The organism is Flavobacterium sp. W22_SRS_FK3, assembly GCF_052113665.1.
Lineage (GTDB): Bacteria > Bacteroidota > Bacteroidia > Flavobacteriales > Flavobacteriaceae > Flavobacterium.
Genome location: NZ_JBGQOF010000009.1, coordinates 115,343 through 218,023, shown reverse-complemented (window position 1 = coordinate 218,023; position 102,681 = coordinate 115,343). Strand labels below are relative to the sequence as shown.

Annotated in this window: 89 protein-coding genes, 4 tRNA genes and 1 pseudogene (1 of these 94 running past the window's edge); 42 read left to right on the top strand and 52 right to left on the bottom strand. The window is 33.3% G+C overall.

What is annotated here, in order from left to right:
* Both ACEN2I_RS11270 and ACEN2I_RS11265 read right to left on the bottom strand, forming a co-directional pair.
* Positions 1 to 73 (bottom strand) — tRNA-Gly (locus tag ACEN2I_RS11270).
* A 93-nt stretch (positions 74 to 166) separates the two neighbouring features.
* Positions 167 to 239, bottom strand: a tRNA-Gly gene (locus ACEN2I_RS11265).
* A 544-nt stretch (positions 240 to 783) separates the two neighbouring features.
* Here ACEN2I_RS11265 and ACEN2I_RS11260 point away from each other — a divergent pair.
* Entirely contained in the window at positions 784 to 2,367 is a 1,584-nt protein-coding gene (locus tag ACEN2I_RS11260; protein ID WP_441766199.1) for a L,D-transpeptidase family protein, read from the top strand.
* On the opposite strand, the gene ACEN2I_RS11255 is transcribed toward ACEN2I_RS11260, so the two are convergent.
* Positions 2,356 to 3,078, bottom strand: a complete 723-nt coding sequence (locus tag ACEN2I_RS11255) for a murein L,D-transpeptidase catalytic domain family protein (RefSeq protein ID WP_441766198.1) — start codon at positions 3,076 to 3,078, stop codon at positions 2,356 to 2,358. The two genes, ACEN2I_RS11260 and ACEN2I_RS11255, sit on opposite strands and share 12 nt — an antisense overlap.
* Before the next feature lie 422 nt (positions 3,079 to 3,500).
* Between ACEN2I_RS11255 and gpmI the strand changes: the two genes are divergently transcribed.
* Positions 3,501 to 5,018, top strand: coding sequence for a 2,3-bisphosphoglycerate-independent phosphoglycerate mutase (gene gpmI / locus ACEN2I_RS11250; RefSeq protein ID WP_441766197.1), 1,518 nt, complete (start codon positions 3,501 to 3,503; stop codon positions 5,016 to 5,018).
* 130 nt (positions 5,019 to 5,148) lie between these two features.
* On the opposite strand, the gene ACEN2I_RS11245 is transcribed toward gpmI, so the two are convergent.
* Complete coding sequence (locus ACEN2I_RS11245) at positions 5,149 to 6,405, bottom strand: DUF445 domain-containing protein (protein WP_441766196.1); 1,257 nt, start codon at positions 6,403 to 6,405, stop codon at positions 5,149 to 5,151.
* A gap of 212 nt (positions 6,406 to 6,617) precedes the next feature.
* On the opposite strand from ACEN2I_RS11245, the gene ACEN2I_RS11240 reads away from it, so the two are divergent.
* The 8 genes and pseudogenes from ACEN2I_RS11240 (at position 6,618) to apaG (ending at position 14,912) form a co-directional block, all read left to right on the top strand.
* A complete protein-coding gene (locus tag ACEN2I_RS11240) occupies positions 6,618 to 6,995 on the top strand; it encodes a hypothetical protein (RefSeq protein ID WP_441766195.1) in 378 nt (125 codons plus the stop codon).
* A gap of 173 nt (positions 6,996 to 7,168) precedes the next feature.
* Positions 7,169 to 7,612 (top strand): annotated as a pseudogene (locus ACEN2I_RS11235) (transposase); the annotation flags it as partial.
* Between the two features lie 384 nt (positions 7,613 to 7,996).
* Entirely contained in the window at positions 7,997 to 8,815 is an 819-nt protein-coding gene (map, locus tag ACEN2I_RS11230; protein ID WP_441766194.1) for a type I methionyl aminopeptidase, read from the top strand.
* Positions 8,816 to 8,923: 108 nt separating this feature from the next.
* Positions 8,924 to 8,989, top strand: a complete 66-nt coding sequence (locus ACEN2I_RS11225) for a hypothetical protein (RefSeq protein WP_441766202.1) — start codon at positions 8,924 to 8,926, stop codon at positions 8,987 to 8,989.
* A gap of 337 nt (positions 8,990 to 9,326) precedes the next feature.
* The gene (locus ACEN2I_RS11220; RefSeq protein ID WP_441766193.1) at positions 9,327 to 10,100 is read left to right on the top strand and encodes a class I SAM-dependent methyltransferase; all 774 of its coding nucleotides are present in this window, start codon (positions 9,327 to 9,329) and stop codon (positions 10,098 to 10,100) included.
* 115 nt (positions 10,101 to 10,215) lie between these two features.
* The gene (locus tag ACEN2I_RS11215) at positions 10,216 to 13,125 is read left to right on the top strand and encodes a DEAD/DEAH box helicase (protein WP_441766192.1); all 2,910 of its coding nucleotides are present in this window, start codon (positions 10,216 to 10,218) and stop codon (positions 13,123 to 13,125) included.
* A gap of 60 nt (positions 13,126 to 13,185) precedes the next feature.
* Positions 13,186 to 14,445 (top strand): DUF5103 domain-containing protein, encoded by a 1,260-nt coding sequence (locus ACEN2I_RS11210; RefSeq protein ID WP_441766191.1) that lies wholly within the window; start codon positions 13,186 to 13,188, stop codon positions 14,443 to 14,445.
* Between the two features lie 80 nt (positions 14,446 to 14,525).
* Positions 14,526 to 14,912, top strand: a complete 387-nt coding sequence (gene apaG, locus ACEN2I_RS11205) for a Co2+/Mg2+ efflux protein ApaG (protein ID WP_008467225.1) — start codon at positions 14,526 to 14,528, stop codon at positions 14,910 to 14,912.
* Here the strand turns inward: apaG and pdeM are convergent.
* From pdeM to ACEN2I_RS11180, 5 genes are all read right to left on the bottom strand, one after another.
* A complete protein-coding gene (pdeM, locus tag ACEN2I_RS11200) occupies positions 14,909 to 15,544 on the bottom strand; it encodes a ligase-associated DNA damage response endonuclease PdeM (RefSeq protein WP_441766190.1) in 636 nt (211 codons plus the stop codon). The genes apaG and pdeM overlap by 4 nt on opposite strands.
* Before the next feature lie 73 nt (positions 15,545 to 15,617).
* A complete protein-coding gene (locus tag ACEN2I_RS11195) occupies positions 15,618 to 16,676 on the bottom strand; it encodes an alpha/beta hydrolase (protein ID WP_441766189.1) in 1,059 nt (352 codons plus the stop codon).
* A 178-nt stretch (positions 16,677 to 16,854) separates the two neighbouring features.
* Positions 16,855 to 19,314, bottom strand: coding sequence for a ligase-associated DNA damage response DEXH box helicase (locus ACEN2I_RS11190; protein WP_441766188.1), 2,460 nt, complete (start codon positions 19,312 to 19,314; stop codon positions 16,855 to 16,857).
* 100 nt (positions 19,315 to 19,414) lie between these two features.
* Positions 19,415 to 21,016 carry an ATP-dependent DNA ligase gene (locus ACEN2I_RS11185; RefSeq protein ID WP_441766187.1) on the bottom strand — a complete coding sequence of 534 codons (1,602 nt, stop codon included), beginning with the start codon at positions 21,014 to 21,016 and terminating at the stop codon, positions 19,415 to 19,417.
* 183 nt (positions 21,017 to 21,199) lie between these two features.
* Complete coding sequence (locus tag ACEN2I_RS11180) at positions 21,200 to 22,255, bottom strand: ligase-associated DNA damage response exonuclease (RefSeq protein WP_441766186.1); 1,056 nt, start codon at positions 22,253 to 22,255, stop codon at positions 21,200 to 21,202.
* Between the two features lie 177 nt (positions 22,256 to 22,432).
* Here ACEN2I_RS11180 and pruA point away from each other — a divergent pair, with 177 nt between their 5' ends.
* The gene (gene pruA / locus ACEN2I_RS11175) at positions 22,433 to 24,058 is read left to right on the top strand and encodes an L-glutamate gamma-semialdehyde dehydrogenase (RefSeq protein ID WP_441766185.1); all 1,626 of its coding nucleotides are present in this window, start codon (positions 22,433 to 22,435) and stop codon (positions 24,056 to 24,058) included.
* 120 nt (positions 24,059 to 24,178) lie between these two features.
* Here pruA and rsmG read toward each other — a convergent pair whose 3' ends face one another.
* The gene (gene rsmG / locus ACEN2I_RS11170; RefSeq protein ID WP_441766184.1) at positions 24,179 to 24,808 is read right to left on the bottom strand and encodes a 16S rRNA (guanine(527)-N(7))-methyltransferase RsmG; all 630 of its coding nucleotides are present in this window, start codon (positions 24,806 to 24,808) and stop codon (positions 24,179 to 24,181) included.
* Between the two features lie 107 nt (positions 24,809 to 24,915).
* Here rsmG and ACEN2I_RS11165 point away from each other — a divergent pair, with 107 nt between their 5' ends.
* The 9 genes from ACEN2I_RS11165 to ACEN2I_RS11125 all read left to right on the top strand — a co-directional run bounded on the left by ACEN2I_RS11165 (position 24,916) and on the right by ACEN2I_RS11125 (position 35,399).
* Complete coding sequence (locus ACEN2I_RS11165) at positions 24,916 to 26,010, top strand: fatty acid desaturase family protein (protein ID WP_441766183.1); 1,095 nt, start codon at positions 24,916 to 24,918, stop codon at positions 26,008 to 26,010.
* Between the two features lie 66 nt (positions 26,011 to 26,076).
* Positions 26,077 to 27,267: a pyridoxal phosphate-dependent aminotransferase gene (locus ACEN2I_RS11160; RefSeq protein WP_441766182.1), complete on the top strand. Its 1,191-nt coding sequence runs from the start codon at positions 26,077 to 26,079 to the stop codon at positions 27,265 to 27,267.
* A gap of 343 nt (positions 27,268 to 27,610) precedes the next feature.
* Positions 27,611 to 28,069 (top strand): ferritin-like domain-containing protein, encoded by a 459-nt coding sequence (locus tag ACEN2I_RS11155; RefSeq protein ID WP_441766181.1) that lies wholly within the window; start codon positions 27,611 to 27,613, stop codon positions 28,067 to 28,069.
* A gap of 226 nt (positions 28,070 to 28,295) precedes the next feature.
* Positions 28,296 to 28,871 (top strand): hypothetical protein, encoded by a 576-nt coding sequence (locus tag ACEN2I_RS11150; RefSeq protein ID WP_441766180.1) that lies wholly within the window; start codon positions 28,296 to 28,298, stop codon positions 28,869 to 28,871.
* A 173-nt stretch (positions 28,872 to 29,044) separates the two neighbouring features.
* Positions 29,045 to 30,919: a peptidase U32 family protein gene (locus tag ACEN2I_RS11145; RefSeq protein WP_441766179.1), complete on the top strand. Its 1,875-nt coding sequence runs from the start codon at positions 29,045 to 29,047 to the stop codon at positions 30,917 to 30,919.
* A 156-nt stretch (positions 30,920 to 31,075) separates the two neighbouring features.
* Positions 31,076 to 31,735 carry a response regulator gene (locus tag ACEN2I_RS11140; RefSeq protein WP_441766178.1) on the top strand — a complete coding sequence of 220 codons (660 nt, stop codon included), beginning with the start codon at positions 31,076 to 31,078 and terminating at the stop codon, positions 31,733 to 31,735.
* A 97-nt stretch (positions 31,736 to 31,832) separates the two neighbouring features.
* Positions 31,833 to 33,311, top strand: coding sequence for an MFS transporter (locus tag ACEN2I_RS11135; RefSeq protein WP_441766177.1), 1,479 nt, complete (start codon positions 31,833 to 31,835; stop codon positions 33,309 to 33,311).
* 310 nt (positions 33,312 to 33,621) lie between these two features.
* Positions 33,622 to 33,987 carry a hypothetical protein gene (locus ACEN2I_RS11130; RefSeq protein WP_441766176.1) on the top strand — a complete coding sequence of 122 codons (366 nt, stop codon included), beginning with the start codon at positions 33,622 to 33,624 and terminating at the stop codon, positions 33,985 to 33,987.
* A 641-nt stretch (positions 33,988 to 34,628) separates the two neighbouring features.
* On the top strand, positions 34,629 to 35,399 hold the full coding sequence (locus ACEN2I_RS11125; protein WP_441766175.1) for an alpha/beta hydrolase: 771 nt from the start codon (positions 34,629 to 34,631) through the stop codon (positions 35,397 to 35,399).
* 64 nt (positions 35,400 to 35,463) lie between these two features.
* Here the strand turns inward: ACEN2I_RS11125 and ACEN2I_RS11120 are convergent, their stop codons facing one another.
* The 5 genes from ACEN2I_RS11120 to ACEN2I_RS11100 form a co-directional block, all read right to left on the bottom strand.
* Positions 35,464 to 36,270 (bottom strand): ABC transporter ATP-binding protein, encoded by an 807-nt coding sequence (locus ACEN2I_RS11120; protein ID WP_441766174.1) that lies wholly within the window; start codon positions 36,268 to 36,270, stop codon positions 35,464 to 35,466.
* Positions 36,271 to 36,350: 80 nt separating this feature from the next.
* Positions 36,351 to 37,238 carry a nitrate ABC transporter permease gene (gene ntrB / locus ACEN2I_RS11115; RefSeq protein WP_441766173.1) on the bottom strand — a complete coding sequence of 296 codons (888 nt, stop codon included), beginning with the start codon at positions 37,236 to 37,238 and terminating at the stop codon, positions 36,351 to 36,353.
* A 160-nt stretch (positions 37,239 to 37,398) separates the two neighbouring features.
* Entirely contained in the window at positions 37,399 to 38,613 is a 1,215-nt protein-coding gene (locus ACEN2I_RS11110; protein ID WP_441766172.1) for a CmpA/NrtA family ABC transporter substrate-binding protein, read from the bottom strand.
* Positions 38,614 to 38,642: 29 nt separating this feature from the next.
* Positions 38,643 to 40,094, bottom strand: coding sequence for an alginate export family protein (locus ACEN2I_RS11105; RefSeq protein WP_441766171.1), 1,452 nt, complete (start codon positions 40,092 to 40,094; stop codon positions 38,643 to 38,645).
* Positions 40,095 to 40,402: 308 nt separating this feature from the next.
* Entirely contained in the window at positions 40,403 to 41,113 is a 711-nt protein-coding gene (locus ACEN2I_RS11100; protein WP_441766170.1) for a Crp/Fnr family transcriptional regulator, read from the bottom strand.
* Between the two features lie 313 nt (positions 41,114 to 41,426).
* On the opposite strand from ACEN2I_RS11100, the gene ACEN2I_RS11095 reads away from it, so the two are divergent.
* The gene (locus tag ACEN2I_RS11095) at positions 41,427 to 44,942 is read left to right on the top strand and encodes a molybdopterin-dependent oxidoreductase (RefSeq protein WP_441766169.1); all 3,516 of its coding nucleotides are present in this window, start codon (positions 41,427 to 41,429) and stop codon (positions 44,940 to 44,942) included.
* Positions 44,943 to 45,020: 78 nt separating this feature from the next.
* Complete coding sequence (locus tag ACEN2I_RS11090) at positions 45,021 to 46,451, top strand: rubredoxin (protein WP_441766168.1); 1,431 nt, start codon at positions 45,021 to 45,023, stop codon at positions 46,449 to 46,451.
* Positions 46,452 to 46,584: 133 nt separating this feature from the next.
* Here ACEN2I_RS11090 and ACEN2I_RS11085 read toward each other — a convergent pair whose 3' ends face one another.
* Positions 46,585 to 47,448 carry a helix-turn-helix domain-containing protein gene (locus ACEN2I_RS11085; protein ID WP_441766167.1) on the bottom strand — a complete coding sequence of 288 codons (864 nt, stop codon included), beginning with the start codon at positions 47,446 to 47,448 and terminating at the stop codon, positions 46,585 to 46,587.
* A 175-nt stretch (positions 47,449 to 47,623) separates the two neighbouring features.
* Here ACEN2I_RS11085 and ACEN2I_RS11080 point away from each other — a divergent pair, with 175 nt between their 5' ends.
* Both ACEN2I_RS11080 and fabD read left to right on the top strand, forming a co-directional pair.
* A complete protein-coding gene (locus ACEN2I_RS11080) occupies positions 47,624 to 47,986 on the top strand; it encodes a DUF983 domain-containing protein (RefSeq protein WP_441766166.1) in 363 nt (120 codons plus the stop codon).
* Between the two features lie 69 nt (positions 47,987 to 48,055).
* On the top strand, positions 48,056 to 48,931 hold the full coding sequence (fabD, locus tag ACEN2I_RS11075) for an ACP S-malonyltransferase (RefSeq protein WP_441766165.1): 876 nt from the start codon (positions 48,056 to 48,058) through the stop codon (positions 48,929 to 48,931).
* A gap of 89 nt (positions 48,932 to 49,020) precedes the next feature.
* Here fabD and ACEN2I_RS11070 read toward each other — a convergent pair whose 3' ends face one another.
* The 12 genes from ACEN2I_RS11070 to nirB all read right to left on the bottom strand — a co-directional run bounded on the left by ACEN2I_RS11070 (position 49,021) and on the right by nirB (position 59,731).
* The gene (locus ACEN2I_RS11070) at positions 49,021 to 49,554 is read right to left on the bottom strand and encodes a YceI family protein (protein WP_441766164.1); all 534 of its coding nucleotides are present in this window, start codon (positions 49,552 to 49,554) and stop codon (positions 49,021 to 49,023) included.
* Positions 49,555 to 49,706: 152 nt separating this feature from the next.
* Positions 49,707 to 49,937, bottom strand: coding sequence for a (4Fe-4S)-binding protein (locus tag ACEN2I_RS11065; RefSeq protein WP_441766163.1), 231 nt, complete (start codon positions 49,935 to 49,937; stop codon positions 49,707 to 49,709).
* A gap of 161 nt (positions 49,938 to 50,098) precedes the next feature.
* Positions 50,099 to 50,815, bottom strand: a complete 717-nt coding sequence (locus ACEN2I_RS11060) for a pirin family protein (RefSeq protein WP_441766162.1) — start codon at positions 50,813 to 50,815, stop codon at positions 50,099 to 50,101.
* A gap of 260 nt (positions 50,816 to 51,075) precedes the next feature.
* Positions 51,076 to 51,438, bottom strand: a complete 363-nt coding sequence (locus ACEN2I_RS11055) for a hypothetical protein (protein WP_441766161.1) — start codon at positions 51,436 to 51,438, stop codon at positions 51,076 to 51,078.
* 35 nt (positions 51,439 to 51,473) lie between these two features.
* A complete protein-coding gene (locus ACEN2I_RS11050; RefSeq protein ID WP_441766160.1) occupies positions 51,474 to 52,049 on the bottom strand; it encodes a Crp/Fnr family transcriptional regulator in 576 nt (191 codons plus the stop codon).
* The gene (locus ACEN2I_RS11045) at positions 52,049 to 52,369 is read right to left on the bottom strand and encodes a DUF6370 family protein (RefSeq protein WP_441766159.1); all 321 of its coding nucleotides are present in this window, start codon (positions 52,367 to 52,369) and stop codon (positions 52,049 to 52,051) included. The genes ACEN2I_RS11050 and ACEN2I_RS11045 overlap by 1 nt, the downstream gene beginning before the upstream one ends.
* A 2-nt stretch (positions 52,370 to 52,371) precedes the next feature.
* Entirely contained in the window at positions 52,372 to 53,532 is a 1,161-nt protein-coding gene (gene purT, locus ACEN2I_RS11040) for a formate-dependent phosphoribosylglycinamide formyltransferase (RefSeq protein ID WP_441766158.1), read from the bottom strand.
* Entirely contained in the window at positions 53,529 to 54,017 is a 489-nt protein-coding gene (locus tag ACEN2I_RS11035; RefSeq protein WP_441766157.1) for a hypothetical protein, read from the bottom strand. The genes purT and ACEN2I_RS11035 overlap by 4 nt, the downstream gene beginning before the upstream one ends.
* A 185-nt stretch (positions 54,018 to 54,202) precedes the next feature.
* Positions 54,203 to 56,023, bottom strand: coding sequence for an ATP-binding protein (locus ACEN2I_RS11030; protein ID WP_441766156.1), 1,821 nt, complete (start codon positions 56,021 to 56,023; stop codon positions 54,203 to 54,205).
* 67 nt (positions 56,024 to 56,090) lie between these two features.
* The gene (locus ACEN2I_RS11025) at positions 56,091 to 56,675 is read right to left on the bottom strand and encodes a DUF4202 domain-containing protein (RefSeq protein ID WP_441766155.1); all 585 of its coding nucleotides are present in this window, start codon (positions 56,673 to 56,675) and stop codon (positions 56,091 to 56,093) included.
* 37 nt (positions 56,676 to 56,712) lie between these two features.
* Entirely contained in the window at positions 56,713 to 57,093 is a 381-nt protein-coding gene (gene nirD, locus ACEN2I_RS11020; RefSeq protein WP_441766154.1) for a nitrite reductase small subunit NirD, read from the bottom strand.
* Positions 57,094 to 57,220: 127 nt separating this feature from the next.
* A complete protein-coding gene (gene nirB, locus ACEN2I_RS11015; protein ID WP_441766153.1) occupies positions 57,221 to 59,731 on the bottom strand; it encodes a nitrite reductase large subunit NirB in 2,511 nt (836 codons plus the stop codon).
* A 331-nt stretch (positions 59,732 to 60,062) separates the two neighbouring features.
* On the opposite strand from nirB, the gene ACEN2I_RS11010 reads away from it, so the two are divergent.
* On the top strand, positions 60,063 to 60,785 hold the full coding sequence (locus tag ACEN2I_RS11010; protein WP_441766152.1) for an META domain-containing protein: 723 nt from the start codon (positions 60,063 to 60,065) through the stop codon (positions 60,783 to 60,785).
* Positions 60,786 to 60,856: 71 nt separating this feature from the next.
* Here the strand turns inward: ACEN2I_RS11010 and ACEN2I_RS11005 are convergent, their stop codons facing one another.
* Positions 60,857 to 61,990: a DegT/DnrJ/EryC1/StrS family aminotransferase gene (locus tag ACEN2I_RS11005; protein ID WP_441766151.1), complete on the bottom strand. Its 1,134-nt coding sequence runs from the start codon at positions 61,988 to 61,990 to the stop codon at positions 60,857 to 60,859.
* Between the two features lie 135 nt (positions 61,991 to 62,125).
* Here ACEN2I_RS11005 and ACEN2I_RS11000 point away from each other — a divergent pair, with 135 nt between their 5' ends.
* Together ACEN2I_RS11000 and ACEN2I_RS10995 are read left to right on the top strand one after the other, a co-directional pair.
* Positions 62,126 to 63,355, top strand: coding sequence for a 3-deoxy-D-manno-octulosonic acid transferase (locus tag ACEN2I_RS11000; RefSeq protein ID WP_441766150.1), 1,230 nt, complete (start codon positions 62,126 to 62,128; stop codon positions 63,353 to 63,355).
* Between the two features lie 350 nt (positions 63,356 to 63,705).
* Positions 63,706 to 63,909 carry a PG1828 family lipoprotein gene (locus ACEN2I_RS10995; protein ID WP_441766149.1) on the top strand — a complete coding sequence of 68 codons (204 nt, stop codon included), beginning with the start codon at positions 63,706 to 63,708 and terminating at the stop codon, positions 63,907 to 63,909.
* A 193-nt stretch (positions 63,910 to 64,102) separates the two neighbouring features.
* Here ACEN2I_RS10995 and ACEN2I_RS10990 read toward each other — a convergent pair whose 3' ends face one another.
* The 4 genes from ACEN2I_RS10990 to mutS form a co-directional block, all read right to left on the bottom strand.
* Positions 64,103 to 64,480: a DUF1508 domain-containing protein gene (locus ACEN2I_RS10990; RefSeq protein ID WP_441766148.1), complete on the bottom strand. Its 378-nt coding sequence runs from the start codon at positions 64,478 to 64,480 to the stop codon at positions 64,103 to 64,105.
* 116 nt (positions 64,481 to 64,596) lie between these two features.
* Positions 64,597 to 64,682 (bottom strand) — tRNA-Leu (locus ACEN2I_RS10985).
* Between the two features lie 14 nt (positions 64,683 to 64,696).
* A tRNA-Gly gene (locus ACEN2I_RS10980) sits at positions 64,697 to 64,769 on the bottom strand.
* A 151-nt stretch (positions 64,770 to 64,920) separates the two neighbouring features.
* Entirely contained in the window at positions 64,921 to 67,527 is a 2,607-nt protein-coding gene (mutS, locus tag ACEN2I_RS10975) for a DNA mismatch repair protein MutS (protein ID WP_441766147.1), read from the bottom strand.
* A gap of 163 nt (positions 67,528 to 67,690) precedes the next feature.
* Between mutS and ACEN2I_RS10970 the strand changes: the two genes are divergently transcribed.
* The 3 genes from ACEN2I_RS10970 to ACEN2I_RS10960 all read left to right on the top strand — a co-directional run bounded on the left by ACEN2I_RS10970 (position 67,691) and on the right by ACEN2I_RS10960 (position 71,029).
* Positions 67,691 to 68,113, top strand: a complete 423-nt coding sequence (locus ACEN2I_RS10970) for a DUF1573 domain-containing protein (RefSeq protein WP_441766146.1) — start codon at positions 67,691 to 67,693, stop codon at positions 68,111 to 68,113.
* Positions 68,114 to 68,190: 77 nt separating this feature from the next.
* The gene (locus ACEN2I_RS10965; RefSeq protein ID WP_441766145.1) at positions 68,191 to 68,733 is read left to right on the top strand and encodes an RNA methyltransferase; all 543 of its coding nucleotides are present in this window, start codon (positions 68,191 to 68,193) and stop codon (positions 68,731 to 68,733) included.
* Between the two features lie 109 nt (positions 68,734 to 68,842).
* A complete protein-coding gene (locus ACEN2I_RS10960; protein ID WP_441766144.1) occupies positions 68,843 to 71,029 on the top strand; it encodes a T9SS type B sorting domain-containing protein in 2,187 nt (728 codons plus the stop codon).
* Positions 71,030 to 71,089: 60 nt separating this feature from the next.
* Here ACEN2I_RS10960 and folK read toward each other — a convergent pair whose 3' ends face one another.
* The gene (gene folK / locus ACEN2I_RS10955; protein ID WP_441766143.1) at positions 71,090 to 72,223 is read right to left on the bottom strand and encodes a 2-amino-4-hydroxy-6-hydroxymethyldihydropteridine diphosphokinase; all 1,134 of its coding nucleotides are present in this window, start codon (positions 72,221 to 72,223) and stop codon (positions 71,090 to 71,092) included.
* A 136-nt stretch (positions 72,224 to 72,359) separates the two neighbouring features.
* Between folK and sppA the strand changes: the two genes are divergently transcribed.
* The 3 genes from sppA to ACEN2I_RS10940 all read left to right on the top strand — a co-directional run bounded on the left by sppA (position 72,360) and on the right by ACEN2I_RS10940 (position 77,884).
* A complete protein-coding gene (sppA, locus tag ACEN2I_RS10950) occupies positions 72,360 to 74,117 on the top strand; it encodes a signal peptide peptidase SppA (RefSeq protein WP_441766142.1) in 1,758 nt (585 codons plus the stop codon).
* 12 nt (positions 74,118 to 74,129) lie between these two features.
* Positions 74,130 to 75,080: an alpha/beta hydrolase gene (locus tag ACEN2I_RS10945; protein ID WP_441766141.1), complete on the top strand. Its 951-nt coding sequence runs from the start codon at positions 74,130 to 74,132 to the stop codon at positions 75,078 to 75,080.
* 176 nt (positions 75,081 to 75,256) lie between these two features.
* Entirely contained in the window at positions 75,257 to 77,884 is a 2,628-nt protein-coding gene (locus ACEN2I_RS10940) for an AsmA family protein (protein WP_441766140.1), read from the top strand.
* 40 nt (positions 77,885 to 77,924) lie between these two features.
* Here the strand turns inward: ACEN2I_RS10940 and ACEN2I_RS10935 are convergent, their stop codons facing one another.
* Together ACEN2I_RS10935 and ACEN2I_RS10930 are read right to left on the bottom strand one after the other, a co-directional pair.
* Positions 77,925 to 79,007 carry a glycosyltransferase family 9 protein gene (locus ACEN2I_RS10935; protein ID WP_441766139.1) on the bottom strand — a complete coding sequence of 361 codons (1,083 nt, stop codon included), beginning with the start codon at positions 79,005 to 79,007 and terminating at the stop codon, positions 77,925 to 77,927.
* 240 nt (positions 79,008 to 79,247) lie between these two features.
* A complete protein-coding gene (locus ACEN2I_RS10930) occupies positions 79,248 to 80,042 on the bottom strand; it encodes a DUF2797 domain-containing protein (RefSeq protein WP_441766138.1) in 795 nt (264 codons plus the stop codon).
* Between the two features lie 236 nt (positions 80,043 to 80,278).
* Here ACEN2I_RS10930 and ACEN2I_RS10925 point away from each other — a divergent pair, with 236 nt between their 5' ends.
* Together ACEN2I_RS10925 and ACEN2I_RS10920 are read left to right on the top strand one after the other, a co-directional pair.
* On the top strand, positions 80,279 to 81,787 hold the full coding sequence (locus ACEN2I_RS10925; protein ID WP_441766137.1) for a GH3 auxin-responsive promoter family protein: 1,509 nt from the start codon (positions 80,279 to 80,281) through the stop codon (positions 81,785 to 81,787).
* Between the two features lie 42 nt (positions 81,788 to 81,829).
* The gene (locus tag ACEN2I_RS10920) at positions 81,830 to 82,753 is read left to right on the top strand and encodes a restriction endonuclease (RefSeq protein WP_441766136.1); all 924 of its coding nucleotides are present in this window, start codon (positions 81,830 to 81,832) and stop codon (positions 82,751 to 82,753) included.
* Between the two features lie 283 nt (positions 82,754 to 83,036).
* Here ACEN2I_RS10920 and serB read toward each other — a convergent pair whose 3' ends face one another.
* From serB to ACEN2I_RS10875, 9 genes are all read right to left on the bottom strand, one after another.
* Entirely contained in the window at positions 83,037 to 84,266 is a 1,230-nt protein-coding gene (gene serB, locus ACEN2I_RS10915; RefSeq protein WP_441766135.1) for a phosphoserine phosphatase SerB, read from the bottom strand.
* 157 nt (positions 84,267 to 84,423) lie between these two features.
* Positions 84,424 to 84,864 (bottom strand): VOC family protein, encoded by a 441-nt coding sequence (locus tag ACEN2I_RS10910; RefSeq protein ID WP_441766134.1) that lies wholly within the window; start codon positions 84,862 to 84,864, stop codon positions 84,424 to 84,426.
* A 79-nt stretch (positions 84,865 to 84,943) separates the two neighbouring features.
* Complete coding sequence (locus tag ACEN2I_RS10905; RefSeq protein ID WP_441766133.1) at positions 84,944 to 85,381, bottom strand: SRPBCC domain-containing protein; 438 nt, start codon at positions 85,379 to 85,381, stop codon at positions 84,944 to 84,946.
* 1 nt (position 85,382) lies between these two features.
* Entirely contained in the window at positions 85,383 to 85,790 is a 408-nt protein-coding gene (locus ACEN2I_RS10900) for a VOC family protein (RefSeq protein WP_441766132.1), read from the bottom strand.
* A 150-nt stretch (positions 85,791 to 85,940) separates the two neighbouring features.
* Positions 85,941 to 86,828: an alpha/beta fold hydrolase gene (locus tag ACEN2I_RS10895; RefSeq protein ID WP_441766131.1), complete on the bottom strand. Its 888-nt coding sequence runs from the start codon at positions 86,826 to 86,828 to the stop codon at positions 85,941 to 85,943.
* Positions 86,829 to 86,892: 64 nt separating this feature from the next.
* Positions 86,893 to 87,297 (bottom strand): SRPBCC family protein, encoded by a 405-nt coding sequence (locus tag ACEN2I_RS10890; RefSeq protein WP_441766130.1) that lies wholly within the window; start codon positions 87,295 to 87,297, stop codon positions 86,893 to 86,895.
* Between the two features lie 55 nt (positions 87,298 to 87,352).
* On the bottom strand, positions 87,353 to 87,697 hold the full coding sequence (locus ACEN2I_RS10885) for a DUF1801 domain-containing protein (protein ID WP_441766129.1): 345 nt from the start codon (positions 87,695 to 87,697) through the stop codon (positions 87,353 to 87,355).
* Between the two features lie 30 nt (positions 87,698 to 87,727).
* Positions 87,728 to 88,132, bottom strand: coding sequence for an SRPBCC domain-containing protein (locus ACEN2I_RS10880; protein ID WP_441766128.1), 405 nt, complete (start codon positions 88,130 to 88,132; stop codon positions 87,728 to 87,730).
* Between the two features lie 25 nt (positions 88,133 to 88,157).
* Positions 88,158 to 88,565: a VOC family protein gene (locus ACEN2I_RS10875; protein WP_441766127.1), complete on the bottom strand. Its 408-nt coding sequence runs from the start codon at positions 88,563 to 88,565 to the stop codon at positions 88,158 to 88,160.
* Positions 88,566 to 88,695: 130 nt separating this feature from the next.
* Between ACEN2I_RS10875 and ACEN2I_RS10870 the strand changes: the two genes are divergently transcribed.
* A complete protein-coding gene (locus tag ACEN2I_RS10870) occupies positions 88,696 to 89,661 on the top strand; it encodes a GlxA family transcriptional regulator (RefSeq protein ID WP_441766126.1) in 966 nt (321 codons plus the stop codon).
* Positions 89,662 to 89,843: 182 nt separating this feature from the next.
* Here the strand turns inward: ACEN2I_RS10870 and clpX are convergent, their stop codons facing one another.
* The 7 genes from clpX to ACEN2I_RS10835 all read right to left on the bottom strand — a co-directional run bounded on the left by clpX (position 89,844) and on the right by ACEN2I_RS10835 (position 96,506).
* Entirely contained in the window at positions 89,844 to 91,076 is a 1,233-nt protein-coding gene (clpX, locus tag ACEN2I_RS10865) for an ATP-dependent Clp protease ATP-binding subunit ClpX (protein ID WP_441766125.1), read from the bottom strand.
* Positions 91,077 to 91,155: 79 nt separating this feature from the next.
* Positions 91,156 to 91,830 carry an ATP-dependent Clp endopeptidase proteolytic subunit ClpP gene (gene clpP, locus ACEN2I_RS10860; RefSeq protein ID WP_065452078.1) on the bottom strand — a complete coding sequence of 225 codons (675 nt, stop codon included), beginning with the start codon at positions 91,828 to 91,830 and terminating at the stop codon, positions 91,156 to 91,158.
* A 327-nt stretch (positions 91,831 to 92,157) separates the two neighbouring features.
* Complete coding sequence (locus ACEN2I_RS10855) at positions 92,158 to 93,483, bottom strand: trigger factor (RefSeq protein ID WP_441766124.1); 1,326 nt, start codon at positions 93,481 to 93,483, stop codon at positions 92,158 to 92,160.
* A gap of 114 nt (positions 93,484 to 93,597) precedes the next feature.
* Positions 93,598 to 93,942 (bottom strand): phage holin family protein, encoded by a 345-nt coding sequence (locus ACEN2I_RS10850; protein ID WP_441766123.1) that lies wholly within the window; start codon positions 93,940 to 93,942, stop codon positions 93,598 to 93,600.
* A gap of 51 nt (positions 93,943 to 93,993) precedes the next feature.
* Entirely contained in the window at positions 93,994 to 94,758 is a 765-nt protein-coding gene (locus tag ACEN2I_RS10845) for an alpha/beta fold hydrolase (RefSeq protein WP_441766122.1), read from the bottom strand.
* Positions 94,759 to 94,778: 20 nt separating this feature from the next.
* A complete protein-coding gene (locus ACEN2I_RS10840) occupies positions 94,779 to 95,765 on the bottom strand; it encodes a PDDEXK nuclease domain-containing protein (protein WP_441766121.1) in 987 nt (328 codons plus the stop codon).
* 27 nt (positions 95,766 to 95,792) lie between these two features.
* Entirely contained in the window at positions 95,793 to 96,506 is a 714-nt protein-coding gene (locus tag ACEN2I_RS10835; RefSeq protein ID WP_441766120.1) for a pyridoxine 5'-phosphate synthase, read from the bottom strand.
* Positions 96,507 to 96,622: 116 nt separating this feature from the next.
* Between ACEN2I_RS10835 and ACEN2I_RS10830 the strand changes: the two genes are divergently transcribed.
* The 6 genes from ACEN2I_RS10830 to ACEN2I_RS10805 form a co-directional block, all read left to right on the top strand.
* Positions 96,623 to 97,282, top strand: coding sequence for a CBS domain-containing protein (locus ACEN2I_RS10830; protein ID WP_441766119.1), 660 nt, complete (start codon positions 96,623 to 96,625; stop codon positions 97,280 to 97,282).
* A 96-nt stretch (positions 97,283 to 97,378) separates the two neighbouring features.
* Positions 97,379 to 98,266, top strand: a complete 888-nt coding sequence (locus ACEN2I_RS10825; RefSeq protein ID WP_441766118.1) for an NAD kinase — start codon at positions 97,379 to 97,381, stop codon at positions 98,264 to 98,266.
* A gap of 173 nt (positions 98,267 to 98,439) precedes the next feature.
* Entirely contained in the window at positions 98,440 to 99,123 is a 684-nt protein-coding gene (locus ACEN2I_RS10820; protein WP_441766117.1) for a DUF6089 family protein, read from the top strand.
* Between the two features lies 1 nt (position 99,124).
* Positions 99,125 to 99,865 carry an isoprenyl transferase gene (locus ACEN2I_RS10815; RefSeq protein ID WP_441766201.1) on the top strand — a complete coding sequence of 247 codons (741 nt, stop codon included), beginning with the start codon at positions 99,125 to 99,127 and terminating at the stop codon, positions 99,863 to 99,865.
* The gene (locus ACEN2I_RS10810) at positions 99,798 to 102,512 is read left to right on the top strand and encodes a BamA/OMP85 family outer membrane protein (protein ID WP_441766116.1); all 2,715 of its coding nucleotides are present in this window, start codon (positions 99,798 to 99,800) and stop codon (positions 102,510 to 102,512) included. The genes ACEN2I_RS10815 and ACEN2I_RS10810 overlap by 68 nt, the downstream gene beginning before the upstream one ends.
* A gap of 41 nt (positions 102,513 to 102,553) precedes the next feature.
* Positions 102,554 to 102,681, top strand: partial view of an OmpH family outer membrane protein gene (locus tag ACEN2I_RS10805; protein ID WP_441766115.1) — the 5' end (the start) only. The gene runs 895 nt beyond the window's last position; 128 of the gene's 1,023 nt are visible here — the first part of the coding sequence; its start codon is at positions 102,554 to 102,556; the stop codon falls past the right edge of the window.

Below are 102,681 nucleotides of genomic sequence, written 5' to 3'. Positions count from 1 at the left end.
AGCGAAAGACGAGGCTCGAACTCGCGACAACCAGCTTGGAAGGCTGGAGCTCTACCAACTGAGCTACTTTCGCATTAACAGGGTGCAAATATAAATAATTAAATGATTTAAAAAAATAAAAAACAAAATTATTTATATTTAAAATCTAAACCTAAGTTTCGATTAGAGCGAAAGACGAGGCTCGAACTCGCGACAACCAGCTTGGAAGGCTGGAGCTCTACCAACTGAGCTACTTTCGCATTACTGAGGTGCAAATATAAAAAATAAGTAAGGTTTAAAGCAAGCTTTTTTTGAAAAAAAATAAATTAAAAATCACTATTTCTAGTAATCTATTTAAAATTAAAATGTTATAGCTTTGTTTTTTTATTCAGACTATGACATTAATTAAAGAAATAGCTCCTTTAAAGACGTTTGTTGTGAGATATTCTATACTTCGAAAAGAAAAACGTATCAAAACCTGCATCTTTAATAGTAATGATTTAGAGTTAATAGATCATTTTAAACTATTTCAAGAATCTTATTTAATAGGAATTATTTCGTTATTTATAAAAAACAGCTCTATATTTGCAGAAAATTTGACAAGGTTAGTTTCGCAAATATTTATTTTAAAATCACACCAAAAAAGGTTTTGAAAAATAGCAATAAAACAACGCCAAGAGCATTGTGTTTTAAAGCAACCTAAAAATCAGCAGTTGAATTCTATAAAAATTGGCATACAAGATCAGAAAACTATTGTAATATCCGGGAAGCTGGAAAATATTATTGAATTTACAAAATTATAAAATGAATAAACTTTACTTTCTATTAATATTATGTTTCATTATAAGCTGTAAAAAGGAACAAAAAAATACACTCCAAAAAATAAAAAAAGCTTTGCCCGCGATCGTAATTACAGATGCGCGAACTATTGATATAGACACCGCTCTTATAAATGCATATAAAAGCAAAACATTAAAACAATTTTACCTTTCATCAGATAACAAAACCATTTGGGGAAATCTTAAAAAAAGAAGTTACATCTTATCTCTACTAAAAAAATCAGATGAGCTAGGATTAAATCCAAATGATTATCGCGTAAAAAAAATGGAGGTTTACGAAACGCAAATCAACCAACTAAATAACAAACAACTAGCTGAATATGATTTGTTACTGACTCACAATTTTGAAAAATACGTTATTCATTTATATGAGGGAAAATTAAATCCTAAATATTTATATCGTGACTGGGCCGTTGAAGACAAGAATCTAGATATAAACACTGCTTTAATAAAAAGCTTCAACCACAATACGTTAGATAGTTTAGTTGAAAATATTCAATCAAAAAATCAAACCTATAAACAATTATTAAAAGCCTTAAAACTTATTAATAGTTTTCCTGAGGACAACATTAAAACTATTGAGTTTGCCGGAAAAATAGTTCTCAAAGACACTAATACCGCATTAATCAACATAAAAAAAAGACTTTTGTATTGGAATGACATATCAGGAAAAGATAGTTTAACAGCCATCTACGATAATAAAACATTCGAAGCTGTCAAAAAGTTTCAAGCCCGTCATGGATTAGCTCCCGATGGAGTAATTGGTGCAAGCACGATTCATGCCTTAAACTTTTCAAAAGAAAAAAGAAAACATCAAATCATAGCCAATTTAGAACGCTGGAGATGGTACCCTAACGAACTTTCAGAAAATCATTTTATAGTGAATATTCCTGACTATAGTTTAAAAGTTGTAGAAAATCAAGACACCACTGCAGTTAGAAATGTGGTAGTTGGAACCAGCAAAAGAAAAACGCCTGTTTTAACCTCAACACTTAAAACAATTGTTTTCAACCCAACCTGGACTGTTCCTCCTACTATTTTAAAAGAAGATGTTGTTCCGGCTATGAAACGTAATCGAAATTATTTAAAAAATAAAAACATCACCATTTATGATACCGCAGGACACGTGGTTGATCCTGCTAACTGGAATGAAAACAAACCTCGCAGTTACAGATACATTCAAAGTCCTGGTTACAATAACTCTTTGGGCTTAATAAAAATTCTGTTTCCTAACAATTATAGTGTGTATTTGCACGACACCAATCACAGAAACTATTTTGAAAGAAGTAATCGTTCTTTGAGTTCAGGCTGTGTCCGTGTTGAAAATCCGTTGGAATTAGCACAGCATATTTTAGATGATTCTAAAAACTGGTCGAAAGCTAAAATCGATACCATCATAGCCCGTAAAAAAACTACCAGCATCAGAATTACCAAAAAATATAAATTATATCAATGGTACTGGACAGCTTGGAGCGAAAAAAATCAATTGATTTTTAGGTATGATGTTTATAATCTCGATGAAGATTTGTATTCTAAATTAAGAAATTAGCTCTTTTTCCAGAATAAAGCCTCTTGATGGATGATAAATATACAAACAAGATTTATCTTTTATTGTCTGAATAATTTCGTTTGTCAATTGAACAGGAATAGCAGGACAGCCCAAGCTTCTTCCTAATCTTTTGTTACTTCTGATAAAAGATTCTGATACATAATCAGCTCCATGCATTACAACGGCTCTTTCGCGGGCATTATCATTAACACCTCTTTCTAAGCCATCCAAACGCAAAGATGCGCCATGTTTACCCTGATAAATTTCACCAGTAGCATAAAAACCAAGACTACTTTGATAAGAAGAATTTCTATTTGAAAATTCAGAAGCAAACTCTTCACCAGTATTTCTTCCGTGTGCTACAAGTGACTGAAACAAAATAGTATTTGTTGCTAAGTCGATTACCCAAAGACGTTTTGAGTTTGAGGACAAACTAAAGTCGATTAACGTTAAGATATCTTTCTCAATAATTCCTCTTTCTTTCAATAAATAGAATCCTTTTAAAGCTTCAGTAAAAGTTTTTAATTCAGGTAATTTAAAATTGTTTGTATTTAGGGAATTATAAATACTTTCAATTTTAGCATCGGCAGCAAGTTTTTCAACTCTAACTATGCTTTTCGCTGTTACATTCTGAGTCTCAGCTGTATTTTTAGAATCTGTACCAAATGACAAAAACAAAAATAAAATTGCGGGATAAATCTTATAAATCATTGATTACGTTTAGGTTACATTTGTATTGGGATTTCACAAATGTATAATTAATTTATAGTTACCCAAATTAATATCACGAAAAGAGGCTATTTTTGTTCAAACTTTAACAATTTACTTCTTAAAAAGTTAATTTAAACTAATTAAAAAATTAATTTTTGTCGGAATTTAACTTTATAAATAAAACAAATAATTATGTAACAATTAATTTTTAAAAAATATAATGCTTTTAGGTTTAAAAAGCCTTTCTGGTCTATAATACAATAAACTTAGAAAATAAAACTTCACTGCATTCTCTTTTTAAAACAAAGCCATCTTTAACTAAATTATTATTTTTTGTTATTGTTTATTTTATAAAGCATAATTGTATCAATCCTTACTTTCGTATTTTATAAATGGTTTATCTTTGTCAAAAACTAAAAACAATGAACAAAAAAGTAATCCTAATGATTTTAGATGGTTGGGGAAAATCGCCTGACCCTAAAGTATCTGCAATAGACAACGCAAATGTTCCTTTTATAAACAGTCTTTACCAAAATTACCCAAGCGCTCAGCTTCGTACTGACGGATTAAACGTTGGTTTACCGGAAGGCCAGATGGGAAATAGTGAAGTAGGTCATATGAATCTTGGTGCCGGAAGAATTGTTTATCAGGATTTAGCCAAAATAAATTTAGCAGTAGCACATCAAACACTTGCCAAAGAACAAGTCTTAGTTGACGCTTTTACATATGCTAAGGAAAACAATAAAAAAGTACACTTTTTAGGATTAGTTTCTGATGGAGGTGTTCACTCACACACGTCACATTTACGTGGATTAATCGATGCTTCTCAAGAATATGGTTTAGATCAGGTTTATGTACACGCCTTTACAGACGGCCGTGATGTTGACCCAAAATCAGGTGCTAAATACATTCAGGACTTAGAAAATCATATTAAAGATTCGCCGGTAAAAATTGCCTCAATTATTGGCCGTTATTATGCAATGGATCGTGATAAACGTTGGGAACGTGTAAAACTGGCTTATGATTTGGTTGTAAATGCAGTAGGTACTCCCTCTAAAAATGCAGTTGCAAGTATTCTTGACAGCTATTCAAAAGATGTTACCGATGAATTTATTGCCCCAATAGTAATGGTTGATGAGGAAGAAAAACCTTTAGCGACAATAGTAGAAGGTGATGTTGTGATATTTTTCAATTTCAGAACAGACAGAGGCCGTGAACTTACAGAAGCTCTTTCGCAGCAAGATTTCCATGAGCAAAACATGCACAAATTAAACTTGTATTATGTAACGCTTACCAACTACGATGAAACTTATTTAAATGTAAAAGTCGTTTACAATAAAGACAATATCACTGAAACCCTGGGTGAAGTTTTAGAAAAAGCCGGTAAAAAACAAATTCGTATAGCCGAAACTGAGAAATATCCTCACGTAACGTTTTTCTTCTCCGGAGGAAGAGAAACACCTTTTGAAGGTGAATCACGCATTTTAAGAAATTCTCCAAAAGTAGCTACTTACGATTTACAGCCAGAAATGAGTGCTTTTGAACTTACAACTGCTCTTGTTCCGGAATTGGAGAAAGGTGAAGTAGATTTCGTTTGTCTGAATTTTGCAAATGGCGATATGGTTGGACACACCGGAATTATGAGTGCAGCAATTCTTGCCTGCGAAGCTGTAGATGCTTGTGCAAAACAAGTTATTGAAGCTGCTCTTGCAAATAATTATACAACAATTGTAATTGCCGATCACGGAAATTGCGAGACCATGATTAATCCTGATGGAAGTCCAAATACAGCACACACAACAAATCCGGTGCCGATTATTTTGGTGGATAAAGAATTAAAAAATATTCAAAATGGTGTTTTAGGTGATATTGCCCCTACTATTTTAGAATTAATGGGCGTACCACAGCCTGAAGCAATGACTTGTCATTCCTTATTATAGAAAACCACTTTTTTTTAATAGAAGAGAGACAAGTTTTAGGATTTGTCTCTTTTGTTTTTAAGACATATCAATATTATGGTTTCTTATCATTTCTGTAAATTTATACGTATTACTACTGAATAACACCACATTAGATTACGAAATAATGATATAACTGCTCAACTCCATAAATTATAAGTCCAATAAGTCCGCCCACTAAAGTTCCGTTTATTCTAATGTACTGAAGGTCTTTTCCGATTTCTAATTCTAATTTTTCAGAAACTTCCTTACCGTCCCAGCTTTTTACGGTTGAAGAAATTAGATCGCCTATAACTTTTTTATTATTCAGAAGAACGGAAAGTAAATCGTTTTTAATGAAATTATTAATTTTATCAACCATAATTTTATCTTCGTGAAGACCGCTTCCAAAACGCTGAATCAAACTGGCCATATTTTTTTTTATGGAAGACTCATTACCTTTTTCTAAATCAGTAGCAATAGATAATTTTATTTCATCCCAAATTCCATTGATGTAATCCTGAACCTCTTTTTTTCCGGCAAAATTCAAAATCATAGTATTGATTTTAATTCTCATATCTTCAGAATGTTTCACTTTGTCCAGAAAATCAAAAATATATTCATCTATTTTAAATCGAATTTCGCTTTGCGGATTCTTTGCTTCATCTAAAAACTCCTGCAAACCGTTAAAAATACCTTCTGAAATACTTTTATCGGCTAAGCCAAAGCTCAACAAAGGCGTTGATTGTTTTACTTTTTTCCGAATCAAATCTTTATTATTACTCAATTCCGTACTCAAAACCTCCAGAACATTGGTCAATAATTGATTTTTAAAATCTCCTTTCTGTAAAGGTTCTAAAGCCAATGCAACCCAATCTCCCAAATTTATAGCCTCTAATTTTTCCTTAAACTGAACCTGAATGAATCGTTTGATATCTTCATCTTTTATCGTTTTTAAAATTCCCGGAATAATATTAAGCGCTATTGCGTTGGCGATTTTATTTGCATTTTCTTTCTGCGAAAGCCAATCAGAAGCTTTGGTGGCAAAATTGAATTCTTCTAATTTAATTTCTAATTTTTCACGATTCAGAAATTCTTCGGAAACAAAATTTCCAAGATTTTCTCCGATCTCATTCTTTTTGATTGGAATAATGGCGGTATGCCAAATTGGGATTCCAAGAGGATGCCTAAATAAGGCAACAACTGCAAACCAATCTGCAATTCCACCAACCATAGCCGCTTCGCTAAAAGCCTGCAGCATTGGAATTTTAAAATAAATAGCAATAATAAAAAGAAGCACTGCAAAACCCAAAAGCGCCAAAGCATTCCTTTTCATTCTTTTTAATGCCTTTTCTTTATCAATATTTTCTTGATTTATAATTGGTTCCATGATTTGCTAAATTGTTTGTATTACTAATTTCAGAAGGTAAATTGTTATTTTATAATCAATATTTAATACCGTGACTATCTACATCTATTCAAATTTAATCATTTAATATAAAAAAAACAGACAAAGGTACACTTAGCGGATAACTAGATAGATATCTATCTATATTTTTGCCAAAAATTAAAAAAATAAATTAAATCCTAAATCAAATAAGTATGTCTAATTTTTTAAAACAATTCGGAGACGATCTCCAAAAAAATGTGCCTGGTTTTATAGCTGTTGCCGTTGCAGAGATTAAAAGTGGGATTTCATACCATACACAATCTGTGGTTTCAGATTTCGACCCTGAACTTGCATCTGCATTTAATCTTGAAGTAGTAAAAGCAAAAATGAATGCTATAAGTGCCCTCGGATTAAAAGACCAATCAATTGATAACATTATGATTACATTATCATCTCAGATTCACATACTCGATGTTTCTGAAAATGGAGAATATTTTATTTATTTAGCAGTAGATTCTACAAGAGCAAATTTAGGAATGACAAAATCTATCTTAAATAAGTATAAAAGAGAAATTGCTTTAAAACTTTAATTCAAAAAAAGAGAATATTTCATTAGATTATTCTCTTTTTTTTGTCATTCCATTAAAAAAATATCTATAAATAATTTCAAATCATTCATGAAATAAAAAGAAAATCTATACTTTTTTATTTTACTGATTTGCTTAATAATTTATATTTACACTTTAAATTACACCTGCTCAAAATGGAATTACGGGAATTTTTTGAAAAATATCCAGATGAATCTAGTTGCATAGAGGAGTTCAAAAACAAGCGTCTTGAAAATGGATTGGTTTGTAAAAAGTGCAAAGACAATCAGCATTCATTTCGAAAAACAGATTTAAAATTTCAATGCAAAAAATGCGGTAACCGAATAAGTTTGCGATCGGGAACTGTAATGGAAAACTCCAATTTACCAATCAGATATTGGATGATTTGCATTGAATTAATGACGCTATCACAAAGAAAAATGTCGATATTAAAAATCCAATATTTATTAGGACATAAACGTTATGAACCTATTTGGCTAATGGTTCAGAAAATAAGATTAGTCATGCGAAAGAGAGATCAAAAATATCGCCTTAAAGCTTACTCTGAATTTGATAGCGAATTTTTTAAAGAGCTGGAGAAAATAAATTTGAAAAAAAAACTATAGCTTTTTCATTTTAACTGCCAGAATATTTTACTATTACATTTCAAATCACAAACTCATTTGGTCAAATTTACATCAATCTTCTCATGATAAAGCTTACAACTACAAATTAATTTACTGATTAAAAATCGTTTACAACAATTTAAAAGGAAACCACAATAGAGTACAGTTAATATAAGTCTTCTATAGCTCCTCAAACTTTAAATAAATTATTTGAACTCATACTATTCAAATACATACATAACAATAATTCTTCCTAAGTATCAAATAATAGTATTACCTGTAAAAGCTGTCCCAAAAAAATATTCCTTATGTTTTTAATGACAGTAAAAAAAAATAAATATTAAAATCGTACTTTTGCGAACTGAAAATCTGAAAAATATGATTATCCAAAAAACCCTTGAGGAAATAGAGTTAATGCGCGAAAGTGCTTTAATCGTATCGAAAACATTAGGAATGATTGCTTCTGAAATAAAAGAAGGAGTTACCACATTATATCTTGACAAATTAGCCGAAGAATTTATTCGTGATCATGGTGCAGTACCCAGTTTTCTCGGGTTGTATGATTTCCCAAATTCACTTTGTATGAGTCCGAATGCTCAGGTTGTACACGGAATTCCGAATAATACACCTTTGAAAAGCGGAGATGTGATTTCGGTAGATTGTGGTGCATTCAAAAATGGATATCACGGTGATCATGCTTATAGTTTTGAAATTGGAGAAGTTGCACCGGAAACTAAAAAGCTTTTGCAGATTACCAAAGAATCTCTTTACGTGGGAATCAAAGAATTCAAAGCCGGTAATCGTGTGGAAGATGTTGGAAATGCGATTCAGAAATATACGGAATCTCACGGATACGGAGTGGTTCGGGAATTAGTTGGGCACGGATTAGGCCAAAAAATGCACGAAGCTCCTGAAATGCCGAATTATGGTAAAAAAGGAAGAGGAAAACTTTTTGTTGAAGGAATGGTGGTTGCTATTGAGCCAATGATCAACATGGGTACAAAAAACATCAAACAGCTAAAAGACGGCTGGACAATCCTGACAGCTGACGGAAAACCCAGCGCACATTTTGAGCATGATGTTGCCTTAATTGATGGAAAACCGGAAATTTTATCGACTTTCTATTATATCTATAAAGCATTAGGAATTGAAAGCAATGAAGAAGATGAATTTAGAAAAGTGCCTTTAGTTATCTAACACGAATTTCACGAATTTGCCCTAAATAGAATTTTACTAATAAATTTCACTGATACTTTGAATGATTTATATTTAAAAAAAGAGTCTTATAAAATTATTGGGCTTTGCATGGAAGTCCATAAAGTATTAGGAAAAGGACATAGTGAAAAAGTTTATGGTGATGCTTTAGAATAGGAATTTCAAAAAAACGAAATTCCTTATAATCGGGAATGTAGATATGATATCGCTTATAAATACATTATATTACTCAGCTATTATTTTGCGGATTTTGTTATTATAATGAAATTATTTTAGAGTTAAAAGCAATTACGGCACTGTCAACAAGTGAAATAAAACAAACATTAAATTATTAGCTGCATCAAAAAATAAATTACGATTACTAATCAATTTTGGAGAAGACAGCCTGAAATATAAAAGAATAATACTTTAACCCAAATCAAAGGTTCGTGAAATTTCAACACAATGTAAATCCGTGTTAATCTGTGAAATTCATGTTCAAATCTATTAAACTGTGAAAAAACTATTCAAACTAATACTAAATACAATACCACGTCCGTTATTAATTCGTTTGAGTTATGTGGCACGCCCCATTTTGGCTTTCTCATTAAAAGGGGATAAGTTTACGGATCCGATTGACGGGAAAAGTTTCAAGTCTTTTTTACCTTACGGATATGGAAAACAACGTAATAATGTACTTTCGCCAAGTACGCTTTCGTTAGAGAGGCACCGTTTGCTTTGGCTGTATTTAAACGATCAGACTGATTTTTTTACAGCTCCGAAAAAAGTACTTCATTTTGCACCGGAACAAGCATTTTATAAATTATTCCGCAAGCAAAAAAACCTTGATTATACAACAACCGATTTGTTTTCGCCTTTGGCAGATGTAAAAGCAGATATTTGTAATTTACCTTTTAAAGACAACGAATATGATGTTATTTTATGTAATCACGTTCTAGAACATATTCCGGATGATACAAAAGCAATGCAGGAATTATATCGTGTACTAAAACCAGGTGGAATGGCAGTCTTACAAATTCCACAAGATTTATCAAGAGAAGTTACTTTTGCAGATGACTCCATTACAGATCAAAAAGAACGTGCTAAAATATTCGGACAATATGATCACGTTCGTATTTATGGCCGCGATTATTTTGAAAAATTAAGAAGTATTGGTTTTATTGTAATCGAAGAAGATTATACCAATAAAATTGCCCCGGAATTGGTAGATAAATATTGTTTGGCAAAAGGAGAAATTATTCCGCTTTGTTTTAAACAGGAAAACTAAACAGTTAGATTTTTTTGATCATATAAGTTCCTTTAAAAAGTTTTCAAACAGCGATAATTTGAAAACTTTTTAAATTTTAGTTTGCTTCCCAAATTACAACCAAACCACAGCCCTAATGTTGGAAACTTCAAAATCATTTCAATTTTGTTTTGATGTCAGTTTTGACAAAAATCTAAACACGTATATCCCAACAGCCTACATTGTTGAGAATACAAATGAAATCAAATACTTAAACAAAAAAGCAAGTAAAGACGTTCTTGAAAGTTTTGGACTTGTTTTTGAAAATTTAGACTCCAATACCAAAAAAATACTGACCGCTTGCGAATCTTTAAAGCCCGATTTCATTTTCAAAAAATTTAGCGCAAAGATCAAATCAGCAAAAACAATTGCTGATCTACAGAAGGATTCTAAAATTGAATTTGCCATTCGCCAGCATTTAAAATTCAATTTAACTTCCTTTTACGATTTAATCGTGAAGGAACAATTTCCTTTATCTTTGAACCTGGGGCCAGAGAAAGACTTTTATCGATCCAGAGTCAATATCGATTCCCATGATTTTGAACCTCAAATTCAATTTACTAAACATTCCGAAGGCATTACGTATACCCTTTCCTTAAGAGAGAACAAAACTACTTTTTTACCGATGAACAGCACTATCGATATACTGCTTGATGAGCCAGGCTGGTTAATTATCGATAAAAAATTAGGGCAATTAAGAGAGCTAAATTCTAAAAAGCTTACCCCTTTTCTAAAGAAAAAATCAATAGAAATACCTTCAAAATTGGTTGATAGTTATTTTAAAAGTTTTATTCCCGAAATAGCCAAAAAAATTGATATTGAAGCCACTGGTTTTGAAATGGAACAGCGTGATCAAATAATTTCAAGTACCATACAGCCTGTTTATGATTTCTTTAAAAACTGTTATTACCTCAACCTTTATTTCGATTATAACGGTTATGTATTTGACGCTGGAAAAACTAAAAAAACACATTCTTTTGTGGACTTCAGTATTGCTAATGAACCCAAGATCATTCAGTTTAAAAGAAGTGCCGTTGAAATTTTATATACAAAAAAATTACTTGAAATTGGTTTAGTAAAAATCAAAAATGAGCTGTTTGGGCTGGATACAGATTTAGAAATTAATGATCCCTATATCAATATTCAATTAATTATTGATAACAAGGAAAAACTGGAAAGTTTAGGTTTTACCATCGAAAACCTGAAACTGGAAAGCAAAGAAATCATTACAGAAAGTAATGCGATTTCGATTGCAAAACAAACAAAAGCAGATTGGTTTGACATTAAAATCATCATTACAATTGGTAATTATAAAATCAATTTCAACGAAATTATTCCTCATATAAAAACCAAGGAAAGACTTTTCCAATTGCCTGACGGAAATTATTTTTTGATTCCCTTAGAATGGTTCAGTAAATATGGTTCTTTGGCAAAATTGGCTAAAACAGAGAACGGTGCGTTACTTTTGCGTAAAAGCAATTTTACAGCCTTAGACGGAATTTTAGAAATCGATAATGAATTAGATCAAATTCACAAGGCCGAGTTTACAAGCTCAGATTTATTAAAAGCAACTTTAAGACCTTATCAAATTGATGGTGTAAAGTGGCTTTTGGGACATTTTAATTCTAATTTGGGCGCTTGTCTGGCTGATGACATGGGACTTGGAAAAACGTTACAAACCCTTGCAGTGTTGGTTGCGGTGCAGGAACAATTAGGATTCACGACTAAAACGACCAATTTTGATTTGTTTTCAAATGAAACTACGGTTGAAAGAGAACCACTTAAAACGCTGATTGTTTTGCCTTCTTCATTGGTTTTTAACTGGTACAACGAGGCCGGAAAATTTACGCCACATTTTTCAAAAATGCAATATGTGGGGAATGACAGAAAATTATTGACAGGTAGATTAGATACTACCGACTTAATTTTTACAAGTTACAGCATCGTTCATCGTGATATTTCAATTTTAGAAAAATATAATTTCCGCTATTTAATTTTGGATGAAAGCCAGTACATCAAAAACAAAAATTCTAAGATTTTTAAAGCGATTAATAAAATAAAAACGACACATAAAATAGCACTCAGCGGAACACCGATTGAAAATTCACTGGACGATTTATGGTCGCAGATGCAGTTTATCAATCCGGATATTTTAGGAACTTATAATTTTTTCGCAGAAAATTTTAAAATCCCGATTGAGAAAAAGCAAAATGAAGAAGTTTTAATAGAATTGAAAAACCTCATCCAGCCTTATATTTTGCGACGAACCAAAGAACAGGTTTTAAAGGATTTACCAGAATTAACAGAACAGATTTACTATTGCGATATGGATCCGGAACAGGAGAAATTATACGAGAAAGAAAAATCAAAAGCCCGTAATTTTTTACTTAAAACAGATGGATCTAGTCCTGATAAAATTAGCATTATCAATACTTTGATGAAGTTGAGGCAACTGAGTAACCATCCGAAAATGGTCGATCAGGAATCAGAAATTGATTCCGGGAAATATATTGCGGTTACTAATTATCTCGGAAGTTTAGTAAAAGGGAAACAAAAAACAATCATTTTTAGTTCGTTTGTTACAAATCTGAATTTTTACACCAATTGGTGCAAGGAAAACAAAATACAATTTTGTGAAATTACAGGCGAAACTCCTGCCGGAAAAAGAGAACAGCAAGTAAAACTGTTTCAGGAAAACGACGAACCTTTGTTGTTTTTTATTTCGCTAAAAGCAGGCGGTGTTGGCTTGAATATTACGAAAGCTTCTTATGTGTTATTTTTAGATCCTTGGTGGAATCCTTTTGCTGAAAAACAAGGAGTTGGAAGAGCGCACAGAATTGGACAATTAAATAAAGTAAATGTTATCAGGTTTATTTCGAAAAATACAGTAGAAGAAAAAATAATCAAACTGCAGGAAAACAAAAAATTGTTATCTGATTCCCTTTTAGAAGAAAGTTTTGTTAGCGACGAAATCGAAGTCAATCTGGAATACATTTTGGGTTCTTAATAAATTGTCTTATTTTTCGTTATCTAAATTGTTATATTTACAATCTTACAACGTACTAAGATGTTAAAATTTTTATTTCAAAACCTACTTTTACTTTTCATTTTTACTTCGGCGACAGCGCAGGAAGTACAAAATGAAATCGTTCCTCCATATAATATCAAAACGGTTTCATTTGTTCAAAATGGCAGTAATGTAGTCCCGATATTTGAATTGGGATCGACATTTGAATTACAGTTTGACGATTTATATAGCAATGAAGCCAATTATTATTTTGAAATCATACATTGCGATTACAATTGGAAACCTTCTGATATTCCAAAAACAGATTACATTCGTGGTTTTGATAATCAAAGAATTATGGATTATTCCAATTCCTTTAATACACTTCAGAATTATTCGCATTATCGACTTTCTTTTCCGAACCAGTTCGCTACCCAAATACGAATTTCCGGAAATTATATTTTGAAAATTTTAAATGAGGACAGAGAGATCGTTTTTTCCCGAAAATTCATTTTATTTGAAAACCATTCTACGGTAGCAGCTCAGGTAAAACGAAGCAGAAACTTAAGTAATATTGATTACAAACAGAATCTGGATATTGCAATAGTTTCAAATGATATTACTTTTCAGACTCCATTAAAAAATGTAAAAATTCTGTTGATTCAAAATGGAAATTTTAATACAAGTATCAAAAATGTTCCTCCACAATACACGCTAGGTAATCAATTGGTTTACAAATATGATGCTGAAACACAATTTTGGGCCGGAAATGAATTTTTATATTTTGAAAATAAAGACATTAGAGCCGCCAATAATTATATTGCCAAAGTAGGAGCTAATAATGATATTTACAATTCGTTTTTATATACCAGTCCTGCAAGAGGCAATCAGATTTATACGGTATTTGAAGATGTAAACGGAAATTTTGTAGTTAAAAACATCAACGCTTCGAACAATGAAATTGAAGCCGATTATGCCTGGGTTTATTTTAGCCTTTCAGCTCCCGCTTTCAGATTAAACAAAGACATTTATATTACCGGAATGTTCAATAATTACAGCTTGTCGCCAGAATATAAAATGGATTATAATGTAGAAAAAGGAATTTATGAAAAAGCAGTTATGATCAAACAGGGATTTACGAATTTCCAGTACACCATTGCAGATAAAAATGGCGTTATTGATTATGAAAATGCTATCGACGGAAATTTTTATCAAACAGAAAATGAATATACCATTTTAGTTTATTATCGAGAAAGTACTGACCGTTACGAAAGAGTTATCGGAAAAGGAAATGCGAACTCATTGAATATTATTAACTAAACATTCTAAAAAGGTTTTCAATCGAATCATTTTTTTTTGTAAATTTGCACTTATAACACACACATATATACTACTTTAGTATGGTTTCTCAGATAACAAGAGGCATAAAAATATCTGTTTTGACTAGTTTTGAAGGTACTTACTTCAAAAACTACAAGATTCATTTTGCCTTTAGTTATGTCGTTACAATCGAAAATCACAGTAAGGATTCCGTTCAATTAACATCTCGTCACTGGGAAATTTTTGACTCCTTAAACGACTTAGAAGTGGTTGATGGAGAAGGCGTTATCGGAAAAAAACCTGTTTTAAAACCAGGAGAAAATCACACGTACAGTTCTGGTTGTTTGCTTTCGTCTCCTTATGGAGCAATGAAAGGTCATTTTAATATGATTAATTTTACTACTACAAAAACATTCAAAGTAATTGTTCCTACTTTTAGAATGTGTGCTCCTTTTGCATTAAATTAATTTATTGCAACTTCAATTATTCCTTCTTTTGTAATAGCGTAAACTTTGTCATTTTCTGATGGAGTTAGATATGAATTCCCTGTAAATTCTCCAAAAGCCGGAAAAATTAATTGATTTGGTTTCAGAAAAAAGCAAGGTAAAACTAAAAATTGTCTTGCCAGTCCTTTTAATTTTATTGCAGGATGAATGTGCCCGCAAAAATTGAAAAAACCTTCTTTTTCTATTGGATGATGTGTTAATAGAAAATTGTCTATTTCTAATTCATTATAAATTTCAATATTCAATTTAGCATAATTTTGTTTATCGATAATATCATGATTGCCTTCTACTAAAATTATTTTCTGCGGATTCTCTTTTATCCAATTCACAAAAAGCCCCCATTCAGTATTGATTTTACTGTGAAATAAATCTCCCAAAAAAACAACTGTTTCCGAATCAAACAATTCAAAAACAGTTTTTAAACGATTAAAGTTTTCAAAAATGGCATCTTTTGGAATTCCAATACCGTGTTTTCTAAAATGGGTCACTTTTCCCAAATGAACATCAGAAATCAAAAGCATCTTTTTTTTCTCCCAAAAAACAGCACCAGACTGATGTAGAATGAAATCCTGATTATTTATTATAATATTCATTATTGTTGTCCGATAAAAAGAAAATAATAAACCTTCAATTCATAAGAATTGGAGACTTTTTAAAGTAAAAATACTAATTACAATTAGCAATTCTTGGATTATTAATTGATGCGCATCGGAAAGAATATTTACTTTGAGGATATAAGGGTGAAGGATCATCTGTAACTATTAATGGTTCTAAGGCTTGTCCATTAAAACTCGGCATTGTTATTTGTTCTTTTGAGCCATTTCCAAGTGCAATATTTTTAGCAGCGACGTTTCCATTAAAACTGTAGTCTATCATTGCGTCAAGTAATCTGTAAATCCCGTAATAGTCATAAGCATCGTACGAGCTTTGAGTATTCGGAAGATCGTGCTCGGCAGTATAAGTAAAAGTTGGTAAAACTGATTTCTTAATCAAAATAAAATCCTTTTCAGAATTCGAAATATTTATATTTTTAAACATATCAATTGCCAATCTGTGATCGTTCACAACGTCATCATCATAAACCTCGCTTATTAATTTAGTATTCGCAGGAAAATCTTGTAATTCATCTTGCGAAATTTGATACGAATACCATTGAGCCATTGTAAAAATAAAACGACCATTTTCTCCCCAGCCTTCATCTAAAAATGCTTTGTGAGCCAAAGCAAATGAAGCTCCCCCTCCAAAAGAATGTCCCATAAAACCAACTTTTTTTGTGTCAATTATATTTGGATAATCTGTAACAGCCTTTTTAAAACTCTGCCATAATGTGTTGTATCTTTCATCAACAGTAACATCTATGGTTGGATAAGGTGCAAAAACCACGACATAGCCTTTTTTCGCTATAAATTCATACAACCCTATATTGTAGGCACTCTCTTCTCCTCCAAACGGATGTGAATAAAATATAGTGGGCATTGCAGAAGTTATTCCCTTTGGATAAAATATTTCAACATTTTTTCCATTATACAAAGGGCTCGGAAAAGTAATTTTGGCAACACTATAATTCCCATCAGAACCATATCCTGTTTTTGGCCTTGATATTGGCCCTGCTAAATTATCATTAACATACTCTGAATCTTGGTCTGATCCATTTTGATCATCATTTTTTGAACAGGAACTAACAATAAAAAGTGACATAAGAATAAATAGTAAATGTGGTTTCATATTTATATTTTAAGATTACTCTGGTAAGACTAAGAATACATAAAATGGTTTAATTTTTAATGAAATACAAAATTTCATTTTTAAATTTTACAATTACCAATATTGCAAAAATATCAGCAATTATTACTTTCAACAAGATCCATAAAATTAAAAACAGTAATCTTAAAAATCTCTAAAATTATTTCATGTAACTGGCTGTCATTTTTTTGATTCTTTCTTCTAAAGTTTCGCTGGATAATTTTTCTCTAAGTCGGTCTGTAATTATTGGAAAACTAAATGGAGTAGGCTTTTTGCATTGTTTCCAAACGACATTCTGACTATTGATTCTTTCCATCGCCTGAATCAATCGCCCTTCTTCTAACTGGTGTTCAAATGTTTCTATAAACGCCTGCTGCAGTAATAAATTATCAGGTTCATGATCACGAAAAACTTCAAAAAGCAATTGTGATCCGCTTTGCAAATGTCTTGTTTTAATGGGTTTTCCAGGCATTCCAGTAAAAACTAATCCTGCAATAACGGCAATATCCCTGAATTTTCTTCGTGCCATTTCTGTAGAATTAAGACTTTTCTGTAAATCATGGTGCACATATTCAGTTGAAAATAAATTATTATCAAAAATGTCCTGCATGTCAATTTCCTGATCAGATAATAACTCGAATCCGTAATCATTATAGGCAAGAGAAAACGTAATTGGTGATAGCAAACTAATCCGATACGAAATTAAACTTGCCAACGCTTCGTGGACATAACGACCTTCAAAAGGATAAAAAATTGCGTGAAAACCTTCTCTTGTTTTAAAGGTCTCAATTAAAAATTCATCACTATTGGGCACGATACTTTCCTTACGTTGTCTTTCAAAAAGTGGACGTAAGGCTTTTAATTCGGGCGTTAAATTTTCTGTATTTGCGGCATATAATTCCTCTCTCAATAATTCACTCATTTGCGCAGATAATGTCATACGGCCGCCCATCCAGCTAACTACCCGAGAAGCTTTTTTCGGATCTGCTTTTCGAACTAAAACCTGCATATTCTTGACACGAAACAATTCCAGCCTTTTTCCGGCAAATGTAAAAACATCACCAGGCTGCAATTTTGATGCAAACCATTCCTCAATAGAACCAATATAACTGCCACTTAAATATTTAACGTTCAAAGCAGTATCGCCAACAATTGTTCCAATCTGCATTCTGTGATGCATTGCAATCAATCGACTATTGATTTTAAAACGTCCATCTTCTTCAATTTCTACTTTTTTAAATTCGTCATACGCTTGTAAACTCTGGCTCCCGTTTGTGATAAAATTCAAAACCCAATTCCAGTTTTCTTTTGTAATATTCTGAAAGCAGAATGTTTGTCTGACTTCTTCAAAAATTGTATCGGGAAAAAATCCGTCAGAAACCGCTAAGGTATTGAGATATTGCACCAAAACATCCCAACTGTTCAAATACGGCATTCGATCTTCAACAACGGTTTTAGCAACTGCTTTTTTTAGAGCAGAAGCTTCTATCAATTCCATGGCATGTGTCGCCAAAAAATAAATAACACTTTCTTTTCCGGGCTGATGACCGCTTCTTCCGGCTCTTTGCAAAAAACGCGCGACGCCTTTTGGCCCTCCAACCTGGATAATGGTTTCAACAGGCGCAAAATCAACACCAAGATCTAAACTAGAGGTACAAACCACGACTTTTAATTGTTCATCTCTAATGGCATTTTCAACCCATAAACGGGTTTCCCTACTTATGCTGCCGTGGTGCATTGCCATATCTCCGGCAAACTCCGGATATTTTTCTAAGAGGGTCTGAAACCAAATTTCGCAAGCAGATCGAACATTAGTAAAAATTAATGTCGTCTTACTTTTTCTAATAATTTTTGCAACCTCATCAATCAAATGCAAACCCATGTGGCCCCGCCACGGATAAGTTTCCATTTTTTCAGGCAGAATGGATTCAATTTTTATTTTTTTGTTGATGTGTGCTTTTATCAAAACAGATTTTTCAAATGCCTTTGAATTCAATCCTAACAAAACTTGTTGTGCCAGTTCAAGATTTCCAATGGTAGCTGAAATTCCCCAAATCTTCATTTTGGGTGCCACTGTTTTTAATCTTGACAAAGCCAATTCCATCTGAACGCCACGTTTTGTCCCTAATAGTTCATGCCATTCATCAACCACAATGGCAGAGCAATTGGCAAAGGTTTTGGAAAATTCTTTTGATGCTAAAAGCAATTGCAAACTTTCAGGAGTTGTGATCAGTAAATCCGGCATTTTTTTGCTTTGCTTCGTTCTTTCGCTTTGTGAAGTATCTCCGGAACGAATTCCAACAGTCAATGGCAAATCTAAATCGGTAATAATTCGTTCAGCAGCTTGTTTTATTTCTACAGATAGCGCACGCAAAGGCGTAATCCAAATTGCTTTTAATCCGGATTTATGTTTAGTTTTAAAGTCAGGATTTTTATTTATGTAATCAAGAACTATTGGAAACCATAACGCATAAGTTTTTCCGCTGCCGGTTGGTGCGTTTAATAAGCCATTTTTGCCTTGCAGAAATGCTGTCCAGGTTTGGGTTTGGAACGGAAAAGATTTCCAACCCTGATCCCGAAACCAGTTTTCTGAAATAATATATAGTTTATCTCTGTTCATTTTTTTTAAGGTTCAAAGTTGCAAAGGCTCAGAGGGACAAAGTTTAGCTGTTCCTAAAGTTTTTTTCTTTGAAACTCTGTTACTTTGTCCCTTTGAACTTTTACGAAATCATGCTTTTTAAATCTTCAATAGAATTAGCCTCATCTATTTTTTTATCCTGTCGCCATCTTAAAATTCTGGGAAACCTTGTGGCAAAACCGCTCTTATGTCTTTTAGAAAGGGCGATTCCTTCAAAACCAATTTCGAAAACCAATTGTGGTGTAACACTTCGAACCGGGCCAAATCGCTCCAATGTATTTTTCTTTATAAAGTCATCTACTTTTCTAAATTCAGCATCGGTTAAACCGGAATAGGCTTTTGCAAAAGTGACCAACTCTTTTTCTCCATTATCATTGGTTTGCCAAAGTGCAAAAGTATAATCGGTAAATAAATTGGATCGATGCCCGTGACCACGCATTGCATAGGTTAATACGGCATCTATTACTAAAGGTTCTATTTTCCATTTCCACCAGTCGCCCTTTTTTCTGCCGACCTGATACGTTGAATCGTTGCGTTTTATCATTAAACCTTCGCTTTTCATCTCGCGGGCACGCATCCTTTCTGCGGCAACATCATCCCAGGAATGAAGTAAAACTCTTTCTGATAATTTAAAATTTTTAGTTTTATCTTTTATATAATCGTATAATTGTTCTAATATAAATCTTCTTTCCGAATACGGTAAATTCCGGATATCCTGAGCTTCCCATTCGAGAATATCATAGGCTTTTAGAATTACAGGAACTTTCTCTAGTAAACTTGCTGATATTGTTTTGCGTCCAATTCGGGTCTGCAAATCATTAAAAGTTCCAATATCTTCTTCGGGAAAAGCTAAAATTTCGGCATCGATTACAGTTCCGTTTGGTATTATTCCAACAAAGGCTTTAAACTCCGGATATTTATCGGTTACTAACTCCTCGCCTCTTGACCAGACATAAATTTCGTTTTCACGGATGATAGTTTGCGACCGAATTCCGTCCCATTTATGTTCAACCGACCAATCTTCGGGATTTCCCAAATTATCAACTTCGCCTTCAATAGGATAAGCCAAATAAAACGGATAGGGTTTTGACAAATAATCGCTGCTCTTCTCATCCAGAATCAATTCCTGAAACGTGATGGTATTCGGATCCCAATTCCCCATTAATTTATACGCCAAAGCATCTTCTTCAACATTTTCTGCTTTTGATAAAGCACGCGTCATTAATTTTTGGCTTACACCTATTCGCAAACTTCCCGTGATTAATTTGGTAAAAACAAAACGTTCGTAATAATTCAGCGCCAGCCAGTTTTCATGTAAATATTCTTTTTTCTCCGGATCTGATTTCTTTTTTAAGGCAATGATTTCATGAAGATATTCCGTTAAACTTTTATCGGAATGTTCTTTTGTAGTTGGAATTATCAGCGCAATTGTTTCTGCCAAATCACCCACAATATGATAACTTTCTTCAAAAAGCCATAGTGGGATATTAGCCAATTCATTTGCCCAAATGCGCAATAAAGTGGTATTAACCGGTCTGGGCGGACGACGATGTGACAAAATCGCAATCGTCCATACTTTATCTTCAGGAGATGCATTTTTAAAATACGTCGTCAGTGCATCGACTTTTACATTCGTTTTATTCGAACTGTCGAGGGTTTTTATAAGTTGAGCGAAATTCTTCATTTACATCTACAATTTTGAATTCTTTATGCACATTTTAAACACATTCTTTCATCGGTTTAAAATTGAAAAAGAAGATTTTTTAAAAAATCTAGATTTTCACACATAGCTATCTTTGTTAAAAAAATGAAATGCCTTTAATCACAAAGAAAAACTATGTTACTATGTATTATATTTTTTCCATAATTAATTTTCAGAAATAACCGAAGTTTTATTTTGGTCTATTTCAGCTTCTTTATCCTCTTTTTCCATTTCGGCAGCTTCTCCTTCGTATTGTGTTTTTTCGGTTCTGGCGTCATAACCTAATTCTCTTAAATATTTGGAGAAAATATCGGTGTAACCGTGTGTACAGATTACTTTTTCTGCACCTGTTGCTTTAATGCTATCCAAAAGCGAATACCAGTCACAGTGGTCACTTAAGACAAAACCTTTATCAATGGCACGTCTTCGTCTTGCTCCGCGAAAAGCCATCCAGCCACTTGCTGAACCGGTTACGAAAGGAGTCATTTTTCTAATCCATATACTTCCGTGCGCACTTGGAGGTGCGAGCACTATATTGCCTAACAAATCTTCTTTTTTGGTTTCACGGGTTACTAATGTTGTTGGTGGGAAATCAACCATCGAACGTAAAACATTCGTCATGTTTTCAATTGCGCCGTGTGTATAAATGGTTCCGATATCAGTATTGAGGTATTTTAAAAGTCGTTGTGCTTTTCCTAATGAATATCCAAATAGAATAGACGTTTTTCCTTCGGCTTTGTTTTCTGCCCACCAATTATTGATTTCTGAAATAACTTCGGCTTGTGGTGTCCAGTTAAATGCTGGCAGACCAAAAGTACATTCGGTAATAAAGGTATCGCATTTTATGACTTCATACGGAGTCGAAATCCCATCATCTTCGGTTTTATAATCTCCGGTAAAAACCCACACCTCGCCTTTGTGCTCAACACGAATTTGTGAACTTCCTATAATGTGTCCGGCGGGATGTAAAGAGAATTTTACATTATTGATTACAAAGGTTTCTCCCCACTCTTTTCCGGTTACATTTATTTCTCCCAAACGATGACGAATGATTGGAATATTGCTATGATGTGTAATATAATTTTCATGTCCCCAACGGGAATGATCGGCGTGACCGTGCGTAATAATTGCATTTTTTACAGGTCGCCAGGGATCAAGATATACATCGGCCTGTTGACAATAAATTCCTTTATCATTAAAAGCTAAAAGCGGAATTTTCATAGTATTAATAATTGAAGTATCTCAAATTTAAACATTTATGGTAACAGATATTTTACAGATTGACGTTATTAGTTTATTTAATTACAACATTTTAATATTGTATTGTGATATAATCAAAATTACCTTTGTACTTTTGCATAAAATTAAACAATTCGTAATTTTAAAATATCTCATCCCATGTTAAAAGGATTTTTTAATGTACCCAAAGCGGTCAATGAGCCGGTAAAAGGGTACGCACCAAACTCACCGGAAAGAGCAGCAGTTCAGGCAGCTTACACCACAATGTGGAATTCTCAAATCGACGTTCCTTTGCATATTGGAACCGAAGAAATCAGAACCGGAAATACAAGAAATATTACAGCTCCTCATGATCACCAGCACGTTGTTGGAAAATATCATTTGGCTGAAAAACAACATATCGAAAAAGCGATTGCCAATGCGCTTGAATCAAGAAAGGCATGGGCAAATATGGCATGGGAACAACGTGCCGCTATTTTCTTAAAAGCGGCTGAACTTATTGCAGGTCCTTACAGAGCGCGTATCAACGCAGCTACAATGATTGGTCAGTCTAAAAATATTCATCAGGCAGAAATTGATGCTTCTTGTGAATTGATTGACTTTTTACGTTACAACGTAGAATTCATGACTCAAATTTACGGAGATCAGCCAAAATCTGATTCTACTACATGGAATCGTTTAGAATACAGACCTCTTGAAGGATTTGTTTACGCTATTACTCCTTTTAACTTTACTGCTATCGCTGCCAATCTTCCTGCAAGTGCTGCGATGATGGGTAACGTTGTGGTTTGGAAACCAAGTGACAGTCAGGTATTTTCTACAAAAATTATTTTGGATGTTTTTAAAGAAGCAGGAGTTCCTGATGGCGTTATCAACGTTGTTTTTGGAGACGCTTTAATGATTACGGATACTGTTTTGGCAAGCCGTGATTTTGCCGGAGTTCACTTTACAGGATCAACTCATGTATTCAAAGATATCTGGGCTAAAATTGGTGCAAACATCCACAACTACAAAACGTATCCAAGAATCGTTGGTGAAACTGGTGGTAAAGATTTTATCATTGCACACCCAAGCGCTAACGTAAAACAAGTGACTACAGGAATTACTCGGGGTGCATTTGAGTTTCAGGGGCAAAAATGTTCTGCAGCTTCAAGAGCTTATATTCCGCAAAGTTTATGGCCTGCTGTAAAAGAACAATTGATTGCTGATGTAAAAACTATGAAAATGGGTTCTCCGGAAGATTTTGGAAATTTTATTACAGCCGTTATTCACGAAGGTTCTTTTGATAAATTAGCTGGTTTTATCGATCAGGCTAAAAAAGATGCTGATGCTGAAATTATTGTTGGAGGAAATTACGACAAATCAGTTGGATATTTTATTGAGCCAACCGTTATTGTAACGACTAACCCAAAATATACTACAATGGAAACCGAATTATTCGGACCCGTAATTACTATTTATATTTACGAAGATGCGAAATGGGAAGAAACTCTTGAATTAGTTGATACTACTTCTGAGTATGCTTTGACAGGAGCCGTTTTTAGTCAAGATCGTTATGCTATTGAAGTTGCTACTACGAAATTACAAAATGCTGCCGGTAACTTCTATATCAACGACAAACCAACTGGGGCAGTTGTAGGAATGCAGCCTTTTGGTGGAGCAAGAGCTTCAGGAACGAACGATAAAGCAGGTTCTGCCTTGAACTTATTGCGTTGGGCTTCTCCTAGGACAATCAAAGAAACTTTTGTAACGCCTGAGGATTACAGATATCCTTTTTTGGGATAGTCACAAAATCAAATATCAAAAGTCTTTAAGGCTTTGTCAATATAAAAAAGGCCGAATCTTGAAATTTAAGATTCGGCCTTTACTTTTGACTTATGACTTTCAACTTTAAGACTATTTTCTCTAAGCCTGAAACTTCAACGGCAAATGCACCACTTTTTTGGTTTCAAAAAACTCATCTTCAAAAATAGTTGATAAGTCATATAATGTTGCTTTTGGAAAAGCTGCTAATTCCTCAGTTAGGTCACCACCCTTCAAATATAGAATGCCATTTTTCAAAGTGTGCTTGTGCTGCTTTTTGATTTTATCTTTTATCCATGAAACAAAATCAGGCATGTTAGTTACGGCACGGCTTACGATAAAATCGAAATCCCCTTTTACCAGTTCAGCACGTTTTTGTTCAGCTTTTACATTTTTTAATTCTAAAGCATCTATAACACCCTGAACTACCTTTATTTTCTTGGCAATAACATCAATTAAATAAAAACGCGTTTCAGGAAAAAGAATCGCCAACGGAATTCCAGGAAATCCGCCGCCTGTTCCTACATCCAAAACTGTGGCTCCTGGTTCGAATTTCATTATTTTTGCAATCCCTAAAGAGTGCAAAATATGTTTTGTATATAAAGCATCAATATCTTTTCTTGAAATAACATTGATTTTTTCATTCCAATCGTGATATAAAAAATCTAATTTTTGAAATTGTTCGATTTGAATGTCGGTCAAATCAGGAAAATATTTCAATATCTCATCCATTGCTATAATTTTTTAACAAAAGTACTACTTTACGATTGAAATATTTAACTCAATTTTGTAAATTGAAAATTTATAATAATTACCTTTGTTAACTATTTAAAATTAATATGAATAATACAGCACCGACATTTTCGAAGCAAGATAATCTGAAGTTTTTCAGAACACTTAACTCACGTGTAAACAATTACTTCAAGGAGAATAATATCCAAAAAACCGGAAACTGGAAGCTTCATTTAAAAGCTATTATTCTTTTTTCTGTTTTTCTGACCCCTTATTTTTTGATTCTGGCAATTGATATGCCATTTTGGGCACAACTACTATTAAATATCATCATGGGAATTGCTATGGCAGGAATTGGAATGAATGTGATGCATGATGGAAATCATGGATCTTATTCTTCAAAATCATGGATTAACAAAATTATGGGAGGAAGCATTTATGTTCTGGCTGGAAACGTTCATAACTGGCAGGTTCAGCATAATGTCTTGCATCATACTTATACCAATATTCATGGTCATGATGAAGATTTGGATGCCGGAAGAATTATTCGTTTTACACAAAATGCAGAATGGCATCGTTTTCATAAATTTCAACATTATTATTCTTTCTTTTTATACGGATTATTGACTTTCAACTGGGCTTTAACAACCGATTTTAAGCAAATGAAAGATTATCTGAAAAGAAAATTATCCTACGGAGCTCCGCAAAGTCCGACTAAATTATGGACAGTTTTAGTTATCACAAAAATAATTTACGTTTTAATCTGGATGGTTTTACCAATGCTTTTGGGCGTAACATGGTGGAAAGTTGTGATTGGATTTTTTGTAATGCATTACACAGCAGGATTAATTTTGAGTATCGTTTTTCAGTTAGCACACGTTGTTGAGGAAACTTCAAATCCGGTTCCGAATGAAGAAGGAGAAATCGAAAACACCTGGGCAATTCACCAATTATATACCACAGCTAACTTTGCTCCTAAAAACAAAATTGTAAATTGGTTTACCGGTGGATTAAATCATCAGATTGAACATCATATTTTTCCAAATATCAGCCATGTCCATTATGGAAAAATCGCCGAAATCGTAAAGCAAACTGCCAAAGAATGCAACTTACCTTACTATGAATTCAAAACCATGAGAGGCGCTGTTTGGGCACATTACAAACACTTAAAAGACCTGGGAGCAAAACCTGAATTCGCATAACTAAAATCTATTAACAATTAACCTCTCTTAGTACACAGCAAATTAAGAGCAATTAAATTTTTTATAATGAACCATATTCTTTCAGACAGAATTAACAATTTAGCAACTTCGCAAACATTAGCGATGGCTGCATTAGCACGTGAACTAAAAGCACAAGGAAAAGACATTATCAGTTTAAGTTTAGGTGAACCTGACTTTAATACACCCGATTTCATCAAGGAAGCTGTTAAGAAAGCAGTTGACGAAAATTATAGTACTTATTCTCCGGTAGAAGGATATTTAGAATTAAGAGAAGCTATTTCAAGAAAATTCACAAGAGACAACGGATTAGATTACAAACCATCTCAAATTGTAGTCTCTACAGGAGCAAAACAATCCTTATACAACATCGCACAAGTAATGCTTAACGATGGAGACGAGGTTATTTTACCAGCACCTTACTGGGTTTCTTACTTCGAAATCGTAAAACTTTCAGGCGGAGTTCCTGTAGAGGTTCCAACATCTGTTGATACTGATTTTAAAATTACACCTGCTCAATTAGAAGCTGCCATCACGCCAAAAACAAAAATGATGTGGTTTTCATCTCCTTGTAATCCATCTGGATCTGTTTACAGCAGAGAAGAATTGACTGCACTGGCAAAAGTATTGGAAAAATACCCAAATATTTATGTAGTTGCAGACGAAATTTATGAGCATATCAATTTCTCAGGAACTTTCTGCAGTATCGGTTCAATCCCGGGAATGTTAGAAAAAACAATCACTGTAAACGGAGTAGCAAAAGCATTTGCCATGACAGGGTACAGAATTGGTTATATTGGAGCACCAGAATTTATCGCAAAAGCGTGTACAAAAATTCAGGGACAAGTAACTTCAGGAGCAAATTCTGTGGCGCAACGCGCTACTATTACTGCTGTTGATGCTGACCCAAGCGTGTTAAGCCATATGGTTCAGGCTTTTCATGGTCGCAGAGATTTAGTCGTTGGATTATTGAAAGAAATTCCAGGCGTAAAAATCAACGTTCCCGAAGGAGCATTTTACGTTTTCCCAGACGTATCTTCTTTCTTCGGAAAAACATTAAGAGGAACTGAAATAAAAGATGCAAACGATGTTTCAATGTATCTTTTGGCAGAGGCGAACGTAGCAACCGTAACAGGAGATGCTTTTGGAAATCCAAATTGTATTCGTTTCTCTTACGCAACAAGCAACGATATTTTAAAAGAAGCTTTAAAAAGAATCAAAGAGGCTTTGACTGTATAACAAAATAATCATTTTACTTAAAACGGCTTAAGGTTTAAAGTTTCATCACTTTATACTTTGAGCTGTTTTTTTGTGCAGTATTTTTGGATTGCCTCCGGCCGTGCTATCCGCTATATCTTTTTATTTCTTTTCTCTGAATAAAAAGGATACCGCTCCTATCCCTGACCCAAAAGGGAAACTACTCATTTTTGATTTTAAAAGAAAATTATTTGGCCCTGCATGTTTTGTCTTTACTTTCAAAATTCCCATTCCACAATTTTATAAAACACTCTTATAATTCTGTAAGACATAAGGCTTACAAAATTCCCAACTTTGTATTATACATTAATTAAAATTTAAAATCATGATACATACAGATGAAAACACCAAAGAAACCGTTAGCACATTAGAAGGATTAATATCAATCCTGGAAGACGGAAAACTAGGATATACTAATGCGGCAGAACATGTTGAAAATGCAGCTATAAAAACTGATTTTCTTGAATACGCGAGAGAAAGAGCTTTGTTTATTGTAGAGTTACAAGACGAAATAAACAGATTAGGAAAATCAACAGATACTTCAGGAGGTGGAGCATTAGGAGCCATTCACCGCACTTGGATTGACATTAAATCATCATTTACAGGTGGTGATACAGAATCAATTATCAATGCTTGTATTACTGGTGAAGAAGCAGCGATTGAAAAATACAAATCAGCTTTGGAAAAAGAAGAATTGGATTCAAATCAAATTGCAATTATTTCAAAACAATTAAACAGCATCCAAAATACATTGACGCTGATTAAAGCGAAAAAATTGTCTTAATATCTGAGGCACTATTTTTTGAGGAGGAAACTACCTGGTTATTCAACTGGGTAGTTTTTTTGTTTTACTAAATGTCTAAAAAAAATAGCACTGTATTAATTTAAAAAACTTTTAGATTTCTTCAAATAAAACATTTGTAAGTATTTTTTTTCTGAAAAAACCATTTTAATCCTTTTTATAAAAAATATTTTTCTATTTTAGTACAATATTTTTTATAATTACAGATATGAGGATTTTAAAGCTTTTATTAATTTTCCCTATTTTAATAGGATGCAGCAGTGAAAATGAAAATACAAATGAAAACGTTTCAAAATACACTGGTAACTATCAAATCATATCCTATAAATCTGATATTGAAGTCGATTTAAATGATGATAATATTGCTTCATCAGAACTAATAAAAGAAATAGATTATTACTTTATTGAAGGTTTTCCAGACTTTGAGATCAGACCAAATGCGGACACACAAAATGAGGCTAAGCTAGTAAGTTTATTTTTACCAAAAACTAATATTACTTTTCAAGATCCAGGAAAACCTCAAGGAAAGGTTATGTTTTCCAGATATGGTTTTACATCTACATTTAATTTTAAAAACAATAATTTTATTCTAAATGATGATCAATATTTAGAATCAGATTATATTGATAATGTACATAGCAATAGAAAAACAATAATTGATTCTGAAATCAACATTATTGATGAAACGCATTTAAAAATGAAACTCTCAAAAGAATATTATGATTTTAAAACCAAAAAATGGAGCTTATTAAATATTCTTATAATTCTAAAGAAAATAGATTAGTAATACCTAGATAGTATAAAAGATATAATTTCAAAGATCCTTTATTCTACAACTATCCCCATATAACCCAACAATTTCAAAAAAATCCTCTTCAGCATTAGCAAACTCGAATTATTTATAAGAACTTTGCAAACTTTTTTGCGTGAATACCACAAAATCCTAAAGTCTTAGAAATGAAGAAGAAAATTGAAATATTAGCTCCGGCAAAAGATTTAATTGGAGGAATGGCAGCTATAAATAGTGGAGCCGATGCCGTTTATATTGGTGCGCCGCAATTTGGTGCGCGCTCTAATGCCAACAACTCTATAGAAGATGTTGCTGAACTGGTGAAATACGCACACTTATTTAATGCTCAGGTTTTTGTCGTAATGAATACCATCTTGTACGACAATGAACTCGAAACCTGTCGTAAAATGATTTATGAATTATACGACATTGGTGTTGATGCCCTTATTATTCAGGATATGGCGATTATGGAAATGGAGCTTCCTCCTATCGTACTTCACGCCAGCACACAAGCCAATAATCGTGACGCTGATAAAATTAAATTCTTAAAAGATGCCGGAATCAAACGTGTGGTTTTGGCCCGCGAATTGAACCTGCATCAAATTAAGACAATCTACGATGAAGCTGATGTCGAATTAGAATTTTTCGTTACCGGAGCCTTATGTGTTTCGTTTAGCGGAAACTGTTATATGAGTGTGGCAAACGGAGAACGTAGCGCCAATCGTGGTTCTTGCGCACAAAACTGCCGTTTACCTTATAACTTGATTGACGGAAACGGAGAAACTTTAATCAAAAACAGTCACTTACTTTCGATTAAAGATTTAGATATTTCAGAGCAAATTCCAAATTTGATCGAAGCCGGAATTGTTTCTTTTAAAATAGAAGGAAGATTGAAAGACGTCGTTTATGTAAAAAACAATGTCTCGTATTTGCGCCAAAAACTGGACAGCTTTTTAGAAAACGAAGGAAGTGACAAATATATGAAAGCTTCTTCCGGAACTTGTACCTATACTTTTGACTCGTCTTTAAACAGAACTTTCAACCGCGGTTATACTGACTATTTCGTAAACGAAAGACACGCTTCTATTGGTTCCTGGGAAAGCCCAAAATCAAAAGGGCAATATATTGGAAAATTAATCCGAACTGTTGGAAACGCTTACGAAATCGAAAACGGCGAATTGCTAAATAACGGTGACGGACTTTGTTTCATCAATGAAAACAACGAGGCAGACGGAATCTACGTCAACAAAGCCGAAAACGGAAGAATATATCCAAATGTTTTAAAAGAAGTTAAAGACGGAACTTTTATTTACCGTAACAACGATGCCGCTTTCATCAAAATTGTAGAAAGAGAAGACAGTGCCGTTCGAAAGATCAGCACCACTTTATTGCTTACAGAAAATGAAGCGGGTTTCGAATTAATCGCTACAGATGAAGACGGAAATGTTAGTGTCGTCAATTTAGAACATTCAAAAGAGCAGACTAAAACCGGCGAATCGATCGAAGAAAACATCAAAACACAATTGGCAAAAACAGGTTTCACACCTTATACTGCCAATGAAATCAATATCATGTTCTCTCAAAACTGGTTCCTTCCTATTTCAAAAATTAATGAAATGCGAAGAACCGTTTACGATCAGTTAACCGAGATTCGTTTAGCAAACTACAAACGTAAAGAACACCAATTAGTAAAAACGTCACATCCGTATCCTGAAACCAAACTAGATTTCATGTACAACGTTTCAAACAAAACAGCACGTAAATTTTACGAACGCCATGGCGTTACAGAAATCGAAAAAGCTTTTGAATTGCAATGGGATCCGGGAAAATCCCGTGTAATGACAACTAAATATTGCATCAAATACGAATTAAAAAAATGTCCAATACACCAAAAAGACATTGTAGGTGTCAAAGTAAAAGAACCGTTGGTATTAAAACAAGGCGAATTAGAATATAAATTAAAATTCAACTGCAAGCCCTGCGAAATGGAAATTTGGGAAAAAGATGCTGAATTCGAAATAGAGGACGATCATTTTCACTAAAAAACACGAACCGATACTTAAATTAAGTATCGGTTTTTTTATACCTATCCCTTTCACATTTTGCAATTAACTAATTTCTTAATTTAAAAATTACGTATCTTAGCAATTCAATATAGATGAATATACGTAAAAATTGAGAATAAAATTAAGTAGAATATGAGTGATATCATTCGGGTTGTATTAGCAGACGACCATGTTTTTGTAAGAGACGGAATCAAGTCTTTACTTGAAAATGAAGCAAATATAGAAGTTGTAGGCGAAGCAGTTGACGGTGCTGATGCGCTTTTAGTAGTTGCTTCCAATAAACCAGACTTACTTATAGTAGATATTCGCATGCCTAACTTAACTGGTATAGAGCTAGTAGAAAAACTTAGAAGCGATAATAATAACGTCAAAATTATTATGCTCTCGATGCACGAATCTGAAGAATATGTATTAAAATCTATAAAAGCCGGAGCTGATGGATATCTACTGAAAGGTTCGAGTAAAGAAGAATTCCTGAAAGCTTTGCATACTGTAGCCAATGGCGGTAAATATTTTAGCGGTGATATTTCTTCTATTTTGATAGGTCAGCTAACCAGTTCATCACCTTCTGCAGAGTCAAAACAAAATTTTGGTGAAGAAATGATGATAACAAAAAGAGAGAAAGAAATTTTGACACTTTTATTATCCGGAAAAGGAAATAAAGAAATTGCTGAAACCCTTGATATAAGTAAACGTACTGCTGAAGTACACCGTTTTAATTTAATGAAAAAATTAAAAGTCAAAAATTTAATAGAACTTTCCAATAAAGCGGTTGAATATTCTTTACTATAAAAAATACGTATAAATACTTAAATAATTTTTAAAAACTGCTAAAACGCAGTTTAAAACTACGTTTTATTACTTATTTTTACAAAAAAATATAAGTACTATGACAAATACAAATTCATTATCACAATCACACAAAATTTTGTTTTTAAACACATTGGCATTTACAGTGTGTTTTGCATGTTGGACTTTGAATGGAGTTTTAGTAACCTTTTTAGTAGATAACGGTATCTTTAACTGGAGTGTTGTTCAGGTAGGCTGGTTACTTGGGATTCCGATACTAACTGGTTCTGTGATGCGTTTGCCAATAGGAATTCTTACTGATAAATTTGGCGGTAAATACGTGTTTTCATTATTATTGTTAACTTGTTCAATCCCTTTATTTTTACTTCCTTTTGCTAATAGCTTTTTGCTTTTTGCAGTATTAAGCTTCTTTTTCGGAATGGTAGGAACAAGTTTTGCTGTAGGAATCGGATATACTTCAATTTGGTATCCAAAGGAATGGCAGGGACGTGCTCTGGGAATTTTCGGAATGGGGAATGCAGGAGCTGCCATAACTACTTTTATAGCGCCTTCATTATTAAACCATTTTTCTCTGGAAAATCCACAAAATGGCTGGAAAATCCTTCCAGTTATTTATGGAGTTTCATTAGTTGTAATTGGAGTTGCCTTTTTATTATTTGCAAAAAACAAAAAAATAGAAAACAATACTAAAAGTATTTCAGAAAGATTAGGTTCTTTAAAATCGGCACGCGTATGGCGTTTTGGAGCTTATTATTTTTTAGTTTTTGGATGTTTTGTAGCCTACTCACAATGGCTGTTGCCAAATTTCATGAACGTGTACCAAACGAGTTTGGTAATGGGTGGATTGTTTGCTACTATGTTTAGTTTGCCATCTGGTGTGATTAGGGCTTTTGGAGGATATTTATCAGATAAATATGGAGCCAGAAAAGTAATGTACTGGGTATTGATTTCGTCTGTTGTACTGAGTGCTTTATTAATGATCCCGAAAATGGAAATCAAAACAACAGGCCCCGGTGTTATGGCCACTAAAAAAGGTATAATAACTTCTGTATCAAAGGAGAACATCAAAATTGGAGATACTGATTTTGCAGTAGCTCAAAAAAAGTACGCTAAAAGCAACAACAATATTTTTCCGGTCAAATCGTCCTGGCAGGAAGTTATTGTTACTGAAAATCAAATAGTGAAGAAAAAAGAACTGCTTGCGAAAGGAGTTACATTAATTAAATTTGATGCAAATATGTGGGTTTTTCTGGTATTAGTTGTTTTAATTGGAATTTCATGGGGAATAGGAAAAGCCGCTGTTTACAAACATATTCCTGAATATTTTCCGAATGAAATTGGAGTTGTAGGCGGAATGGTAGGTATGATTGGCGGTTTAGGCGGTTTCTTTGGCCCGATTATCTTTGGATATTTATTGACAGCAACCGGAATCTGGTCAAGCTCCTGGATATTCATTTTAGCATTCTCTGTAATTTGTTTAGTTTGGATGCATTACACGATTACTAAAATCAGGAACGAAAAACAACCTGTTTTATCAAAAGTAATAGATAGAAAATAAGTTTTAAAAAAAAGACTTATATATTTAAATTAAGATAAAGTCAAAATTTATGCTATTTGTTTTTTTGACTCAAGTGTTATAATGCATAAATGAACTTTTAAAATTCGAATAAAAGATTATTTACATATAGTTATTTCTTGTTAATACATGAATTTTTAGCTAAAAAAAATATTCTTTCTTTAAAATTAACTTATATATTTTATCCTTTTCCTATTTCGGAAAAGGATATTTTTTTTTTACTTCATCAAAGCTTGTGATATGCTTTAATTAATTATATTTGAATCGATTATGAACCCCAAATTCTATCCTAATGAAACCTTTTTTAAAATTATCAATGTTAACCTTTTTTGTCACTCAAACTGGTATTGCTGAAAAATTCAATGATACTTTAATTTCAAAAAACTCAGAAATAAATTTTGCAAGAACACAAAAAAGAGGCATTAAAAAAAACAACATTATTTATTATGTTGAAAACGATCTACAAACAATATCTGCCTACAAAAGAAGCAAATTGAAATGGCAAACAAATGTAATTTCTGTTTGCGGAAAACCAAAAGTGGGAGAACCTCAAATAAGATATGTAGGGTACAATACAAATAAACTCCTTATCGTTATCGGAAAACATAATTTTGCAGAAATTGACGTAAATAGTGGTATAACAACACTTGTTGGTTAAGATTAAAAGGTCTAAGCGATATTTTAATCTAAATCGCATATAGCATTTTATCTAATGTAAACCATAACTTGAAATTGCAATATCGTGTTTAGGAAACGGACATAATTTATTCTGTCTTATAACTTGATATTCCCTTAATTTCTATATGAAAATTCTGAAAAATCAAATTTGCCGGTGACATAAATTACCAGCCTATATTATTTGGTATGTTGAAAATCCGCACATAGGGTTAGACGTTTTCTATTATAGATATTGTCAGTTTCAACTGTCAATTGCCATAGTCCGATTTTTCAAAATATTTTACAAATAACTGTTACTGAAGGAAAGTTGATTTTACTTTATTTGTGGTTTGACCAAAATCCAGAAGATAAATATGGTAATATGTTACCCAAGTTTGGAAAATCATCAATTAGTATGAAAGACTTATTTCTGAAAATAAATCTATATTTTTAAATCTTTTTTAGCGGTATTTTAACACAAAAAGTTTTATGTTCTAAAAACTTTAATTTGTGTTTTCGTCGAGCAAAAAACATTTTGATTTTAATTCTGTAGTATTAAAATTTTAGAAAATTGCACAGAATAGCTTTACTAATGCCTTGACCAAATATTAATTATTAAAAATTTTTTATTAAAAATTAAAAATGGCAAAATCAAAAACAATTGTATTAGTACATGGTATGTTCGTGAATAATAACAGCTGGTCTGAATGGGAAGCTTATTTTCAACAAAAAGGATATACTGTGTATGCGCCTCCACACCCCGGGCATGAAGGAGACCCATATAGACTTAGAAAAACTCTTCATCCAGGACTAGTTGAAACCGGTTTCATTGATGTCGTAACCAGAATGGCACGATTTATTGACAGATTACCGGAAAAACCACTTGTTATCGGACATTCAATGGCTGGACTTGTAGTGCAAAAACTTCTGGATCTTGATAAAGTTCACGCTGCAGTAAGTATCAACGGAGCACCACCAAGAAATGTTATTCCTCCACTAACTACTCTAAAAATTGTTTGGCCAGCCGTGAATTTTTTTTCCAGAAAACGTTATTATTTAGGAAGCAGAGAATGGTATAATAGAGCATTCTTTAATACACTTCAAAAATCAGAACAAGACAAAGCATATGATTTGCTCGCTGTTCCTGAAAGCAGAAAAATAGGAAGACAAACACTATTAAGGTCTTTTTCTAATGCAGATTTCAAAAAACCACATCACCCTATTTTATTTATTGGAGGAGGAAAAGACAGTATATTTCCACCTGAATTAACTAAAAAAATTGCCAGTAAATACAAAGATTCCGAAAGTAAAGTTGATGTGAAGATTTTTGACGATAAAAGCCATTACATCTGTGGTGAAAAAGGCTGGGAAGAAGTTGCTGATTACATCTTGGATTGGTATGAAAACCTATAAAATTCAAAAACAGTAGAGACGCACCTTTATGCGTCTCTACTCTACAAGTCAACTGAAGGTCAAATTAATTTTTATATACCATTCCCATATCTTCAATTGAGAACTTATCTGTCAATAAATGTAATAACCGGTCTCTTAAGGCAATATATTCAGGCATTTTTACAATTTCGATTTTATTGCGCGGCCTTGGTAAATTTACTCTTACAATTTCTTTGAGAGTAGAGGCTGGGCCATTATTTAAAACCACAATTCTGTCTGATAAAAATAAAGCTTCTTCGATATCATGCGTAATCATTACAATGGTTTTTTGGCGGTTGCTTAAGTTCCATAATTTTAAAACTTCCAATTGCATCGAGCCTTTTGTAAGGGCGTCTAAAGCACCAAACGGTTCGTCCAAAAGCAATACTCCCGGATTTATGGCAAATGCTCTCGCAATGGCAACACGCTGTTTCATTCCGCCTGAAAGCTGTCCCGGCAGTTTATTTTTGTGTTCAAATAAATTCACCATTTTAAGATTCTGGATCACAATTTCATGTTTTTCTTTTTTAGAACAATTCATTACCGAATCAACTGCCTGAAAAATATTTTCTTCAACACTCATCCATGGCAAAAGTGAATAATTTTGAAAAACGATTCCGCGATCCGGCCCAGGACCTTTTATTTTTTCATTGGCTAATTCAACTGTTCCTCCGGTTGGGGTTAACATGCCGCCAATGGCATTCATAATAGTTGATTTTCCGCAACCAGAATGCCCGATGATGGAGATTATTTCTCCTTTTTGAATAGACAAATTAATATCCTGAACTGCTGTATATTTTCCTTTTGAGGTTGGAAATGATATTTCTAAATTTTTTATTTCTAAATAACTCATGATGTTTTAGTTTAGATTATTGATTTTTTTAAAGTTTAAGATTTTAAAAATTAGAATCTTAGCGACTCAAAACCTTTTTATTACGCTTTATAAGCCACTTTACTTTCAATAAAAGTGAATAATTTGTCGAAAAGAAGTCCCACAATTCCAATGATGATAATGGCCGAAATTACTTTTTCTAAACTGAGGGCATTCCAGCTGTCCCATACAAAAAATCCGATTCCTGCACCACCCGAAAGCATTTCTCCTGCAACAATTACCAGCCAGGCAACACTAATGCTTAAACGTAATCCGGTAATAATATGAGGTAAACTATACGGAATTAAAATTTTGGTTAAATAACGTATTTTCGAAAATCCAAATGCTTTTGCGACATTTTTATGATCCTGTGGAATCGAAGCCACTCCAAAAGAAGTATTAATTAACGTAGACCATAATGATGTAACGAAAACAATAAAAATAGTTGCCATTCCGGTATCTTTGAAAACCACCAATCCGATTGGAAACCACGCTAATGGTGAAACTGGTTTTAAAAGCTGTACAATTGGGTAAAAAATTTGTTTGCAAATGCTGCTCGCTCCCATCAAAATCCCAATAGGGATCGCAATTAAGGATCCTAATAAAAAACCAAATAAAACGGTTTTTATTGAGTTGAATAATTGCAACCCTATCCCTTTGTTATTAGGGCCATAATCATAAAGAGGATCACTCAGCATTTCTTTTAAAACGGTAAAAGTGGCTAAAGGCCCAGGTAGCGCATCTTTGGTATAAATACTGAGTAAACTCCAAAAGCCTATAAAAACAAGTAGTCCAATTGCAGCTAAAACATTAGATTTTAGTTTTACTGCAAATTGACCGATGATTAATTTAAGCTTCTCACTTTTTACTGAATCATTAATAGTTTCCGAAGTCAAAACCTCAGCCTGACTGGTAATATCATTTAATGTTAAGGTATCTTTTTCTGACATGGCATTGTGATTTAAAATTTAAAAATATATTTATGAATATCTGTATGACGTTATTTTTACCACAGATTAAAATGATTTTCCCGAATTGAAGAGCTTTAGTAGGTTTAAAGAACAATCCATTCTGTCATTAAATCTTTGGCGCAATAACTCAGTGAGCACTTTATCTTTTAACTACTTTTAAATAAGCTGCTGGATTCGAAGGATCAAAAACCGTTTTATCCATAGTTAGGGAGAAAGGTTTCATGTCATCATTTGGCAGTTTTACCTTCATACTTTTTGCAACTTGTTCGTATAAATCCTGTAAGATCAATTTGTCAGCAATTGCTTTATAATCAGGCGCCTCTTTTAAATATCCGAATCGCACAAACTGAGCCATTGCCCAGATAGCATGAGATTTGCGCGGATAATTTACCATTCCGCCTTTGTAAAACAACATATAATCTTTAGCATAAACCTGCGTTCCCTGATTACAGCCTAAATCGTAATTCCCCATTAATCTGTTTTCAATAACATCTGCAGGAGCGTTAACATAAGGTGCCTTTCCAATTATTCCGGCTGCTTTTTTACGATTGGCCGGATTGTCTAGCCAGATACAGGCTTCTAAAACTGCTTTCATTACTTTTACAAGATCTGTTCTGCGTTTTTCACTGAATTCTTTATTGACAACCAAAGCTTTTTCAGGGTGATCTTTCCAAATGTCCTGAGAAGCAACTTGTGTAAAACCAACTCCCTGTTTTACAGCAACTCCGCCCCAAGGCTCTCCAACACAAAATCCATCCATGTTGCCAACCTTCATATTGGCAACCATTTGCGGAGGTGGAATTGTGATAATTTTAGATGTTTTTTGACTCACACCTGCAATTGCCATCCAGTTACGCAGCCACAAATCATGTGTTCCTCCCGGGAAAGTCATGGCGAAAGTCACTTCTCTCTCGGCTTTTAATTTTGCAGCCACAACCGGTGCAACTTTATTCATTTGCTTAAAACCAACTTTTCCACAAAAATCTTTTGAAAGTGTAATCGCCTGACCATTTATATTTAGCATCATGGCGATTTTCATTTCAGAACCTGCTTTTCCTCCTACCCCTGTGTACACCGAAAATGGCATTGAATACAAACAGTGCGCTCCGTCTAATTCTCCGGTTAAAATTTTATCACGAACATTTGCCCATGAAGACTCTTTGGTTACAACGACTTCAACACCATATTTTTTAAACAATCCCAATTCTTTTGCCATTACGATTGGTGAGCAATCCGTAAGTGGAATAAATCCTAATTTTACAGGTTCTTTCTGAGCTGATATTTCCGAAAAGGAAGCTATTATAATTACTGCTAAAATCAGTATAGTTTTTGTGAATGCGTTTATCTTTCTCATTTTAAATAGATTTAAATGTTATGTAGAATTTATTTTTTGGCTAGGAAATTTGGTTTGATGTTTAGCATTACATAAGCAAATTGTGGTGTTAAATCTGCATTTAGAACATTTTTAACCGGTGCAGAAGCCATTGAATTTGTTGCTTTCATGATAGAATAACCAGCTTCAAAATTGATGATTTTTGTTAGATTGTATCTTACCATCAAATCAACTTCGGTACCTAAATAAGAGTTTAATTTTCCTCCAGTCCCATTAGCTATTTTGTTTGCCGATTCAAAACCGTGAACATCCAAAAAGAAACTCAGATTGTCTTTGGCATTGTATTTCATTTTAAAGAAATAATTTAGTAAACCTTGTTTTCCGAATCCATTCGCTGCATAAAAATAATCCATGCCGCCCCAGAATTTATGAGGTGTTCCATAAAGTGGATCAAAACGATTATTATCAGAAGTAGTAGTTACTATTTTTGTTCCGTCATCACCAGATAAATAATCTAATCCAGGACCGATGAATAATTTTCTTCCAATTTGTAAAGTAGAAGTAATAGAAGCCATGTTGGCACTTAAAGATCTTCCGTCTTTATCATCACCTCCCTGATGATAGAAACTTCCCATAAAATTTAATTTTCGGGTGGCATTTACGTTATAGTAAATCCCGGTTGTGTTTCTGCTCCAAACGCCTTCGCCATTTACTTTTGTAGTTACGGCTGGAGTTCCTGAAGTAACCATGGTATATTTGTTAAAATCATCCTTAAAGAATAGAAAAGACAAATCACCAAAGAAGAATTTTTTGCCTACATACGCATATTGAAAAGATTTATATAAGGTTCCAATTCCGTTTGTTCCTGCTCCATATGCCGGATTGGTACCATTGTAAACTGTTCCAGTATTATTTTCCTTATTTTGGTTAAATGCTGCTCCAATATCTGCAGTCCAGCCTTTGTTGGCATATTTCAGTATAATTGCATCGTGGCGTCTTCCTTGTTGTAACCAATCTAAACTTCCCAGGACTTTCTGATCATCATAAGCAATTTCCTGACGTCCTGCTTTTACAGATAAATTCTGAATCGTACTTAGTGTATCTACTAATGAAATTTCTGCCCAGGCTTCGTGTACTAAAATTCCGTTATTAGCTTCGGTAGTAGTTCTGTTGATAGATGAAGCATCCTGACCCCATACCCGAACATCCTGTAATGAAGTGTAAATTTTAAAACGATATCCGGTATATCCCACAGACAATCTTGTTCTTTGACTTGTAAATAAAGCTGCTTTGTCTCCATCTTGTTGCAGTGTTCCTTGGCCAGCGCGCATTTCAACACGATCTCTTAACTGACCTGTAAGTGTAAATTGTGCTTTTGATTCAAATTTCCCTAAACAAGTTATAGCAACTCCCAGTAAAATTTTTTTTGAAAGTGCTGTATTAAAAAGGCTTTTCTTTTTATGGGTGTGATTTTTTAATATTGGATTGGTTAATGTAGACATGGTTATTTGTTTTGATTAGTATGAAGCAAACTTACATACGTATTAATACTTAATTTGTATATTTTAACCATATTAAAACATTTTTTTTCAGCTTAAAAAAGCGTTTAAAAATCAATTTAAATCCTGCGTTTTCACATAAATTGGATTTTAAGCCCAATAAAATAAGGGAATTGGCAATTAAGTATTATAACTTAATTGGTAAATTAAGAAGTAGGTATTTAATTTTTAAAAGTAAAGAGATAGAAAATAAAATGTAGAGAGCGATGATTTTCTGATGGAAAGAAGAAAAGAAATCTGAAAGTTGAAAACTATATTTGGAAATACTTATGTTCCATAATTTCCGATTGTAATTTGGGCAAATCCAATAAACCAATTCTTTTGCCTACGGTTTTAATAAGTGCTTCTTTTTTAAGACTGGAAAGTACACGTATGGCTTGTTCTTCTGTTGTTCCGGCGAAATCGGCGATTTCTTTTCGGGAAAGTTCAATTTCTATTAAACCATTCTTCTGGCCAAATTTACGGTGAATGTATAAAAGTAAATCAATCACGCGCTCACGTACATTCATGTGGGCAATTTTTCGAATATTGTTCTCGCTTTTGTTTAATTCATCAGCATAAAATAACATCAAAGCATAAGTAAATTCCGGTACATTCTTAAGGATGTCCAGCATGGCTTCATTACTAAAATTGCATAAAACAGTATCTTCCAAAGCATAAGCTCCTATTAAGTATCGTTTGCTGGCTCCAAAACCACGAAATCCAATAGTATCGCCATTTTTGGTTAGCCGCACAATTTGTTCACGTCCGTTAATACCTGTTTTTACCGTTTTTACTTTTCCCTTGCAGATAAAATAAAGTCCCTGAATAGGAGCGCCTTCAATAATAAATTGCTGTGATTTTTTGCAGGTAAAACTCTGTTTTTTAGAAACATATTGTTTCATCTTCTCTAAATGCAGGTGCTTTTTAATGAAACAGTTTTCGTTTTTACAGGTATAACAAATGGCCAATTCTTCTTTCATGGGATTAATTTATTTAGCTATTTAGTTCATAGTAATTTGTAAACAGTGATGAGTTTTAACTCGCTAAATAATAATTAAGTCTTTTTTATTGAATCTAATTTTTGCTTTAAAGCTAATTACTAATGACTTTTCACTACTTACTATATCCAAACGAATCGCGGCTACTTATTTATTCTGATTCAAAAATATAAAAATAAATTGATAAAATACGTATTTATACGTAAAAATACTTATTTTTGTATAACTTTAAATAAGTGCTTTGTCTTAAAGACTTTTAAAGGATCATCATTTTAGTATCTAAAACCTGGCTGTAATGCAAAACACAAAAATCAAAACTACCTGTTCCTATTGTGGCGTTGGCTGTGGAATAATCGTTACGAATGATGCGAAAAATGGTGTAATGGTTGAAGGAGACAAAGAGCACCCAGTAAACAAAGGGATGTTGTGTTCTAAAGGAAGAAATTTGCATTATGTGGTAAACGATAATTCAGACCGGATTTTGTATCCTGAAATGCGAGGAAGCAAAACGTATCCTCTGGAGCGTGTAAGCTGGGACGCCGCTATTGAGCGTGCTGCAGCCGTTTTTTCTTCTATTATAAAAAAACATGGACCGGATAGTGTTGGCTTTTATATTTCAGGCCAATGTTTAACCGAAGAATATTATTTAGTCAACAAATTAGTAAAAGGTTTTTTAAAAACAAATAATATAGATACCAATTCAAGACTTTGCATGAGTTCTGCTGTGGTTGGTTATAAAAAAACATTTGGCGAGGATTCTGTTCCAATTGCCTACGACGATATTGAACTAGCAGATACGTTTTTAATTACGGGCGCAAATCCTGCCTGGTGTCATCCCATTTTATTTAGAAGACTTGAAAAACATAAAGAGAACAACCCCAAAGTAAAAATTATTGTTGTCGATCCAAGAAGAACAGACACGGCTGCTTTTGCCGATTTGCATTTACAGATTATGCCGGGTTCTGATATTATTTTATATCATGCAATGGCTAAACGAATGATCGAAAAAGGATATGCCGATCACGATTTCGTTAAAAATCATGCTGAAAATTTTAAAGAATATAAAGATTTAGTTTTAAGAACTTCATTAGAAAAAGCTTCAAAATTATGCGGGATTTCCGTAAGCGATATTAAACTTGCTGCAGATATTATCGGAAAAGCTAAAGGATTCATTTCGTTATGGGCAATGGGATTAAATCAAAGTGCCGTGGGAGTAGATAAAAATACGGCTTTGTTGAATTTGTCTTTATTAACCGGGCAAGTAGGAAAGCCTGGTTCAGGGCCTTTTTCGCTAACAGGACAGCCTAATGCAATGGGAGGAAGAGAAGTTGGAGGAATGGCCAGTTTGTTGGCAGCTCATAAAGATTTGGCCAATCCGGAACACCGAAAAGAAGTGGCTGATTTTTGGGGCGTTGACGCTATATCAGATAAACCCGGTTTGACCGCAACTGAAATGTTCGAAGCACTGGAATCCGGTAAAATGAAAGCCGTTTGGATAATCTGTACCAATCCGTTAGTAAGTTTACCTGATTCCCGTCGTATCGAAAAAGCACTGCAAAATGCAAAATTTGTGGTTGTTCAGGATATTTCACATAATGCAGATACGGCTAAATATGCCGATTTATTGTTACCTGCAGCAGGATGGCTTGAAAAAGATGGTACGATGACCAACTCTGAGCGCCGTATTTCGTATTTGCCAAAAGCAATAAATGCTCCTGGGGAAGCACTTCCGGATATTGAAATCCTGATTCGTTTTGCTAAAAAAATGAATTTTAGCGGTTTCAATTTCAACAATGCCGAAGAAATTTACAAAGAGCATTGCGCACTGACCAAAAATACTAATATTGATATTTCATTTTTAAATTATAACCGATTAAAAACCGAAGGCACTTTTCAATGGCCGGTTCCTGATTACGGACATCCCGGAACCCCTCGTCTTTTTACAGATAAAAAATTCTATACACCATCACAAAAAGCGATTTTTAATTTACCAGCATCTATTGAAAACACTTCTGAACTGCCTTCTCCTCAATTTCCATTTATTCTTACTACAGGAAGGGTTCGTGATCAATGGCATACCATGACAAAAACCGGAAAAGTATCGCGATTGATGACACATACACCAAGTCCGGTTCTTGAAATTAATCCGATTGATGCTTTTAAATCAGATATTAAAGATGGCGATATAGTAATTGTAACCAGTAAAAACGGAGAAGTTCGTGTAAAAGCAAAAGTAACAGATTCGATTAAAGAAAAAGTAGTTTTTCTGCCTATGCACTGGGGAAAACAACTTGAAAATGATTTGAACAGAACCAATAATTTAACCAATACTTTAGTTGATCCAATTTCAAAAGAACCCGATTTCAAATATACTACCGTTTCGATTACCAAATATGTAAAACCTTTTCAGAAAATTGCGATTGTGGGAGCAGGTGCAGCATCTTTTCGTTTCATTCAAAATTATCGAGAATTTAATTCTACCGATGAAATTATTGTTTTTTCAAATGAAATAAATCCGTTTTACAATCGTGTATTGCTTCCAGAATATATGACAGGCGAATTTTCGTGGCACCAATTATTAAAAGTGAAGAATGGTGAAGCATTAAACAAGTTAAAAATTACCATGAAAGCAGGTGTTGCTGTTAGCAAAATAAATGCTGCCGAAAAAACAATTATAGATACTTTAGGCGATACACATCGTTTTGATTCCTTGATTTTAGCTACCGGGAGTCGTCCTTTTGTACCTGAAAATGCGCAATTACATTTGCCTGGACGTTTTACAGTGAGACGAAAAGAAGATGCCGATCGTTTAAAAGCACACCTTGACAACACTAATTTACCTCCTGAAGATCAACATGTGGTGATCGTTGGAGGTGGATTGTTAGGATTAGAATTGGCAGCGGCCTTGAAACATAAAAAAATAAAAATTACCATAATCCAAAGAGCTTCAAGGTTAATGGAACGCCAGTTGGATCGCGTTTCCTGTAAATTATTGGCAGAAGAAGTTCAGCTTCGTGACATTCAGATTTATTTTGATAATGAAGTCAGTACCGTTTTTGAAACAGATAATGATAATGAACTTGAAATAGCACTAAAAAGCGGGCGTATCATTACCGCAAATGCTATTGTATATACGATTGGAACTATTCCAAATATTGAAATTGCAAGAGAAACAGGTCTTGCCTGCGGTCGCGGAGTAAAAGTAAATCAGTATTTACAATCGTCAAATCCTGATATTTATGCCATTGGAGAAATAGCCGAATTCAACAACCAGTTATTCGGAATTACATCTGCGGCAGAAGAACAAGCAGATATTCTGGCTAACTTTTTAGCAGGCGATATCAGTAGTTACTATAAAGGTTCGGTTTTAATGAATATCCTGAAACTGGAAGACATTAATTTGTGCAGCATCGGAGAAGTTGAAATTCCGGAAAATGATGATTCGTATGAAGAAATTGTTTTTGCCGATTTGAAACAGCGTTATTACAAAAAATGCATTGTTAAAAATGATTTATTGGTTGGGGCTATTTTAATGGGTGACAAAAATGAGTTTGCTGAGTTTAAAACGATGATAGAAAGCAAGATCGAATTGTCAGACAAACGAAACTCATTGCTTAGAGGAAGTTCAAATGCAAAGCCGGTTCTGGGGAAATTAGTTTGCTCCTGCAGTCAGGTTGGGTCAGGAAACATCGAAGAAACTATTAAAAGCGGTGTAAGCAATTTTACTGATTTATGTAAAAATACGGGAGCCGGATTAGGCTGCGGAAGTTGTAAAACGGAGGTTAAAGAGATACTGGCAAAGTGTAAATAGTTTTCAGTCTCAGTTTTCAGTGCTATAATTTACTAAAAACTACTGTGACTGTGACTGAAAACTGAAAACTAAAAGAATATGGAGTTAACGAGATTAATAGTAAAAGGAGGCGTTATTTCGCCAGGAGAACTTAGAGAAGTGGTCAATATGGCTGCGGATCAGGGTTTAGATTCAATTTCTTTTGGTTCAAGACAGGACATTATTTTCCCTAAAGGCTTTAAAGCTTTGGACAAGGAAAAAATGGGAAAACATTATTTTATTTTTCCAGATCAAAAAAGCGGTAACAATATCGTTTCTTCTTATGTATCAACAGATATTTTTAGAAATACCAATTGGCTTACAGGAAATAAGTTTTTATATATTTTAGAACAATTTAAAGAACAGCCAAAACTCAAAATAAACATAAATGATCCTAAGCAACAACTAGTTCCATTATTTACAGGGCATCTTAATTTTATTGCTTCTGAACATGAAGATTATTGGTATTTGTACATTCGATTACCAAAATGGCAGCGTATGGAAGTCTATCCTGTACTGATTTACAGTTGGGATATTGCGACTTTTTACTACGAAATTGAACGTATTGTTTGTGAAGAATCATGCGGAATTGATATGATTTTTAGCTTGGTCAGCGAAGCTTTGGATACCAACAACAGAACTATTGACAAGCCTTTAAATATTCCATTTTATCCTTTTCCTTATTATGAAGGAATGAATAAATTGGGAATCGATCAATATTGGCTCGGTCTGTATTGGAGAAACAATCTCTATGACTTAGAGTTTCTAAAAGAAATGTGTGACTTGTGTTTCGATTGCAAAATTGGTAAAATATGCATCACCACATGGAAATCATTTATAATAAAAGGAATTCCGAAAGACAGAAAACTGGAATGGGAGAAGTTTTTAGGAAAAAAAGGAATTAATGTGCGTCACTCGCTTTTAGAACTAAATTGGCACCTGCCTGTGGCAATGGAATGGGCGCTAAACCTTAAAACCTTTTTAGTAAGAACACTTGATCAATTTGACATCAGTACTTATGGATTAACTTTCGGAATATCAGAATACAATCGTGACGGTCATTATTTTACATCAATCGTAGTCGAAAAAAATGAATTACCTAAAGATCTGGAATCGATTAAAATTCGTGATACATACAATGTTTTATTTGCGAAGAATTTTGACCCAAACACCCGCGAATATATTGTGCACTCCCAAGATATTGACAAACTGGAACTGCCCACGATTTTGATTGAATTGAGTCGAAAATACTTTGAGGAATTAGGGAATTCAATTCCTGAAACAATCGAAAATAATCAGAAAAAAGAAAAATCTAAATTGGATATTTATCAATGTCAGGAATGTTTAACTACATATAATCCTGAGTATGGTGATGAAAGCCAAAAAATTCCAAAAGGCATTTTATTTACAAACTTGGCCGAAACCTATTGCTGTTCCTTATGCGAAGCGCCAAAAAGCAATTTCAGGATTTTAGAATCCATTACTGCATAGATTTAAAGCAAATATTTCAAACCATATAAGTAATGTAAGAAATATAAGTTTTACTTTTTTTACATTAAGCGAAGTCGAAATGTGACTACTACATGCAGCCCAAAACTTCAATGAACCTACATTGCTTATGTTTTTAATTTTTTAATTCCCGAAAAGCCGTCGGAGAAACTCCCGTTTGTTTTTTAAAAACTCTTGAAAAATAAGAGTAATCATCATATCCCATTGCCGATGCAATTTCGTTTACAGCCAGTTGTCTGTCAATTAACATTCGCTTAATTTCCAAAATAACCCGATTCATAATAACTTCCGAAGTTGTTTTTTGCAAAATTTCATTGCAAATTCTGTTCAGATGTTTTAGGGTAATATTTAACTTATCAGCATAAAAAACAGCAGATTTTTCAGTTTTGAAATGCAGCTCCAGAAGCTTTTCAAATGTATTGATTTTGATATTGTACGAATGCGTCTGATGCGAATAAGCTTCACTGTACTTTCGGGCAATTTCAATATGAATGCAATCCAGTAGATTCAGCATTTTGTCCAGTTGAAAATTATTGTGGTGTTTATTTTCTTGTGTCAATAATTTAAACAAAGGCAAAATATTTAATATTTCTTCTGTTTCAAAAAATATTTCCGGTCTATTATAAATCGAATGATAAAAGTTATAATCATTGATTTTTTTCTGTCTGAAATATAAATTATAAAGCTCCTGCGAAAAGATAATCACAAAACCTTCAATGTCTTCAGATAGACTCCAATGATGCATTTGCCCTGGCTGCAGCACAAATAGGCTTCCTTTTTTAATTTCAAAGCGGTCAAAATCGATTTCATGAATTCCGGAACCATCTGTAAAAAAGACCATCAAATACGAATCATGCCGGTGAGGCTCTTCGATAAAACTGTGGCTTTTTAAATGTTCCTTAAAATTGTTCGCATAAAAATCACGATGAATGTCATTACAGCTAAAATTCTGAACACTATAAACCGGATATTTTTTCATACACAGAAAATATTTATTTTTTCGAATATAGAATCAACATTTTCTAATTTGGAATTTGGAATATAATTTTTGGAGCTTAATTCAAAATGTCTTTATTGTGCTATAAGTGGCGAAGATATAAAAAAAGTTTTAACAGAAACTGATTTACCTTTGTTTAAATATAAAACAACATATCATGTCTAATGCATTAACTCATATTTTAAGTAACGAATGTCCTATTTGTCATAAAGGAAAAGTGTTTAAAGACAAGAATATCTTCCTAAATTTTGGTTTTCCAAAAATGAATGAAACCTGCAGTCATTGTCATTATAAATTTCAAAAAGAGCCTGGATTTTTCTTTGGAGCCATGTATGTAAATTACGGATTAACCGTAGCTCAGGGAATTGCAACATATTGTATTGCTCAATTTTTCTTTGAAAAGAATTTCGATTTAAGAATCATCCCGATTATTGCTATGGTCATTATTTTATTTACGTCTTTCAATCTACGATTCTCAAGATTAGCGTGGATTTATATGTTTAAGGATTATACAAGCTAAAAAAATGTTATTTTTGCGCTTCAATTGAAACTAATTTTCAATTTAAAAAATAAAAAATAAATTAGACAAATGAAAGCATACGTATTTCCGGGTCAGGGTGCACAGTTTACAGGAATGGGCAAAGACTTATATGAAACATCTCCATTGGCAAAAGAATTATTCGAAAAAGCCAATGAAATTTTAGGTTTCAGAATTACAGATATCATGTTTGAAGGCACTGCCGAAGAACTAAAAGAGACAAAAGTAACACAGCCGGCTGTATTTTTACACTCGGTCATTTTAGCCAAAACTTTAGGTGATGATTTTAAACCTGAAATGGTTGCTGGACATTCATTAGGAGAATTTTCAGCTTTGGTTGCCAATGGAGCTTTATCCTTTGAAGACGGACTGAAATTAGTTTCACAACGTGCTTTGGCTATGCAAAAAGCATGTGAAATAACACCTTCAACAATGGCTGCGGTTTTAGGATTAGCAGATAATGTGGTGGAAGAAGTTTGTGCTTCAATTGACGGAGTTGTAGTGGCTGCAAATTACAACTGTCCTGGGCAATTGGTGATTTCAGGAGAAACATCAGCAGTAGAAAAAGCGTGTGAGGCAATGAAAGCCGCCGGAGCAAAAAGAGCGTTGATTTTACCTGTTGGAGGAGCATTTCACTCGCCAATGATGGAACCTGCCAGAGAAGAATTAGCCGCTGCTATTGAAGCGACTGCTTTTTCAACTCCAATTTGTCCGGTGTATCAAAACGTAACGGCAAATGCAGTTTCTGATGCCAACGAAATCAAAAAGAATTTAATAATCCAACTGACAGCTCCGGTAAAATGGACACAATCAGTACAGCAAATGGTTGCAGACGGCGCTACTTTGTTTACAGAAGTTGGTCCTGGTAAAGTATTAGCCGGTTTGATTAATAAAATTGATAAAGAAGCAGCTACGGCAAATGCTTAATCTCATACCTTACTAAAAAAACAAAAACCTTCTTAAACAATCGTTAAGAAGGGTTTTGTGTTTTGTGTATGTCTGTGTAAAAAAATAAATTACGCTTGTTTTGCAAACTGCAATTCGATATTTAATTTTACTTCTTCTCCTACTAAAACACCTCCAGTTTCAAGAGCAGAATTCCAGTTTAAACCCCAGTCTTTGCGGTTTATTTTTCCTTCAATACTCAAACCTACTTTTGTATTTCCCCAAGGGTCAGTCAGGATTCCGCTAAATTCTACAGGGAATTTTACTGTTTTTGAAACCCCTTTAATGTTTAAATCTCCCGTTAATTCATATTCACCATCATTGATTTTTTTGAATGATGAACCTTTAAAAGTTAATTTTGGATGATTTTCAGCATCAAAAAAATCACCACTTCTTAAGTGACCATCTCTGTCTGCGTTTGCAGTGTCGACAGAAGCAATATCCCCAGAAAACTGGATATCAGCATTTTCGAAGTTATCTCCTTCTGTAATAATTGTTGCGTCGTAAGCTCCAAATTTTCCTGAAACATTAGTAAACATCATGTGTTTTACTTTAAAACCAATTTCTGAGTGAGTTGGGTCAATTGACCATTTTGTAGTTGCCATAATTTTATTTTTAAATAATTAATTTCATTTTGATAGGACAAAGTTACGATGGTGGTTGGCGTAACACACTTAACCTAGATTAAGAAATAAAAAATGCTATCACTTTATCTCATTTTTGCTTTGGTTTAGTCCCTCTCAGCAAAGTTTAACAGTTATTTTTTATTATTCATATAAAATGTCAAAGCTCCCGATGGACATTTATCAATAGTTGAAATTATTTTTTCGGTTGTTGATTGATCTGGAAGAATCCATGGTTTTTCTTTTGGATGAAAAACATCCGGATTATTTTTTACACAATTGGCAGAATGAATACATTTTCCAGATTGCCATACAATAGTTACTTCTCCGTTTGTGTAGTCTTTGGTAAGATTATCTGGATTCATGCTTAAAAATTTTAATTGTTAGTTTAAATTCAGACCAATTTTCTATTATAAAAATACTCTTTCTTTTTATTTTGAGAAAATCAGAACAAAAAAGAAACGATAATTACCTGTATTCCAGACTTATTATCGTTTATAAAAAAATATTAGTTGTGTTTTACGAATTAATAATTCATTGGAACTTCCATAATCAGGAATTTTGAATTAGTGTTAGCTTTAACCTCAATTTTGGTTGTATTCCAGATTCCTAATGCATCTCTGGTTTCTAATTTTTGGCCATTTACTTCAATCTCTCCTTTGATGTTCATAATGTAAAAACCATTTCCTTCTTTTTTTAGGGCCAATGTTTTAGAGAAATCCGCATCAAAATCACTCAAATAGAACCAGGCGTCCTGATGAATCCAAACTCCTTCGTCGTTTTCGTTTGGAGATAATATCTGAGCAAAATTATTTTTTTCTAATGATTTGTCTAAAGTGATTTGCTGGTAACGAGGCGCTACATTTCGGGTTTTAGGAAACAGCCAAATCTGAAAAAGTTTAGTACGCTGATCTGCATTTGGATTGAACTCACTGTGCTGCACTCCGGTTCCCGCACTCATGACCTGAATATCACCATTTTTGATGATCTCTGTATTCCCCATGCTGTCTTTGTGAGCCAAATCGCCTTCAAGCGGAATGGTTATAATTTCCATATTATCGTGCGGATGTGTTCCAAAACCCATTCCGCCTGCAATCGTGTCATCGTTTAATACGCGAAGGGCTCCAAACTGAACTCTTTCCGGATTGTACCAGCTTGCAAAACTAAAACTGTGATAAGCGTTAAGCCATCCGTGATTTGCATTTCCTCTTGTTTCTGCTTTGTGCAATACTATATTTTCCATGATGATAGGTGTTTTTTGTTATTTATAGTACAAAGATACCACCGATGTCAAGAAAAAGCACTTAATGTAGATTAAGAAGTATTTTCAGGAGCAGTAATTTTAGTTTTCAAAATACCTAAAGTCCTGCTATCAGCTATATCTATTGTTGCGAACCCCGCAACAATAGGATGCCGCTTCTATCAGGGCTAAATGAGTAATTTTATTTTCATAATTACTTTAAAAGAAAACGAACTCCGCGTGTTTTTAAAATTTAAGTCAGATCATTTTATTTTAATGAATTTTCCTTTTCCGACAGCAATATCCAAATAATTCATTGCAGGTCCCTTTTTATTATGAATATAAAAAACCATGGTGTCTTTTCCAATTTGTTTTTTTGAAATACTAATAATGATATCAGAGCTGGTAAAATTCTCTAATAAAAGGTTATGCCCATAAGAAATTTTTCCAGATTGTATAAATTTATTGGAAAAAGTATAAGTGCTATCTTTAAATACTACTTTATCTTTTTGGTTCATAAAATAGTCACTCTCACAGGTAAAATAATAAATGCCTTTAAGCTTATCAGTTTCTTGATCTTTGAAATCGATAAAGGATAATATACATACTAAAAGAAAGTATTTCATAGTATTATTTTAATTCTTGTATTTTCCAAGAAATATTATTTCTTCAACAATCTGGCTTTCATTTTACTAAAAAACTCAGGCGTCACTCCAATAAAAGAAGCAATTTGTTTTTGAGGCACTTTGTGAACCAGTGTGCCGTATTTTGCACAAAATTTCTCAAAGCGTTCCTCGGCAGGTAAACTCAAGTTATCCATTAGTCGCTGCTGATTGGCAACAAGTGAATTTTCAATTAGAATTCTAAAAAAACGCTCCAGTTTAGGAATTTCAAGATACAATTGCTCCTGGTTTTCTTTGGATAAAGAAACTACTTCGGCTTCTTCAAGAACTTCAATAAAAAGCTGTCCTGGTTTCTGTGAAAAATAACTGTACATATCGCTCATCCACCAGCCTTCACAGGCAAATGAAAGTACATGTTCAACAATATTATCATTGATGTTGAAACTTCTTAAAATACCAGAATTAACAAAATAAGAATTTTTGCAAACTTCTCCAGCGTTTAGTAAAATTGTTTTGGCTTTATACGTATTTGTTTCCAGTTTAGATAAAAAAAGCGCTTGTTCCTCTGGTGTCAAAGAAACGTGTTTAGCGATATTTTCCAGTATTAATGCCATTATTTTTTATCGTCGATTAAGGTAAATGAAGTTGCTTTAAATCTGTCTCCTTTGATTTCACCAGTAACTAAAGCTTTACTGATTGCATTGCAAAAACCTTTTTCAGCATGAGCATCTCCGTGATCATGAATCGTAGTTCCGTCAACAAAATAGCTTTTACCTTCAATACGAACAGCTAAATCACAGCTTTTGCCTTTCATTCCGAATTGGCATTCTCCGCAAGAAGCTTCTACGATTGTTGGTTTGTCAATTTTTTTTTTGCTTTGAGCCTGTACTGCGATTCCAATAAAAAGAAAAGTCGCCAATACTATATTTTTCATAATTAAGAATTTACCGTTATTAATTTTGCTGTTTCTTTCGCGCGTTCTGTTATTTCGTTAATCGGTGTCGAAAGTGTATCGTGACTTAAAACAACTCCCATTCGGCGATACGGTCTTGAAGTCGGTTTTCCGAATATTCTGAAATCAGTTTTGGGCAATGCTGCTACTTTCTGGATTCCGGTAAAAGTTGGGTTCGCTGAATCCTCGGAAGCCAAAATTACGGCACTAGCTCCTGCTTTTTCTAACGTAATTTCAAAAATTGGCAAACTTAAAATCGCACGTAAATGTAATTCGAATTCGTTAAAATTTTGTGTTCCTGCCAAAGTTACCATTCCAGTATCGTGCGGACGAGGGGAAAGTTCAGAGAAATAAACGCCTTCATTAGTCAGGAAAAATTCAACACCAAAAAGTCCTGCTCCACCAAGAGCTTCCGTAATTTTTTGAGCCATATACTGAGCTTCGTACAAATCTTTTTCTGAGACTAAAGCCGGCTGCCAGCTTTCCTGATAATCACCGCGTTCTTGTCTGTGCCCGATTGGAGCACAAAATAGGGTTGGATTATTATTCTGCGTAATCGTTAAAAGTGTGATTTCTGAATTAAAATCAACAAATGCTTCTACAATTACTTCAATTACATCACCACGCGAACCTGCAACAGCATATCGCCATGCTTTTTCGATATCATTTTCTGTTTTTATAGTCGATTGTCCTTTTCCGGAAGAAGACATTAAAGGTTTTACTACACAAGGTATTCCGACTTCCTGAACGGCTTTTTGCAACTCCTCGGCTGACGTTGCATATTGGTATTTAGCGGTTTTTAAGCCTAATTCTTTTGAGGCTAAATCACGAATGGCTTTACGATTCATGGTGAAGTTTGCCGCTTTCGCAGAAGGAACAACAGTAATTCCCTGTTTTTCGTAATCGTAAAAACGTTCAGTACGGATGGCTTCTATTTCAGGAACTATAAAATCCGGTTGGTGTTTGGCTACGATTAGGTCCAAAGCTTCGCCGTCGAGCATATTGATCACTTCAAAACCGTGAGCAACCTGCATTGCCGGAGCGTTTTCGTAACTATCAACAGCAATTATAGTTTGTCCAATTCTTTGTGCGGCAATAGCAAATTCTTTACCTAATTCGCCTGAACCAAGAAGTAGTATTTTCATTTTGTTTGATTTAGAGATTGAAGATTTTGGCCTCCTTTTACAATTATTAAACTACTTATAAAAATCAGAATCATTAATAGAAATGATAAAAATAATACCATTAGTATTGAAAAAACAATCTGATCCAGAAATTGTGATCGTAGTGGAGAAGATATTCCATTAGAAAATATTCCAATTATATAAATTGAAAAAAGAGTTTTTATGATTTTTGAACTTACTCCAAAAGAAAATTTTGAGCAAGCTTGAAAATAAGTGATTTTATTTAATGAAAAGTTGATTTTTTTTGCGGTGTCCCAAAAAAGAAAAATGAGGAATATTGGAAATAAAATTCCCCAGAAAAAAGGATTCCAAAAAATACCGAAATTGCATATTTGGACGCAAAGGTCAATAAAATAACTTTTTGAAAATATTAAAACAGCAAAAATAGAATACAAAAAAAATCCAGCAATAACTGATTTTTTTTGGATGTTATTTTTGTTTTCCATTTGAATTTGGTTTTGAGAGTAAAGATAAAAAAATGGATTTTATTCTCACGAAGATTTTGGAGATTCAGGAGATTTATCATTTTTTGATCGCAAAGATTTACGCTAAGAACCGAAAAATTTGTTTTTAAATAAAAAGGTTCATCACTCTTGAAACTTGAAACAATTAGATGTAATTGACACATTGCCTAATTTTCTATTTTCGAAATCGGAATATTGAAAGTAATCCTCGTACCTTCGCCCGGAATCGAATTAAAGAATACCCGACCATTAATGTATTGTATTCTTTCTTTCATGAACAACATTCCCATACCGGATTCACTGTTTCGTTTTTTATCTACAGCAGCCATATCAAAACCTTTTCCATTGTCATCAACTATGATACTCAATAAGGTTTGACTGTGCGAAAGCTGCACAATAATATGTGTTGATTCTGCATACTTTATGGCATTATTTATCGCTTCCTGAGTCAGCCGATAAATATTTATTTCTATCAAAGAATCCAATCGCTGATCAAAATCGGTTTTGTTGTAAAACAGTATTTCTTTTCCGGTTAGTTTCGAAAGTTCCTGAGTCAGTTTTGTAAGTGATGAAATGATTCCGTGATCGCTTAATTCAGGTGGCATTAAATTAAAAGTTGCCGTTCGGACTCCTTTAATAATATCAAGTGATAATTTTTTGAGATATTCAATTTTCTGAGCCGATTTTTCTTTATCATCCAGGTTAATACTCTCCAGACTAAACTTTAATCCGGTTAACATCTGCCCTATCCCGTCATGAATTTCCTTGGCTATTCGGTTTTGTTCATTTTCCTGGTTTTCAACAATTTTACTTGAAATAATCTTCTGCTGATTGATTTTTTCGGTACTATTTTCAATATTCAGGCGTTCAACTTCACGTTGTGCTTTTTTACGTTCAGTAATATTAAAACAAACAATTAAAAGCTCTAATTCATCCTTTTTAATCATTACTGGAACCATTGATAAATCCAGCCAGATAATTTGATCTTCTCTATTGTGAATTTTAATTTCACCCTGCCAGCCACTTCTTTGCTTTTCAAAAATAATACGATCAAAATTAATCTGCTCTTTTTCATCTGTAGTTAAAATCTGGGCGAATTTTTTATTAGCTGAAAATTTGGTGTAATTTAAAAGTTTTGCGAATTTTTCACCTACGTGAATAATTGATCCATCTGGTGCAATACGGCAATATAGCAAAGTATTTTCCATCGCATAATTGAGCGATTTTAATTCTTTTACAGAATTTTCCTTTATTTCACTTATGATTTCAGTATCATAAGCCAGTTTTAAAGCTTTCTTTTCAGAAGTTAAAAGTTTAGCTATAAGTCTTTCAACCTTTTGGTTAGTAGGTTTAAAAATGAACAAAAATTCCAAAAGCAAAACAAGCAGTGTAAATCCGAAAATCCAATATTCTGTTGTGCGCTGCTCAGTTACTTTTTCATGTGCTTCTTTGTCATATTGCATTACAATTTCATTCATTTTCGAAAGAAAGATTCCTTCGTTTTTTAGAATTTTCTGTACCAGTTTTTGATTGCCTGAAGCGTCGTTTTTTTGTTCTAAATTAAAAAGAAATAAATTCACCGATTCAACTATCGTGTTGAAAATCGGCTTTATTTCATCATATAATTTAGAAAGTGTTTCACTTTTTTGTTTGGGAAAAGAAAGACTGTCACTCCCGTTTTCTAATGCATTTTGATTGATTTTCCAAAGCGACAACACATTTCGAACATGCGCGATTTCCTTTTTGGGAGGAGTGTTGGATATGAAATTTAAAATTAAAATTTCCTTGGTAATCCTTTGACTCAACATCCTTTGCTTACCCGAAATATTGATAATTTTAGAATCGCTAAGCTGTTGTTTTAAATTGTACTGAATTAAAACCTGACTTAAAATAATGGTTATAGCAATAGTCCAGAGCGCAAAAAAATACAAACGCCGTAAATTTTTGAATGTAATTTTATCCGCCACTTCCTGATTGCTTTTTTTCATTCGGAAATAATATTTGTTTTTTATCGGAAAGAGTAATTCACTTTTAGCTCATTTCATAAAAATCAGACTATAATCCTAAAGACGCTTTTATCAAATTTAAATTCTCTTCGGAATAATTGATTTTCAAAGCTTCCTGATGTCCTTTGTCAGACATTTTATCCCAGGTTTTTTTGATGATATTTTTGAGTTTATCATCATCATGCTTTTCCACAAAGGGTTCAAGATAATAATCCAGAAAAACTAAACAAATTACATCTTCGAGTAATTGTGTTTCGGAATCTTTTTTAAGTAATTTTTTTTCAATTAAAAAAGAAACACGATCAATGAATGTTTTATCATAACCTGCTCTTTCTAAAATTTCAGCAGTGGTTTTAGCATGAAATTTTTTCAAATCTTCTCTCCATCTCAAATAACCTACACGATCCATTGGATATGTCTCGCGTGCAACTTTCCAACGGCAGATATGCTGTGCTTTTGAAGCAATCTGAACCTCTTCTGAAGCTTCAGGGTAAAACTGCATCAATTTTTCGTACATCCTATTGGAGTACAATAGCTCTTTAGGATACTCTCTATTTTGATCTGTCTCTACATTAGGATCCTGTGCATTTTCAGCATCAATCCATTCGCTTGCTTTCTGAAATGGTGTACTCATTTTTTATTGAAAAGATTATATTTTCAAAGATAATTAATTAATCTAAAAAGCCAACGAATACTTCATCTTCAACAATTTTAACCGGATATGTTGCAATTTTTAAATCATCATCACCATTCAGGTTAGAACCATCAACCAATGAAAATGTTTTTTTGTGCATTGGGCAGGCAATTTTAGGAATATCATCGGTAGAACCAGTCATTCCTCTTGACAACACCATTTCCATTTTGTGTGGGCATGCATTTTGACAAGCATACCATTGATTACGTCGTGCAAAATTAAAAACAGCAATTTGTTTATTTTTGTATTTGATGCAGCCACCGCGATTAGTTGGAAAATCACTCACATTTCCAGCTTTGAACCATATTTTAGCATCACTTGGATGTACGGTTTCATATTGGCTTAAAATTTCTTCCATTTTGGTTGTATTTTTAAATCTGTGTTCTTATCCCTCCCTTTACAATCAAGCGAATTTGATGGCGCAGTAAAAAGAGGGTAAGAGGACAGCAAACGTTACTATCTTATTCTAAAATTTTGTACTTTATTTATAACCAGGCTTTGGGCATTTTTTGATCTCTTAAAGGAACAAAAGCGATATTATCGTCTTTTTCATCCGAGTTCACAAAATGACTGAAACGTTTCAATAATCTTGGTTTTTCAAGCGCTTGTTTCCATTCACATTCAAAAGTATTTACCAAAGTCTGCATTTCAGCTTCTAATGTTTCACAGATTCCAAGACTGTCTTCAATAATTACTTCTTTCAAATATGCCAAACCTCCATCCAGTTTTTCCAACCAGGTTGATGTTCTTATTAACGGACCGGCTGTTCTTATATAATACATTAAAAAGCGATCCATGTATTTAATAACCGTTTCTTTATCAATTTGCTCCGCCAATAAAACAGCATGTTTTGGATTAGCTCCTCCGTTTCCGGCTATGTATAAATTCCAACCTCCTTCTACTGCAATCAATCCAAAATCTTTTCCTCTTGCTTCGGCACATTCACGAATACAGGCCGAAACACCTCCTTTTAGTTTATGCGGAGAACGGATTCCTTTGTATCTGTTTTCTAATTCGATGGCAAAACCGGCACTGTCATCCATTCCGTAACGACACCAGGCATTTCCTACGCAGCTTTTTACTGCACGCAATGATTTTCCATACGCATGACCGCTTTCAAAACCATTGTCGATTAATATTTTCCAGATTTTTGGCAAATCATCTAAATGTGCTCCAAATAAGTCAACACGTTGTGCTCCGGTAATTTTAGTATATAAATCGAATTGTTTAGCTACTTCTCCAATTACGATTAGTTTTTCGGCCGTAATTTCTCCACCGGCAACTCTTGGTACTACAGAATACGTTCCGTTTCGCTGAATGTTAGCCAAAAATCTATCGTTGGTATCTTGTGTTGTTAAATGTTTATTGGCTGTATCGTTATAAATACTGGAGAAAATCGAAGCAATTACTGGTTTGCAAACTTCACAGCCATCGCCTTTACCATGATGATCAATTACATCATAAAAATTCTCGTATTTATTGATTTTTACCAAATCAAATAATTCCTGACGTGTGTATTGAAAATGCTCACAAATCACATCTTTCACTTCTTTACCCATTGATTTCTGAGCCGCTTTTACCAAATCAGAAACCATTGGCTTACAGCCACCACAGCCCGAAGTTGCTTTTGTCAGTTTTACAACATCTGAAAGCGTAGAACAGGTTTCCTCTAAAACAGAACAGCAGATTGCACCTTTGGTCACATTTTCGCAAGAACAAATTACAGCTGCATCCGGCAGATCCATCGCACTCATAGACGAACCTTCTGAACCATCTCTGAAGCCTAAAATTAAATCCTCCGGATTTTTAGGCAACGCCATTGCATTGCTGTAAATTTGGAAAAGTGAATTATAATCACTTGAATCTCCTACTAAAATTCCGCCTAATAAGGTTTTAGAATCTTTAGTTACATTAATTCTTTTATAAATTCCTGATAATTTATTTTCATAAATAATAGCGGTTACGTCATCATTTTCTATAAAAGGATCACCAAAACTCGCCACTTCAACGCCAATTAATTTTAATTGTGTCGACATATCGATGGTTTCCCTCATGGTTTTAGAACCTTTTAAAATTTGTTCTGCTGCCACGTCTGCCATTTCATAGCCAGGAGCTACAAGACCGTAAATCATTTGATTATATAAAGCTACTTCGCCAATAGCATAAATATAAGGATCTGATGTTTGCATTTGATTGTTTACCACAACACCGCCACGTAAACCAACTTCTAGTCCCGAAACCCTAGCCAGTTCATCACGCGGTTTAATTCCGGCAGATATAACCAACATGTCAACTTTTAACAATTCATCATCAGCAAACATCATTCCCGTAATAGCCTCTTTTCCGTCAATATATTGCGTTGCTTTGTTAAGATGAATTCCAATATTTAGTTCCTCAATTTTAGCCTGCAGCATATCACTCGCCCCTTTATCCAATTGTCTTGGCATCAAACGAGGCGCAAATTCAACAACATGTGGATTCAATCCTAAATCACGAACGGCTTTAGCAGCTTCAAGCCCTAACAATCCTCCCCCTAAAACAGCAGCTTCAGTAGCACCTTTTTGTTTTATTTTTTTAGCATACCCCATAATAGCATCTAAGTCCTCGATCGTACGATATACAAAAACACCATCTTTTTCTACACCATCAATGGGAGGTACAAAAGCAGAAGATCCTGTTGCCAACACTAAGTAATCATACTTATGTGTTTTTTCCAGATGCGTATGAATCGTTTTTTCTTCTCTGTTAATATCAATAATTAACTCCGAAGTATTTAAAGTAATATGATTTTGCGAGTACCATTGTGTTGTTGATAATGACAAATCATCTGCCGTTTTTCCTCCAAAGTATTCACTTAAGTGAACACGATCATAAGCACGTCTCGGCTCTTCTCCAAATACGGTAATTTGATAATTTTCCTGTCCCGGTTTCCCTATAAATTTTTCACAAAATTTATAACCTACCATACCGTTTCCAACTACTATTACTTTAATCATAATTTCTTTAATTAAGTATTACTACGCAAATATAAGTATTTTTACTTATTAAATATACTTATTTATTTATTTTTTAGTTAAATAGAATTTTATAAATACGTAGTTTATCGTAATCTCAATAATAATACGCTTTTTTCAGATTTTAAATTTTTCTCAGAAAATTTTTGAGTGTGTTATTTTTCTTAAATTTGAATACATAACCATTTACATAGTCACCTCTTTTAGGATTCATTCAATTTTAAAATCAAAAATTTAAAACAAAATATCTCACATGAAAAAGCGAATCTCATTACTTATAATATGTTCTATTTTAATAAGTTGCAAACCAACCATGCAAAAAAATTCAAAAAAAGAAACAAATGAAACTTCTGCCAATATCACAGTAGAAGATGTTACTACGTATTTTAAAGCAAGTGGAAACGAACCTTTTTGGAGTATCAAAATCGGAAAAGAAAAAATAGTATTTACTTCTTTAATTGAAGGAAAAGAAATGCTTGTCTTTCCGACAGTTGATCCCGTAAGAGCGATGGACGCAAATGTCAAAATGTATCAAATAAGCAATGCAGATTCAAATGCAAAAATCACCATTCACAAAACAGACTGCCAGGATTCCATGTCTGGAATTGTTTCTCCTTACACGGTTTCGATTGAATTAAAAAGCAATGCGAAAAACGATTTACAAACACTAAAAGGGTGCGGTCAATACCTTACAGATTATCGTTTACATGACATTTGGGTGTTAGAAAGTTTAAATGGTAAAAAAGTAGAAACTTCTGATTTCGAAAAAGAAGTCCCACGAATAGAAATTTACGCTTCCGAAAATAAATTTTTGGGTTATGGAGGCTGTAATTCGATTACCGGAACACTATTTTCCGAAAAAGATTTGCTCCGTTTTACCAATATCATTTCGACCATGATGGCTTGCAACGGCAACAATAAAGAAGGTGAATTTATTAAAGCACTAAAAAGCTCTACCTCTTATACGATAGAGAACAACCGATTATCACTTTCAAATCCTTCCGGCAATTTATTGGTTTTAAGAAAAGTCGATTAGAAATAGTAATCAAAAATAAAAAGCCCAAATTATCAGGAATTGACAATTTGGGCTTTTTATTTTAAAATGAACTATTTATTTAAGAATTCTAAAACCGAATCGGTTATAAATTTAATTTGCTCATCATCCAGTTCGGTATGCATTGGCAAAGCAATAACCTCTTTTACCAATTGATTCGTTACCGGAAACTGCTCTTCTTTATAACGAGAATCCAAATAGGCTTTTTGAGAATGCAACGGAATTGGGTAATAAATCGCACACGGAATTCCTTTATCTAATAAGTGCTGCATCAAAGCATTTCTGTCGGCATCAATGATTCGTAATACATATTGATGAAAAACGTGATCGTTTTCGTTGGCATCAAACTGTGGTGTAATAATATGTGCATTACCCGCAAAGGCTGCATTGTATTTTGTAGCCGCCAAACGTCTCGCTGCATTATATTCATCCAATAAAGGCAATTTTGCATTTAAAACCCCCGCCTGTATACTATCTAAACGTGAATTTACACCTACAACATCATGATGATAACGCTCATACATTCCGTGATTAACAATTCCGCGGATAACATGCGCCAATTGATCATCGTTGGTGAAAATAGCTCCACCGTCTCCGTAACAGCCTAAGTTTTTAGAAGGAAAGAAAGATGTGGCCGCAACATGCCCAATCACTCCAACTTTGCTTTTTGTACCTGATTTAGAAACATAATCAGCCCCGATTGCCTGAGCATTATCTTCGATAACATATAAATTATGCGCTTCAGCAATTTCCATAATCGCATCCATATTCGCCGCACGACCAAATAAATGTACCGGAACTATCGCTTTAGTCTTTGGCGTTATTGCTTTTTTAACTGATTCAATATCAATATTCATATTTGTAATATCAACATCAACCAAAACCGGAGTCAATTGCAGTAAAGCAATAACTTCTACAGTGGCTGCAAAAGTAAAATCGGCAGTGATAACCTCATCGCCCGGTTTTAAATCCAACCCCATCATGGCAATTTGCAGGGCATCTGTACCGTTTGCGCACGGAATCACGTGTTTTGCACCTAAATAATTTTCCAGATTTTTTTGAAACTGGTGAACTAATGGGCCATTTATATAAGTGTTTGTATCTAAAACTTCCTGGATAGAAGCATCAACAGTAGTTTTTATTTTCTCGTATTGACCCTTCAAGTCAACCATTTGAATTTTTTTCATTTATCTTTCTTATTTAAATCTTAAGATTCGGATTTACATCAAAATCTTTAAAACGAAAAGCAAAAATAGTTATTTAATACCTTCAAACAATGAAAATAATCGAAAGAAGCGTATTTTAGCACCAAAAATAAACAGATGCTTTTTCTATATAATTTAGTCGTATTAATTACCGGTTTTTTCCTTAAAATAGTGGCTCTTTTCAGTCCGAAAATAAAACTTTTTGTAGATGGCAGAAAAAATGTTTTTACAGTTTTACAAGAAGAAATAAAACGGGATGACAAAACAATTTGGTTTCACTCAGCTTCACTTGGCGAATACGAGCAAGGTCTTCCAGTAATTGAAAAAATCAAAGAAAAATATCCTACACATAAAATCATCCTTACTTTTTTTTCTCCTTCTGGTTATGAAGTACGAAAAAACAACAATTTCGCTGATGTTACTATTTATCTTCCATTGGACACTAAAAACAATGCTAAAAAGTTTTTAAAATTAGTTCATCCCGAATTGGTCTTTTTCATCAAATATGAATTTTGGCTTAATTATTTGAAAGAATTAAAAAATTTAAAAATACCTACATATTTGATTTCAGGGATTTTCAGAGACAATCAAATGTTCTTTAAATGGTACGGTGGATTTTACAGAAAAGCATTAGAAACTTTTACTTATTTTTTTGTTCAGAATAAAAATTCCAAAGTAAAAATTGAGTCAATCGGATTTCATAATGTAATCCTTTCCGGTGACACTCGTTTTGATCGTGTAAATGCTATTTTAGACAGAGACAATTCGCTTGATTTTATTGAAACTTTCAAAAACGATCAACCAACAATAGTTATTGGAAGCTCCTGGCCAAAAGATGAAACTTTATTAACTGACTATATCAATCAGGCTCCTGCTACGGTAAAATTTATTATTGCCCCTCACAACATAAAGTCGGAACAAATTGAAAATCTAAAAAATGGAATTACAAAAAAAACGGTTTTATTTTCAGAAAAAGACAACAAAAATTTAGTTGATTATACAGTTTTTATTATTGACACTGTAGGTTTACTAACTAAAATTTACAGCTACGGAACTATTGCATACGTAGGAGGAGGATTTGGAAACCCTGGCATCCATAATATTTTAGAACCGGCCACCTTTGGAATTCCAATTATTATTGGTCCTAATTATTCAAAATTTGCTGAAGCTATTGAGCTGGTAAATATTGGAGGGTGCATTGTTATTTCGAATAAAAAACAACTAAAACAAACTTTTGACCGCTTGCTTTCTGATAAAGATTTTCTCAACAAAAAAGGAGAAATTTGCAAATCTTACATTCAGGAAAATAAGGGAGCTACGAATGCAATTCTAGATGCCATTTTATAAATAAAAAAATGATACATTTTAATTTTTAGCACCAACATTCTTCTAAAAACTTTAAAAATTGGCACATATAGCTTTTTTTAAGATGCGGAATAAACAATAAAAAACAAAACAAACTACAATCAAACAAATCAAAAAAGCCAATTGTTTTTTGAATATTCAACAAAAAATAAAATTTACAAAAAATACAATAATACAACTCATTCTATAAAGTTTGGCATACTAATTGATAAGTTAAAAGATCGAGTGAAAGAAGGAAAATATTTTAAAAAAAAAATAAAAAAATATTTTACATATTAAAAAATTTATATCTTTGCCTCGAATTAATAATTAACCTTTTATAATAAAGTAAGATGAAAAAAGTATTTTTAAGTTTAGCTGTTGTTGCTGTTTTAACTGTTGTATCTTGTAAAAAAGCTGACGCTTCTGCTGATGCTACTACAGATTCTACTGCTGTAGCTGTTGATTCTGCTGCTGCTGTAGTTGATTCTGCTGCTGCTGTTGTTGATTCTACTGCTGCTGTAGTTGATTCTACTGCTGAAGCAGTTGCAAAATAATTAGACGCAACTCTAAAAAATTTAAAACCATCCTCGAGATGGTTTTTTTATGCCCTGAAATTTAGCAAATTCCAATTAACTTAAATATTTCCGCTATACGAAGTTTTTTTATCAAATTCACAAGAAGACATTAATAAAAAAATACTCGTTACGCGTTACAATTTAGCATTTTAAAACAACCAGAATCAACCCTTTATCCTTCAACTACCTCATCTTCAACAACCTCGTCTTCAAAAATCAAATCACCTGAAGAAAAATCTAAAATCTCCGCTTTAGAAGCATATAATATAATTTCCTTTATACCTTTCTGCAAAAGCAGCTCTGTAGTGTATTTACGACTCGTTGCAAAATGAAGCTCACCAAACATCAATTTAAAGAAATACTTGCCTCCCGATCCTTTAAATTTTAAAAAATTAGCCAGTTCAATATTTACTTTAAATTTCTCAATATCTTCTTCACATTCAAATTTTAATTCATAACTCAAACTTGTAAATATCACTTTTCCTTTTCTGGAAGTGAATACAAATTTATATTCATCATTAAATCTTCTACTAATTACAAAGGCGCCCATTTAGAATTGTTGATTATTGATTGTTGATTGCAACACTGAATTTACTTCATAAATTCTTAATTTCAAAATTTGAATTTACCCCATAAAAAAAGCCTCTTCAAAAGAAGAGGCTTTAGTACTCAGAGCGGGACTTGAACCCGCACGAACATTGCTGTTCACTGGATTTTAAGTCCAGCGTGTCTACCAATTTCACCATCCGAGCATTATATGGTTTTGAGCGAAAAACGGGGCTCGAACCCGCGACCTCGACCTTGGCAAGGTCGCGCTCTACCAACTGAGCTATTTTCGCGTTTCAAATTCTTGTAAGAACCGCAATACCTGTTTTGTTTTGTATTGCGAGTGCAAATTTAGGACATTTATTCAATTAAACAAGCCTTTTTTGAAAAAAAATTATACTTATTTTATAACTTTCTGATAACCTAAACTTTAAATCCTAAAATTTATTTCTTAACAATCATTCTTTTAATTTCATTGAGCTTCATCAATGCTTCAACAGGTGTTATCGAGTTTATATCAAGACTTAGAATCTCTTCTTTTATTTCTTCCAACAAAGGATCGTCTAAATTAAAGAAACTCATCTGCATCTCATCATTAGCTGATTTGAGTCCATTTAAGGCATCGCTCGAATGATTCTTCTCTAATTTCTTTAATATCTTTTGCGCTTTTAAAATAACAGTTTGTGGCATTCCGGCCATTTTAGCAACATGAATTCCAAAACTGTGCGCGCTTCCTCCCTTTACCAGTTTACGAATAAAAAGAACAGTATCTTTTAATTCTTTTACCGCCACATTATAATTTTGGATTCTTGGCAAAGATTCCGTCATTTCATTTAGTTCATGATAATGCGTTGCAAATAATGTTTTAGCTCTTCCGGGATGCTCGTGCAAAAATTCGGCAATAGCCCAGGCAATCGAAATTCCGTCATACGTGCTGGTTCCTCTTCCAATTTCATCTAATAAAACCAAACTTCTGTCTGAAATATTATTCAAAATAGAAGCGGTTTCATTCATCTCAACCATAAAAGTAGATTCTCCCATCGAAATATTATCTGAAGCCCCTACCCTTGTAAAAATTTTATCCACAATCCCCATTCTTACGCTGTCAGCAGGAACAAAACTTCCCATTTGAGCCAACAATACAATTAAAGCTGTCTGCCTCAAAATAGCCGATTTACCAGACATATTCGGACCCGTAATCATGATAAGCTGCTGTGTTTCTCTATCTAAATAAACATCATTAGCAATATATGGCGTTCCAACAGGCAATTGTTTTTCAATAACAGGGTGTCTTCCGTTTTTGATATCCAATTCAAAAGTCTCATCAATTTCCGGACATGTGTATTTATTTTCAACCGCTAATTGTGTAAATGAACATAAACAATCTAATTGCGCTACCAGATTAGCATTCATTTGAACAGGCTTGATATATGTTGCAATCCAGGCCACTAATTGTTCAAAAAGTTCCGATTCAATTTTATGAATTTTTTCTTCGGCACCTAAAATTTTGGTTTCGTATTCTTTTAATTCTTCTGTAATATAACGCTCGGCATTTACCAGAGTCTGTTTACGAATCCATTCTTCCGGCACTTTATCTTTATGTGTATTTCGAACTTCAATATAATAACCAAAAACGTTGTTAAAAGAGATCTTCAATGACGAAATTCCGGTTCTCTCCGACTCCCTTCTTTCAATTCCTTCTAAAAATTCTTTACCGGAAGTTGAAATAGCACGCAATTCATCCAATTCTTCACTAATCCCTTTTGCAATGGCATTTCCTTTTGCAACAGCAACAGGCGCATCCTGATTTAAAGTTGTCTTGATTTTTTCCCTCAACAAATCACAAGCATGCAGACTATCTCCAATAATCTTTACAGCTTCCTGAGGGCTTTGCAGTGCCAAAGTTTTAATTGGAATAATCGCATCCAAAGATTCTTTTAAATAAACAATCTCACGAGGCGAAACTTTTCCAGCAGCAATTTTTGAAATCAAACGCTCTAAATCTGAAATTTGCTTGATTTGATACTGAATATTATGTAAAATCTCAGGATTTGATTTCAAATATGAAACAACATCATGACGTCCTTTTATTTTATTATTATCTTTTAACGGAAGAGCCAGCCATCGTTTCAATAAACGACCTCCCATTGGCGAAAGTGTCCTGTCAATTACATCCAAAAGTGTTACAGCATTCGGATTATAACTGTGATATAATTCCAGGTTCCTGATTGTAAAACGATCCATCCAAACATAAGCATCTTCAGCAATACGCTGAATTGCTGTGATATGTTGTACCCGATTATGCTGCGTTTCCGACAAATAATATAAAATTGCTCCCGAAGCAATGATACCTTCTTTTAATTCTTCCACTCCAAAACCTTTTAAGGAAACAGTTTGAAAATGTTTTGTCAAAATTTCTAAAGCATAATCCTCCTTATAAATCCAATCTTCCAGATAAAAACTATGAAAGTCATCTCCAAAAGCAACTGCAAAATCACTTTTGTTATTTTTTGGAACCAGAACTTCACTCGGATTAAAATTCTGTAACAGCTTATCAATATACTCTGCATTTCCCTGAGCCGTTAAAAATTCTCCTGTAGAAACATCCAAAAAAGAAATCCCGATACTTTTATTAGCAAAATACACTGATGCCAAAAAGTTATTTGATTTTGATTGTAAAACCTCGTCATTTAAAGAAACCCCAGGAGTTACCAGTTCAGTAACACCTCGTTTCACAATAGTTTTAGTCATCTTTGGATCTTCAAGCTGATCGCAAATCGCTACCCGAAGTCCGGCTTTAACCAATTTTGGCAAATACGTATTGATAGAATGATGAGGAAAACCTGCCAAAGCCGTTTCAGTTTCAGAACCCGCACCTCTTTTTGTCAGGGTAATTCCAAGAATTTTAGAAGCTCTAATGGCGTCTTCTCCAAAGGTTTCGTAAAAATCCCCTACCCTAAAAAGCAGACACGCATCAGGATATTTTCTCTTGATTTCATTGTACTGTTTCATTAAGGGTGTTTCTTTCACCATTTTATCTTTAGCTGCCAAATTATTGTGTTTTTAAATAAAAATTTACGACAGCGAATTTATAATATTTTGAAGGAATAAGGAAATGCTACAAAAAATTAAAATATTTTTAAGAACTTTTTATGTTGAAATTTGAGAATTTTACATAGATTTGTTGATCATTAAAACAATAAAGACTCTTAAAATGAAAAAAATAATTTTATTCGCTATGTTGGCTGTAGCTGGAATTACAGCTTCTAATGCTCAAAGTACTAAAAAAGCTGCTACTGCTAAAGTTCAGGGTGCCGGAATGGTTTTTGAAAACGAAACTATAGATTACGGAACTATCGCTCATAATGCTGATGGTAACCGTCAGTTCGTTTTTGTAAACAACGGAACTAAACCATTAATCATTACGAATACTCAGGGATCTTGCGGTTGTACTGTACCAACAACACCAAAAGAACCAATTGCTCCAGGAGCTAAAGGTGTTATTGGTGTAAAATATGCAACTGACAGAGTTGGTGCATTTACAAAAACAGTAACCGTTACTTCAAATGCTGAAGGTCAACCAACAAAAACTTTAACCATTAAAGGTACTGTTTTACCAGATCCAGTAAAAAGCTAATCTGAAAAACAATATAAAATAAATCGAAAAGCTTCCTTATCTTTGGAAGCTTTTTTTATGACCTGAATGCAAGACAAATGAGAAAACTTGAAAATAGTGAACTGGACAGAAAATCGATTGATGATTTTAAAAAATCAGACAAAACTCCTCTGATTTTAGTATTAGATGATATTCGCAGCCTGCACAACATAGGTTCTGTATTTAGAACTGCAGATGCTTTTTTGATCGAAAAAATAATTCTTTGTGGCATTACAGCTACGCCGCCTAATAAAGAAATTCACAAAACTGCACTTGGCGCTACCGAAACTGTCGCGTGGGAACACCATGAAAACGTAATGAAAGTCATTGAAAATCTTAAGAAAGAAAATGTATGTACTCTGGCTATTGAACAAGTAGAAAGTTCCATTTTTCTTCAGGATTTCTGTGTAGAAAAAAATAAGAAATATGCTTTGGTTTTCGGGAATGAAGTATATGGCGTTTCGCAGGAAGCAGTAGCTATTTGTGACGGATGTATCGAAATTCCGCAATTGGGAACCAAACATTCTTTGAACATTTCTGTAAGTGCCGGAATAGTTGTCTGGGATTTATTTAAAAAAATAAATTGGCCGAGAAAAGATTAAAAAAAAGCAATTCAATACAACAATCCTTATATATTTAACACTATAATTTAAATGTGTTTTTTTATTATTATAAAATTGATATTTTTATAGAATGAAAAAAATCAATTTCTTGATAATATCAATTTTGTTGTACAGTATAAGCTCTAATAAGGCTTATACAACTGAAAAAATTAAGATCTTTGAAAAGACCTTAATTTTTTCAAAGAATGATACTTTAAAATCAAATATAAAAAGAAATTCAAAAATAATAACTTTTGCAATCAATCCTCCTGTAATTAAAGCTCAGGGAAATCAATTATTTTGCCCGCAAAATAGTATAAATATTGTCACTGGTATTACTATTACGCATGATATTACAGAACCAGGAACAACAGCAGTATATATTCAAATTTCTTCCGGATATTCTCATGGTTTTGACAAGCTTGAACTTTCTAATCCGACATTGCATCCTTCTATTGTAACAAGTTGGGATATTACTGCCGGAAAATTAAAATTATCTAGTCCTACGGGTGTTGATGTTTCATATTCCGATTTTGAATATGCAATTAAAGATGTTATTTTTTTAAACTCTTCTACTACTGCATCAGGAACCAAAACTTTTTCTATAACTATTGGTCAGGCAAATTTTTTGCCATCAACCGGACATTTTTACCAATTTGTTCCCAATATTGGCATTACCTGGACACAAGCAAGAGTAGCAGCAGAAAATAGCACCTATTATGGCCTCAAGGGATATTTGGCTACAATTTTATCTGCTGATGAAGCAAAATTATCAGGTGAACAAGCTTCAGGTGCTGGTTGGATTGGCGGCAGTGATACTGAAACCGAAAACGTATGGAAATGGGTTACTGGGCCAGAAGGACTTGAAAACAATGGGAGTGGAACTATTTTCTGGAATGGTCTTTCTAATGGAACTACACCTAACTTCGCTTTTTGGAATAACAACGAACCGAATCAGACCGGAGATGAAGATTATGCACACATTACAGCCCCAGGTGTTGGAATTCCGGGTTCATGGAATGATTTATCAAATACAGGATCATCAAGTGGTGATTATCAACCAAAAGGATATATTGTAGAATATGGAGGAATGCCGGGTGAATCTCCTATAGAAATTGCCGCCAGTACTCAAATTACGATTCCGGAAGCTATCATTACTTCTCAAAATCCAATTTGTGATTTAGGAACCGTTACTTTAACTGCTACTTCAAACTCAGGAACAATTACTTGGTACGATGCTGCAGTAGGCGGTACTTTACTAGGAACAGGAAACACGTATACAACCCCAATGATAAGCACTACAACAACTTACTATGCAGATGCAGGTTGTGAAATAAACAGAAAAACAGTAGTTGCAACAGTAAACAAAACTCCGGAAGCTCCAATTGTACTTTCTTCTGTTTCCAGGTGCGGAACAGGAACAGTAACATTACAGGCAACTTCAAATATTGGAATCATTAATTGGTTTACAACACCAACAGGTGGAACAAGTGTTTATACCGGAAATAGGTTTACTACTCCAAACGTTTCAGCAAATACGACTTATTATGCTGAAGCCTCAAATAATGGATGTGATTCAAATCGCACTCCGGCAAATATAATTTTTTACACTCCTCCGGTTGTTAGTGACGAAGAAGTTGTTTTATGCGAAAACCAAGCCGTTATATTAGATGCTAAAATAAGCGGAATGACATATAGATGGTCAACAGGAGAAACAACACAAAGTATTTCTGTTTCAAATTCCGGAAATTACAGTGTTGATGTAACAAGTCAAAATCCTGAAAACTGTACCAGCACAAAAAATATAACAGTTCTGAAGTATGAAAAACCAATCATTAAAAACATCGACGTCAATAACAGATCCATTACTATCCATCTGACAAATGCGAAAAATTATTTCGAATACTCTATTGACGGATTGAATTACCAGACTTCAAATGCTTTTTACGATGTGGCTGGTGGTCTGCAGTCTGCTTATGTAAGAGCAAAAGACAATGTATGTAACATTAATGAAGTAACCCAAAGTTTTATTGTATTGATTTTCCCTCCTTTTTTTACTCCAAACAATGACACTTTTAATGATTCTTGGGAAGTAACCGGAATGGAAAATTATCCTGAAGCACAGGTTACTATTTTTGATCGATATGGAAAACTTTTGATACAATTAAATGCTTCAAAAATGAGCTGGGACGGCACTTTTAATGCAATACCTCTGCCCGCTTCTGATTATTGGTACGCTATGAAAATTGATGATACAAAACCTATGTTGAGAGGACATTTTTCTTTGAAGAGATAATTTTATTTTGAAAATTTGTCAATTAAAAAAATGATATGATAAAAAAACAAAATTTTCTAATTATCCAATTGCATTCTGTATTTTATTCAAAATAAAAAGATAATCTTCATGGTTCTTAACAAAATCACAATCTGAAACATCAATTATCAAAACATTCAAATCGGTTTGGGATTTAATATAATCCAAATAACCATTATTTATTTTATCTAAATAATCAGCTGAAATGTTTTGTTCGTAATTTCTGCCTCTCTTTTTAATATTCTGGAGTAATCTGTTTGTATTCTGATACAAATAAACATACAAATCTGGTTTTGGCATCTCTTTGTAAATAATATCAAACAAATTTCGATACAAACGATATTCATCTTCTGCAAGCGTAATTTTTGCAAAGATAAGTGACTTAAAGATATGATAATCGGCAATTACAAAATCCTTAAACAAATCAAATTGTGCCAGATCATCAGACAACTGCTGATAACGATCGGCCAGAAAAGACATTTCTAAAGGGAAAGCATATCTGTTTTGATCCTTATAAAATTTTGGTAAAAACGGATTATCTGCAAAACGTTCCAACACCATTTTTGCATTAAAATCTTCGGCAATTTTTTGTACTAAAGTCGTTTTTCCTGCACCAATATTTCCTTCAAAGGCAATATAATTAAATTGTCGCAACGGAATTGCCTCCAATGGATTTTTTAAATTCTTAACCACTGTGCAAACACTATCATCTGGTGTAATGGCAATAAGTTCGGAAACTGTTTTTTGAAGAATAGGGTGTTTCCAGTTTAATTTCAAATCCTGCATCGGCAGTAAAACAAACTTTCGGTTTTGCAGTAGCGGATGCGGAATCTGTAGTTTCTGTGATTCAATAATCTGATCGTCAAAAACAATCAAATCAACATCGATAACTCGGGATTGATAACCTTTCTGGCCAGAGCGAATACGTCCTAATTGTTTTTCTACTTTGAGAACCTGATTGAGTATTTTTTGTGCCGAAGAATAACTGTGTAAAAGCAACGCACAATTATAAAAAGCATCACTTTCGAATCCCCAGGCAGGCGTTTCATACAATTTCGAAAGCTGAATTACTGTTCCAACTTCCTGATGTATTAAATGGATACAACTTTCGATATTTTCCAACCGATTTCCCTGATTGCTGCCTATTGATAAAACGACCTGATGCTGTGATTTCATAATTAATGCAAATTAACTAAAACTATTTTAGAATTAACAATATATTTGTGTAGCGGCAGCTTATTCAATTAAAAATTTAGCCTCAAAATTTGTAACAAAGCTGCACTTTTTACTACTTATTTAAAAAAAGTATTTTATGAAATTTCTAGGAAATGTAATCGCCACAGTTATTGGTATTTTTGTTTTTATTATGCTATTCGTTTTCGGAGTAATCCTTATCGGAACTATTTTTGGAGGAGATGACAGCGTTTCTGTTAAAGCAGATTCGGTTATCGAATTAAATTTAAAAGAAATCAATAATGATTATGCAGGAAAATATAAAGACCCATGGGTAACCCAATTCTCGAAGGATGAAAAAATTGGCTTAACCGATGTAATCAATGCAATTGAAGCAGCAAAAACAGACGATAAAATCAAGGGAATCTCAATATTAAATGATGAATCTTCCTTAGGACTGGCTCAATATAAAGATTTGAGAAATGCGTTGCAAAGTTTCAAAAAATCAGGAAAATTTGTTTGGGCATATGCCAATACCTATACGCAAAAAGAATATTATCTAAACTCGGTAGCCAACACAGTTTATTTGAACCCTGCCGGAGATTTAGATTTTAAAGGACTCTCTTCTGAAGTTATGTTTTTTAAAGATTTTCAGGAAAAATCAGGCATTCATATGGAAGTGATCCGACACGGAAAATACAAAAGTGCCGTTGAGCCTTTCCTTGAAAATAAAATGAGCGATGCCAACAGAGAACAAATAACCGCTCTTTTAAATTCGATTTGGTCAACTGTTGTGGCTGATATTTCAAAAAGCAGAGATATTCCTGTTACTAAATTAAACGAAATTGCAAATGGCTTATTAGCCCGAACGCCTGAAATGGCAAAATCGCAACATTTAGTAGACATTGTGGCTTATGAAGATGTGTATCATAACGCAATAAAAAAAGCATTAAAAGTAACCGGTGATGATGATTATAACAAAATATCTATTTCAGATTACACTCAAAACAACGTTACCACAGCTTTAACCAATACTGCAACCGATCAAATTGCCATTATCTACGCTCAGGGCGAAATAGGAAGTGGTGAAGGCGATGTTAATCAAATTGGTGAAGGTTCAATGAGACGTTCCTTACAGGAAGCCAGAAAAAATGAAGACGTACAAGCGATTGTATTAAGAATAGACAGTCCCGGCGGAAGCGCACTAACATCCGACTTAATCTGGAGAGAAATTGAAATCACCAAAAAAGTAAAACCTGTTGTGGTTTCTATGGGAAATTATGCAGCATCTGGCGGTTATTATATTGCTTGTAACGCCAATACAATTTTTGCCGAAAAAAATACAATCACAGGTTCCATTGGCGTTTTTGGTGTTTTACCAAATTTTAGCCCTTTGGCAAATAAATTAGGTATCAACACAGAACAGGTAAAAACACATGAAAATTCAGCAAATTATAGTCCGTTTGTACCTGTTGATGAAAAGTTCAAAGCTTTCACCTTAGAAGGCGTTGAGCACATTTACAACACTTTTGTAACCCATGTTGCAGAAGGTCGAAAAATGACTTTCGCCCAAGTAGATACTATTGCACAAGGAAGAGTCTGGTCTGGCAGTGAAGCTTTAAAAATTGGCTTAGTAGACAAAATTGGAGGATTAAATGACGCTATTACTGAAGCTGCCAAAATAGCCAAGATAAAATCATATAGTACACAGAATTATCCTGTATACGAAAAAACATTCAATGACTTACTTTCAGGTTTGCCTTTTGCACAATCTAAAGAAGCTTTTATAAAAGAAGAAATTGGCGAAGAAAATTATATGCTTATTGAGCAGGTAAAAAGACTTCAAAAGCAAAAAGGAGTTCAGGCAATGCTTCCTTTCGGATTAAATATAAAATAGTTGAATACGAAAATGAAAAAAATAGTTTTTCTTGTCGCCGTCTTATTTTTGAATTTAGCAAATGCTCAGGATAAAAATGAAATCACTTTTAAGGAATCTCCTATAGTTTTAAAAATCAATACCGATCAGCTTTTTGGAACATTAACAACTCCTCCTGATCTGACAAAGAAATTTCCTGTAGCATTGCTAATTTCAGGTTCCGGACCAACAGACAGAAACGGAAATAATCCGATGATGAAAAACAATTCGTTGAAAATGCTGGCGGAAGAACTGGCAAAAAATGGAATCGCATCATTGCGTTATGATAAAAGAGGAATTGGAGAAAGTAAAGCTTCTGCAATTTCAGAACAAACGCTGGTATTTGAAAATTATACTGAAGACGCCAAAAGCTGGATTAATCTACTAAAACAAGACAAACGTTTTTCTGAAGTAATTGTTATCGGACATAGCGAAGGTTCCTTAATAGGAATGATTGCAGGAGCAAAAGCAAATAAATTCATTTCTATTGCAGGTCCGGGAGAATCAGCTGATCAATTGATAAAAACACAAATCGCATCTAAATCGAATAAACAGCTAAACGATTTGACGTTCCCAATAATTGACAGCCTCAAGAGCGGCAACACGGTAAAAAAAGTTGATCCTATGCTAAATTCTCTTTTTAGAGCGAGCATTCAGCCTTATTTAATTTCATGGTTTAAATACGATCCTCAAACAGAAATCAAAAAATTAAATATTCCAATTTTGATTGTTCAGGGAAACAAGGATTTACAAGTAACTGTAAAAGATGCGGAGCTTTTATCGCAGGCAAACAAAAATGCGGAACTTTTGATCGTTGACAAAATGAATCATATCATGAAAAATATCGATGGTGATAATCAGGCAAACATGGAAAGTTACAATAATGAAAATTTACCTGTTTCAGAAATCATGACAAGTAATATTATTTCTTTCATTAAAAAATAATTAAAATCATAAAACCATTACAAATCCGTTTGAATATATATTCAGACGGATTTTTTTATCCCTAAAAAAACAAATATATTACTTATATTTTTAGTAAAACTTTATCTTTAAACTCAATCAAAAAAACTATTTTTACAGCGATCCAATTATACAATTAAACCTCAAATTCTATTTATATGCTTAAAAAAATTCTAAAAATCACCGGTATTTTACTTGTTGTTTTTATTGCGGCGTTATTTGCCATTCCGTACTTTTTTAAAGATCAGATCAAAGCCAAAATTGCTGAAGCCATTAATGAAAGTGTCGACGCAAAAGTAAGTTTTGCAGATGCTGATTTAAGTTTGTTTAAAAATTTCCCAAATGCTAATGTTTCAATTGAAAAGTTAGTCATTATCAACAAAGCTCCTTTTGAAGGAGATACTTTAGTTTCGTTAGGCGAATTGGATTTAAAAATGAGCATCAAAGAACTGTTCAAAGGAAAAGAAGAACCTTTAAGTATTGAAGGAATAAGCTCTAAAAATGGCTTAATTAATATTATATTTAACAAAGACGGACTTGGAAACTTTGACATTGCTTTAAAAGACAAAAAAGAAACAGCAAAAGAAGAGAAAAGCGAACCACTTTCGCTAAAAATTCAGAATTATAAAATTGAAAATTTCACTTTTAGATATATTGATCAGGGATCCAAAATAAAGATGGTAATTGATAGTCTTAACCATGAAGGCACGGGAGATTTTACCAATTCTCAACTTGATTTAACTACAAAATCTACGGCCAAAGTTTCTTTAGATATGGATAAAATGAATTATCTTAAAAATGTAAAACTCACTTTAGATGCTGTTTTAGGAATTGATTTAGAGAAAAGCAAATATACTTTTAAAGAGAACAAAGCTTTAATCAATCAATTGCCTTTAGAATTTGACGGATTTATCCAAATGGTTGAAGCGGGTCAGATTTACGATTTAAAATTTAAAACCCCAACCTCATCGTTTACTAATTTCTTAGGGTTAATTCCTTCAGCTTATGCTTCTGGTTTAGATGGTGTAAAAACAACCGGAGACTTTACCATTATTGGTTTTGCCAAAGGGGAACTGACAGAAACAACTGTTCCAAAATTTAATATTGCGATTGCATCAAACAATTCATCTTTTCAATATCCAAACTTACCAAAATCAGTTCAGAATATTGTAATAGATACTAAAATCATCAATGAAACCGGTATTTTAAATGATACTTATGTAAATCTGGACAAACTTTCGTTTAGAATTGATCAGGATGTTTTTAGTGCTAAAGCCAATGTTAAAAATATAACCGTAAATCCAATGGTTGATGCCGCTTTAAAAGGAACTGTAAACCTTGCAAATCTTTCAAAAGCATATCCAATTAAAATGGATACCCCTTTGGCGGGTATTTTAAAAGCGGATGTTACGACGCAATTTGATATGGCTTCAGTTGAAAAAAGCCAATACGAAAACATCAAAAATGCTGGAACTATGAGTCTGTCAGGATTCAAATATACAGATGAGAATAACAAATCGATGAACATCAGTACTGCTTTGGTTGAGTTTAATCCAAGCCGAATCAACTTAAAACAGTTTAATGCAACTACTGGGAAAAGTGACATCAGTATTAATGGTGTTTTAGAAAATTTCTATGGATTTATGTTTAAAAAGCAAGAGCTGAAAGGAAATTTCAACATGAGTTCAAACCAATTGGCTGTTGATGATTTCATGACTTCCGGCGAACCTGCAAAAACTACCGGTGCAACCGGTGAAGCAAAAACTGAAACAAAAACAGCTGCAAAGCCTGCAGAGGCAATGAAAATTCCTGCGTTCCTGAATTGTACTCTAAACGCAAAAGCTACAACTGTTTTATATGATAATCTAAAACTAAAAGACGTTTCAGGAAAATTGATTATAAAAGATGAAAAAGCGCTTTTAGAAAATTTTAAAACATCCATATTTGGAGGAACAATTGGTTTAACAGGCGCTGTTTCTACAAAAGAAAAAGTACCAACCTTTGATATGAATTTAGGTTTTAATCAGGTTGATATTGCACAGACTTTTACGCAATTGGATATGATGAAAAAAATTGCACCTATAGCGGGAATCATTAATGGTAAATTAAATTCGACTATAAAATTAAACGGAAATTTAGATGCAAATGAACTGACACCGGATTTAAAATCAATTACAGGAGATTTGTTCGGACAATTACTTTCTACAACTGTAAACGCCAAAAACTCTAATTTATTAAGTGCTTTAGGTTCAAAAGTAAGTTTTATTGATGTAAATAAATTAAACCTGAATGACCTGAAGATGGCTTTAACTTTTGAAGACGGGAAAGTAAATGTAAAACCATTTGATATAAAATATCAGGATATCAAAGCTACGATTGGAGGAACTCATGGTTTTGACCAAACCATGAATTACAATATTAAATTAGATGTTCCTGCAAAATACTTAGGTTCAGAAGCAAATGCTTTTCTTGCTAAAATGTCTCCTGCTGATGCTGCTAAATTAGAGAATATTCCAATTTCAGGTATGATTACTGGTAATTTTTCAAACCCAAAAGTAGCTATCGATACTAAGACAGCAGTTAGCAATCTTACGACGCAGGTGGTTAATCAACAAAAAGAGAAATTAGCCAAACAAGGTACTTCGGCACTTACAGATTTGCTTAATAAAAACACCAAATCAAAAGACACTACGAAGACCGAAACTCAAAATAAGGCCAAAACTACTGAAGAAGTAAAAACAAAAGCCAGCGAGTTATTGAATGGCTTGTTTAAGAAGAAAAAATAATATAAACGAAAAGGTCAATCGGAAGATTGACCTTTTTTATTTAAATTGCTTTGTAATACACCCCTGATTTTCCGTTATCTAAAATTGTATTGAAAATTTTAAAATAGTCTTTTTCAGAGAAACTATTCACATCTACCCCAATGCTGTTATTATAGTATGGTTCATATTTTTTTAGGTTTGAAACTGAAAACAATCCTACAGTAGGGGTATGAACAGCACTAGCCAAATGCATGATTCCACTATCTGCTCCAATAAATATATCAGTACTAGCTATTAAAGCTCCAATTTCACGAATATCTTTACTGTAAAATACAGGCGCTTTAAAACCAATCTGAGAAACATTTTCTATTGGCAGGATCTCAATGATATTAAAATTTTTGTATTGAGCTTTCAGATTAGCATAAAAATCTTCCCACCAGGTTTCCGGTAAACATTTTGCTCCGGTTGCATACGTAAACAAACAAATTGTTTTTTTGTAATTATGGTGCACCAGGTTGTTTAATGTTTTCTTTCCTTGAGCAATTTCAAAAGAAGTTAGTTTAAGATCCAGCGGAGCAATATGATTTTCCTTTTTATCAAAACCTAATTTGGTTAGATAATCCCGAAAATGATAAATAGGGTATTTGGCAATATGAGCATAATCCCTATAATATAAATTGGCAGAAGAAGGCAAATCACCAAAAAATTTAAATTTCGAATTAGAAAATTTTACTCCAAGGCGTCCCGAAGATGAACCTTGATCTACATTTATGGCAATATCGTATTTATATCTTTTTAAGGAAATCCATACACTAAAATATTTTAATAAATTACTGAAAGGTTTTTTGGGCAATTCGATTATTCTGGATATATGATCATAGTTTTCAAAAATAACAGTTGCTAAAGTCCCTTTTACAAATAAATCAATTTTACAATTTGGAAAAGTTTCTTCCAGTTCCTGGACGAAAGGTGTAATTAATAAAATATTTCCGAGGCGACCATTTGGCCTGCATATCAATACTCTCTTGATTTCGTTTCTGTTAACTAAAGTAATGCCTTGATCAGCGTATGATTTTCCGATATTCTGTGTTAAACCATGCGTTATAGCGCGTCTCAAAACATTTATTTTATTTAAAACTCCCATTTTATAACTAATTAACCTGATTTATAATCGTTTAAAAACGAATCTTTTTTGTAATTTTTACAAAACTAATTCCTTAATCTTTTAAAGATAAAAATCCTTCAACAAGTAATCATTATAAAATTGTAACCAAATGTTTCAATATCACCACTCCAAATATATTATTATCAAATACTTACAATGCATAAAAAATGCTTTGTAATTAACAAAGCATTTTTTTTTTAACATTCTAAAATCTAAAATTTAAACAGAAATTGAAACCAAATAGCCTTCCGAACCTCTGACATTAAAAACAGTTCCGTTTTCAAAAATTAAATACTGGCCTTTGATTCCGATTAGCTTACCATGAAATGATGGTATTTTATCTAAATTTAGACTTGCCACTTTTTCAGGATAATGAAGAACCGGATAATGTAAATCACAGACATCATCTTTTTGGCTATAAAAGTAATCTCTGGCTTCTTCCGGAATTAAGCTTTCCAATTTTTCTTTTTCAGCAATTAGATCGAAAGTCTGCGTTGGGTTTTGAAGCATTTTTCTCCAATTGGTTTTATCTGTATAATGATTTTTTAGTGCCACTTCGGTAATTCCTGCCAAATATCTGTTAGGAACCTCAACAACAGCAATTGCATGACTTGCGCCCTGGTCTATCCATCTGGTTGGTACTTGTGTTTTGCGGGTTACCCCTACTTTTATTTCGCTTGCTACAGCCAAATATACAACGTGAGTCTGCAACTGAACTTTTTGCTCATATTCTAAATCACGATCTGCGATTCCTAAATGTGCCGTGCTCAATTCAGGTCTCATAATCCAGTCACCAACAGCAGGACTTGAATAAAAACAATCGTAGCAAAATCCCTGACGGAATATTTTTTTCTTTTTACAGCAATTCAAACATTGATAACCTGCAAAATTGATTTCGATTTCCTTATTCAATAATTGATTCATATTGAGAAAACTATCTTCAAAAACCAAATAATATTGAATTGGATTCCCAATTTCAGTTTGCATTTTTGTAAGTACTCCTTGATATTGCATTTGATATTTTAGATTGTAGTGTTTAAAATTTAGATTTTAGATTCCTGTTTAAAAATTCATTTTATGAAAAGGAATCTTTGTTGCAAATAAATTGTTTTTTGTAAAAAAACACTATTTTTGATATGAATGACAAAGTTAATATTTGTTATCAATATTCAAATTTTAAATTTCCTGATTTTGCACTAACCACAAAATCTAAAATCTAAAATCAGCAATCAAAAATCTAAAATTCCCTCATGCCTATATCCATAATAAATTCGTTTGCTTCGTGGGTTCTGAAACAAAGAATACATCAGATAGAACTTTTTCTAAAATATCCAAACGAAGTCCAGGAAGAACTCCTGCACAATTTATTAACAGCGTCAGAAAATACGATTCTTGGAAAAAAATATGAATTTTCATCAATCAATTCATATCAGACTTTTACAGAAAGAGTTCCAATTTCGGGTTACGAAGAATTACAGCCCCTAATCGAACGTACAAGACAGGGTGAGCAGGGTGTTTTTTGGGAGACCCCTATAAAATGGTTTGCAAAATCGAGTGGAACAACAAATGCCAAAAGCAAATTTATACCTGTAAGCAACGAAGCTTTGGAAGATTGCCACTATAAAGGCAGTAAAGATTTACTTTGTTTGTATCTAAATAATAATGAAGATTCTGAATTGTTTGTAGGGAAAAGTCTTCGCTTGGGCGGAAGTTCTCAGATTTACGAAAACAACAATACTTTTTTTGGTGATTTATCGGCGATTTTGATCGAAAATATGCCTATTTGGGCAGAGTTTAGCAGTACTCCGAGCAATAAAATTTCCCTGATGACGGAATGGGAAAGCAAAATTGCTGCAATTATAAACGAAACAAAATATGAAAACGTAACCAGTTTTGCCGGAGTCCCTTCTTGGATGCTGGTTTTGATGAATCGCGTTTTAGAAGATACAGGGAAAGCAAATCTGCTTGAACTTTGGCCAAACCTTGAAGTGTATTTTCATGGTGGCGTGAGTTTTTCTCCCTATAAAGAACAATACAAAAACATACTTCCAAGCAAGGATTTTAAATACTACGAAATCTACAATGCCTCTGAAGGATTTTTCGCCATACAGGATTTGAATAATTCCAGCGATTTATTACTGATGTTGGATTATGGTATTTTCTACGAGTTTATTCCAATGGATACTTTTGATACTCCAAACCAAAAAGTAGTTCGTTTGGCCGATGTTGAACTGAATAAAAATTATGCTATAGTTATTACGACTAATTCCGGATTATGGCGCTATTTAATTGGAGATACCATTCGTTTTACCTCATTAAACCCATATAGAATTCGGGTCACTGGAAGAACGAAACATCATATTAATGTTTTTGGTGAAGAATTAATGGTAGAAAATACCGATCAGGCGATTGCTAAAGCTTGTAAAATAACCCATACCGAAGTTATTGATTATACCGTTGCTCCTATTTTCATGCAGGACAAAGAAAAAGGCGCTCATGAATGGATGATTGAATTCAAAAAAAAACCGGCTGATGTTGGGCTTTTCCAGAAAGTGCTCGACGAAACTTTACAGACTTTAAACTCCGATTACGAAGCAAAAAGATACAATAACATGACTTTAAATCCTTTGGTGATTAATGTTGCCAGAGAAAATTTATTTTATGACTGGTTAAAAGAAAGAGACAAATTAGGTGGACAACATAAGATTCCGAGACTTTCGAATCAGAGAGATTATTTGGAGCAGCTGAAGGAGATGTAGACAACCTCAATAATTCATTTCTATTATATTTAAAGAAAAAATATGGCAATACCAAAACATGATGAACTCAGAATTCCTTCATTAAATTTATTATTAGATGGAAAAACAATGAAATTAAAAGACTTCATTGAACCACTTTCTAAAGAATTTGACTTAACAGAAGAAGAAATTAATGAAATGTACACATCAGGCAATGGACATATCTTCTATGATAGAATTTCTTGGGCATTAAGTTATTTGAATATGGCAGGTCTTTTGGACAAACCTGCAAGAGGAAATTACAAAATCAATTCAAAAGGAATTGAGATACTAAAAAATCCAGATAAAATTAATACCTACGTTGATGAAAAAGTTGCAAAACGTGACAAAACAAAAAAAACGAACAAAAATCCTGAAATAAAAATAATTGAAACAAGTGATAGGCTAACTCCACAAGAAAAACTTTATACATCATTCAGTAATATTCGAAATTCAGTTTATGATGAAATATTAACAACTATTTTAAGTAAAACTCCAACTGCTTTTGAAAAATTAGTTGTGTTATTATTGCAGAAAATGGGATATGGAGGAGAAATAAAAAATTCCGGGTTGATCACTCAAAGATCTAACGATGGAGGGATTGATGGAATTATAAAAGAAGATATTTTAGGATTTGGGAGAATTAATATCCAAGCTAAAAGATATCGCCTTGACATTGCGATTGGGCGTGAAGAAATTCAGAAGTTTGTAGGTGCATTAGCTGTTGCTCAATCTAATAAAGGGGTTTTCATAACCACTTCTTATTTTACTAGAGGTGCTATAGAATACGTAGAAAATTTATTCGGAAATACAACGGTTGTATTAATTGATGGAAAAGACTTAGCAAGTTATATTTATGATTATGGACTAGGAATGCAAATAGAGCAAACAATCGAAATTAAAAAAATGGATACAGATTTTTGGGACTCAATGAGTGATGAGCTATAATAAATCATGTTAATTATTAAAGTTTTACTCGTGTTTAAAAACCTTAAATCCCACTAAACCGCATAAGGGATAGAAGTGGAAATCCTTTTGTGCCGGGGTTCGGCACAAAAGATTAGAACGAATAGCCCGACCCGCTTTTTTCGGCGGGGGATGCCCATAAAAAAACCTTAGGTTAAATTTATGAACTAAGGTTTTGTGAATTTTTATTTTGATTATCGAGTTACTTTCGAAGATTTCTCATTCTTCGAAAGGACAAAATTGACGAGAAAAAAATCAGATTAAATTACATCATATCAATATATCTGTCGTGGTATCCTAATAAGTATAAAACGCCATCAAGACCCAAACTTGAAATAGAATTTGAAGCACTTTCTTTTACTTTTGGCTTGGCGTGGAATGCGATTCCGAGACCGGCTAAGTTAATCATTGGCAGATCGTTTGCTCCGTCACCAACAGCAATGGTCTGGTTGATGTGAATACCCTCTTTTTCGGCAATGGCTGTCAGGTATTCGGCTTTTTTTAAACCGTCTACGATATCACCTATATATTTACCGGTTAATTTACCGTCTTTAATTTCTAGCTGATTGGCGTGTACGTAATCGATGCCTAATTCTTTTTGCAGGTATTCTCCAAAATAAGTAAATCCACCGGACAGAATTGCAGTTTTATATCCGTAATATTTCAGCGCTTTCATCAAGCGGTGTGCTCCTTTTGTAATTGGTAAATTTTCGGCTACTTTTTGTAAAACGTCTTCACTTAAACCTTCCAATAAAGCCATACGTTTTTTGAAGCTTTCGTTGAAATCAATTTCGCCATTCATTGCCGATTCTGTAATCGCGCGAACTTGTTCCCCTACTCCGTTAAGTTCTGCCAATTCATCAATAACTTCGGTCTGAATTAACGTTGAATCCATATCGAAACAAACCAAACGTCTGTTTCTTCTGTAAATATTGTCTTCCTGAAAAGAAATATCAACATCTAATGTTCTTGAAATTTCCATGAAACTTGCTGTCATTAGAATCTTATTTTCAATCTCGCCCGTTACCGATAATTGAATACAAGAACGTGGATATTCTTCTTTTTCGACCACAGAGGTTCTTCCCGTTAGTCTTATGATAGAATCAATATTTAAGTGTTGGTCTGACATAATTTGAGTCACGGCAGACAATTGTGTAGCAGTTAACTTTTCGCCCAAAATATTGATAATATAACGTTGCTTAGATTGCGTTTTAACCCATTTTTCGTAATCATCAATAGAAATTGGAATAAACTTTACTTTGATTTCTAACTCGTAAGCTTTAAAAAGTAAATCTTTTAAAACAGGGGCAGAAGAAGAACCTGCTTCAATTTCGAACAAAATTCCAAGAGAAAGTGTATCATGAATATCGGCCTGACCAATGTCTAAAATAATAGCGTTATAATTTGCCAATACAGCTGTTAAACCCGCTGTAACTCCTATTTTATCATGTCCTGAAACTTTTAATAAAATTATTTCTTTATCTTCTGTTACCATTATCCTTATTGATTTTAAGAAGCGACAAAAATCGGCAATCTATTTTTGATAAAAAAGGATATTGTTTGTTTTTTTGAAAAGAAAAAGCACATATTTATGTGCTTTTTCAATTAATTTAACAATTCTGTTTCGCTATTAAAATAACGTAACTTTTTTATTATTTATTTGGTTCATTTTCATCAAAATTTACCATCCAGTTTATTCCGAATTTGTCTTTAAACATTCCGAAATAAGCTCCCCAAAAGGTTTTGTTCATTGGCATTTCAACTTTACCACCGGCCGAAAGTCCGTTAAAAAGCCTGTCTGCTTCTTCAGTGCTTTCAGTATTGATTGAAATTGAAAAATTATCTCCAAAACCTACATCACCATATTTGGGATGACTGTCGCTTCCCATCAAAATGGTATTGCCAATTGGCAGGGAAACATGCATAATTCTGTTTGCATCTTCCTCAGAAAGTTGTTTATCACCCTCTTCTGCAGGTGCATCTTTATATTTTCCTATATATGGAAATTCTCCTCCAAAAACAGATTTATAAAACAGAAATGCTTCTTCACACTTTCCATTAAACATTAAATAAGGGTTTACTGCTGTTGCCATGATTCGATATTTTATTGTTATTATTCATTTCTATTCCTCATTACAATTTGATATTGCCATTGTAATTGATATTGGTTTTTTACTTTTCCGCAAGTTCTTTTACTATTTCCAATCCTTTTGGAAATACTTCTTTGAAATAATCGATATATTTTTCGACCGAATCTACCTGCGCGACTAAATCTATAAATTCGTCATCCTTAGTTAATCTATAGGTTTCCATTGCTCCACTCCACTTTTTAGTTTCTTCAGTGACAGGTAATTCTTTAAAATCTTTTATTTCGCCTAAATGCTTAAAAGCCATGTATTCATTTGGAATTTTATTTTCGATAATACTATACATTCCTTCTCCGTTAGGTGACATGAAATGTATTTTATCGCCTTCCTTCCAATCACTTATGGTGTATGAACCTTCGCAAAAAGCGCTTGTCCATTTTTTGTAGGTTTCATCATCCCACAAAACCGACCAGACTTTTTCTGCCTGGGCTTTGATTCTGATTTTAAATTCTAAGGTTTCCATATTATGATAATTTACTAAAGTCCATATGCAAAACATTCCAGCGATGACCATCTAAATCGGAAAAACCAAAACCGTACATCCATCCCTGACTTTCAGCAGGCGGACTAAAAACTGTTCCTCCGGCTTCTTTCACTTTTTCTTCCAAAGCATCAACCTCTTCTTTACTTTCAGCATCAATTGAAATTAAGATTTCAGAACTTGAATTTGGATCTGTCAATTCATTTTGAGAAAAACTTTTAAATAATAATTCTTCAAAAAGCATTACAACAAAATTTCCTTCACCTATAACCATGCAAGTCGAACTTGGTGTGTCATGTTGTTCATTAAACGAAAAGCCCATTTTCCAAAAAAAGTCTTTCGCTTTTGCTACATTTTTTACCGGCAGATTAAGCCATATTTGCTTTGTCATAATAGTATTTTTTAATGTTTTAACCATATTAATAATTATTAAGAAAATTCAAATGAATCAGTTTTATTAGATTCATAAGCAGTTATTTCTTATTTAAGATAAAAACAATTTAGAATAACCTAATATTATCATACTGCTTAACAGTCCTAATTATTCATTTTGCTTCTTGTTTAAGAACTTTTCAATCATTGGAACAACGAGTTCATTTTCTTTAAAATCGGGAGTAACTGTTGTAATTTCGCCAATATAACCTCCGTGTCCGCCTGGAATTATTGCCAATTCAGAGTTTACAATTTGTCGGTGAAGTTCTATCGCATGTTCGGGTAAAATAACATCCTTATCCCCAATAATAATTAAAGCAGGTACCTTGATAGATTTGATTTGCTCATCTGTAATATCTCTGAAGTTCACCATTCTATTTACATCTTTGTCGTGCATTATCTGTAATCCGTTTTTATCTGCTGCCACCTTTTTGTATCCTTCTTTCAGTTTTTCAGGCATATTTTCCAACTTTGCCTGAGACATGAAGCCCCAAAACCAATCAGGAACTCCATTACGTTTAGCAAGCGCTGAGCCCAAAATTATTTTGTCGACAATTTCAGGATGTCTAATTGCAATTTGTAAAGTTGTAGTCCCGCCGTTACTGAAACCAAAAAAGTCTGCTTTTGCAATGTTTAGATTTTTAAGTAGTTTGGCAATATCGTCTGCGTCTTGTTCAAATGTAAGGTCAGCTTTTCTATCATTTGTACGACCATGGGCTTGCAATTCAACTGCAATTACCTTTCTATTTTTAGAAAGCAAAGGGATAATTTTTTCAAAACTTGTCTGAATAGTAGAACCACCGCCATGTATTAAAAAAAGTGGCTTGCCTTGTCCATAAATTTCATAATACATTTTCAGTCCATTTACTTCAGAATATCCTCTTTTAAAAGTTAAACTATCGCTTGTAGTCTCCATACTATTTAGTTTTTCTGTTTTGGTATTGCACGAAATCAATGTTAAAATTATCAATGCAAAATAATTGATTGCTTGTTTCATATTATTTTCTGTTGATGTGCATATCTAAAGCTCAATCTCAATGGCTTAGAATTTGTGAAAATATCTAATTACTTTCTACATACTTTTTAAAATTATCCAGAATCGCCTGCCAGCCTCCGCGCTGCATTTCTTCGGGATTTAGTGTTTCAGGATCAAAACTTTCAATTACTTCTACCCCGTCTGGAGTTTCATTGAAAGTAATTTCGACCTTTCTTCCATCGGCTATAATGTACCCAATTGCTTTATGATGTTTTACCAAAGTATATTCTCCTTCAAAGTCAAAACTCAAACTCCCATCTTTCGCCGCCATAGTCGATTTAAATTCCCCACCTTCTCTTAAATCATTTTCTGCGTAAGGCGTATGCCAATCCGGTGATGCAAAATTCCATTTTGTAATATGTTCCGGTAAAGTCCAAAACTCCCAAACCTTTTCTATTAATGAATTGATTGTTGTTTGTACTGTAATCATGTTGTTATCTATTTAAAAAATATTGTTTATTTTTACGATGCATTTATCCATTCGTTTATAATTTTTCCAGCTTCGCTTTTCCATTTTCAATCTCCTGACAATTTTTAAAAGTTATAATTGCCCTGTCATTTTCTTTCCATACTAACATTTTGCTTTTATTTGCTATTAATCTGTCTTTTGGCTGTTTCTGCTTTTTTGCTCCTCTATGAAAAATCAGCTGAACTTGTGTAGCTAATGGCTGAATCCTCATTGTAAGTCTGTCTTCGTTTTCAAAGCAATAGTTGGGTGCATTCCATTTTATATTTTCAGTCAGATCTTTATTTGATACTAAAACGCCATCTCTCAATTGCTCTATTTCTGTTCTAAAAGGATGGTTTAGTTTGTTTAGAAATTCAGTCACTTCGCTGCTTTTATTTGATTATTTCATCATTTAATTTGCTTCAGTATATTTTTTAAAATTATCAATAACAGCTTGACAAAATTGCTTTTGCTCACTTTTAGAATTTACTGCTTCGGGTTCAAATATTTCTGTAATTTTCACTTTATCATTCTGATTTTCAAAAAGAACACTTCCTATTCTGTTATCTAAAAGTCGATATTCTATAACTAAAAAATTGTCGATTTTAGTATAAATTCCTTCATAATTAAAAGAAATACTTTCGTCTTTTCTCGCCATTGTATACTTGAATTTCCCTCCAGCCTCTAGATCATTTTCTACATATGGTGTATGCCATTCATCAGTTGGGTTATTCCATTTCTGAATATATTTTGGAGTCGTCCAAAATTCCCAAACTTTACCAATTGAAGCATTCACTATAGTTTTTACAGTTATCATACTCTAAATTAGTTAAATTAACAGATTAACCCATTTGCGGAATCTGACTTTCGTCCATAAAGAAAATCTCCCAATGATGTCCGTCTAAGTCCACAAAATTGCGTTGATACATCCAGCCGTAATCTTTTGTCTCCATATCTGATCCACCGGCTTTCATCACTTTTTCGATCATTTCATCTACTCCTTTTCGGGTTTCTGCTGATATCGAGATAATAACTTCGCTTGCATTAGCAGTATCACAAATCTCTTTCGCTGTAAATGTTTTAAAAAACTCTTCTACTAAAAGCATTACATTAATATTATCACCAATAATCAAACAAGTTGCTTTTTCATTTGTAAATTTTGGATTGAAAGAAAAACCTAGTTGAGTAAAAAATGTAATTGATCTATTTAAATCTTTTACAGGAAGATTTAAGAAAATTTTTGTTTTCATGATTTATAAAATTACAAATTATTGAAACAAATTTAAAGTTAAATAATACGTTTTAGATTACAAAAAAAGTCAACTTTAGGGTCATTTAAGACAAAATGCATATCTTCGTAATACTGAAAAAGTTAAAATCATGAGCAAGAAGGTAGGTCTAATTTTGGGATATGACTATAAATTACTAAGTGTAGCAGCCATTTTAGAAGTTTTTGAAACAGCTAATAAATTACATCAGGAAACTGAAAAGCCTTTTGAAATTATGGTTTTTCAATCGGCAGAACAAATAGAACAAAGGCATTTGTTTGGTTATGAAGTAAATTTAATTGAGGATTATGATAAAAATTTAGAACTCATTTTGATTCCCGCCTTTACCACTGATAATATGGCAGAAATGATTGAGAAGAATCAAAAATTTATTCCTTGGTTGCAAAAGCAGCATCAAACTGGAAGCGAATTAGCCAGTTTTTGTACCGGTGCCTTTTTATTTGCTGCTTCAGGTTTGCTTAACGAAAAATTGGCCACTACTCATGTCGATGCCTGCAGTGCGTTTACAAAAGCTTTTCCATTAGTAAAATTAAAACCCGAAGAAACACTCACCGCTGATGGTAGTTTGTACACAAGTGGAGGATCGACTTCGACTTTTCATTTATTGATTCTTTTGGTTCAGAAATATTGTGGAAACGAAATCGCAGTTCAGATTGCTAAGATTTTCTCAATTGATTTAAACCGATACAAACAAAGCTATTTCAGCACGTTCAGACCCAATCATTTACATAATGACAGTTTGGTTGCGATGCTGCAGCAAAAAATTGAGAGTCAGTACCATTCTATTGAAAAACTGGAAGAAATCACAAAAGATATTCCAACAAGTGCCAGAAACATGACACGCCGGTTTAAACAGGTTACAGGAATTCCGCCAATTGAATACTTGCAGAATATTCGCGTAGAAAGTTCAAAGAAATACCTTGAACAGACCCAACTTTCGATTTCAGAAATCATCGAAAAAACGGGTTACAATGACCCGAAAGCTTTCCGTAAAGTATTTTTTAAAATGGTCGGAATGAAACCAATTGAATACCGGGAGAAGTTTAGGGTTCAGTAGTTTTTTCAGGAGCAGGAATTCAATTTTCAAAACACCTTTAGTCCTGCTATCCGCTGTATCTATTGTTGCGAACCCCGCAACAATAGGATGCCGCTTCTATCAGGGCTAAAAACCTGGCTTCCAATCATAAAAAAAACCCGGGCTACATCGATAACCCGGGTTTTGAAATTATAAATTACTTCTTATGAAGCAATTTCCATCCTTTTCAATAAATTTTTACTTAGAGTGTGCTCTGCATATTCTTTATCGATTTTCAAAAGTTTATCATCTGAACTTGGCAATTCGTACATCGCATCAGTTAAGATAGCTTCGCATAAAGAACGCAATCCACGAGCACCTAATTTGTATTCCAATGCTTTATCTACAATAAAATCCAAAGCTTCGTCTGTAATATTGAATTCTACTTCATCCATTAAAAATAACTTTTGATATTGTTTGATCAATGCATTTTTAGGCTGGGTCAGAATAGCACGCAATGTTTCTCTATCTAATGGATCCATGTGCGTTAAAACAGGTAGACGACCAATAATCTCAGGAATCAGACCAAAATCTTTAATATCTTTTGGGATAATATATTGCAGCAAATTGTCTTTGTCGATATTGTCCACATTTTTAGAAGTAGAATAACCAACTGCCTGACGGTTCAAACGCTTCGAAATAATTTTTTCAACGCCATCAAAAGCACCTCCGGCAATAAACAGAATGTTTTGTGTATTTACCTCAACAAATTTTTGATCCGGATGTTTACGACCTCCTTTTGGCGGTACATTTACAACTGTTCCTTCCAATAATTTCAATAAAGCTTGTTGCACACCTTCACCAGAAACGTCACGAGTTATGGATGGATTATCGCTCTTACGGGCAATTTTATCTATTTCATCAATAAAAACGATTCCTCTTTCCGCTTTGGTCACATCGTAATCAGCAGCCTGCAGTAAACGTGTCAAAATACTTTCGACATCTTCACCTACATAACCTGCTTCTGTAAGTACAGTTGCATCAACAATAGCCAAAGGAACATCTAACATTTTGGCGATAGTTTTAGCTACCAATGTTTTTCCGGTTCCGGTTTGACCTACCATAATGATGTTACTTTTTTCAATCTCTACTTCATCGTCTAATTGCTGTTGCATTAAACGTTTGTAGTGGTTGTAAACCGCAACTGACATTACTTTTTTTGTCTGATCCTGACCAATAACATACTGATCTAAGAAAGCTCTGATTTCTTTTGGTTTCTTTAAAATTAAGTCGCCAACCAATTTTGAGCTCCCGCTTGATTTTAATTCTTCTATTACAATTCCGTGTGCTTGTTCAATACACTTATCACAAATGTGTGCATTGATACCTGCAATCAATAAATTGGTTTCTGGCTTTTTTCTTCCACAAAACGAACATTCTAATACTACTTTTGCCATTCCTTTTTTTTGTTGATAGTTGATGGTTGATAGTTGATGGTTTAAATCCAACAACTATCAACCATCAACCAATAACTATTTATCCTCTTCTCAATACTTCATCAATCATACCGTATTCTTTTGCTTCATCGGCTTTCATCCAGTAATCACGTTCACTGTCTTTGTGCACTCTCTCAAAAGATTGTCCGGAATGTTGCGAAATAATGTTGTATAATTCATCTTTCAGTTTTAGCATTTCACGTAAGTTGATTTCCATGTCAGTTGCAACACCTTGTGCACCTCCTGATGGCTGGTGAATCATTACTCTTGAATGTGGTAAAGCCGAACGTTTTCCTGCAGCTCCTGCACATAATAAAACAGCCCCCATTGATGCTGCCATACCTGTACAAATTGTGGCTACGTCTGGTTTGATGTACTGCATGGTATCGTAAATTCCTAATCCTGCGTAAACGCTTCCTCCAGGAGAATTTAGATAAATTTGAATATCTTTTGAAGCATCGGCACTTTCTAAAAACAATAATTGGGCCTGAACGATATTAGCGATTTGATCGTCGATACCGGTTCCTAAAAAGATAATTCTGTCCATCATTAATCTTGAAAACACATCCAATTGAGAAACATTCAACTGACGCTCTTCGATAATATATGGAGTCATATTAGTTGGGTTCATCGCTGCAACGATTTTGTCGTAGTACATAGCGTTTACTCCCTGGTGCTTTGTAGCAAATTTTTTGAATTCTTTACCGTAGTTCATATTTAAGTGTTCTAAGTTTTACGTTACTATGTTGTATGTTTTTGATTCATCAAAGGTCATACCTTATTTATATGTGATGTCAATTTGTCTTGTTTTTTTAGCCCAGATAGCAGTGAAAAGCTTTTTGAAATGGTAACTATTTTTTGTTGGTAAAAAAAAGCGACCAGCGGAAGCTCTTTTTTTGGCCTTACAAAAAAAGGCGTACATGAAAAAACTTGTAACGAATAGCTGGATTAGCTGCTGAAAAGTAATCAAAATATAAATTGAAACAAAAGAGCGTCAAAAGAAAATTTCAATTGACGCTCAAATATAATTATTTTTCAGAAATTATTCTCCGTAAGACGCAGCAATAAATTCTTCATAAGTCACTTCTTTAGTTGTTGGATTTGCTTTTTCTTTGAACACTTCCAATAATTTTTCAGCCACAACCTGCTCAGAAAGTCTTTTCACTTCTTCCTGGTTAGATAAAACTCTGGCAACAATTCCCTGAACTTCTTCGTCAGTTGGATTTGTTTGTCCAAATTGAGCCATTTGTTGCCTGATGTTTTTTGTTGTGAAAGATTTCAAATCTTCAAAAGTAATTTGAATATTGCTTTGAGCCATTGCTTTTCCTTCGATCAATTGAAAACGTAATCCTTTTTCAGATCTTGCGTATTCAGCTTCGGCTTCTTCTGCAGAAAGTTTTTTCTCTCCAACAGTTTGCAACCATTTTTTAAGAAACTCAGCCGGTAAATCAAATTTAGTGCTTTCGATTAGGAAATCCTGAACGTCCAATAATAATTTTTGATCTGCCTGTTGTGCGAATTGTGCCTCAGCATCTTCTTTGATTTTAGCTTTCAAATCTTCTAATGAAGCTACTTTTCCTTCACCAAAAAGTTTATCGAATAACTCCTGGTTTAATTCTGCTGGTTCAGAAACATTGATTGCTTCAACTGTAAAAGCTACATCAACTGCTAAATCATGAACATTATCGTGACCTACTTTTAAATAATCCATCAATTGGTGATCATCTTCGAATAAACCTTTTGTGTTTACCGTAACTACATCACCAACTTCTTTCCCGATAAATGAATCAGCTGTCTTTTTATCTTTGAAAACTGATAATGAAAAAGTGGTTTTATTATCGATTCCGTTTTCTGCGTTTACGAAAGTCCCTGTAACATCAGAATCAGCTGTGATTTTTTCAACAGGATTTGCTTTTCCAAATTGTTTTTGGATACGCTCTACTTGTCCGTCGATTAGCTTATCATCAGCAGTAACGATATATTTTACGATATTGTTTTCTGCTTCTAAATTAATTTCAAAGTTCGGAACCAAACCAATTTCGTACTCGAAAGTTAGTTCTTCAGCATCCCAGTCAAAATTTTCGTTTTCTACAGGAAGAGGAGTTCCTAAAAGATTTAATCTTTCAGATTGAACAAAACGCTCTAAAGCCAAATCAACTACTTTCTTAACTTCTTCCTGTTTGATTGCTTTTCCGTATTGTTTTGCAACAAGGTCTTTAGGTACTTGTCCTTTTCTAAAACCTTTCACGGTAGCCAATGGCATTTTTTCGTTTATTCTTTTTGCTACCTGACCTTTATAATCCATGTGAACAACTGTCATTACAATCGTTTCATTCACAGCGTCTTTTGCTATTCTTTTAATATCCATCTTCTTCTTTAATTTACATAATAAAATTGGGTTGCAAAATTATAAAATTTTTGCAACCCAACCAAGTTTTAATCTATTGTATTTGAAGCGGTTTTTAACCCACTTTTATTTCGATTATTTATCGTCTCCTACTATTTTATAAGTAATAGACTGAAGAATGGACAAGATGATGCTGAAGAATAAAGCTGTCCAGAATGTATCAACTGCAAAACCTCCTACTATATTAGTACACAACAAAATAATAATAGCGTTAATTACCAATAAAAACAAGCCTAACGTCACCACTGTGACTGGCAATGTGAGAATGACTAAAATTGGTTTTATAAAAAGATTTAATAATCCCAAAACCACCGCAACGATTACGGCTGTGGTAAAACTGGCAACATGAACTCCTGGCAGAAAATTGGCAATTAACAATACCAGCACTGCAGTAACAAGAAGTCTGAGTAATAGATTCATATTTTTTAGGTTTAAAGTTTTAATAAAAGTACTAAAAATTTCAGCAACAAATTATTCTTTTAAAAATGAAGTGGTAAGCTCAAAAAACAGTTTAGGATTTTCGGCATGAAGCCAGTGTCCTGCATTTGGAATCGTTTCGAAGGCAGCATTTGGAAAATGCACCCGAATTGAATCAAAATCAGAATCCGGAACATATCCTGATTCTCCTCCCCTAATAAATAAAGTAGGTTTAACAAAAACCAGACCTTCAGGCAATGCTTTTCCGATCGCTTCCAGATTATTATTAAAAACTTCCAAATTGAATCTGAAAGCCAATTGTCCAGGCGCTGCCCAGTATAAACTTTTTAATAAAAACTGACGTGTTCCAAAATCCGGAACGTATTGCGCTACAATTTCTTCTACATCATTTCGGCTTGGTTTTACAGAAAAATCAACGGCATTTAATCCTGCCAAAATATCCTGATGATGCTGTTTATAAAATTTTGGTCCAATATCTGCGACAATTAATTTGTCAACTATTTCAGGATGCTTTGTTGCAAAAAGCATCGCTACTTTTCCGCCCATTGAATGTCCTAAAATATCTATTTTTTTTAATTGATTGCCCTGGCAATATTCAAACACATCCTGAACCATAACTTCATAACTCCATTCATCTGAATGTAAACTGCGGCCATGGTTTCGTAAATCTAAAACATGAACCTGAAATCCGGCTTCAACATATTGTCCGGCAAGTGTTTTCCAGTTGTCAGACATGCCAAGAAATCCGTGCATGATGATAAATGGTTTCCCGTTACCTTCTATTTTTGAGTATAACATTTTTTATTATTTAAAAATAATTAATTTTCTTTATCTAATTCGAATCTCTGAATATCACTTTCAATTAAAGCCTTCAGATCTTCCTCTTTTGGCATGTATAACAAATATTGACTAGCAAAAACACTTTTTTTATCTGCCAAAACAGAATATTTTACAATTGTTTCGTCTTTTTCTGAACAAAGCAATATTCCAATAGTAGACTGATCAGATTCACTTTTCTTCAAATCATCATACATACGCACATACATATCGATTTGACCAATATCTTGATGAGATAATGAACCTGTTTTGAGATCAATAATTACAAAGCATTTAAGAATATAGTTGTAAAAAACTAAGTCAATATAAAAATCTGAAGTATCAGTTACAATATGCTGCTGCCTTGCAACAAAAGCAAAACCTTTACCAAATTCCAACAAAAATTCTTGCAAATGATTTATTATTGAGTTTTCTATATTTCGTTCAGAATTTTTAATATCTGATGGCAATCCTAAAAACTCAAAAATATAGGGATCTTTAATTAAATTTTGAATTGTTTCAGGATGTGTTTCTTTAGTTTTATGCTCTAAAACACGTTCAAAAGCCAAAGAATTTATCTGTCTTTGCAAAGTTCTGCTGCTCCAATTATTTTGAATACTCTCATTCAGATAATATTGGCTTTTTTCTTCAGAATTTAATCTGGACAATAATCGATAATGTGTCCAGCTTAATTCCGTACGCAATGCGTTCCAAATTGGAAAAGCCTTATAAAAAGCACGCATGTTATTTAAATTCCGTTCATCAAACCCTTTCCCAAATTCAAGAGTAAGCTGATTTGCAAGATTCTTTAAAATAGATTTTCCATAGTCTGCACGCTCTTTGCCTTGCTGGTCATCTTCAACAATTAACTTTCCTATTTGCCAATAGGTTTCAAGTAACGCAGAATTTGCAATCCTAAAAACACGCTGACGAGATTGTAGAATAATTTCTTTTATTTCAGAAAACAATAGAGCTTGATTTATAACCATTTCAAAACTATTTTAAAGTTTAAAACCTTACTTCAACTTATTTAAATACATATTAACTACATTATCCAAACCAAGATAAAGTGCCTCAGCAATTAAAGCATGGCCAATTGAAACTTCCAGTAAACCCGGAATATTTTGTTTGAAAAATTGAATATTATCTAAACTTAAATCGTGTCCTGCATTGATTCCCAAACCTAATTCATTTGCTAATTCTGCTGCTTTAATATAAGAATCGATTCCGTTTTTATTGCCTAAAGCATATTCATGAGCAAAAGATTCCGTATATAATTCGACTCTGTCAGTTCCCGTTTTTTGAGCTCCTTCAATCATTTCCAAGACGGGATCTACGAAAATTGAAGTTCTGATTCCGTTACGCTGGAATTCCTGAATAACTTCAGACAAATAAGATTGGTTTTTATTGGTATCCCAACCTGCAGAAGAAGTTATAGCACCAATGGCATCTGGAACCAAGGTCACCTGATCAGGCTTACATTCCAATACCAAATCAATAAAATTATGCTGTGGATTGCCTTCGATATTATATTCTGTATGTACGATTGCCTTTAAATCACGTGCGTCCTGATACCGTATATGACGTTCGTCAGGACGTGGATGAATTGTGATTCCCTGACCTCCAAAATTCTGAATATCTGTGGCAACTTTTAATAAATCAGGAACATTTCCCCCTCTCGCATTTCTCAGGGTAGCAATTTTATTGATATTTACACTTAACTTTGTCATATAAATAGATTATTAATTCTAGTAACATTATATTTGTAATGACAAAAATACAAAGTAAAACGTAGCGTTTTTTGCTATTTTTTGATTATTTTGCATCAAATATCTTCAAACTACTTATGACAGAAATTACCAACTATATCACCAACGATTTTAGAGCAATCGACAGTCAGGAAACGATAGCCTCAGTTCAGGACTTTTTTTCCGACTTAAGTTTTTCTCATTTCCCTATTTTAGAAAACGGAACTTTTATAGGAAGCATTGCTTCTGATGATGTTGAAACATTTGATACTGACAAGAAAATTATTGATTACAAATATACATTAGAGCGCTTTTTTGCCCGAAAATCGATGATCTGGCTGGATGTTTTAGAAATTTTTGCTAAAAATCACACGAACGTAATTCCGGTACTTGACGAAAATAATGCTTACACAGGATATTATGAAATGGAAGATATCATGAAATTTTTTCAGGAAACCCCATTTCTAAAAGAGCAAGGTGGTATCATTATTGTTCAAAAAGGGCTTTTAGATTATTCTATGGGTCAGGTAACCCAAATCGTAGAAAGTAATAATGGTAAGATTTTAGGCTGTTTTATATCTGAAGCCGATTTAGAAAATGTTCATATTACAGTAAAAATTGGGGTTGGTCCAATGAACGAAATAATTCAGACTTTCAGAAGATACAATTACGAAATTATCTCAGAACATCAGGAAGATACTTATATTAACAGTTTAAAAGAACGTTCTGATTATCTAGACAAATACCTTAATATATAAAAATTAGATAATTTAGATAATCAGTCAATTAGATAATTACTGAATGAACTGAAAATTGTCTAATTTTCTAATTAACTCATTAGCTAATTTAAAAAAATGAAAGTAGCCATTTACGGACAGTATTACCAAAACAGTACCGAACCCATAATCAAAGATATTTTTGTATTTTTCAACAAAAATAATGTCGAAATGGTCATTGAAGATAACTTTCTGAAAATGCTTTATGAGAAACAATTAATTACAAAAGAATATAAAACTTTCTCATCAAAAACAGAACTCGATGATAGTTTTGAAATGTTGATCAGTATTGGTGGTGACGGAACGATTTTAAGAGCCGCTACTTTAGTTCGTAATTCCGGTGTTCCAATTTTAGGAATCAATGCAGGGAGATTAGGTTTTCTGGCGACTGTTCCAAAAGAAAGCATTGATGGCTTTTTACAATTTGTAATTGACAAAAACTACACAACCTCAGAAAGAACTTTATTAAGCATTACCTGCGATCCGAAAAATAATGCTATCGAAGATGATTTAAATTTTGCCATGAACGAAGTTACCGTTAGCCGAAAAGACACCACTTCGATGATTACTGTTGAAACCTACTTAAATAATGAATATTTGAACTCGTATTGGGCAGATGGCCTTATTCTCTCAACGCCAACAGGTTCAACAGGATATTCATTGAGTTGTGGCGGACCAATATTAACGCCTGATGTAAAAAGCCTGGTAATTACACCCATTGCTCCTCATAATCTAAATGCAAGACCATTAGTTATACCTGATGATACTGAAATCAAACTTCGTATATCCGGAAGAGAGGATCAATATTTAGTATCATTAGATTCCCGAATTGCATCGATAAAAAACGAATCAGTTTTAACCATTAAAAAAACAGGCTTTAAAATTAAAATGGTTGAAATTCCAGGTGAGACTTTCTTAAAAACACTCAGGAAAAAATTGCTTTGGGGAGAAGACAAAAGAAATTAAACACTTTTAGAAATTCCAACTATACGATATTAGTACTTTTTCTCGTTTAGCATATATCGAATCTTCATTAAATGTCTCAAAATCATATAGTAAATTTAAAAAAAGACACATTTAACCAAAGGAACGTTGATTCGTATTGATAATTATTATATTTGCACGCAATTTTGAATTAAATGAAGAAAATTTTTAATTTATTGTTATGTTTTTTTCCCTTTATTACACTTAATGCTCAAATTCATGAGATTGGTGTTTTTCTTGGTGGAAGCAACTTTGTTGGAGATGTTGGGAGCACTACATATATAGCTCCTGAAAAACTGGCAATTGGTGTATTGTACAAATGGAACAAAAGTCCACGCCATTCATATCGTTTTTCATACACACAATCTACAGTTACAGGAAACGACTTAGACTCAAATGAGGCTTCACGAAATAAAAGAGGCTTTAATTTTCAAAACAATATAAAAGAACTTTCTGCCGGATTAGAATTTAATTTCTTTGACTTTAATTTACACAATTGGGATCAAAAAATTACACCTTATATATTTTCTGGTATCAATTATTTTAAATATGATCAATTATATATAGAAAACGGAATTACCGAAAAAAATAAACGCTCAAGCTCATTTGCTATACCTATTATATTAGGGATAAAATCAAACATCAGCCGAAATTTTGTTTTAGCAGCCGAAATTGGAGCCAGATATACTTTTACAGACGATATTGACGGAAGCTTTCCTAAAGATGATTCTTTATCAGATAATCGTTTTGGCAATTTAAACAATAATGACTGGTATGTTTTTACTGGAGTAACCTTAACATATACCTTTGGACAAAAACCATGCTATTGCGCAGAATAAAATGAATTTATTAGAATCTATAGATAACACAAAATTACCCAGACATCTTGCCATTATTATGGACGGGAATGGTCGCTGGGCGAAACAACAAGGCTTTCTTCGTGCCTTTGGTCATGAAAATGGTACTAAATCAGTTAAGGAAACTATTAAAACATGTGCTAAACTAGGCATTGAGTTTCTAACCTTATATGCTTTTTCTACAGAAAACTGGAATCGACCAAAATTGGAAGTCGAGGCATTAATGAAATTGCTGATCAATTCATTAAGAAAAGAACTTACAACTTTGCAGGAAAACAATATAAGACTTAATGCTATTGGAAATCTTGATAAGTTACCAAAGAATGCTCAAAAAGAGTTAATGGATGTTATCGAAAAAACCAAAAACAATACCCGCCTAACACTAACATTAGCCTTAAGTTACGGATCAAGAGAAGAATTGATAAATGCCGTCAGAATCATCAGTGATAAAGTTAAAAATAATATAATTTCATTAGACACTATTGACGATTCAATTATAAATGAGCATCTTTACACGCAAAATTTACCTGATGTAGATTTATTAATACGAACAAGTGGAGAACACAGAATAAGTAATTTTTTGTTATGGCAAATTGCCTATGCAGAACTATATTTTACTGATGTACTCTGGCCAGACTTTAAAGAACAAGATTTATATGAGGCTATCATTAGTTATCAAAAAAGAGAACGTAGATTTGGAAAAACCAGTGAACAAATTAAATAATATTTTAGTGTTACAAAAAAGAATACAATTAGTACTTACCCTATTTCTTTTGGGTAGTTTTTCTCAAATTAAAGCTCAAGAAAGAATTCCTTTTGATCAGGGAAAAAAATACATTCTTGCAAAAGTTTCTGTTGTTGGTAAAATAAGCTTCAATGAACAAACCGTAGTAACATTTTCCGGCCTTCAAAAAGGACAGGAAATCACTATTCCAGGTGAAGAAATTAGTAGTGCAATCAAAAAATTAGGAAAACTTGGTCTCTTTGATGAAATTGCTTTTTATGTAAATAAAGTTGAAAATGACAGTATTTTTTTAGACTTAAACATAGTTGAACTGCCTAAGCTAAACGAAGTAAAATTTGTTGGCATTAAAAAGAGCAAGGTAGAAGGCCTTATAAAAGACAACAACCTGACAAAAAGCAAGATTGTAAACGAAAATTTAATCACTACGACAAAAAATTACATCGAAAACAAATATAAAAAAGACGGATTTTATAACACAAAAGTTACTATTACAACTACTCCTGATACCATTGCTGGAAACAACGTAAACATGCTTGTCCGGATTGACAAAGGTGATAAGGTAAAGATCAGCAGTATTGATTTCACAGGCAATGAACAACTTACAGACACTCAGTTAAGAAGAGCTATGAAAGACACCAAACAAAAAAACATTTTCCGTGTCCTGAAAGCTTCAAAATTTATTCCTGAAAAATACAAAACTGACTTAGAAAAAGTTATTGCTGCTTATAAAGAAAAAGGATATCGTGATGCACGTATTATATATGACTCGGTCACCTATAATAAAGAAAAAAACATGCTTGCTATCAAAATTAATCTGGAAGAAGGTAATAAATACTACTTCGGAAATATTAAGTTTTTAGGTAATACTGTTTATTCAGATCAACAGCTTAATCGTTATTTAGGAATTAAAAAAGGAGAGACCTACAATGGCGTTTTACTGGAAAAAAGAATAGCAGATAAAACTAAACCAGACGGTGAAGATATTACAAATTTATACCAAAACAACGGATATTTGTTTTCTAATATAAATGCAGTAGAGGTAAGAACGGCAAATGATACTATTGATTTTGAAATCAGGATTACCGAAGGACCTATTGCTTATTTCAACAAGATATCAGTAGTAGGAAATGATAAAACAAATGACCATGTTATTTATCGTGAATTAAGAACAAAACCGGGAGAGAAATACAGTAAAGAATTACTGGTAAGGACTATTCGTGAGATTGGCCAATTGGGATTTTTCGACCCTGAATCAATTGATCCTAAGTTTAAAAATGTAGATGCTGCAGCCGGAACGGTAGATATTGAATATAATCTGGTTGAAAAAGGTTCAAGTCAGGTAGAATTACAAGGAGGATATGGCGGTGGAGGTTTCATAGGAACCTTAGGTCTGTCTTTTAATAATTTTTCGGCAAGAAATATGTTTAAGAAGGAAGCTTACAAGCCATTACCAATGGGAGATGGTCAAAAAGTATCCTTACGTTTACAGGGTAGTACTTATTTCCAGACTTATAGTGTGTCATTCTCAGAGCCTTGGTTTGGAGGAAAAAAACCGGTACAATTTAGTTCCTCTATTTCTTATAGCAAACAGTTCAATTACAGTTATGGGAATAATGTAAATAAAGATCAAAGTTTTAACATCCTTACTTTACAAGTTGGACTTGCTAAAAGATTAACAGTTCCGGACGATTATTTTGTATTATCCCAATCTATAAGTTACCAACATTATGATTTGAATAATTATTTTACAGGATTATTTACTTTCGGTAATGGAGCATCGAGAAATTTGGCATATACTGTTGGTCTTACAAGAAGCAACAAAGGGGTTAATCCGATATTCCCAACTTATGGATCAGAATTTAGTGTTTCTGCAAAAGTAACTCCTCCTTATTCTTTGTTTAATGGAGTAGATTATTCAACGTTAGGGGAGAAAGATGAGTATAAAGCAAAATCTACTACTGAATATTACGGAACAGATGGTGTATTAGTAAAGCCAAATGATTATATTAACACAGATGGCAATAAGGTAAGTACACCTCAAGAGGCTGCAACTGATCAGGCAAAAGTAGATCAGCAAAAATACAATTGGCTTGAATATTATAAAATCAAATTTAAAGCAGACTGGTATAATAAAATATATGGAAAATTAGTTTTAAGAACATTAACCGAGTTTGGTTTCATGGGGGCCTATAATCAGGACAGAGGTATTGTGCCTTTTGAACGATTTTATTTAGGTGGAGATGGTATGGCGAACTATTCTATGGACGGTAGAGAAACAATTGGATTAAGAGGTTATGAAAACAACTCTTTGTCACCGACTGTAAACGGGCAACAAGTTGGAGCAACAATCTATAATAAATTCTCTATGGAGTTACGTTACCCTATTACACTTAAACCATCAGCATCAATTTATGCTTTAACATTTTTAGAAGCTGGTTCATCTTATAATGGATTTCAAAACTACAACCCGTTTGATTTATATCGTTCCGCCGGTTTTGGTTTACGTGTATTTATGCCTGCGTTTGGATTATTGGGTATTGATTTTGGTTACGGTTTTGATGCGCAGCCAAATGAAACCAAAGCACATGGACAGGAAATCCATTTTATTATTGGACAACAATTTTAAAAAGAAGATATTTGGTTGAAAATTTGAAATAAAGTTAATCTATGAGAAAACAATTTTTATTTATATTTTTAGCCTCGATTGTAGCGAATACAAGTCAGGCACAAACAAGATCGACTAGAATTGGCTATATCGACATGGAATATATTTTAGAAAATGTTTCTGATTACAA

Bases quoted from the DNA above. Each gene is read 5' to 3' on its own strand.
- apaG (WP_008467225.1), top strand. From the start codon at position 14,526: ATGGTTTCTCAGATAACAAGAGGCATAAAAATATCTGTTTTGACTAGT.
- ACEN2I_RS11070 (WP_441766164.1), bottom strand. From the start codon at position 49,554: ATGGCAACTACAAAATGGTCAATTGACCCAACTCACTCAGAAATTGGT.
- ACEN2I_RS11125 (WP_441766175.1), top strand. From the start codon at position 34,629: ATGGCAAAATCAAAAACAATTGTATTAGTACATGGTATGTTCGTGAAT.
- ACEN2I_RS10855 (WP_441766124.1), bottom strand. From the start codon at position 93,483: ATGGATATTAAAAGAATAGCAAAAGACGCTGTGAATGAAACGATTGTA.
- ACEN2I_RS11100 (WP_441766170.1), bottom strand. From the start codon at position 41,113: ATGAAAGAAGAATTGGCCATTTGTTATACCTGTAAAAACGAAAACTGT.
- ACEN2I_RS10930 (WP_441766138.1), bottom strand. From the start codon at position 80,042: ATGCAATATCAAGGAGTACTTACAAAAATGCAAACTGAAATTGGGAAT.
- ACEN2I_RS11085 (WP_441766167.1), bottom strand. From the start codon at position 47,448: ATGAAAAAATATCCGGTTTATAGTGTTCAGAATTTTAGCTGTAATGAC.
- ACEN2I_RS11185 (WP_441766187.1), bottom strand. From the start codon at position 21,016: ATGAAGAATTTCGCTCAACTTATAAAAACCCTCGACAGTTCGAATAAA.
- ACEN2I_RS11045 (WP_441766159.1), bottom strand. From the start codon at position 52,369: ATGAAAAATATAGTATTGGCGACTTTTCTTTTTATTGGAATCGCAGTA.
- map (WP_441766194.1), top strand. From the start codon at position 7,997: ATGATTATCCAAAAAACCCTTGAGGAAATAGAGTTAATGCGCGAAAGT.
- sppA (WP_441766142.1), top strand. From the start codon at position 72,360: ATGAAATTTCTAGGAAATGTAATCGCCACAGTTATTGGTATTTTTGTT.
- nirD (WP_441766154.1), bottom strand. From the start codon at position 57,093: ATGGAAGAAATTTTAAGCCAATATGAAACCGTACATCCAAGTGATGCT.
- ACEN2I_RS10945 (WP_441766141.1), top strand. From the start codon at position 74,130: ATGAAAAAAATAGTTTTTCTTGTCGCCGTCTTATTTTTGAATTTAGCA.
- ACEN2I_RS11165 (WP_441766183.1), top strand. From the start codon at position 24,916: ATGAATAATACAGCACCGACATTTTCGAAGCAAGATAATCTGAAGTTT.
- ACEN2I_RS11135 (WP_441766177.1), top strand. From the start codon at position 31,833: ATGACAAATACAAATTCATTATCACAATCACACAAAATTTTGTTTTTA.
- ACEN2I_RS10895 (WP_441766131.1), bottom strand. From the start codon at position 86,828: ATGAAACAAGCAATCAATTATTTTGCATTGATAATTTTAACATTGATT.
- ACEN2I_RS10965 (WP_441766145.1), top strand. From the start codon at position 68,191: ATGAGAAAACTTGAAAATAGTGAACTGGACAGAAAATCGATTGATGAT.
- ACEN2I_RS10880 (WP_441766128.1), bottom strand. From the start codon at position 88,132: ATGATAACTGTAAAAACTATAGTGAATGCTTCAATTGGTAAAGTTTGG.
- ACEN2I_RS11180 (WP_441766186.1), bottom strand. From the start codon at position 22,255: ATGAAAATTCCGCTTTTAGCTTTTAATGATAAAGGAATTTATTGTCAA.
- ACEN2I_RS10900 (WP_441766132.1), bottom strand. From the start codon at position 85,790: ATGACAAAGCAAATATGGCTTAATCTGCCGGTAAAAAATGTAGCAAAA.
- ACEN2I_RS11190 (WP_441766188.1), bottom strand. From the start codon at position 19,314: ATGAACAGAGATAAACTATATATTATTTCAGAAAACTGGTTTCGGGAT.
- ACEN2I_RS10890 (WP_441766130.1), bottom strand. From the start codon at position 87,297: ATGATTACAGTACAAACAACAATCAATTCATTAATAGAAAAGGTTTGG.
- ACEN2I_RS11240 (WP_441766195.1), top strand. From the start codon at position 6,618: ATGTCTAATTTTTTAAAACAATTCGGAGACGATCTCCAAAAAAATGTG.
- ACEN2I_RS10995 (WP_441766149.1), top strand. From the start codon at position 63,706: ATGAAAAAAGTATTTTTAAGTTTAGCTGTTGTTGCTGTTTTAACTGTT.
- serB (WP_441766135.1), bottom strand. From the start codon at position 84,266: ATGGTAACAGAAGATAAAGAAATAATTTTATTAAAAGTTTCAGGACAT.
- ACEN2I_RS11130 (WP_441766176.1), top strand. From the start codon at position 33,622: ATGAAACCTTTTTTAAAATTATCAATGTTAACCTTTTTTGTCACTCAA.
- ACEN2I_RS10850 (WP_441766123.1), bottom strand. From the start codon at position 93,942: ATGAATCTATTACTCAGACTTCTTGTTACTGCAGTGCTGGTATTGTTA.
- ACEN2I_RS10920 (WP_441766136.1), top strand. From the start codon at position 81,830: ATGGCAATACCAAAACATGATGAACTCAGAATTCCTTCATTAAATTTA.
- ACEN2I_RS11060 (WP_441766162.1), bottom strand. From the start codon at position 50,815: ATGGAAAATATAGTATTGCACAAAGCAGAAACAAGAGGAAATGCAAAT.
- ACEN2I_RS11080 (WP_441766166.1), top strand. From the start codon at position 47,624: ATGTCTAATGCATTAACTCATATTTTAAGTAACGAATGTCCTATTTGT.
- ACEN2I_RS10815 (WP_441766201.1), top strand. From the start codon at position 99,125: ATGAATTTATTAGAATCTATAGATAACACAAAATTACCCAGACATCTT.
- pdeM (WP_441766190.1), bottom strand. From the start codon at position 15,544: ATGAATATTATAATAAATAATCAGGATTTCATTCTACATCAGTCTGGT.
- ACEN2I_RS10875 (WP_441766127.1), bottom strand. From the start codon at position 88,565: ATGAAAACAAAAATTTTCTTAAATCTTCCTGTAAAAGATTTAAATAGA.
- ACEN2I_RS11145 (WP_441766179.1), top strand. From the start codon at position 29,045: ATGAAGAAGAAAATTGAAATATTAGCTCCGGCAAAAGATTTAATTGGA.
- ACEN2I_RS11210 (WP_441766191.1), top strand. From the start codon at position 13,186: ATGTTAAAATTTTTATTTCAAAACCTACTTTTACTTTTCATTTTTACT.
- ACEN2I_RS10905 (WP_441766133.1), bottom strand. From the start codon at position 85,381: ATGGAAACCTTAGAATTTAAAATCAGAATCAAAGCCCAGGCAGAAAAA.
- ACEN2I_RS10935 (WP_441766139.1), bottom strand. From the start codon at position 79,007: ATGGGAGTTTTAAATAAAATAAATGTTTTGAGACGCGCTATAACGCAT.
- ACEN2I_RS11215 (WP_441766192.1), top strand. From the start codon at position 10,216: ATGTTGGAAACTTCAAAATCATTTCAATTTTGTTTTGATGTCAGTTTT.
- ACEN2I_RS11005 (WP_441766151.1), bottom strand. From the start codon at position 61,990: ATGAAAAAAATTCAAATGGTTGACTTGAAGGGTCAATACGAGAAAATA.
- gpmI (WP_441766197.1), top strand. From the start codon at position 3,501: ATGAACAAAAAAGTAATCCTAATGATTTTAGATGGTTGGGGAAAATCG.
- ACEN2I_RS10990 (WP_441766148.1), bottom strand. From the start codon at position 64,480: ATGGGCGCCTTTGTAATTAGTAGAAGATTTAATGATGAATATAAATTT.
- ACEN2I_RS11010 (WP_441766152.1), top strand. From the start codon at position 60,063: ATGCAAAAAAATTCAAAAAAAGAAACAAATGAAACTTCTGCCAATATC.
- ACEN2I_RS11110 (WP_441766172.1), bottom strand. From the start codon at position 38,613: ATGAGAAAGATAAACGCATTCACAAAAACTATACTGATTTTAGCAGTA.
- ACEN2I_RS11195 (WP_441766189.1), bottom strand. From the start codon at position 16,676: ATGAAACCACATTTACTATTTATTCTTATGTCACTTTTTATTGTTAGT.
- ACEN2I_RS11140 (WP_441766178.1), top strand. From the start codon at position 31,076: ATGAGTGATATCATTCGGGTTGTATTAGCAGACGACCATGTTTTTGTA.
- ACEN2I_RS11095 (WP_441766169.1), top strand. From the start codon at position 41,427: ATGCAAAACACAAAAATCAAAACTACCTGTTCCTATTGTGGCGTTGGC.
- nirB (WP_441766153.1), bottom strand. From the start codon at position 59,731: ATGATTAAAGTAATAGTAGTTGGAAACGGTATGGTAGGTTATAAATTT.
- ACEN2I_RS10835 (WP_441766120.1), bottom strand. From the start codon at position 96,506: ATGACAAAGTTAAGTGTAAATATCAATAAAATTGCTACCCTGAGAAAT.
- ACEN2I_RS10840 (WP_441766121.1), bottom strand. From the start codon at position 95,765: ATGGTTATAAATCAAGCTCTATTGTTTTCTGAAATAAAAGAAATTATT.
- ACEN2I_RS11160 (WP_441766182.1), top strand. From the start codon at position 26,077: ATGAACCATATTCTTTCAGACAGAATTAACAATTTAGCAACTTCGCAA.
- ntrB (WP_441766173.1), bottom strand. From the start codon at position 37,238: ATGTCAGAAAAAGATACCTTAACATTAAATGATATTACCAGTCAGGCT.
- ACEN2I_RS10940 (WP_441766140.1), top strand. From the start codon at position 75,257: ATGCTTAAAAAAATTCTAAAAATCACCGGTATTTTACTTGTTGTTTTT.
- ACEN2I_RS11030 (WP_441766156.1), bottom strand. From the start codon at position 56,023: ATGAAAAAAAGCAATCAGGAAGTGGCGGATAAAATTACATTCAAAAAT.
- ACEN2I_RS11025 (WP_441766155.1), bottom strand. From the start codon at position 56,675: ATGAGTACACCATTTCAGAAAGCAAGCGAATGGATTGATGCTGAAAAT.
- ACEN2I_RS11105 (WP_441766171.1), bottom strand. From the start codon at position 40,094: ATGTCTACATTAACCAATCCAATATTAAAAAATCACACCCATAAAAAG.
- ACEN2I_RS10845 (WP_441766122.1), bottom strand. From the start codon at position 94,758: ATGTTATACTCAAAAATAGAAGGTAACGGGAAACCATTTATCATCATG.
- ACEN2I_RS11260 (WP_441766199.1), top strand. From the start codon at position 784: ATGAATAAACTTTACTTTCTATTAATATTATGTTTCATTATAAGCTGT.
- ACEN2I_RS11055 (WP_441766161.1), bottom strand. From the start codon at position 51,438: ATGAAATACTTTCTTTTAGTATGTATATTATCCTTTATCGATTTCAAA.
- ACEN2I_RS10925 (WP_441766137.1), top strand. From the start codon at position 80,279: ATGCCTATATCCATAATAAATTCGTTTGCTTCGTGGGTTCTGAAACAA.
- ACEN2I_RS11155 (WP_441766181.1), top strand. From the start codon at position 27,611: ATGATACATACAGATGAAAACACCAAAGAAACCGTTAGCACATTAGAA.
- purT (WP_441766158.1), bottom strand. From the start codon at position 53,532: ATGAAAATACTACTTCTTGGTTCAGGCGAATTAGGTAAAGAATTTGCT.
- ACEN2I_RS11090 (WP_441766168.1), top strand. From the start codon at position 45,021: ATGGAGTTAACGAGATTAATAGTAAAAGGAGGCGTTATTTCGCCAGGA.
- ACEN2I_RS10870 (WP_441766126.1), top strand. From the start codon at position 88,696: ATGAGCAAGAAGGTAGGTCTAATTTTGGGATATGACTATAAATTACTA.
- rsmG (WP_441766184.1), bottom strand. From the start codon at position 24,808: ATGGATGAGATATTGAAATATTTTCCTGATTTGACCGACATTCAAATC.
- ACEN2I_RS10825 (WP_441766118.1), top strand. From the start codon at position 97,379: ATGAAAGTAGCCATTTACGGACAGTATTACCAAAACAGTACCGAACCC.
- folK (WP_441766143.1), bottom strand. From the start codon at position 72,223: ATGAAATCACAGCATCAGGTCGTTTTATCAATAGGCAGCAATCAGGGA.
- ACEN2I_RS11150 (WP_441766180.1), top strand. From the start codon at position 28,296: ATGAGGATTTTAAAGCTTTTATTAATTTTCCCTATTTTAATAGGATGC.
- ACEN2I_RS10810 (WP_441766116.1), top strand. From the start codon at position 99,798: ATGAGGCTATCATTAGTTATCAAAAAAGAGAACGTAGATTTGGAAAAA.
- ACEN2I_RS10820 (WP_441766117.1), top strand. From the start codon at position 98,440: ATGAAGAAAATTTTTAATTTATTGTTATGTTTTTTTCCCTTTATTACA.
- fabD (WP_441766165.1), top strand. From the start codon at position 48,056: ATGAAAGCATACGTATTTCCGGGTCAGGGTGCACAGTTTACAGGAATG.
- ACEN2I_RS11000 (WP_441766150.1), top strand. From the start codon at position 62,126: ATGCTTTTTCTATATAATTTAGTCGTATTAATTACCGGTTTTTTCCTT.
- ACEN2I_RS11035 (WP_441766157.1), bottom strand. From the start codon at position 54,017: ATGGAAAACAAAAATAACATCCAAAAAAAATCAGTTATTGCTGGATTT.
- pruA (WP_441766185.1), top strand. From the start codon at position 22,433: ATGTTAAAAGGATTTTTTAATGTACCCAAAGCGGTCAATGAGCCGGTA.
- ACEN2I_RS11255 (WP_441766198.1), bottom strand. From the start codon at position 3,078: ATGATTTATAAGATTTATCCCGCAATTTTATTTTTGTTTTTGTCATTT.
- clpP (WP_065452078.1), bottom strand. From the start codon at position 91,830: ATGAACTACGGTAAAGAATTCAAAAAATTTGCTACAAAGCACCAGGGA.
- ACEN2I_RS10970 (WP_441766146.1), top strand. From the start codon at position 67,691: ATGAAAAAAATAATTTTATTCGCTATGTTGGCTGTAGCTGGAATTACA.
- ACEN2I_RS11120 (WP_441766174.1), bottom strand. From the start codon at position 36,270: ATGAGTTATTTAGAAATAAAAAATTTAGAAATATCATTTCCAACCTCA.
- ACEN2I_RS11245 (WP_441766196.1), bottom strand. From the start codon at position 6,405: ATGGAACCAATTATAAATCAAGAAAATATTGATAAAGAAAAGGCATTA.
- ACEN2I_RS11065 (WP_441766163.1), bottom strand. From the start codon at position 49,937: ATGAATCCAGATAATCTTACCAAAGACTACACAAACGGAGAAGTAACT.
- ACEN2I_RS10830 (WP_441766119.1), top strand. From the start codon at position 96,623: ATGACAGAAATTACCAACTATATCACCAACGATTTTAGAGCAATCGAC.
- clpX (WP_441766125.1), bottom strand. From the start codon at position 91,076: ATGGCAAAAGTAGTATTAGAATGTTCGTTTTGTGGAAGAAAAAAGCCA.
- ACEN2I_RS10910 (WP_441766134.1), bottom strand. From the start codon at position 84,864: ATGGCAACAGCAGTAAACCCTTATTTAATGTTTAATGGAAAGTGTGAA.
- ACEN2I_RS11050 (WP_441766160.1), bottom strand. From the start codon at position 52,049: ATGGCATTAATACTGGAAAATATCGCTAAACACGTTTCTTTGACACCA.